Consider the following 113,664-nt stretch of genomic DNA (forward strand, 5'->3'; position numbering starts at 1 on the left):
CCCGCGGCGCCCGCGGCCGACTGCGGGGCGTCCGCCGCGGGGGCCGACGGGGTCGCGGCGCTCTTCGAGGACGTCGAAGGGCTCGGCTTCGCACTCCTCGACGGACCGGCGCTCTCCCGCTTCCTCGCCGGAGCGCTCGCCCCGCCCGAGGTCTCGGCCGACTTCGAGAACACCACGTCGGAGCACGAGTAGTAGGTGTCCGGCGTGCTGCTGTTCTGCCAGATGGTGTAGAGCACCTGACGTCCCGTCCGGTCCGACGGCAGCTTCGCGGTGATGTGGTACGCCCCGTTCGTCAGGGCCGGGTCGGTGACCTGGGCGAAAGGCTGCGCGGGCAGGTCGGACCACCTCAGCGGCCCGGCCGGATCGTAGCCGGGCTTGGTCAGATACAGCTTGAACGTTCCCGTGTGCGCGATCGTCGAGGCGTACGTCATCGTCAGCCGCCCGCCCGGCGTCAGCCGCGTCGACGGCCAGTCCGCGCGGGCCAGGTCGAGGCCCTTGTAGGCGGACAGCCCTCCGCTGCACAGCTTGCCGTCCGGAATCAGCTGCCGGTCCCGGCCGTCGACTCCCGCCACTCGCAGGTTGTCCCACGCCACGAAGGACGTGCCGTTCGCGGTGATCGCCGCCCGGCAGGCCGCCGTTGAGGCGCTGCCACCGCTGGGGGAGCAGGCGTACACCCGGCTGACCGGATCCGTCGGCGCACCGTGCGCCAGGGCGGGCCCCGCCGCCCACAGGGAGAGCAGGGCCGAGGCCGCGACGGCGGCCCCCGTGACCCTGAGGTGTGCGGTCATCCGAGTCATCCGGGACGTCTCCTCGGCCGGCGCTGGAACGGTCTGCTCCGTGCAGTACGGAGATGACACCCGTCCCGTTCACCTCACGGCCGCACCTCACGGCCGATCCTCGCGAAAGCGACCAAGAGTCAACGACCGACCGGTCCGTCTGTTTTGAGGTTCCGTCAAGGTCCCATTGAGAACGGGCCGCCCGCCTCGTATCGTGGCGATCACCGGTGCGGCGGCCCGCCGGCCGCCACAGCCTCCGGAAATACGGGAGATGTCGAGGGAGGGACGTACTTTGACTTCGTCCGTTTGTCGGAGCTCGATGGTGACGACGGTCGTCCGCACATCAGTTACACGTGTCGACCACCCGCCCCGCACACCTGGCTCCCGTTCTCTCAGGGTGAGCTATCGTATGCGAGGGGTAAAAAACAAACGGCACGTCCCGTTCGTTTCTGACCGCAAGGAGTGTCCAGTCGATGGCGAGGCAGTTACGCGCCGAGCAGACCCGATCAACGATCATCACAGCCGCAGCCGACCTGTTCGACCGTCATGGCTATGAATCCACCAGCCTGAGTGACATCGTCGAACACGCCCAGGTCACCAAGGGGGCGCTGTACTTCCACTTCGCCGCCAAGGAGGACCTGGCGCACGCCATCATGGAGCTCCAGTCCAGGGCGTCGCGGCAGGTGCTGAAGGAAGTGGAGAGCCGGGGCTGCTCCTCGCTGGAGTCCCTGATGCGCACCACGTTCGGGATCGCCCGGCTCGCCGTCGAGGGCCCCATCCCCCGGGCGGGGCTCCGTCTCGCCACCGCGGAGGTCACCGTACGGCCGCCGCTGCGGCATCCCTTCGCCGAGTGGCTGGAGCTGGCCACCCGCAAACTCCTCGGGGCCGTCAGGGAGTCCGATGTGCACCCGGACATAGACATCGATGCCGTCGCTCACTCACTCGTGTACTTCTTCGTCGGCACCCGGGTCGCCGGCCGCTCCCTCGAACCCGTCGCCCGACTGCCGCGCAGAGTCGCCGAGATGTGGCACCTCATGATCCGCAGCCTGGTCCCGGTGCCCCGCCGCGCCCGCTATCTGACGCTCGCCTCACAGCTGGAGCGGGAGATCAGAACCGTCTGACGCGCGCGGTACGGTGACGCGCATGCCCGACACCTCCGCCGCGCCCGTGATCCTCGGCAACGAACCCGGTTCGTTCCCCCACAGCGTGCTGGCCGAACGGCACCCCGCCATCATCCGGCAGGTACGGGACGCCTTTCCGTACGGCCCCGAGCAGCACCGCGCGCTCGACGCGCTGCACAAGTGCTGCACCGAGGGCGTGATCGAGCCGCTCTCCGCCGACGCGCCCGACCGGGACCGATGGCGGGAGTGGGGCATGGACGCGTACACCGGCCGGTCCTGGTTCGACGTCCCCTGGCTGTGGTCCGAGAGCCACTTCTACCGCCGGCTCCTCGACGCGGTCGGTTTCTTCGGCCCCGGCGCCTGGCGGAACATCGACCCCTTCCGCCCCTTCAAACTGGCCGAACTCGACGCCGAGGAGACGGACGAGGAACTGGCCGCGCTCGACGCCCTGGAGGACGGCCCGGCCGACGAGCGGGCGCGGGCCCTGCTGCACGGCTCGCTCTGGGGCAACCGCGCCGACCTCGGCTTCCGGCTGTCCGACGCCGGTGCCGAGGCCAAAGAGGCCGTGCCCGCGCTGGTCGCCGACGACAGCGAGACCCTGTGGTCCCTGCTCCCGCCCTCCGGCATGGGCACCCTGTGCCTGGTCGCGGACAACGCGGGCCGCGAACTCGTCCCGGACCTGCTGCTGATCGCCCGCCTCCTCGCCGAGGGGCGCGTCGGCCGGGCCGTGCTGCACGTCAAGCCGTACCCGTACTACGTCTCCGACGCCACGACCGCCGACGTGGTCGACGCCCTGCGCCGGCTCACCTCGGCGCCGGGCGCGCCGGCCGCGTACGGGCGGCGCCTGTGGGCGGCCATGGCCGACGGCCGACTGGCCGTACGCGCCCACCCCTTCTCCTGCGCCCCGCTGCCGTACACGGACATGCCCGATGACCTCCGCGCAAACTTCGCCGCGGCCGCCCTGACGCTCTTCAAGGGCGACCTCAACTACCGGCGCCTGGTGGGCGACCGGCTGTGGCCCCCGGCCACGCCCTTCCGGGACGTCACCGCCTACTTCCCCGGCCCGGTCGCCGCCCTGCGCACGCTCAAGTCCGATGTGATCACCGGCCTGGACACCCGCACCGAGGCCGCCCTGGTCGCCGCCGAGGGGCAGCGCTGGCGCACCGGTGGCACGCATGCACTGGTCCAGGTCAATCCACGTACAACGGAAGCGACTTGAGCCCGTTGATGAAGTTGGACACCAGACGCTCCGCGGGCCCGGCCAGGCGCGGCGCGGGGAGCACCCGCAGCGCCTCCTCGTACAGCAGCCGCAGCTGAAGCCGCGCGAAGTGGGCGCCCAGACACACATGAGGACCGTCCCCGAAGGACACGTGCGGATTGGGTGTACGGGCCAGATCGAGACGGTCCGGGCGGATGAAGACCCGCTCGTCGCGGTTGGCCGAGGCGTGGAAGACGACCACCTTGTCACCGGCCCGGATCTTCCGCCCGGCCAGTTCGGTGTCGTGTGCCGCGGTACGGCGGAAGGTCAGCACGGGCGGATGCCAGCGCAGCAACTCATCGACAGCGGTGTCGAGTCGGACCTCCTGCTCGCGGAGCATCCGGTACGCCTCCGGATGCTCCGCCAGCGCCAGCAGCCCGCCCGGAGCGGCGCTGCGCACCGTGTCGTTGCCCGCGACGGTGAGCAGGAAGAAGAACATCTCCAGTTCGGCGCCGGTGAGTTCGGCGTCGTGGGCGAGCGTGGTCATCACGTCGTCGGCGGGGTAGCGCCGCTTGTACGCCGCCAGTTGCCGGGCGTAGTCGAACATGTCCCGCAGCATCGCGGGCGACCGCGGATTGACCGGCTTGCCCCGACCGTCCAGCACCGGGGGACCGGCCTCGTCCGGGTCCTGATAGCCGATCACCCGCTGTGTCCAGCGCAGCAGCAGCCTCCGGTCGCTCGCCGGGACACCCAGCAGGTCGGCGAGGTTGAGCAGCGCGTACTCGTCGGTGACGGCCGTGACCAGGTCGACCGTGCCGTCCGACGCGCGGGCCGCCTCCAGGGCGTCGGCGAGCAGCGTACGTGCCCGCTCCTGCGCGACGTCCGCGAACCGGTCGACCCGCCCGGGTGTGAACGCACGGCTCACCAGCCGCCTCAGCCGCCCGTGCTGCGGCGGGTCCTGATTGAGCATCATGCTCCGGATGAACGGCAGATCCTCCGGGTCCGGATCCCGGATCTGGGTCGCCCCGATGTACGACGAATACGTCGCCGCGTCCTTCAGCACCCGCACCACGTCCGCGTGCCGGGTCACCGCCCAGAACCCGGGCCCGGCGGGCCAGCCCAGCACCTCGGGCTCGTCCTGCCGGGCCACGGGGTGGTGGTCGCGCAGGACGCGGTAGTCGTCGTACGGCACACCGGACGCGTAGCGGCGCGGATCGAAGACGTCCGGAACGGGTGGAGCCGGGCGCACGCTCACGCCGTCCCGCCCGTGCCGGGCCCGTCCTCGCGCAGGAACTCCTCGACCACCCGGATCAGCTCCAGCGGCGTCTCGTCCATCGCTATGGGGGTCCCCCCTGTTCGAGCGAAGTCGAGAACTTGGGGGAGGCCGGCGCTCGGCAGCCGCCGCAGTTCCGCGCGCGGGTAGCAGGACATCCAGGTCTCCTGGACCAGCCCGGGTGACAGGGCCGGGTCGAGCTCCCCGGCCACGGCGAGCGCGGGTACGTCCGAGCCCTCGACGTCGGCGCGGAAGTCGTCGCCCGCCCATGAGTCGAGCCAGGCGCGGAACGCCTTGGCGTCGCTCCGCTCCAGCGAGGTGTCGACCATCCGGTCCAGCCAGGCCGCGGGACGGCGGCCGCCGGTGGTGAAGTCGATGATCGCGCGCCGGTTCTCCGGCCGGTGCGCCGCGTCCGCGAACAGCTCCCACTGCTCGCCGGGCAGCGGCAGCCCCGAGGCGGGCACGGGGGAGACGCCGACGATCCGGCGCAGCCGGTGCGGGGCCACGGCCGGCAGCCGCTGGGCCACCGCGCCGCCCATCGAGTGCCCCACCACCGAGAACCGCTCCCAGCCGAGGCGATCGGCCAGCTCCACCAGGTCCAGCGCCGCCTCGGCGGTGGTGTACGCGCCCACGGCGTCCTTGGCCCGCCCGTAACCACGCAGATCGACCAGCGCGTAGGTGAACGTCTCTCGGTCCAGGTCCGGCAGGACGGCCGCGTAGGCGGACCGGTCGGCGAACCGGCCGTGCACGGCGAACACCTTGTGGGCGCCGTCGCCGTGCACCTCATGGGGCAGCACGAAGGAGGTCATGCGACCACCGTGACCCGCGGGCGGGGGCTCGGCAAGAGCGCGGACGGGGCTTGCGTACGGGGCGAGTTGGCGGGTTTCCGCCCGGTTCACGCGATGGTGTGATCATGTGTCGCCCGGCGGATGGTTGGCGGGGGCCACGGGTAGGGCCCCGGCCATGACGCAGCCGTTCGAACTCCCGCACTTCTACATGCCGTACCCCGCGCGGCTGAACCCATGTCGACGAGGCGCGTGCCCACTCGACGGCGTGGGCGCGCGAGATGGGCATGCTGGAGGGCTCCGGGGTCTGGGAGCAGGCGGACCTGGAGGCGCACGACTACGGGCTCCTGTGCGCCTACACCCACCCCGACTGCGACGGACCCGCACTCTCGCTGATCACCGACTGGTACGTGTGGGTGTTCTTCTTCGACGACCACTTCCTGGAGCGGTACAAGCGCACCCAGGACCGCGCGGCCGGCAAGGCCCACCTCGACCGACTGCCGCTGTTCATGCCGCTGGACCTGGCAACTGCCCTACCGGAGCCGGAGAACCCCGTCGAGGCGGGCCTCGCCGACCTGTGGGCGCGTACTGTGCCGTCGATGTCCGCCGACTGGCGCGCGCGGTTCGCGGTGGCCACCGAGCACCTGCTCAACGAGTCGATGTGGGAGCTGTCCAACATCAACGAGGGGCGGATCGCCAATCCCGTCGAGTACATCGAGATGCGCCGCAAGGTGGGCGGCGCCCCCTGGTCGGCGGGGCTCGTGGAGTACGCGAGCGCCGAGGTGCCCTCCCGCGTCGCCGGATCCAGGCCGCTCAGGGTGCTGATGGAGACCTTCTCCGACGCCGTGCACCTGCGCAACGACCTGTTCTCCTACCAGCGGGAGGTGGAGGACGAGGGGGAGAACAGCAATGGCGTGCTGGTCCTGGAGACCTTCTTCGGCTGCACCACCCAGGAGGCCGCCGACACCGTCAACGACATCCTCACCTCGCGCCTGCACCAGTTCGAGCACACCGCGCTGACCGAAGTGCCCGCGCTCGCCCTGGAGAAGGGCCTCACCCCCGACCAGGTCGCGGCGGTCGCGGCCTACACGAAGGGCCTACAGGACTGGCAGTCGGGCGGCCACGAATGGCACCTGCGCTCCAGCCGGTACATGAACGAGGGTGCCGTCTCCGTCTCCCCGTGGCACGGCCTGGCCGGCCCGGGCACCTCCGCCGCCGACATCGGCGCCCTGCTCGCCTCGGCGGCGGAACGGCTGCGCGCCTACTCCCATGTGCCCTTCCAGAAGGTCGGCCCGTCCCTGCTGCCCGACTTCTGCATGCCTTTCCCGCTGGAGCTCTCCCCGCACCTGGACGGCGCCCGCGCGCGGCTGACCGGCTGGATGCACCGGATGGGCATGCTCCGGGAGGGGGTCTGGGACGAGGACAAGCTCACCGCGTACGACCTCGCGCTCTGCTCGGCCGGCCTCGATCCGGACGCGAGCCCCGAGGCGCTCGACCTCAGCGCGCACTGGCTCGCCTGGGGCACCTACAGCGACGACTACTACCCCCTCGTCTTCGGACACCGCCGCGACCTGGCCGCCGCCCGGCTGACCACAGGGCGGCTGTCCGCGTGCATGCCGCTCGACGACGAGGCGGTCCCCGTCCCGGTCAACGGCATGGAACGCGGACTGATCGACCTGTGGGCCCGTACGACGGCCGAGATGCCGCCCGGCGAACGCACCGCCCTGAAGCAGTCGGTCGAAGCGATGACCGAGAGCTGGGTGTGGGAACTCTCCAACCAGCTGCAGAACCGCATCCCCGACCCGGTCGACTATCTGGAGATGCGGCGCGCCACCTTCGGCTCCGACCTCACCCTGAGCCTGTGCCGCATGGGCCGGGGCCCCGCGATCCCGCCGGAGGTCTACCGCAGCGGGCCGGTGCGCTCGCTGGAGAACGCCGCCATGGACTACGGGTGCCTCCTCAACGACGTCTTCTCCTACCAGAAGGAGATCGAGTACGAGGGCGAGATCCACAACGGCATCCTCGTCGTCCAGAACTTCTTCGGCATCGACTACCCGACCGCGCTCGGCGTCGTGCACGACCTGATGACCCAGCGCATGCGCCAGTTCGAGCACGTCGTGACGAACGAACTGCCGGTCGTGTACGACGACTTCGACCTCCCCGAGGAGGCGAGGGAGGCCATCCGGGGCTATGTCCTCGACCTGCAGAACTGGCTGGCCGGAGTCCTGCACTGGCACCAGCGGGTCGACCGCTACCAGGCCTCCTACCTCGCCCGCCGCACCCACGGCTTCCGCCCGGACACGCGTCCCGTGCCCGCGCTGCCGGTCAGCTGAGCTCGCGTATCCGCGCCGACGTCCGGGCGGCGAGCTCTCGTACGGCCCGCCCGGCGGCCTGCGACAGCTCGCCGTGTATCGCCTCCCCGGCGGCCAGCACCGCGTGGGCCTGCTCGGGGCGGCCCGCGTCGGCCAGCGCACCGGCGAGCGTGTAGTGCTCCTCGGCGATGAACGAGCCGAGGTTCACGCCCCGCCAGTGCTTCAGCAAGTCGTCGGCGGGGCCGGCCAGGACATCGCGCAGGGTGGCCAGGGCGACCGCCGCCCGGTCCAGCGCGCCGCTCTCGCGTTCCAGGCGTGCCTGGGTCAGCCGGGCGGACACACGGTCCGAGGCGGTCTCCTGGAGTGCCGCGTACAACCGCTGGGCGCGCAGGGCCTGCGGCACATCGCCCAGGCACTCAAACTCATGGGCGAGGGAGTGCAGGGGTGAGGTGTCGAGCTTCGTGGACGACCCGGGCCGCCGCAACGCGCTCTGGTCCATGACGATCTCGTCCAGCCTGCGGATCAGGGCGACCCGGGCGAGCTCGGTCAGGCCCTGCTCCGCGGCCAGGCCGGTCCAGGTCGTCAGCGGCTCGTCGGCAGGATCCGTACCGAACAGGGAGTCGTCCGACGCGCGGGCCCAGCGGCGCAGTTCCTCCCCGTCGGCGTCCGGCTCCGGTATGCCGCCCAGGCCGCACCAGGTGTCGAAGTCCGTGTCCCGCACCTCGTGCAGCAGCGGCAGGTCCGCGCTGTCCCCGTGCAGCCCCACCAGGACGGCGGCGAGTCGCAGTTCGTCGGTCATCGAGGACTCCGCCTCCCGTCGCAGCAGGGTGCGCAGGAAGGGGAGGTCGCCGTCCGAGCGGTCGAACTGCGCGGCCCGCAGCGCGAGTCGGCGCCGTACGGGATCGTCGGCGACGGTGGCGCGCAGGCCGGCGTCCCCGGCGCGCAGCCCGGCGAGGTCGGCCTGCCCCTGTGCCAGCACCGGCTCCCACAGGGGCGGGCGTGCATGCCGGCCGAGCGGCTCGTAGGAGCCTCCCTCCGCGTTGAGCAGCACGAAGTCCGGCTCGGTGCGCGACAGGGCCGTGTGCAGCATCCCGATCAGCTCGACCGGGGACCGCGCGGGCAGGCCGAGCGCGGCGCGCAGTTCGGCGCGCTCCTCGTCGATACCGTAGGACTCGCGGATCTCCTCTTCCGTCTCGGCGACGCGGGCCAGGATCGTCTCCTCGCCGTCCGCCGGCGACAGGCCCAGGTAGTCGTGCCAGCCCGGCAGACCGATCAGCACTTCCAGCGCCTCGTCGACGGACGAGCCGATGATCCCGGCCGAGCCCTCGGAGTCGGCGTACAGCACGGAGCCGTCCGCGCACACGAAGTACGTACCACCGGTGTCGTCCCCCGCCACCACCTCCAGCGGGCCGCCCGAGGCGAGGCGGACCGCCTCGACGTGGCCGTGGGCTGCGCGGGCCAGGTCGAAGTCGAAGGGGAACGCGGCCAGTTCGGCCAGGCGGTCGTGCTGCCGGAGCAGCCGCAGGGCGAGATCGGTCATGTCACAGAACGTAACAGCCCCCACTGACAACGCGACTCGGCCGCCACTGGGCCCGGCCCCCTCAGCCCTCGCGTGCGGCGTGTTCCGCGGCGGCTCGCGCCAGCGCCCGTACCACCGGGTGTGGGCGCGGGCCCTCGTCGGACAACTCCGGCTGGAAGAGCGTGGCGAGGAAGAAGGGATGGCCGGGCAGCTCGGCGACGCGCACCTGGCCGTCCTCGTCGTGGCCGGAGAAGCGCAGGCCGTGCGCGCGCAGCGTGTCGAGGTGACGGGAGGGGCCGTACGCGCAGAAGTACCGCTCCACCGTCTTCGCCGAGCCGGTCACCGACTCGGCCAGCGAGCCCGGTTCGATCGTCACCGACGCCTCGTGCCCCACCAGGGAGCAGGCCAGCGGTTCGATCAGCAGGTCCTCGGCGCCGGGTTCGTTCTCGGCGTGCGCGGCCCGGGTCAGGCCGCACACGTTGCGGGCGTACTCGAGGAGCGCGTGCTGGAACCCGCCACAGGTGCCCAGGAAGGGGATGCCCTCCTCGCGGGCGGTGCGGATGGCCCCGAGCACGCCCGCCTCACTGCGGTAGGGGCTGCCCGGCAGCACCCACACGGCGTCGAAACCGCGCACCGCGTCCGCGGCCACGGCCTCCTCGGACGGGACCCAGTACGCGTCCAGGACGAGCCGGTCGTGCTCGGCCAGCGCGTCGAGCAGGCGTGGAATCCGGGTGTGCGAGACGACGTTGGGGGAGCGGTCCCCGACCAGGGCGATCGTGGCGGTGCGCGCGGCGTTGTCCGTCATGGCCCTCATCCTGGGCGCCGGTCCGGGTTCACGTCCAACGATGATCCGTGCACGATCGATAAGCATCACTGATGCAGTGGGATGCTGTCCGGCATGGACCCGCACCTGCTGCGTACGTACGTCACCGTCGCGCGCCTCGCCTCCTTCTCGCAGGCCGCCCGCGCGTTGGGTTACACCCAGTCCGCGGTGTCCCAGCACATCGCCGCGCTCGAACAGGACCTGGGCACCGCGCTGCTCACCCGCCGCCCCGTCGTGCCCACCGCGGCCGGTGAACGCCTCCTGGACCATGCGCACCCGTTGCTGCTGCGCCTGGACGCGGCCCGCGCGGACGTCCTGCGGCTGGCCGCCGCGCCCGCCCACGGACTGACCCTCGCCGCGACGGCGACCGCCCTCGGGCCCCGCGTCCTCGCCGCGCTCCCCGTCGCGGGGCTGACCCTGCGTGTCCTCGCCCGGGGCGAGATCCCGGCCGCCGTCGCCACCGGCGCCGCCGATCTGGGCCTGGTCGACGGACTCGCCGCGCCCAGCGACCCGCTGCGGCTGCCCGATGTCGCGCCGCTGACCGCGCACGGCGTCGCCGAGGAGCCCGTCAGCGTCCTGCTGCCCGCCACGCACCCGCTCGCCGCCCGCCACGGCACCGCGGGGCTGCGCCTCGGCGACCTCGCCGACGCCCGCTGGCTCGACGCTCCCGACGCGGGACTGCCCCTCTCCCAGCTGCGTGCGGCCAACGGTGGCGGTGCCTTCCGTACGGCCCTGCGCTATGAGGGAACCGACGTCCACGCCCTCACCGCCCTCGCCGCCGCGGGCCGCGGTCTGACCGTGCTGCCCGACTCGGCGGCCGGCGGGGTACGCGGGGCGGTCGCCGTTCCGCTCGCCGCGCCACGGATCGTGCACCGCACGGAACTGCTGTACGGCGGGACACCGGGCGGAGCCGCGGCGGACCTCGTGCGGCGGCTGACCGACGGGAGCTGACCGAGGGGGCGGGACCCGGCGAACACGGCTGGTTCCGTGCCGTGCCGCTCATGACTTCCCGGTGCTGCCCCCGGGGCAGTCTCACTCGTTCGTGGCTCGTCGCGCCTGCGTACGCCGGGTAGAGCACCAGCCGGAGGCGATCCATGGAAGAGACTGCACTGCGTCCCAAGCCGATGCCTGGTCAGGAGCGGCGGGACAGCGGCACCCCCGGCACCCCCGCCACCCCCGGCACCGCCCAGCGCCCGCATGCCGCACGCCGGCGCGGAAGGCGGCTCAGGACTCTGCTGCTCAGCCTGTTCGTCGGGACGGTCCTGGTGCTGTCCGGAGTCGGGCTCGGCACGGTCGGCGCGACGGTGATCGGCATGAGCCGACTCGCCCAGCTGCGTCATCAGGCTCCGCAGCCGGCCGCGACCGCAACCCGCTCGGCCGCGCCGTCACCGGCCGGCGCGAGCCTCGGCGTGGAGGCCGTGGACGCCGAGAAGTCGGGGGCGCTGGTCGTGGGTGTCCACGAGCCCGGCCCCGCCCACATCGCGGGCCTGGTCGTCGGCGACGTACTCCTGCGCTTCGGCAGGACACGCGTCGACACGGCCGCCGACCTCGCGCGGGCCGTCTCCGGCGCCCGCCCCGGAGCCGAGGTCACGCTCACGGTGCGGCACCGCGGCGGCGGCTACCAGCGGCTGACGGCCGTCCCCGGCGTCGTCACATGACCTCCCGCAAGTACCCGCGGCCGGCGACACCGTGGCCGCGGGACCCCGTAACCGGCTCGCGCGGCCCTCCGTGTCCGGGCAGGATGCTGCCCGTAATCCTTTGCCCCGCCCCCAGACGTCCCCGGAGGCCTGGATGACCGGTAGCACGCCCGCGCCCTTCACGGCCGACGACTACAGGGCCCGCATGGAGCGCGCCGCGCGCTCGGCCGACGAGGCCGGGCTGGCGGGCCTGCTCGTGGCGCCGGGACCGGACATGGTGTGGCTCACCGGCTACGCGCCCACCGCGGTCACCGAACGGCTCACCGTGCTCGTCCTCGCCGCCGGACGCGACCCCGTGCTGGTCGTACCGACCCTGGAGGCCCCGGACGCCGAGAAGGCGTCCGGCGCGCCCGCCCTGACCCTGCGCGGCTGGACCGACGGCACGGACCCCTACGCCGTGACCGCCGCCCTCCTCGACGCCGGCGGCCGCTTCGGGATCAGTGACAACGCCTGGGCGATGCATCTGCTCGGCCTGCAGAAGATCCTGCCCGGCACCTCCTACGCCGCCCTCACCGACGCGCTGCCGATGCTGCGCGCCGTGAAGGACGCGGCGGAACTGGAACTGCTCGCGGCCGCCGGAGCCGCCGCCGACGCCGCGTTCGAGGAGATCCGGAAGGTGCCGTTCGCCGGCCGGCGCGAGTCCGACGTCGGCCGCGACCTCGCCGACCTGCTGCGGCGCTTCGGGCACTCACAGGTCGACTTCACCATCGTCGGCTCCGGTCCCAACGGGGCCAACCCGCACCACGAGGTCGGCGACCGCGTCATCCGCCACGGCGACATGGTCGTCCTCGACTTCGGCGGCCTCAAGGACGGCTACGGCTCCGACACCAGCCGCACCGTGCACGTGGGCGAGCCCACGGACGAGGAGCGGAAGGTCCACGACATCGTCCGCGCGGCCCAGGAGGCGGGCTTTGGGGCGGTGCGCCCCGGCGCCGCCTGCCAGGAGGTCGACCGGGCCGCCCGGGCGGTGATCGCCGGCGCCGGGTACGGCGAGTACTTCATCCACCGCACCGGCCACGGCATCGGTGTCACCACCCACGAGCCGCCGTACATGATCGAGGGCGAGACACAGCCCCTCGTGCCCGGCATGTGCTTCTCCGTGGAGCCCGGCATCTATCTGCCCGGCCGCTTCGGAGTGCGCATCGAGGACATCGTCACGGTGACCGCGGACGGCGGCCGTCGCCTCAACAACACGACTCGTGACATGGTCATAGTGGACTGACCGGGCCGCCCCGGACACCAGGAGACAGACGCACCCTCGACGACACCACCCCGAACGGCAACGGCGCGACATGACCCAGGCACCGACACCCACCGCGGACACCGTCCGCAGACTGGTTCGTACGCTGCTCAAGGAGAGCGCGGACAGTACTTCGGGGCCGGACGTGCGGCCCGTCGCGGAGGGCGGCGAGCACTCCACATGGTGGGTCGGCACCCGCCATGTGCTGCGCCTGGCGCCCGACCGCGACGCCGCCGCCCGGCAGCGCCGCGAACTGCGCCTGCGCGACCTCGTCCGGCCGCACGTCCCCGTCACTGTTCCCGTCAGTGTGGCGCACGGCGAGTGGGCCCCTGGGCTGACCTACACGCTCGACACCAAGGTGCCCGGCGGCACGGGGGAGGAGCACGACGTCTCCGCCGTCGGCGAGGCCGACCTGTCCGGCCTGCTCACGGGACTGCGCCAGGTACCCGTACGGCAGGCGGAGACGCTCGGCGTGCCACGCGTCGCCCCGCGCTCGCTGGAGGCGCTGCGCCGGATGGCCGTGCGGGCCGCGGAACGTCTCGGCGCCGCCGACGAGTTCGATTCCGCCCTGATCCTGCAGCTCACCCCGGCCGCCGCCGCCCAGCTGGCCGCACAGCCCGGCACGGCGGTCCTGGTGCACCACAACCTCAGGGGCGAGCACCTCGTGGTGAGCGCCGACGGCCGGGTGCGCGGCATCCTCGACTGGACCGGCGTGGTCGTCGGCGACCCCGCCGAGGACATCGCCGGGCTCGTCCTCGCCGTCGGCTCCGGCGCGGCCGTACGCGCCGCCACCCTCGCCGGCTACGGCGCCCGCCCCTGCCTGCGCGGCCTGTGGCTGGCCCGCTGCGACACCGTCGTCCGGCTCATGAACCGTCTGGACGGCCATGACACCGGCCCCCTCCCGCTGCTGCGCACCCAGCTGCGGCGCGCCTGGGAAGCGATCCTGCTGGAGCGGGCGACCGAGTTCCGGGACGAGGAGACCGAGACGGGCGAGGAACTGTAGTCCCGCCGGTTCAGTCCTGCGTCAGCACCACGCACGACTCCCCGGGCACCAGCAGCAGCCCGTCGGCGCCCGGCGCCTCCAGCGGGTCCCAGGCGGCGAGCACCCGTACCTTTCCGGCGCCCAGGGGGATCGCCGCCGGCTCCTTGCCCAGGTTCACGGCCACCCGGACGTCCCCGCGCCGGAAGGCCAGCCAGCGGGCCTGCTCGTCGTACGCCACCTTGGTGTCGGCGAGGTCGGGGTCGGTGAGGTCCGGCTCCTCCCGGCGCAGGGCGACCAGCCGGCGGTACCAGGCCAGCACGCGCGCGTGGGGCTCTCGTTCCGGCTCCGACCAGTCCAGGCAGGAGCGCTCGCGGGTCGCCGGGTCCTGCGGGTCGGGCACGTCCTCCTCGGCCCAGCCGTGCGCCGCGAACTCCCGCCGCCTGCCCTGCCGTACCGCCTGGGCCAGCTCCGGGTCCGTGTGGTCGGTGAAGAACTGCCACGGGGTGCCCGCGGCCCACTCCTCGCCCATGAACAGCATCGGCGTGAACGGCGCGGTCAGCGTCAGCGCGGCGGCACAGGCCAGCAGACCGGGGGACAGGGACTGCGAAAGGCGGTCGCCCTGGGCACGGTTGCCGATCTGGTCATGGGTCTGGGAGTAGCCGAGGAGCCGGTGCCCGGCCACCGTCGCGCGGTCCAGCGGGCGGCCGTGGTGGCGGCCCCGGAAGCCGGAGTAGGTGCCGTCGTGGAAGAAGCCGCCGGCGAGGGTCTTGGCGAGGGCGGTGAACGGGGCGCGGGCGAAGTCGGCGTAGTAGCCCTGGGACTCGCCGGTCAGTGCGGTGTGCAGGGCGTGGTGGAAGTCGTCGTTCCACTGCGCGTGCAGGCCGAGGCCGTGCTCCGCGCGCGGGGTGATCAGCCGTGGGTCGTTGAGGTCGGACTCGGCGATCAGGAACAGCGCTCTGCCCAGCTCGGCGGAGAGAGCGTCCACGGCGGCCGACAGCTCCTCCAGGAAGTGGCACGCGCGCGTGTCCCGCAGCGCGTGCACGGCGTCCAGCCGCAGCCCGTCGATCCGGTAGTCGCGCAGCCAGGCCAGTGCGCTGCCCACGAGGTACGCGCGCACCTCGTCCGAACCGGGCGCGTCCAGGTTGACCGCGGCTCCCCAGGGAGTGTGATGCGTCTCGGTGAAGTACGGCCCGAACGCGGGCAGATGGTTGCCGGACGGCCCCAGGTGGTTGTGCACGACGTCCAGGACCACGCCCAGACCGAGTTCGTGCGCCCGGTCGACGAACCGCTTCAGCGCCTCCGGGCCGCCGTACGGCTCGTGCACCGCCCACAGCGAGACTCCCTCGTACCCCCATCCGTGCTGCCCCGGGAAGGGGCACAACGGCATCAACTCCACGTGTGTGACGCCCAGTTCCACCAGATGCACGAGCCGCTCGGCGGCCGAGTCCAGGGTGCCCTCGCGGGTGTACGTCCCCACGTGCAGCTCGTAGAGGACCGCCCCCGGCAGCGGGCGCCCCGCCCACTCGGCACGCCACGCGTACCGCTCCTGGTCCACGACCGCGCTCGGGCCGTCCGGGCCGTCCGGCTGGCGGCGCGAGCGCGGGTCGGGCAGCACGGGACCGTCGTCCAGCGCGAACCCGTACCGCGTCCCGTCATGCGCCTCCGACTCCCCGGACCACCACCCCGCCCGCTCGGGATCGCGCTCCAACGCGCGCGTGGCGCCCCCGCAATGGAGCGTCACACGGTCTGCCTGCGGTGCCCACACCTCGAACTGCACGGACGGTTCCCCTTCGTCTGTTCACCGTGATGTAGCCCGTCCATCGTGCCGTGACCGGGACGGACGCGCCTTGAATCCTTCCTTTCTCCGCGGGTGTCGCCAGGAGTACGCGCGCGTGGTGGTCGTTTCCCCGTTTTCTGGACACCCGGGGTTCACTGACCGACAATCACGAGCGTGACGTCGTCCTTCGAGTTCAACACGTACCCCGCGCGGCTCTCGGACGCGGAGCGCGACAAGGCGCTGCAGGTGCTCCGTGACGGCGTCGCGAAGGGCCGTCTGTCGCACGACACGTTCGTGCGTCGCATGGAACTCGCCCTGGCCGCGCGCCGGGCCGACGAACTCGCCGCGCTGACCGCCGACCTGCCCAGGGAGAACCGCCTCTCGCGGGTCCTTTTCGGCACCGTCGAGGCGGTCTCCGGCTTCACGGTACGGCTGCGCACCGCCTGGCAGGCCGAGCGGCTGCCCAAGCTGATGCTGCCGCACGCCGGCAACGGCCATCCGCTGCGCATAGGCCGCGACCCCGCCAACGGACTGCGGCTGAACCACGAGACCGTCTCCCGCGTGCACGCCGAACTCCGCAGCCAGGGCGGGATGTGGGTCCTCAGGGACCTCGGCTCGACCAATGGCACCACCGTCAACGGGCGCCGGGTGATCGGCGCCGCCGTGGTCCGCGACGGCGACCAGGTGGGTTTCGGACGGATGGCCTTCCGGCTCTCCTCGAACTGAGCGGGGCCCGGCATCGGACACGGTGGCCGAAAACGAGTTGTTCGCCGCGGTGTTGACGTACCCCTGAACTCGTGACTGACTGTGCGTACACCATGCACACCAGGTGAAACGACGGCACCACATTGTGGAGGTGTGCCCTGCCGCTCCTCCGCTATCCGACCGTGGACGAGCTGGGTGCCCGCGCGGCCGCGCTCGTCGCCCGCCGCCCCGAGGACGCCCGGTTGCGCCGTATCGGCACCTCCCGCGCGGGTGCGCCCCTGTGGCTGCTTTCCGTCGGTCACGGCAGCCGGCACGCCCTCGTCGTGGCAGGGCCGCACGCCAACGAGCCGGTGGGCGGCGCCACCGTCCTGCGGCTGGCCGAGCGCACGCTCGCCGACTCCCGGCTCACCGAGGCCGCCGACACCACTTGGAACCTGCTGCTGTGCCTCGACCCCGACGGCTCGCGCCGCAACGAGGGCTGGCTGTCCGGGCCGTACACCCTGGACCACTACTTCCGGAACTTCTTCCGGCCCGGCTTCCTGGAGCAGCCCGAATGGCTGCCCGACGGCGCGGCCGCCGCCGTGCTGCCCGAGACGCGCGCCCTGCTCCGGCTCCAGGACGAGCTGCGGCCCTTCCTCCAGTGCTCCCTGCACGGAGTCGACGTCGGCGGCGGCTTCGTGGAGCTCACCCGCGACCTGCCCGGCCTGGCCCGGCGCGTCGCGCACTCCGCGGCCCGCCTCGGCATCCCCCGTGAACTCGGCGCGTACGACACCCTGTACTGGCCCAGCGTGGGACCCGCCGTCTACCGGATCCCGCCGCCGCGCCGGGGCGACCTGGCCGCGGCCATCACCGAGGCCGCCGTCGAGTCGACCTGGTTCCATCCGCACCGGTACGGCACGGTGACCGCGATCGTCGAGGCGCCGATGTGGGGCGTGGCCGCCGTGGAGGACGGCTCGCCGCCCGCCGACCGGGACGCGGTGCTGCGCACCGTCAGCGGCACCCTGCGCCACGACACCCGGCTCCTGGACGGCGTCCTCGCCCGGATCCGGCCCCAGTTGGCCGCCGTGCCCGACGCCGCCAGCCTGCTCGCGCCGGTCGACGACTATTTACTCGTCTGCCCCGGCCTGGCCGACTCCTGGGACCCCGACACCGACGACGGCAGCGCCCGCCGGCTGCCCGCGCTCAACACCGCCCACCTGGCCGCCCTGCGCATCTCCGGGCGCCGGCTCGCCCTGCGCACCGCCGGACTGCTGCGCCGGCTCGTGCTCAGCACCGGGCACGACCCGGCCGGCGTCCTGCCGGACCTGGACCGGCTGATCGACGAGTGGTGCGCGGACTACCGCGACGGCTGTGGCGCGCGCTGGATCCCGGTGGCCCGCCAGGCCGAGTACCAGGCGCGGGTCGTGCTGAGCGCGTTCGAACTGGCGCGGCGGCACGCGCGCGTGCCGTCCCGTTCGGGTGAGTCGGGCTGGGGTGCCGAGGCCGCCGTGCCGATGCACCGGGAATGACGTACTTCACGCAAGCGACCGCCGTACGCGGCGCCCTGCTGGCGGCGGCCGCCCTCGTTGCCGCCTGCCCCGCCCCGGCCGCCCAGGCGGCGGCCCGGGACACCCACTCCGGCAACTGGCTCTACCTCACCGTCACCCGGGGCGACACCCGCTCCGGCGACATGCGCGGCACCCTGCTGCTGTGCGACCCGCCCCTGGGCCACGCCCACGCGGCCGAGGCCTGCGCCGAACTGGAGGCGGCGGACGGCGACATCGGCAGCCTCCCGGCCAAGGCGGACGCCGTCTGCCCGATGATCTACGCCCCGGTCACCGTCCGCGTGTTCGGGCAGTGGCACGGCCGGACCGTCGAGAACGAGAAGACGTTCTCCAACGCGTGCGCGATGGAAGCGGGGACGGGGGAGGTGTTCCGGCTGGACGACTGAGGCCGGGCCGGGGCGCGGGGGCACGCGTGCGTGGGACGTGACGGGTGTCCCACGCGCGCGTGCCCGTTCTCGTCCCGCCGCTCTCCCCGTGCCGCGCCTCACGCCACCCGCTCGCGCGCGTACTGCGCCGCCACGAGGACCGTGCGGGACTGGTGCTCCACCTGGTGCTCCAGCGGCACCCAGCGGGCCCGGAAACGCTGGGCGAAGGCGTCGCACCAGGAGGCGACGAGCTGTTCGAGCTCGGGGGCGGCGCGGTCGTCGGCCTCCTGGAGGACCCGTAGCAGCATCGCCGCCGCCCGCAGCGGCAGCCGCCGTCCGAAGGCGTCCACGCTGCCCACGTACGCCCTGGTGGTGTCGACGGGCGGGGTGTGGATCCAGTCCTCGGCCAGGCCCGGGATCAGCTCCAGCGCCCACTTCGCGGCCCGCAGCAGCGGTCCCTCGGCGCCGTCCAGCCGTGGCAGGGCCTCGGCCAGTACCCGCTCCACCTCCAGCGCGTCCCGCTGGAGGCGACGGGCCAGGTGCCGCATCGCCGCCACGGGGGCGGGGTGCGGAGCCGGGTCGTCCACCAGGTCGCTGGCCCACATCGGCACCTCCACCACCGCGGTCAGGCCGCCGTACCGGTGGGCGTGGTACCAGGTGCTGTGCCGTGCGTCGTCCGGCATGCTCGGGTAGGGCACGCCCGACTCCGGTCCGGGCATCACATGCACGCCGGGCCCGGAGGCGGGCCAGCCCGCGGCGTCCGAGGAGCCCGTCTCCACCGGGATGCGCAGCTCCGCCGCCGACTTGGCGAACGGCTCGGCGAGCCCCGGCACGTCCTTGGTCAGCTGCACCCAGCTGCCGCCCAGATCGGTCCCGTGCAGAGTCACCTGGAGGAAGGGGCGCAGCTCGTCGATCACGCCGGTCAGGGTCCGGGTCTCGGGCGGCAGCCGGTCGGGCGGCAGCACCGACGGCGACCACTCCGGCTGTTCGGGGCCGGCCGGCCGGTAGAAGCCCAGGTGGTAGTCGAACAGGCTGCGCGGCGCCGGGGTCACATGCAGGCTGGCCCCGTCCGGGTCCGCGCACAGCAGGAAGTGCCAGGAGGTGTCGGCGCGCAGCTCCGGGGCGCGTACGACCCGTTCGGCGAGCGCGAGGAGGGTGCCGCCCCCGGTCGGCTCGTTGGCGTGGGCGCCCGCCACCACCAGGACGGCCGGTCTGGCGTGGCCCACGGACAGCAGGTGCAGGGGTCTTCCCTCGCGGGAGACTCCCACCTGCCGCAACGTACACAGGCCCGGCCGGTGAGCGGCCAATGCCCGGGCGGTTGCGACCAGTTCGGGAACACTGGGGTAACGCGGCTCCGGCAGGAGACTCACCCCCGTCTTGTCTGCCCGGCTTGGCAATCCCCAGTGCCGCACGGCATGGGTGGACTGTCAAGCACGGCGCGGGGGAGCCTCCAGGGGGCGCCCAGATGCATTCGAGGTTGAGACGACGGCGACGACCGTCGTCTCCCGTGAGCAGCACACCTCACCCCGCGTCCCCGACCCGCTCCAACAACACCACCGGCATGGGCCCGAACAGTTCGGCCACGCGCGTGTGCCCCGTGAACTCTCGTTGCGGTGTCAGTACGTCGGTCCAGCGTCCTGGGGGCAGCGGCAGCAGGGTGTCGCGCCAGCCGCCCGCCTCCGCCAGCCGCAGCGACAGCCGGGTCACGGCGGTCACGACGTCCCCGGAGCGCGCGAACGCCACGCAGTGGGCCGCGGCCGGGCCCTGGGCGTCCAGTGGTGTGTAGGTGGCCGTGTCGCCGAAGGTGTCGGGGCGGCGGGCGCGCAGTCGGAGGGCCGCCGCTGTCAGTGCGGCCTTCTCCCCGGACGCGCCGGCCTGCTGCGCGGGCGGGAACCGCACCGGGCGCCGGTTGTCCGGGTCCACCAGTGCCCGGTACTCGTCCTCCGTGCCCTGGTAGAGGTCCGGCACCCCGGGCATCGTGAGATGGACCAGGGCGGTGCCCAGCACGTTCGCCCGGATGTGGGCCTCCAGGGAGCCGCGGAAGGCGGCCACGCGCTCACCGGGCGCCCCGCACGGCCCCTCCGCGACGAACGCGGCCACCGCCTCCTCGTAGGGCGGCTCCTGCTCCGTCCAGCTCGTGTACAGGCCGGCCTCGCGGACGTGCTTCAGCAGGGCCTCGCCGACCCGTTCCCCGTCCGCCGGGCCGAGCCCGAACACCGTCTGCCAGGCGGCCCAGGCCAGCTGCGCGTCCGGCACGCCCTCGCCGTCCCGGGTCACCTCGGCGAGCACGTCCGCCCAGCGCCCCGGGCACTCGGTCAGCACGGACAGCGCCGCGCGCACGTCGGCGCTGCGCTTGGTGTCGTGCGTCGACACCACGGTCCCGGTGACCGGCCAGTCGCGCTGCACGCGCGCGCAGTACGCGTGGAACTCCGCCGCGGTCACCCCCGGGCGGCCCGGGTCGCCGCCCACCTCGGTCGCCGACAGCAGCGGCACGTAGCGGTAGAACGCCGTGTCCTCCACGGACTTGGCGCGCAGGGCCGACGACGTCTGCGCGAACCGCGCCCGGAACTCCGCCGGCCCGGGACCGTCACCCGCCGCTCCGACCAGCAGACCGCGCACCACATCGACCGCCCGGCCCTCCTCGGGCACGACAAAGGCACGGCGGGCCTCCTCGGCGGCCTCCTCGGTGACGACGGCGGCCGCGTCAGCGCAGGCGTACGGCCGGTAGACCCGCAGCCGGACCAGCAGCTCCTGCAGCGCGGTGCGCAGCGCCCAGGGGGCCCGGTCGCGCAGCGCCGGGTCCGGCGAGCCGGCGCACAGACGGTTCGCCACCCGGGTCAGCCGGTCCGTCTCGGCGGCCAGCTCGTGCGTGAGCACCTTGTACGCCGCCCGCCGCACCGTCGCCTCCCAGTCGCCGCCCCGGTCCGTCTGCGGGGCCGCGAACCTCCGGTACTGGCCGAGCAGTTCACCGGCCCCCACCGGGTCCGTGAACAGGCCGTCGACGTGCCGCAGCGCGTCGTAGCCGGTGGTGCCCGCCACCGGCCAGGAGGCGGGCAGGGCCTCCCCGCCGGCGAGGATCTTCTCGACGACGGTCCAGCGCCCGCCGGTCGCCTCGTGCAGCCGCCCCAGGTAGCCGTCGGGGTCGGCGAGACCATCGGGATGGTCGATGCGCAGCCCGTCCACCACGCCCTCGCGCAGCAGCTGAAGAATCTTGGCGTGCGTGGCCTCGAAGACCTCCGGGTCCTCCACCCGCACCCCGATCAGCTCCGAGATGCTGAAGAACCGCCGGTAGTTGAGCTCCGTACGGGCCAGCCGCCACCACACCGGGCGGTACCACTGCGCGTCCAGGAGCTGCGGCAGCGCAAGCTCCTCGGTGCCCTCCCGGAGCGGGAACACATGGTCGTGGTAGCGCAGCACGTCGCCGTCGACCACCAGCTGCCCGAGCTCCGCGCCGACCGGGCCGCCGAGCACCGGCAGCAGCACCTGCCCGCCCTGTGCGTCCCAGTCGATGTCGAACCAGCGCGCGTACGGCGACTTGGGGCCCTCCCGCAGCACCTCCCACAGGGCGCGGTTGTGGCGCGGGGCCATGGCCATGTGGTTGGGCACGATGTCCACGACCAGGCCGAGTCCGTGCTCCCGCGCGGTGCGCGACAGCGTGCGCAGGCCTTCCTCGCCGCCGAGTTCGCCCCGCACGCGCGCGTGGTCCACCACGTCGTAGCCGTGCGTGGAGCCCGGGACGGACTCCAGGACGGGGGACAGATGCAGATGGGAGACGCCGAGCGACGCCAGGTAGGGGACGGCCGCCGCCGCGGCCGCGAACGGGAACTCGGGCTGCAGCTGCAAGCGGTAGGTGGCCGTCGGCACCACCGGGTCGGGTCGCTCAGATGTCATGCAAACCTACGTACCCATCCCGCCACCTTTCGTGTCACGGCACCCGGCACGTGGCCCATGCGCGCGACCGGCATTCGAGCGAAGCCCCTTTCCTAGGCCGGCCGCTGAAGCACGGTCAGGCTCCGGTCCACCAGGGTCAGCCGCTCCCCGGCCCCCACCTTCGGACCCGTGCCCGGCGGTACCCCGTCGACGCGTGCTGTGTCGACCACGACCTGCCACTGCCGGCCGTGGTCGACCGGCACCACGAAGTCCAGGGACTTCGGCGAGGCGTTGAACATCAGCAGGAAGGAGTCGTCGCCGATGCGCTCCCCGCGCGATCCGGGCTCGGAGATCGCATTGCCGTTGAGGAAGACCGTGAGCGCCGACGCCTGTGCCGAGTCCCAGTCCCGCTGGGTCATCTCCCGGCCCTCCGGGGTGAACCAGGCGATGTCGGACAGCTCGTCGTGCGTGCCCTCCACCGGGCGGCCGTGGAAGAAGCGCCGCCTGCGGAAGACCGGGTGGTCCTTGCGCATCCACACCATCGCGCGCGTGAAGTCCACCAGTTCACCGCCGCGCCCGTCGCCGGACTCGCCGCCGGGCTCGTCGGTACCGGGCCAGCGCAGCCAGGAAAGCTCGTTGTCCTGGCAGTAGGCGTTGTTGTTGCCGCGCTGCGTGCGCGCGAACTCATCCCCGTGGCTGATCATCGGCACGCCCTGGGACAGCATCAGCGTCGCGACGAAGTTCCGCATCTGGCGGCCCCGCAGCTGCCGTACCTCCGGGTCGTCGGTGTCGCCCTCCACACCGCAGTTCCAGGACCGGTTGTGGCTCTCGCCGTCCCGGTCGTCCTCGCCGTTGGCGCGGTTGTGCTTGTGGTTGTACGACACCAGGTCGTGCAGCGTGAACCCGTCGTGGCAGGTCACGAAGTTGATCGAGGCCAGCGGGCGCCGCCCGTCGTCCTGGTAGAGGTCGGACGAGCCGGTCAGCCGGGAGGCGAACTCCGCGAGCGCCCGCGGCTCGCCCCGCCACAGGTCCCGTACGGTGTCGCGGTACTTGCCGTTCCACTCGGTCCACAGCGGCGGGAAGTTGCCCACCTGGTAGCCGCCCTCGCCCACGTCCCACGGCTCGGCGATCAGCTTGACCTGGGAGACCACGGGGTCCTGCTGCACCAGGTCGAAGAACGACGACAGCCGGTCCACCTCGTGGAACTGCCGGGCCAGGGTCGCCGCGAGGTCGAAGCGGAAGCCGTCGACGTGCATCTCGGTGACCCAGTAGCGCAGCGAGTCCATGATCAGCTGAAGCACGTGCGGGGACCGCATGAGCAGCGAGTTGCCGGTGCCCGTGGTGTCCGTGTAGTAGCGCGGGTCGTTCGCCAGGCGGTAGTACGACGCGTTGTCCAGGCCCCGGAAGGACAGGGTCGGACCCAGATGGTTGCCCTCGGCGGTGTGGTTGTAGACGACGTCCAGGATGACCTCGATCCCGGCCTCGTGCAGGGCGCGGACCGCCGACTTGAATTCGAGGACCTGCTGGCCGCGGTCGCCCCAGGAGGCGTACGCGTTGTGCGGGGCGAAGAACCCGAGGGTGTTGTAGCCCCAGTAGTTGTTCAGACCCATGTCGACCAGGCGATGGTCGTTCACGAACTGGTGTACGGGCATCAGTTCCAGGGCCGTGACACCGAGTTCGGTCAGGTGTGCGATGACGGCGGGGTGGGCGAGCGCGGCGTAGGTGCCGCGCAGTTCCTCGGGCAGCCCTGGGTGGCGCATGGTGAGGCCCTTCACATGGGCCTCGTAGATCACGGTGTGGTGGTACTCCGTGCGCGGACGCCGGTCGTCGCCCCAGTCGAAGTACGGGTTGACCACGACCGAGGTCATCGTGTGCGGCGCGGAGTCCAGGTCGTTGCGCTTCTCGGGCGCCTCGAAGTGATAGCCGTAGACCTCCTCGCCCCACCGGACCGACCCGCTGATCGCCTTCGCGTACGGGTCGAGCAGCAGCTTCGCCGAGTTGCAGCGCAGCCCGCGCCCGGGGTCGTACGGGCCGTGCACCCGGAACCCGTACCGCTGCCCCGGCATGACGCCCGGCAGATACGCGTGCCGCACGAACGCGTCGCTCTCGCGCAGTTCCACTGCCGTCTCCGAGCCGTCCTCGTGCAGCAGACACAGCTCTACTCGGTCCGCGGCCTCCGTGAAGACCGCGAAGTTGGTGCCGGCGCCGTCGTACGTGGCGCCGAGCGGATACGCCTCTCCAGGCCAGACCTGCATGGAAACGACTCTTCCAGGTGTCCCGCACCGCTGGGGGTGCCTTGGCCACGAGTCTGCCCGAAAGTGATGGAACCCCCTGTGACTTACGTCCCTCTTACCGCACGACCAGTGCATACGAGGTATGCCGAATCCAGTGGGGCCGACACGTACTCCCGGGGACACAGGGGGAGTAGGGGGAAGATGTGCGCACGATAGTGCACCGCCATCTGGGCAAGGTGGTGGCCGGTGCGGCCATAGCGGTGGCGGGTACCGCCGTGATGGTCGGGATCACCCTGCCGGGGACGGCAGGGGCCGACGAGACAGGAGGAACCAAGGGGAATTCGCAGTCCGCCCAGCAGGCCGGGCAGGACTCCGGCGCCGTGCAGCCGGGTGTCGTCGAGCAGGCGCCGGCCGAGGGCGCAAAGGGCAAGGGCCGCGACCCGCTGACCGACGACGAGATCAAGCGGGTCGAGCAGATCGCCGTGAACCGGCAGCTGCTCAACACGAGCGAGGACGTCGACGGGAGCCACGGTCCGCAGCGCCTCAGCGTCGACCTGGCGGACCCGGACTCCGACGAGGTGGACAACCCTGACGCGCCGCGGCGGGCCGACGTCACCTTCTACGACTACAAGACCGACACCCTCGTCACCAAGACCGTCAACCTGGCGACGGGCAAGGTCGAGCAGACCAGCAGCCAGCACGGTGTCCAGCCGCCGCTGAGCCGTGCCGAGAACGCCGAGGCGGCCAAGATCCTGATCGCCGACCCGCTGGGCGCGGGCCTCAAGGCCGATTACAAGGACGCCACCGGCCACGAGCTCACCTCGCCGGACCAGCTGCTGTTCAACGGCGCGGTCTACCGGGCCACTCCGGGTGCCCAGCCCGCCGTGCTCGACAAGTGCGGCGAGCACCGGTGCGTGCGGCTGTTCCCGAAGGTCATGAACGGTCCGTGGATCGATGCCAGGTCGCTGATCATCGACCTGAGCGCACGCAAGGTCGCAAAGCTCGACCGCGGCTGATCGGACGTCCGGCCGAGCGGCCGTGCGTCCCATTCACCTTTCCAACCTGCTTCTCCTGCAAGGGAGTCATTTCTTCATGCGCGCGAACAGAATCAGCCGTGCCCGCAGGCGGGCGGCCGTGGGCCTGTCCGTGGCCGCGCTGGCCGCCGGTGCGACGACCGGCGCGGGACCGGCCGCCGCCCAGCCGAAGACCGCCCGGGCGGCGGCCGCCGACTGCAGTGCCGCTTACAAGATCGAGCAGAAGCTCGCCACCGGCACGACCTGGCGGATGTGCTGGCGCTACGACAGCAAGGCCGGACTGGTCCTGGAGAACGTCTCGTACCAGCCCAAGGGCGAGACCGAGCCGATCAAGGTCCTCAACAGCGCCCGGCTGGCCCAGATCGACGTCCCCTACGACGACGGAAGCGTCGAGTACGACGACCTGACGGGCTTCGGCTTCGCCCAGGGGCTGGTGAACCTGGCGCCGGGCGAGTGCCCCGGCGGCACCATCAAGACCATCCGGGTCCCGGACTCCTGGGACCCGCAGCACGCCGACGTCAAGGGCCTGTGCACCACCACCCGCTCCCGCGGCCACGCCTACCGCATGCAGGGCAACAGCGCGAACAAGGTCTACCAGACCCAGGGCAAGGACCTGCTCGTCTACACCGTGAACCAGGTCGGCTGGTACGAGTACATGACCGAGTGGCGCTTCCAGGACGACGGCACGGTCAACATGAACGTCGGCGCCACCGGCAGCCTCTCCTACGGCGACTACGACGCCGGTGACGGCCGCGGCTGGCCCATCGGCAAGGGCGCCAAGGCCTACGCCACCAGCCACAGCCACAACGTCTTCTGGCGGCTGGACTTCGGCCTGGACGGCTCCTCCAAGACGAAGGTCGAGCAGTACGACTCGGCGGTCACCGCGCCGGCCCGCGGCCAGGAGGCCCCGACCAACAAGACCACCCGCACCAAGGTCACCAAGGAACTCGCGGGCGACGCCAAGACCTACCGCTGGTGGCGGGTGGTCAGCGCCACCGGCAAGAACAAGGACGACCACGCCCGTTCGTACGAGATCGTCCCCGGCCCGACCACCAGGTACCCGGGACGCAGTTTCACCAAGCACGACGTCTACTTCACCGAGTACAACAAGTGCGAGCAGTTCGCCAGCAACAACCCGGGCAACTGCCCCGCCGGCGCGGGCAAGTCGGTCGACAAGTGGGTCAACGGCCAGACGCTCACCCACCCGATCGTCTGGATGAACGTCGGCTTCCACCACATCGCCCGGGACGAGGACCAGCAGCCCATGCCGGTCCACTGGCAGGGCTTCGCCATCGCTCCGCGCGACGTCACGGCTATGAATCCGCTCACTCCCGACGAGCTGGCATGGCAGAACGGCCACTGGCAGCCGCGTAGTTGAGAAAAGGACCCGTCCATCCGGCTGCACCGCCGACCGGTCCCGGAGTACCCTTCCTTGATCGTTGGCACGGGGAGAGCTCGGGGGAGCGGAAGGCGGTGCGCGGGTGGGCTCGGGAGGGCTGGAGTTGCCCCCTGGTGACGAGGGTCACGAGGGGAACTCCACAGAGGTCCCGCCCGGCGTGGTGTCCCTGGCACGGCCCATGGACGCCGGTGCCATCGGGCCGGAGCTGGACTGGGGCGCCGACGCCTGGCTGGAGGTGCGTACGCGCGCCCAGCGGGCCGGCCGGGCCTACATCTGGCTGAACCTCGTCGAACAGCGGCTGCGCGCGGTCGTGGCCGCTGTTCTGCGCCCCATCTACGAACCCGTCCACGGCGACGAATGGGTGGTCGCCGCGGCCGGCCCCGCCGGACAGGAATGGGTCCAGCGCGCCGTCGCCGTACGCGAAGTCAGCCGCCGCAAGGGCTACTTGCTCGACCCGGCGGACGACAACGTCCTCAGCTTCCTCACGCTGCCCCAGCTGCGCGAACTCATGGTGCAGCACTGGCCGTGCTTCGAGCCCTACTTCGACGAGCGCCGGGACGTCGAACTCGCCCTGGACGAGCTCGAAGTCACCCGCAACGTCGTCTCCCGCAACCGGGCCCTGTCCGAGGCCGTGCTCAACCAGGCCGAACGCGCCTCCGCCCGGCTGCTGGAGATGCTCGGCACGGGCAGCGACGTGCCGTCCTCGCGCCGGCTGCCCGTCGACGCCGTAGAGGACCTGGTCGGCGACCGGTACGCGGACGTGGTCGCCGTGCACCCCGACCGGGTGCGGCTGCTGCGCCAGTTCCCCGCCGAGGACATCTTCGGCGGCGCCCGCCGTCTCGACGCCATAGGCATCGGGCTCAACCTGCTCGTGCAGAACTTCTCCGGGCGCCGGCTGGTGCGCCTGGCCGAGTCGGGCTGCCGGGTGCGGCTGCTCTTCCTGAACCCGGCCTCCAGCGCGGTGAAGCGGCGCGAGCGCGAACTCGGGATGAAACGGGGCGAACTGAGCCGCGCGGTCGAGATGAACATCCTGCACATGCGCAGGGTGCGCTCCCGCCTCCGGGATCCGGGCGCCTTCGAGATCCAGGTGTACGACGAGACACCGCGCTTCACGGCCTACCTCGTGGACGGTGACAACGCGGACGGTGTCGCCGTGGTGCAGTCCTATCTGCGCGGGGCGCGCGGGATGGAGGTGCCGGTGCTGGTGCTGCGCAACGGAAGCCGCGTGGTCAAGTCGGGCGATGTGGAGGAAGGCGGCCTCTTTCCGACATACCGCGAGGAGTTCGAGCTGACCTGGGCGGACTCACGGCCCGTGTCCTGAGCCGTCCGCGGAGGATGAAGCGGAATGCGGTCCTTGGATTGTCAGTGGCGCATGCGATGGTGGAGATCACTGGGGGAAAGCACCACCAAGAAGGGGGGCCGCCGATGGGCTGGCACCGGGAGCTGCTGATCGGCTTCGACCTGGAGACGACCGGGACCGATCCGCGTGAGGCGCGTATCGTCACGGGGGCCGTGATAGAGGTCAGGGCCGGACAGCCCGTGGGACGCCGGGAGTGGCTGGCGGACCCGGGCGTGGAGATCCCGGCCGACGCGGTGGCCGTGCACGGCATCAGCAACGAGCGTGCGGCGGCCGAGGGCCGGCCGGCCGACCAGGTCGCGGACGCCATCGCGGACGTCCTCACCGGCTACTGGAAGACGGGGGTGCCCGTCGTCGCCTACAACGCGGCCTTCGACCTCACCCTGCTCTCCGCCGAACTGCGGCGCTACGAGCTGCCGTCGCTCTCCGACCGCCTCGGCGGCATCGACCCGGCGCCGGTCATCGACCCGTACACCATCGACCGCCGGGTCGACCGCTACCGCCGCGGCAAGCGCAACCTCGAAGCCGTCTGCGCGGAGTACGGCATCACCCTCGACACCGCCCACGACGCCTCCGCCGACGCCCTGGCCGCGGCCCGCCTGGCCGGCGCGATAGCCGAACGCCACCCCAAGATCGCATCCCTGGGCCCGGCGGAACTGCACCGCCGTCAGATCGGCTGGTACGCCGAATGGGCGGCGGACTTCCAGAACTTCCTGCGCCGCAAGGGGGACGCGACAGCGGTGGTGGACGGCGTGTGGCCACTGCGCGACCTGGCGAACCTGACGGACGAAAAGGTCTGAGCCGGGCGGTCACGCAGACGCGGGGCTCGCGATGCGGGCCACCCGGGGCCCGGCGAGCCTCGCGTAGTCGGTGCCGGCGAGACACAGCGAGCGGTCGAGCCGGGCGGCATTGAAGTACAGCCGCGGCTGGGCGACGACGTCCGGGTCGGCGACGAGTTCGAGCTCGGCATCGAAGCTGAACGGCAGCACCGTGCCGGGCACCGAGCGGGCGAGCCGCTCGGCGGTTCCGGCGTCGCTGAAGCCGACATAGCGTGCCTCGAACAGCGTCCGCACGGCGTCCAGATCCACCCGCCGGTCTCCGGGGACCACCGCGAGGACGTGGCGCGTGGTGCGGCGGTCGATCTTGACCCGCAGCACGATGCACTTCGCGGCCTGCTCCACCGGATGGCCGCGCAGCGCGCTGACGGTCTCGGTGGCCCCCTCGGGTGCGTGGTCGATGAGCCGGTAGTCGACGCGGGAGGCGTCGAGCAGGGAGATCAGGTGCTGGTAAGTGCCGTGGTTCGGCATGCGGTGTCCCCTTCGGTCTTCTCGGGTTGTGCTGTGGGCGTGAACGCCGCGGCTGCCCGGTGGGCGCGTTCCACGGACTGGCCCCAGTACGTGCCGGTGACCATCAGGGTCGCGCCCAGGGCCGTGAGCGGGGTGAGGTGTTCGCCGCCGAGGGCGATGCCCACCGCCGCCGCCCAGACCGGCTCGGTGCCGAGCAGCAGGCTGGCCCGGCTGGCGGATGTGCGCTGCACGGCCCAGGTCTGGACGAGGAAGGCGAACACGCTGCAGAACAGGGCGAGATAGACCAGCTGCGCCCAGGTCGCCGCGTCGGCTCGGGCCAGCAACGGAAGGTCGCGGGCGGCGGGGGCGAGGAACAGTCCCGCGCCGACCAGGGTCTGGATCGCCGTCAGGTGCAGCGGGCGGATCGTCCGGTCGGCGGTGAGCCGGCCGACCAGGGCCACGTGCACCGCCCGGACGCCGGCCGCGGCGAGCATCAGCAGGTCCCCGAGGCGCGGCGCCTGGAAGCCGTTGCCGGACATCAGCAGACCGACGGCCAGGACACACACGCCGGCCGCGGCGAAGAACACGGGAGGCGGACCGCCCCGGCGGCCGGTGCGGTCGAGGAGCGGGGTGAGCACGATGGTGAGGCTGATGATCAGGCCCGCGTTGGCGGCCGTGGTGTGGGCGACGCCGTACGTCTCCACGACCAGGACCGCGGCCTGGGTGAGACCGAGCGGCACCCCGGCGCGGACCTCGTCGCGGGTCCACCGCGGTCCGCCCCGGGCGGCGACGAGGCCGAGACAGGGGAGCGCGGCGAGGGCGTAGCGCGCGAACAGGACGAGGAGGACGGGCAGCGCGGCCACGGCCGTCTGGGCGGACAGATAGCTGGAACCCCAGACGAGCGCGACCAGGAGGAGTACCGCGTCGGTACGGCGGGCGTCGGTCACCCGCCCACGGTGCACCGTCGACGTACCTGAAGCCCAGAACCACTTTCTTAAACGATCTTTTAGTAGACCTACACAGTCGCCCTACACTGGCGGGGTGGACGAACGGCAGCTGAGGATCCTGCGGGAGCTGGGCGAGCTGGGCAGCGTCACCGCGGTCGCCGAGGCTCTGCTGGTGACGCCGTCGGCGATCTCGCAGCAGTTGCGGCTGCTCCAGCGTTCGATCCCGGTGCCGCTGACCGAACGGCACGGGCGGCGCCTGGTGCTCACCGACGCCGGACAGGCGCTGGCGGACGCGGCCGTCGAGGTCGAGTCGGCGCTGGCCCGGGCCCGGCACGCGGTCGAGGAGTTCGTCGGCAGGCTGGACGGCGAGGTGTCGTTGGCGGCGTTCCACAGCGCGGGCGCGGCCTTCTTCCCGCTGTTGCTGCGCGCCCTCGCCGGGCCGGACGCGCCGACGGTCGTGCTCGCCGACGAGGACGTACCGCAGGAGGACTTCCCGAGGCTGACCAGCGCCTACGACCTCGTCCTCGCCCACCGCCTGGACCACGCCCCGCCCTGGCCGCGCACGGTGACCGTGACCACCCTGCTGCACGAGCCGCTCGACGTGGCGATGCCGGCCGGGCACCCGCTCGCCGCCAAGCGCCGGGTGACGCCGCGCGACGTCGCCGACCAGCCGTGGATCACCGTGCATGACGGGTTCCCGGTCATGGCCACCATCGAGGCCATCGCCGCGGCGGCCGGCCGGCGGCTCCATCTGGCCCATCGCATCAATGAGTTCGCGGTGGTCGCCGAGGCCGTCGCCGCCGGCGGCGGGATCGCGCTGATGCCGCGCTGGACCATGCGCCCGCATCCGGCACTGGTCCTGCGGCCGCTCAGCGGCGTCCGGGCCACGCGGCACATCGACGTCCTGTGCCGCCCCGAGCGCACGGCGAGAAGGGCGGTCCGCACGGTCCTGACGGAACTGAGGCGAGCGGCACACGCCGTCCGGGGCGAGGCGACTTTCTGAGGGGCGCGGGGCTCAAGAGCCGCTCAGAACGGATACCACCGCACCGTCTCGTCCCCGTCCCGCAGTGACGCCACCCGGCGCCGGAACTCGGCCAGCGCCTTGGGGTTGGCCGGGGCGTGCTGGGCGACCCAGGCGCAACTGGCCGTCTCGCGGGCGCCGCGCAGCACCGAGCAGCCCTCCCACGCCCGCACGTCCCAGCCGTAGGCCTCGGTGAAGGAGTCGTAGGCCTCGGCGGGCAGGCCGTACCGGTCGAGGGACAGGGCCATGACCACCAGGTCGTGTTCGCGCAGATCGGCGGAGAAGGTTTCGAGGTCGACCAGGACCGGCCCGTCGGGGCCGATGTGCACATTGCGGGGCAGCGCGTCGCCGTGGATCGGCCCCGGCGGCAGCTGGGGCGTCAGCGCGGCCGCGGCCGCCGCGAAACCGTCGCGGCGCTCGCGCAGACAGGCGGCGTCCGCCGGGTCGATCGCGTCGCCCGCGAGCCGCAGCCAGCGCTCCACACCGTCCAGCAGCTCGCGGGGCGGCAGTGCGAAGGAGGGGGAGGGGAGGGCGTGCACCAGCCGTAGCAGTTCGGCCAGATCCCGCGGTTCGGCGGGCCGTACGGGCTCGGGCAGCCGGTGCCACACGGTCACCGGGTGCCCCTCCACCAGCAGCGGCTCGGACCCGGCCGCCCGCACCGCCGGCACCCCCGCGTCGGCGAGCCAGCCGGCGATCTCCAGCTCGCGCCGGGCCCGGTCCAGCAGCTCGGCGTCGCGGCCCACCTTGACGACCAGATCACCGGCGGCGAACACCGCGTTCTCACCGAGGGCGAGGAGCCGCGCGTCCCGCGCCGGACCCGGCAGTACCCCTGCCGTGGCCAGTACGTCCCGCGCCCGTGCCTCGTCCATCGCCCGCCTCCGTGTCCGGCCTCGTGACGGCGTCAGGATCTCGCCGTCCGACCGTCAGTCTCGCATCCGTACAGGTCGGACGGGGTGCACGGTCCCTTGGCGCGATCATTATTGAATTGAACGAGACGTATCGTCTCGTTTACGCTCGACGCCATGACCACTCCCTCCCACATCGCCATGTTCTCCATCGCCACCCACGGCCATGTGAACCCGAGTCTGGAGGTGATCCGCGAACTCGTCGCACGGGGACACCGGGTGACGTACGCGATCCCGCCGGTGTTCGCCGAGAGGGTGGCGGCGACCGGTGCGCGGCCCGTGCCGTACGACTCGACGCTGCCCGGCCCCGACGCCGACCCGGAGGCCTGGGGGAGCACCCTGCTCGACAACGTGGAGCCCTTCCTGGCGGATGCCGTCCAGGCGCTTGCGCAACTGCTCGCGGCCTACGAGGGGGACGAGCCCGACCTCGTCCTGCACGACATCACCTCCTACCCGGCCCGCGTCCTCGCCCACCGCTGGGGCGTCCCCGCGGTCTCGCTCTCGCCGAACCTCGTCGCCTGGGAGGGCTACGAGGAGGAGGTCGCCGAGCCGATGTGGGCGGAACCGAGGAGGACCGAGCGGGGCCGGGCCTACTACGCCCGCTTCCACGCCTGGCTGGAGGAGAACGGGATCAGCGAGCACCCGGACGCCTTCGTGGGCCGCCCCGCCCGCTCCCTGGTGCTGATCCCACGCGCGCTGCAGCCCCATGCCGACCGTGTCGACGAGCGCGTCCACTCCTTCGTCGGTGCCTGCCAGGGCGACCGCGCCGAGCAGGGCGACTGGCAGCGTCCGCCGGGCGCCGAGAAGGTGGTGCTGGTGTCGCTCGGCTCGGCCTTCACCAAGCAGCCCGCCTTCTACCGGGAGTGTGTGCAGGCCTTCGGGGACCTGCCCGGCTGGCACCTGGTGCTCCAGGTCGGCAGGCATGTCGACCCCGCCGAGCTGGGCGACGTACCCGCGACCGTGGAAGTGCGCGACTGGGTACCGCAGTTGGCGATCCTCGCGCAGGCCGACCTGTTCGTCACGCACGCCGGTGCGGGAGGCAGCCAGGAGGGGCTGGCCACCGGCACACCGATGATCGCGGTGCCGCAGGCCGTGGACCAGTTCGGCAATGCCGAGATGCTCCAGGCGCTGGGCGTCGCCCGGCACGTACCCACACCGGAGGCGACCGCGGACACCCTCCGCGCGGCCGCCCTCGCCCTGGTCGACGACCCCGAGGTCGCCCGGCGGCTGAAGGAGATCCGGGCCGGGATGGAGCTGGAGGGCGGAACCCGGCGGGCGGCCGATCTCATCGAGGCCGAACTGCCCGCGCGTCGGGCATGAGCGAGGGCCCGTTGGTTCCCCCCGGGGAGACCAACGGGCCCTCGTGTCACAGCGGTTCGGCCAAGAGTCAGACCCGGACCGGTTCACCCTCCTCCGGCACCGCCGGTGCCACCGCCTCCGGCGACTCGTCGTGGGTGAGGTCGGGCATTCGGTGCAGCCACTTCGGCAGGTACCAGTTGCGCTCGCCGAGCAGTGCCATCACCGCGGGAAGAAGCACACCGCGGATGATCGTCGCGTCGATCAGCACCGCGGCCGCCAGGCCCACGCCCATCTGCTTCATGGACTGCATGGACAGCGTGCCGAAGATCGCGAACACGGCGACCATGATGACCGCGGCGCTGGTGACGACTCCGGCCGTGGTGACCACACCGTGCTGGATCGCGTCCTTCGTCGTACGGCCGCGCAGCCGGGCCTCGCGGATCCGGGAGACCACGAACACGTGGTAGTCCATCGACAGGCCGAACAGGATCACGAAGAGGAACAGCGGCAGCCAGGTCACGATGGCGCCGACGCCCTCCGCGCCCACCAGCGAGGCACCCCAGCCGTGCTGGAAGACGGCGACGAGGATGCCGTAGGCCGCGCCCACCGACAGCAGGTTCAGCACGATGGACGTGATCGCGACGGTCAGCGAGCGGAACGACAGCAGCATCAGCAGGAAGGCGAAGACCACCACGAAGGCGAAGACCGGGACCACGGAACCGATCAGCTGGTCGTTGAAGTCGTGGTTGCCCGCGACCTGTCCGGTGACCGGCGCCTCCACGCCGTCGACCTTGCCGAGCGTGGCGGGCCGCACCTCGTCGCGCAGCGTCTCCAGGCTCTTGGTCGCCCTGCCCATGTCGGAGCCGCCGACCAGCGGCACGGACACCAGGGCCACGTTCTGCGCGTCGTGGAGCTTGATGTCGATCGGGCCCTGCGAGGCGCCCGACTCGATCGCCTGCTTCTTGAAGTCGGCCAGCGCCTGACGCACCTCGGGCGCGTTGATGTCCTTCGCCTTGACGACCACCGAGGCCGGCTCGGAGCCGCCCGGGAAGGCGTCGTTGAGCCGGTCGTACGTCTGCACGATCGGCAGCGAGTTGCCGAACTCCTGGTCCAGCGTGAGCTGCGAGGTCTTCATCCCGAGGGCGGGAGCCGCGACCGCGAGCAGGGCGCCCGTCGCGACGACGACCGAGATCAGGGGCTTGGCGAGCACGCCCCGCAGGACGGCGGTCCAGAACCGGCTCTCCGAGCCGCCGCCGCGCCGCTTGCGGCGGCCCAGGAACGGGATCCGGCCCTTCTCGACGCGCTCGCCCAGCAGGGACAGCAGCGCGGGCAGGACGGTCACGGAACCGACCATGGCGACGGCCACGACCATCAGCGAGGCCAGGCCCATCGCCTCGAACTCGGGGAGCCCGGTGAACAGCATGCCCGCCATCGCCACGCACACCGTGACACCGGAGACGATGATCGCGCGGCCGCTGGTGGCGGCGGCGATCCGCAGCGCGGCCCCCGCGTCACGACCGGCCTCCCGCTCCTCGCGCTCCCGGCGCAGATAGAACAGGCAGTAGTCGACGCCGACCGCCATGCCGACCAGCAGCATCACGGAGTTCGCGGTGTCGCTCATCGGCTGCAGATGGCTGACGATGCCCATCAGACCCATCGTCGCCATGATCGCGGTGACCGCCAGCGCCACCGGCAGCAGCGCGGCCACCAGCGCGCCGAAGGCGATGAGCAGAATGCCGAGCGCCACCGGCACGGCGGAGAGCTCCGCCTTCTTGAAGTCGTCCCCGAAGGCGTCCTTGTACTGCTTCTGCATGCTGGCGGAGCCGATCTCCTCGACCCGCACCGTCTCGTGGTTCTTCTGCACGCCCGCGACGGCCTTCAGCACCGGCTCGACCCGGTCGGCCGCGGTGTCCGTGTCGCCGCGCATGTCGAACTGCACCAGCGCGCTGTGGCCGTCCTTCGAGATGCTCCGGTTGTCGTACGGCGAGGTGACGCCGGTGACCTTGCCGGTGCCCTCGACGGCCTTGACGACGTCGGCGACGGTGGCCCGGAACTCGGCGTCCGTGGCCTTGACGGATCCGTCCTTCGACTGGACCAGGACCGTCTCGCTCGCCGGGTTCTTGATGCCCGCGTCATCGATGATCTTCGCGGCGGTGTGGGTCTCGCCCGACAACTGGTCGGACTCGTCGACGTCGACGCGGCCCGCCGCCGAACCGAGTCCCATGGCCAGGACGACGAACAGCACCCAGATGCCGACGGCCGCCCAGCGGTGCCGGGCGCTCCATCCGCCGGCCCGGGCGGCCAGGCCCCGCACCCGTATGTCTCCGTTCCCCATGACGGGATTGCCCCCTCGTGTGCGGTGACGGCCCCCGCCGCCACGTCTTTGCTGCGTTCGATTCGAAGGTATGGGGCGGATAAGAAGGTCTCGTCGTGCTCTCCGGTGAAGTGCGCAGCCTTGTTCTCATCGCTGAGGAGGATGCTGGGCCCTTACATCTATCGGTGCGTCTCGGGGATGGCGATCAGGGCTGTCCGTTCCGTCGGCAGAGATCCACTTTGTGATTGCGAAACCTTGTTGAACAAGTCACAGCTGCGTGTAGTGGTTGATTCGCACCCACCTGATCGGCCAGAGTTTCGCGCAGCCCGGCCACGGGCGAGCGGCTGTCGTGCCCACCCCCACGGGGCACGACGGCCGCTCTATGGTGTCGGGATGAAGACGTATGCGGCGCTGCTGCGCGGGATCAATCTGGGCGGCAGGAGGAAGCTCCCGATGGCCGAGCTCCGGCAGCTCATGGAGGGACTCGGTCTCCAGGGCGTACGCACCCATCTGCAGAGCGGGCAGGCCGTCTTCGGTGCCGTCCGCGGCGACGAGGAGTCCCTGGCCGCGGAACTCACCGAGGCGATCGAGAAGCACTTCGGGTTCACCGTCGAGGTGATCGTGCGCGACCACGCCTATCTGGCGGCGGTGGCCGGCGCCTGCCCCTTCCCGGCGGCCGAGCTGCAGGGCAAGGAGCTCCACGTCACGTACTTCTCCGCGCCGGTCACCGCCGAGCGCTTCGCGGACATCGACGCGGCCGCCCACCTCCCCGAGGAGTTCCGGCTCGGCGACCGCGCGCTGTACCTGTACGTTCCGGCGGGCCTCGGCCAGTCCAGGCTGGCGGCGGTCCTGTCCCGGCCGCGGATCACCAAGGGGCTGATCGCCACGACCCGGAACTGGAACACCGTCGTGAAGCTGGTGGAGCTCACCGCCGCGCAAGAGTGACCGTGCGCGGGCCCAGGAAGGGCGACAGGGAGAGAACCTCGCGGGGCACGGCACCGACGACACCGCACACCGGATCGCCGCCGACCTGGCGGCGTCCCGCTTCGAGGCGCCGGTGGTGGCCGACGTGGCCCGCCGGCAGTACGCCAAGCTGCTCGGCAACCTCGGCGACGCCATCGAGGCGGTCAGCGGCCCTGTCGTGGACGAGGCCGGCCGCGACCTCTACGCCCGGATGCGGGCCGAGGGCGAGGACGTGCTCGACGCCGTCGGGATCGCGTACGCGAGCGCCGGGGAACAGCGGGCGGCGCGTGGCGACAAGGTCACCCTCGTCCCGCTCGACGGCGTCCGGCGGGGCGGCGGCTCCTCCTGGCAGTCCCTCGACCGCGGCACCGGCACCATCGAGGCCGGCTGTCTGAACGGCGAGATCGTCCTGCTCGGACGTCTGCACGGCGTGCCGACCCCGCTGAACGAGCTGCTCCAGCGGCTCGCCAACCGGTTCGCGCGCGAGCGGCGGGCCGCCGGATCGATGCCGGTCGACGAGCTCGTGCGGCTGGCGGACGACGCTGTCGCGTTTGTTCAAGAAGGCCGAGCCGGGCCTTCCTAGCGTGAGGGGCATGACGTACGACGACATGCACCCGTACATGATCGAATGTGCCGCCGAGGCGGCGCGCGTCGCGCGCGGAGTCGCGGCGGCACAGCTCGACCACAAGAGCCACTGCACCGACTGGGACGTCCGCGCCCTGGTCAACCACTGGGTCCTGTACACCTCGCACGGCCTGGAGCACCGCGCCCTGCGCAAGCAGCTCCCCGAGGAGCTGACCGCCCGCGACTTCACCGCCGACCCCGACTGGGCCGAGGCGTACGCCGCCCAGCTGGACCGCGCGGTCGCCGCCTGGGCGGACCCGAAGGTGTGGGAGGGCGAGGTCGACCTCGGCATGGCCAGGATGCCGGCCGCCGAACTCGCCTCGATGATCATCAAGGAGCTGGCGGTGCACGGCTGGGACGTGGCGACCGCCACCGGCCAGGAGTACCGCGTCTCCGAGGGCGCGGCCCGGCTAGTCCTCGACGTGGTCGAGACCCACGGCGAGCTCTACCGCCAGTACGACGGCTTCGCCGACCCGGTGCCGGTGCCGGACGACGCGCCCGTCTTCGAGCGGGCACTGGCGGCGAGCGGTCGGGACCCCCGACGGTAGTGTCATTGGGCCAGTGAAAGCGTGCGAGATTGGGCCGATACCCTGTGCCACTCGCGGACTAGCGTCATCGGTATGACGTACTCCGCGCCCACTCGGGTCGACTTCCACTTCGACCCCGCCTGCCCCTTCGCCTGGATCACCTCCCGCTGGCTGCTGGAGGTCGAGCGCGAACGCCCGCTCGACCTCCAGTTCCATGTGATGAGCCTGTACCTCCACAACACCGGCAACGAACTCCCCGACTGGTACCGGGACTTGGTGGACCGGTCGATCGGTCCGGTGCGGGTCGCCGTGGCCGCGGCCGAACGGCACGGCGAGCAGGTGCTGCGGGACCTGTACACCGCGCTCGGTACGCGGATCCACGACCGCGGGATCAAGGACTTCGACACGGTCGTCGCCGAGTCGCTCACCGAACTCGGCTTTCCGGCCGACCTCGCGGCCGCCGCGCACGACCCGTCGTACGACGACGCGGTGCGCCGCAGCCATGACTCCGGAGCCGAACCGGAGACCGGCGCCTATGTGGGCACGCCCACCCTGCGCGTCGACGGGACGGTGTGGTTCGGCCCGGTGCTGCGCGCCATTCCGCGCGGGGCCACGGCGGCCGAACTGTTCGACAGCTTCCGGGTCCTGGCCGCCCACCCGGACTTCTTCGAGCTCAAGCGCACCCGCACGGGAGCGCTCCGCTTCGACTGATCGAGTGCTCCTACCTTTCCCGGCGTTGGGTACAGGCTGATCCCACGGAGGGGTATATGCCCACGCACCGAAGAGCCGCCCTCGTCACCCTCGCCTCCGCCGCCCTCGTCCTCGGGGTGGTGGCCGGGCCCTCGGCCCTCGCCGCACCGCCGCGGGCCGCCTCCATGGACGTCCAAGTCTCACCCGTCGGCGACGACCACGCTGACGGCACCCTCCGACATCCCGTCCGCACCCTGGAGCGCGCCCGCGACCTGGTCCGTGCCAGGGCCGGGAACCTGAGCGCCGACCCCGCGCGGGCACCGCAAGGGCTCACCACCACACGGCAGTTGTACGTCGACGGAGTGCGCGCCCAGCGGGCCCGCACTACCGGGTGACGGTCTCCGACGGCCGGGCCCCGATCGATGTCACCGGCCGGGACGTCCTGGTCACCCAGCCCTCCGCCAAGGGCATGTTCCGGGTGATCGGCGGGCTGCGGCCCGGCACCTCCAACACCGTGACCGTCGCGGCGGGGACGGCGGCCGGTACCGGACCCGCGGCCACGGTCACGGCGACGACGCGAGCAACTGCCCCATAATGCCGCGCTGTTGGCCATTCCGGCCCGACTGCGATGGATAACTCCCCTGGTGTGACACGTTCGCCGCCGGAGACGCAGTATCAAAAGCGGGACACGGCAATGAGGCTCGCGCGAGCCGGCAGCCGTGTGCCCGCCGACCGTCCGCGGTCCGACGTCACAGGGGAGCGCCGGACCGCGGACGGCCCATCGGCCCCGTCAGGCGGGCTCGCCCCGCCAGTCACCGTCCCGTCCGGCCCAGCGCACGGCGGGACGCACCGCGAGACCGGCCGCCGCGAACAGCACGCCCAGCACCGCCCAGCCCACCCTGCCGTGCTGGATCGCCGTCACCGTGACCAGCGCCGGGCCCGCCATCATCCCGGCGGACATGCCCGCACCGAACACACCCTGATAGACGCCGTGGGCGCGGGCGTCGGCTAGTTCGTAACCGAGCGTCCAGCCGCCCGCCGCGGACAGCACCTCGGCGAGGACCTGCACCACCGCGCCCACGGCCAGCGCCAGTACCGCCCACACCGCGGGCAGCCCCGCCGACACGGCGTAGGCGGCGCAGGACGCCGTCAGCAGCGGGCCGGCCCAGGTCATCGCCCTTACGGCAGAAGGGACTTGGGAGGCACGCCGGGCCACCCGCACCTGGAGCAGCGCCACCAGTACGCAGTTGACGATCAGAAGCAGGGCCGCCGTCCAGCGCGGTGCCTCGGTGCGCTCGACGATCCACAGCGGCAGGCCGACCTCGGTCAGGGTGTACTGCACGCACAGCACCGCGTTCAGCACGGTCACCGCCAGATACGGCAGGTCCCGCACCGCACGCCAGCGGTCGGCGGCCGGTGCGTGGGCCGCGTGCGGCTGACGGTCCCGCGCGTGCGGCGCCAGCGGCAGCCGGCGCACCATCAGAGCGGGCCCGAGGAACGACAGCGCGTTCAGCACGATTGCCGTCACATACGCGGCCCGCGTGTCGAGTTGGAGCGCCACGGCCCCGAACACACCGCCCACGCCGATGCCCACGTTCGTGACCATCCGCAGATAGGCGCGCGCCTCCACCCGGGTCGCCGCGGGCAGCACGTCCGCGTAGATCGCGCCCTGCACCCCGCGACTGGCCATCTGCAGCCCGGTCGCGCACACCACCGAGAGCAGGAAACCGGCGTACGAGTCCACCAGGACGTAGGCCGCCGTGGCCACCCCGGTGCCGCCCCACAGCAGCGCCCCCACCTGCCGGGCGCCCCACCGGTCGGCGGCCCGTCCCGCCGGGACGCCCGCCACCACACCGACCAGGCCCGCGACCGTCATGCCGAAGCCGACCGCGGTGGCGTCGAGGCCGACGATGCGGGTGAAGTACAGGACACCCAGCGGGAAGTAGAGTCCGTTGCCGAGGGAGTTGACCACGGTGAGGAGCGTGGCCCTGCGCAGGGCCGGGTCGGCGGGGAGCAGCCCGCCGGCTCGGGTGGCACGCTCAGGGCGCGCGTCCGCCACTGGGCCGGAGGCCGGGGAATCCGGTGTCGTCGTCATGGGACCAGCGAACCGCTCGGCCACGGGACGCCGACAATCATTTAGCGTGGCGCTCAATGATTGAGTTCCGCTTCGCCGTCGACGACCTCGCCACCACCTCCTTCGCCTACTCCCCGCTGCAGGAGGCGCTGTTCTCACTGCGCTGTCTGCACGACCCGGCCCTCCCCCAAGCTCTCGGCTTCGCTCGAGCAGGGGGGACCCCCATCCCCACCACCGTCCCTGGCTGCGCCGTATCCGCCCCCGCATGGAGTCCCTCGACCGCGAACTGCTCACCGCCCTCGTTGCTCCCTGGCTGTGGTTGCCGGACTTCGTCACCCCGCGCCCCGAGCGGGCCCGCCCCGCCTTCGCCGACGAACTGGACCAGGTCCGCGCCACCCCGGTGGACGTGGTCGTCGCCGACTTCCTGGCCACCTACCGCACCGAGGAGGCCCTGCCGCCCGTCGTCGCGCGCGGCCTCGCCGACCCCACGGCGTTCCTCGCCCGGCTCGCGGACGCGGTCGACGCGTACTGGCGTACCTGTCTCGCCGCCGACTGGTGGCCGCGGGTGCAGACCATCCTGGAGGCCGATCTCGCCCACCAGGCACGGGTGTTGGCGGAACAGGGCGCGGGCGCGTTGTTCTCCGGGCTCGATCCGCGGCTCGTGTGGAGCGACGAGCATCTCTCGCTGACCCGCCCGCCCGACACCGCCCCCTGGCCTTCGGGTCACATCCGCATCGCCGGCCGCGGACTGGTGCTGATGCCGACGATCTTCGCCAAGGGCGCGCAGACGGTGCTCGACCACTCGCTGCCCCCGGTGCTCATCTATCCGGCACGCGGCCGCGCCACCCTCTCCGAGGAGCCGCCCCCGGTCACCGACCGCGCCCTGATACGCCTGCTGGGCCGCTCCCGCGCCCGTCTGCTCCTGCTGCTCGCGGAACCGGCGTCCACCACGGAACTCGCCCACCGCCTCGATGTCACCCCGGGCGCGGTCAGCCAGCACCTGGCCGTCCTCTACGACGCGGGCCTGCTCACCCGCGCCCGCACCGGCAGGATCGTCCGCTACGCACGAACCCGCCTGGGCGACGAGCTGTCCCGCTAGGCACCCACGGCGGCCAGGGGCATAGGAGCGCGTGCCGTGTCGTACCGCTCCAGGAGGACGCGTGCGACCTCCGGCGCCGGGCCGAGGACGTCGGCCAGGATGTCCGCCTCGGCCGCGCCGCGCGCTATGCGGTCCGGCAGGAAGCCGGGGGCCAGGACGTACGGGGCGACGGCGACGCGCTTGCAGCCGAGGGCGCGGAGTTCGCGGACCGCGTCCTCGGTGCGGGGAAGGGATGCGGAGGCGAACGCAGGTCGCACGGCGCACCAACCGGTGTGCCGCCACTCCCGCGCGATTGCTGCGATCACTGCGATCGCCTCCGGGTCACTGGACCCCGCCGAGGCCAGTACGACCCCGGTCGAGGACTTGTCGGCGGGCGTCAGGCCCGCCTCGTACAACCGGCGTTCCAGCGCCGACAGCAGCAGCGGGGACGGGCCGAGCACCTCGGCCTGCCGGATCCGCAGCTGCGGCGGGGCGTCCCGCAGGACCGCGGGGATGTCCGCCTTCGCGTGGAACGCGCGGGTCAGCAGGAGGGGAAGGGCCACGACCTCACGTACGCCCTCCGCCGCCAGCGACTCCAGCACCCCGTGCACGGACGGGATGTTGAAGTCCAGGAAGCCGGTCTCCACGCGCAGCCCCGGCCGCAGCGACCGCACCCGCCGCACCAGGGCGTGCACGGTCGCGGCGTGCCGCGGGTCGCGGCTGCCGTGGGCGATGACCAGAAGGACCGGCTTGTGGGACATGGGTATCAGCTCTTCACCAGCAGGCCGCGGCTGCGCAGCACCCACCGCTCCAGCGGGCTGAAGATCAGCAGGTCGATGGCGATGCCGACGAACAGGATCAGGAAGATGGCCTCGAACACCATCGCCATGGAACTCGCGTTGCGGCCGTTCTCCAGCAGCGCGCCCAGGCCGATGCCCAGGTCGGGGGAGGAGGCGATGATCTCCGCGGCCATCAGCGAGCGCCAGGAGAAGGCCCAGCCCTGCTTCAGACCCGCCAGATAGCCCGGCAGCGCGGCCGGCAGGACGATGTGCCAGGCGCCCTTCACACCCGTCGCCCCCATCGTGCGGCCCGCCCGCAGGAACAGCGGCGGCACCTGGTCGATACCGGAGACCAGGCCGTTGGCGATGGACGGGACCGCGCCGAGCAGGATCACCGCGTACATCATCGAGTTGTTCAGGCCCAGCCAGATCACCGCGGGCGGCACCCACGCCACCGACGGCAGCGACTGCAGACCGGACAGGACCGGGCCGATCGCCGCGCGCACGAACTTCACGCGCGCCACCAGCAGCCCCAGCGGTGTGCCGATGGCCAGCGCGAACAGGAAGCCCAGCAGACCGCGCGAGACACTCGTCCAGATGTAGTCGAGCAGCTTGCCTTCCAGCCAGGCGTCCTTGAACTCGGCGCCCACGTCGGCGGGCGACGGCAGCTTCGTCGGATCGTCCACGATCTTGAACGAGATCAGCGCCTGCCACACGACCAGGACCACCGCGGTGGCGACGAGCGGCGGCAGGATCTTGCTGGTGAAGGTCTGCCGGAACGGCGTCCGGCCGGTGACGGCGGTCTCCAGCGCGTCCAGGCCGGCCTCGACGCTTGCCGCGTCCGTGGCGGTCTTCGTCTCAGTGCTGGCCATGACGGCGGATCTCCCCACGCAGTACATCGGTGATTTCGAGGGACAGTTCGGCGACCGGCGCGTCCTCGATACGCCGCGGCTGCGGGATGTCCACCCGCCACTCACGGGCCACCCGGCCCGGACGGGACGACAGCAGCACGACCCGCTGCGCGAGCCGCACCGCCTCGCGCACGTTGTGCGTGACGAACAGGACGGACAGCCCCGTCTCCTCCCAGATCCGGGTCAGTTCGTCGTGCAGCAGGTCGCGGGTGATCGCGTCGAGCGCCGCGAACGGCTCGTCCATCAGCAGCAGCCGGCTGTCCTGGGCGAGCGCACGGGCCATGGCCACGCGCTGGCGCATACCGCCCGACAGCTCGTGCACCCGCTTGCCGTACGAGCCCTTCAGCCGTACGAGTTCGAGCAGCTCCTCGGCCCGGCCGCGCCGCTCGCCCTTCGGAACGCCCCCCAGCTTGAGGGCGAGTTCGATGTTCTTGCCCGCGGTCAGCCACGGGAACAGGGCGTGCTCCTGGAACATCAGGGCCGGGCGCCCATGGGTCGCGATGCTGCCGGCGGAGGGCTTGTCCAGCCCCGCCACCAGGTTCAGCAAGGTCGACTTGCCGCAGCCCGAGGCCCCCAGGAGGGTGACGAACTCGCCCGGCGCGACATCCAGCGTGATGTCGTCGAGGACGAGTTGCTGCCCGGCGGGCCCGGCGAAGGACTTCGAGACGTGCTCGATGCGGGCGGCGTACTCGACCACCTCGACGTCATCGGCCTTGGCGAGGGCGGTTGCCATGATCGTCACCTCCTGGGAACTCTCGGGTCCGGACTTACTTGACGCCGAGACCGGCGTCGTCGACGGTGCTGGCGCCCTCGGCCTCGAGGACCTTGTTCAGCGGGACGAGGTCATAGATGCCGGCCAGCTTCGGGTTCTCCAGCAGACCCGCCTTGACCGCGTGCTGCGCCTCGGTGTCGAGCGTGGTGGCCAGCGGGTCGTCGGTGATCTGGATGGACTTCCACGCCGGGTCCAGGACGTCGGCCGGCAGCTCCTTGCCGGAGTCGATCCCCAGCTGCTTGTTGGCCGCGGCCTTCGCCTCGTCCGGGTTGGCGTTGATCCACTTGTTGGTCTCGACCGACGCCTTCAGGACCGCCTCGACGGCCTTCGGGTGCTCCGTGAGGAACTTCTGCGACACGATGATGTTCGTGATCACGAACTTCTTGTCCGGCCACAGCGCCGACTCGTCGAGGAGTACCTTGGCGCCCTCGGCGACCAGCTTGGACGCGGTGGGCTCCGGCACCCAGGCGCCGTCGACGGAGCCGGACCTGTAGGCGTCCGGGGTCACCTTGTTGTCGGTGCGGACCACCGACACATCGCCCTGGCCGCTCTCCGGGTCGACCTTCCAGCCCTGCTCCGCGACCCAGTTCAGGAACGCCACGTCCTGCGTGTTGCCGAGCTGCGGGGTCGCGATCTTCTTGCCCTTGACGTCCTTCAGGGACTTGATCTTCTCCGGGTTCACCACGAGTTTCACACCGCCCGACGCCGAACCGCCGATGATGCGCAGGTTCTTGCCGTCCGACTTGGTGTAGCCGTTGATCGCGGGGGAGGGGCCGATCCAGCCGATGTCGATGGAGCCCGAGTTGAGGGCCTCGATCTCGGACGGGCCCGCGTTGAAGACCTGGTACTTGGCCCGGGTGGCGCCCAGCTCCTTCTGGAAGAAGCCCTTCTGGTTGCCGACCAGCGCGGTGGCGTGGGTGAGGTTGCCGAAGTAGCCGATCTTGACGGAATCGAGACCGTCGATCTTCTTGGCTCCGGCGGCGACCTTCGCGTCGGCGGTGTCGTCAGCGGCCTTGGAGCCGTAGCCGCAGGCGGCGAGGGTGAGCAGGGGAAGCGCGGCTATGACCGCGAAGGTGCGGCGAAGGGCGGTACTGGCAGGCACGGGAGGTGTTCCTCTCGTTGGCCCGGCGGTCACGGCCTCTCAGGTCGTGGCCGGGAGTTCGGCAGGTTTTCGTTTGCGCAGGCAGTGGGGGGTGAGGGCGCGCGGGCAGTGCGCGTACGTCACCGCGCACATCGCGCCACTCCGCCCTGCCCGCTGCCGAGGGCGCCGCTGCCGACGCGGCCGCCCTCCTTCGCGAACATCGAGAAGAAATCGGAGGTCTTCATGCTCAGAAGTCCCAACCGTCGTCGTCGGCCTCGTCCTTGACCGGCTCCGGAGAGGCGAACGACTCGCCGACCATGCCCGCGGTGAGCGTGGTGCCGTCGCTCGGGTCGATCAGGATGAAGGAACCCGTGCGCCGCGAGTCCGCGTAGGCATCGACCGGCAGCGGCTCGGCGGTACGGATCTTCACCCGGCCGATGTCGTTGGCGACGAGCTGTCCCGGGTGCGGGTGCAGGGACAGGTCGTCGAGCGTGAGACGGGACGGGATGTCCTTGACGATCGCCTTGACCGTGCGGGTGCCGTGCTTGAGCAGCACCCGGTGTCCGACGGTCAGCGGCTGGTCGGCCACGTGGCAGACCGTCGCCTCGACGTCCTGGGTGGTCGGCGGGGCGTCCTTGCTGGGCACGATCAGATCGCCGCGCGAGACGTCGATGTCGTCCTCCAGCAGCACGGTCACCGACTGCGTCGTCCAGGCCGTGTCGACCGGCTTGCCCAGCAGGTCGATGCCCGAGATCCGGGTCGCACGGCCGGACGGCAGGATCGTCACCTGCTCGCCCACGTGGAAGGTACCGGCGGCGATCTGGCCCGCGTAGCCCCGGTAGTCCGGGTGCTCGGCGGTCTGCGGCCGGATCACGTACTGCACGGGCAGCCGCGCATGGCAGTGCGCCAGGTCGTGGCTGACCGGGACGGTCTCCAGGTGCTCCAGCACGGTCGGGCCGCCGTACCAGTCCATGTTCGCGGATGCCTCCACGACGTTGTCACCGGCGAGCGCCGAGATCGGGATCGCGGTGACCTCCGGGACGCCCAGCTCGGTCGCGTACGCCGTGAACTCCTCGGCGATCGCGGCGAACACCGGCTCCTGGTAGTCGACGAGGTCCATCTTGTTGACCGCGAGGACCACGTGCGGGACGCGCAGGAGGGCGGCGATGGCGGCGTGCCGGCGGGTCTGCTCGACGACGCCGTTGCGGGCGTCGACCAGGATCACCGTGAGCTCGGCGGTGGAGGCGCCGGTGACCATGTTGCGGGTGTACTGCACATGGCCGGGGGTGTCGGCGAGGATGAAGCGTCGGCGGGGCGTGGCGAAGTAGCGGTAGGCCACGTCGATGGTGATGCCCTGCTCGCGTTCGGCGCGCAGGCCGTCGGTGAGCAGCGCCAGGTCGGGGGCGTCCTGGCCGCGGTTGCGGGAGGCGTGCTCCACGGCCTCCAACTGGTCGGCGAGGACCGACTTGGAGTCGTGCAGCAGCCGGCCGACGAGGGTGGACTTGCCGTCGTCGACGGAGCCCGCGGTGGCGAACCGCAGCAGGGTGGTGGCCGAGAGTTCCTCGGTCGTCGTCGTGCTCATGCTTAGAAGTACCCCTCGCGCTTGCGGTCTTCCATCGCGGCCTCGGAGAGCTTGTCGTCGGCGCGGGTGGCGCCGCGCTCGGTGAGCCGGGAGGCGGCGATCTCGGCGATCACGGCGTCCAGCGTCGTGGCGTCGGAGTCCACGGCGCCGGTGCAGGACATGTCGCCGACGGTGCGGTAGCGGATCTGCCGCTTCACGACGGTCTCGTTCTCGCGCGGACCGCCCCACTCGCCCGCCGTCAGCCACATCCCGGCCCGCTGGAACACCTCGCGCTCGTGCGCGAAGTAGATCTCGGGCAGCTCGATGCCCTCGCGGGCGATGTACTGCCAGACGTCCAGCTCGGTCCAGTTGCTGAGCGGGAAGACGCGGACGTGCTCGCCGGGGGCGTGCCGGCCGTTGTAGAGGTTCCACAGCTCGGGCCGCTGGCGGCGCGGGTCCCACTGCGAGAACTCGTCGCGCAGGGAGAACACCCGCTCCTTGGCCCGTGCCTTCTCCTCGTCGCGGCGTCCGCCGCCGAAGACGGCGTCGAACCTCTCACTCTGGATCTTCTCGGTGAGCGGGACGGTCTGGAGCGGGTTACGGGTCCCGTCGGGACGCTCCTTGAGCACACCGCGGTCGATGTAGTCCTGTACGGAGGCCACATGGAGGCGCAGCCCATGTGCGGCGACCACACGGTCCCGGTACTCCAGCACTTCGGGGAAGTTGTGTCCGGTGTCCACATGCAGCAGCGAGAAGGGCACGGCCGCCGGGGCGAACGCCTTCAGCGCCAGGTGCAGCATGACGATGGAGTCCTTGCCGCCGGAGAACAGGATCACCGGCCGCTCGAACTCGCCCGCCACCTCACGGAAGATATGGACCGCCTCGGACTCCAGGGAGTCCAGGTGGGAGAGGGCGTACGGCGTGCCCGTGCCCTCCTCGGCCGTCACGACGATCGCCGTCATGCCAGTCCCCTCTCACTGAGCAGGGCGTGCACCGACGCCGCGGACTCCTGCACGGTCTGGTTCTGCGACTCGATCCGCAGATCGGGCGTCTCGGGCGCCTCGTACGGGTCGTCGACCCCCGTGAGCCCCGACAGCTCGCCCGCGGCCTGCTTGGCGTACAGACCCTTCACATCGCGTACGGAGCACACCTCGACCGGGGTGGCCACGTGCACCTCCAGGTACGTCGTCCCGTTCTCGTGGTGGCGCTTGCGCACCGCCTCGCGGCTGTCGGCGTAGGGCGCGATGACCGGGACGAGCGCCTTGACGCCGTTACGGGCCAGCAGTTCGGCGAGGAAGCCGATGCGCTGCACGTTGGTGTGCCGGTCCTCGCGGCTGAAGCCGAGGCCCGCCGAGATGAACTCGCGGATCTCGTCGCCGTCGAGCACCTCGACGAGGTGGCCCTCCTCGCGCAGCCGGCCGGCCAGCTCGTGCGCGATGGTGGTCTTGCCGGCGCTCGGCAGACCCGTGAGCCAGACGGTGGCTCCGGTCGTCACGTCGTTCTCCAATGTCGTAGAAGGCACGGTCATGTCAGCCGTGCAGCCCGCACTCGGTCTTGGCCCGGCCCGCCCAGCGGCCGGCCCGCGCGTCCTCGCCCTCCAGGACGCGGCGGGTGCAGGGGGCGCAGCCCACGGAGGTGTAGCCGTCCATCAGCAGGGGGTTGGTCAGTACGCCGTGTTCGGCGACGTACGCGTCCACGTCCTCCTGCGCCCAGCGGGCGATGGGGGAGATCTTGACCTTCCGGCGCTTCTCGTCCCAGCCGACGACCGGGGTGTTCGCCCGGGTCGGGGACTCGTCGCGGCGCAGGCCGGTCGCCCAGGCCTGGTAGTCCTTCAGGCCCTCCTCCAGCGGCTGGACCTTGCGCAGCTTGCAGCACAGGTCCGGGTCGCGGTCGTGCAGCCTCGGGCCGTACTCCGCGTCCTGCTCGGCCACCGTCCGGCGCGGCGTGAGCGTGATGACGTTGACGTCCATCACGGCCTCGACCGCGTCACGGGTGCCGATGGTCTCCGGGAAGTGGTAGCCGGTGTCGAGGAAGACGACGTCGACGCCCTTCATCGCGCGGGAGGCGAGATGCGCGACCACCGCGTCCTCCATGGAGGAGGTCACGCAGAAGCGCTTGCCGAAGGTGTCCGCCGCCCACTGGAGGATCTCCAGCGCGGAGGCGTCCTCCAGCTCGCGTCCGGCCCGCTCGGCCAGTGCCTTCAACTCCTCGGCGGTGCGCTCTTCCTGAGCCGTCGTCATGTCTGATCCCCTCCGTTGTCGGCTCGCTGAACCCCCCGGGCCAGCAGCCCGAGGAACTTCAGCTGGAATGCGCGGTTGCAGGCCGCGCATTCCCAGGCGCCGTGGCCCTGCTCGCTCGGACGCAGGTCCTCGTCGCCGCAGTAGGGGCAGTAGAAGGGGGCAGCCCGCTCGCTCACGACAGGGCCTCCTCTGAAGCTCGCGCGGCCCAGGTGGCGAACCGCTCGTCGGCTTCGCGCTCGGCCTGGAAGCGCTTCAGCACCCGCTCGATGTAGTCGGGCAGTTCGTCCGACGTCACCTTCAGACCGCGGACCTTGCGGCCGAACCCGGCCTCCAGGCCCAGCGCGCCACCGAGGTGCACCTGGTAGCCCTCGACCTGCTCGCCCTGGTCGTTCACGACGAGCTGGCCCTTGAGACCGATGTCCGCCACCTGGATACGGGCACAGGCGTTCGGGCAGCCGTTGAGGTTGATGGTGAGGGGCTCGTCGAAGTCCGGCAGGCGGCGCTCCAGTTCGTCGATCAGCTGCGCGCCGCGCTGCTTGGTCTCGACGATGGCGAGCTTGCAGAACTCGATGCCGGTGCAGGCCATCGTGCCGCGCCGGAACGAGGACGGCCGGGCGGTGAGGTCCAGCGCCTCCAGGCCCTCGACGAGCGAGTCGACCTGCCCCTCCTCGACATCGAGGACGATCATCTTCTGCTCGACGGTGGTGCGCACCCGGCCCGAACCGTGGGCCTCCGCCAGCTCGGCGATCTTCGTGAGCGTGGCGCCGTCGACGCGGCCGACCCGCGGCGCGAACCCGACGTAGTACCGGCCGTCCTGCTGCCGGTGCACACCGATGTGGTCGCGCCACTGCTGGACGGGCTGCTCGGGAGCGGGTCCGTCGATCAGCTTGCGCCCGCCCAGGTACTCGTCCTCCAGCACCTGCCGGAACTTCTCCGCGCCCCAGTCGGCGACGAGGAACTTCAACCGGGCCCGGTTGCGCAGCCGGCGGTAGCCGTAGTCACGGAAGATCGAGATGACGCCCTCGTAGACGTCCGGCACCTCGTCGATGGGCACCCAGGCGCCGAGCCGCACGCCCAGCTTGGGGTTGGTGGACAGACCGCCGCCGACCCATACGTCGAAGCCCGGTCCGTGCTCGGGGTGGCGCACACCGACGAACGCGACGTCGTTGATCTCGTGCACCACGTCAAGGAGCGGCGACCCCGAGATGGCCGTCTTGAACTTGCGGGGGAGGTTGGAGTACGCCTTGTTGTTCAGGACGCGGCGCTTCATCTCCTCCAGCGCGGGAGTGGCGTCGATGATCTCGTCCTCGGCGATGCCCGCGACAGGCGAGCCGATCATCACACGCGGCGTGTCGCCGCAGGCGGTGACGGTGGACAGGCCCACACCCTCCAGCCGCTCCCAGATCGCGGGGACGTCCTCGATCCGGATCCAGTGGTACTGCACGTTCTGCCGGTCGGTGATGTCCGCGGTGCCGCGCGCGAACTCCTGGGAGATCTCACCGATGACCCGCAGCTGCTGGGTGGTCAGCGCACCGCCGTCGATCCGCACCCGCAGCATGAAGTACTCGTCGTCCAGCTCCTCCGGCTCCAGGATCGCGGTCTTGCCGCCGTCGATTCCGGGGCGCCGCTGGGTGTACAGCCCCCACCAGCGCATACGCCCGCGCAGATCGCTGGGGTCGATGGAGTCGAAGCCACGCTTGGAGTAGATCGTCTCAATGCGTGTCCGCACATTGAGACCGTCGTCGTCCTTCTTGACCTGCTCGTTGCCGTTGAGCGGGGTGAAGTGACCCGCGGCCCACTGACCCTCGCCGCGGTGACGGCTCACCTTGCGTCGGGGCGCCGAGGCGGCAGGGTTCTCCGGGGTGGCGGCCATGGTTCTACGTCCTTCGGGACAGGCGGAAAGCGGCTCTGACCTGCGCGTATGGGCACATGAGGGCATACGTGCGCGGCACTGCGCAGGAGGCGGGGAATGTCAGGGAACTCGGCGGTGCTGGGACTGTCAGCTCGCCGGACAGATGGCGCTGGACATGCGGCCGAGGTCGACGTGCCGCCGACTCACCAAGGCAATTCCAGTTCCAGACATGACGGAAGCGTGTCATGGCAATCTGGACTCAGTCCAGCTTCGTCCGTCATGTGGACACCCTTGTCTCGGTATGCGGGACAAGGGTGTCGTCGATCACACAGTTGGTGCCGGGTCTTGTCGATGCAGGTCAGACCGGGTATGCGCCGGGCCAGGGACCCGGGGTGGGCTGCTCCTGCTCCGGCTCGACCTTGGTGTCGAACAGCTTGAAGCCCCGGCGCTGGTAGTTGTCCATCGCGAACTCGCCGTCCTTGCTGCAGGTGTGCAGCCACACCCGCTTGGTCGGGACGCGCTGCGGCCAGCGTTCCGCCAGGTCCCAGGCCCGGGCCGCCCCGTACGAGAGCAGATGGCCGCCGATGCGCCGGCCCCGGAACGCGGGGATGAGACCGAAGTAGACGATCTCCACGGCGCCGTCGTCCTGGGGGTCGAGCTCGACATAGCCGGCGGGGGTGCCGCGGTCGTGGGCCACCCAGGTCTCCACGCCCGGCCGGTCCAGGTGCTCCTGCCACTGGGCATAGCTCCAGCCGAGACGGTCGGTCCAGAGGATGTCGCCGCCGACCGAGGCGTAGAGGAACCGGCTGAACTCGGGGGAGGGCACCTCGGAGCGGACGATCCGGACGTCGCCGTCGGGAGCGGCGGCGGGGAGGAGGTCGGCCGGGGACGTCTGTTCCAGGGACCAGGTGGTCACGGTGATGCTGCTCATGCAGGCCAGGGAACCATCTACCCCAGCGAACTGTCGATCGAGCTCAGTGGGGCGGAGAAGAGCATCCGGTGCGACAGCGACCACACCTCGCCGGTCTCCTGCCAGTAGGAGAGCGAGCCCGCGCCCTCGGTCCAGCAGTGGTGTGTGGCGTCCGAGCCGCAGCGGGCGGCCTTCGCTCCCGAGGTGTCCTGGCGCCACAGGGTGCCGCGGCCGTCCGGGGAATCGGCCGGGCGTCCGACGTACCAGGAGGTCCGTGTCGTCCCGGGCGAGTGGTAGGCCAGTACGCCCCGGATCCCGGCCGCCCGGGTCTCGAAGGCCTCGACCGCGTCCACCCGCCCCGCGGAGTCCGCGGCGAGCAGACCGCCGCGGGCGGGGTCGCCGCTGAAGGCGTAGCGCCACAGCCGGGCGTGCCGGTCACTGTCGGGCGGAGTCCACTCGCTCAGCACGAGGCTGTCGGGCGCCGATCCGCGATCCAGGGAGAGGCCGCCGGGGCAGGGCGGCCCGTCCGTGCCGCAGCGTCCGGCGGGGAAGCGGTACGTGCCCACCGCGGGCATCACATACCGGTAGCCGTCGGCCGACCAGCCGCCCGCCACCCGGCCGATCGACGGACCGTCGACGGTGGTGCGCTGGATGCGGTCCAGGTCGTAGACGTAGAGCGCCTCGGACTTCCCCGTACCGGCTGTGACCAGCAGTTTGTCCTGGTACCAGACCATGCCGGAGACGGTCGAGGCCAGGCCCCGGTAGTCGCGGCCGTCGGCGGTGGGGACCACGAGCAGGACCCAGCTGTAGGCGAGGCGGGCGGGGTCGTCGGCGTCGACGAAGGCGACCCGGGCCAGTCCCCGCTCGGCGGCGGGGCCGGTCCTCGCGCTGTGCGTCCAGCCGGACAGGATCACCCGGTTCTCGCCCCAGACGCCGTCGTCGTCGGCGTCCCCGGAGGTGGTCACCGAGGCCGGACGCCAGTTGGGGTCGGCGGTGTCGGAGGGGTCCCAGCAGTACGCGTGCGCGGCCCGCGGTGCGACGGGCAGCGACTCCCGCGCGGCGGCGGTGCAGTCGGCGGCGTCGAGCAGGGCGCGGTCGGCGCCCTTCAGTACGGCGGAGACACCGACCGGGCGGCCCATCGCGCCGGCCAGCCGGTCGAGCGCGGCCCGCGGCACCAGTTGCTCCCGGAGCCGCAGCGGCCCGGTCCCGGCGGAGGAGGTTATCGGCTTGAGCGCACCCGGGCTGTCGGCGACCGTGGCCTGCGAGGCGCTGATCATGGTGGCGGCCGCGGTGAGCGCGAGGGCGGTTCCGGTCAGGAACGCGCGCAGGGCGCGGCCCCGCTTGCGCCGGCGATGTCTGCCGCGTTGCTTCATGCTTCCTCCTCGGCGAGCCAACTGCGCCTGATGGTCCGTACGTTGACCGAGGAGCAGGTGGGGAGGCCCGTAGAGGGGATGCTACGGCAGCAAGGTGCGACAGAGGCAGAAGACCCTGCAAATATGCGGAAGATGCCCCCCGGATGTGCCGAATCGGTACACGGCATATGCCCCGGCGGTACCCTCTTACGGCGTGTGCGTGGCCGCCCACCGCTGTGTGACCGCCGGTGCCGTCGAGTGCGGCAGCAGGTCACGGGGGTCCTCGGGCAGCAGCACCTCGACTTCGGCGTCCTCGCAGAAACGATACGGCCGGTGTTCCAGGAACGCCCCCAGATACCGTCGGATCCGCGACATCTCCGCACGTACCGTCACCGTACGGGACGGGTCACCGAACATGTCCTCGGCCAGCCCCGCCGCACTGCGCCCCGAGCGGCGCACCGCCAGCAGATAGAGCAACTCGGCGTGCCGGGGGCTGAGTTCACGGGACCAGGCGCCCGCGCTGCCGGAGACGGACACCGACCAGCGGCGCGGCTGCGTCAGATCCAGCACGACCCGGGCGGCGTCCGACGCCGGCGGCTCGTCCACCGCGCGCACCAGCCAGCCCCCGGCCAGCGGCTCCACCGCGCACAGACCGAAGGCCGGCAGCCACCGGCGGCCCGCCGACATCGACTTGGGCAGCGCGAGGCGCCGTACATACGGCATCCCCGTGACCGCCGCCGTCCAGCCGTCCCGGTCCACCGCCAGCGCCTGCCCGGCCAGCCGCGCCAGCACCGGCGCCGCCACCGCGCGCAGCCGCTCCAGCGAGGTCAGATGCAGCTCCCGCAGCCGCGCCTCGGCGAGTTTCGCCACCGAGTCGACCCAGGCGAGGGTAGCCGGATGCATCGTCTCCAGCGCGCCGCTGACGTCGACCACACCGAGCAGCCTGCCGTCCCGGGGGTCGGTGATCGGGGCGCCGGCACAGGTCCAGGAGGTGTGCGACCGGGCGAAGTGCTCGGCGGCGAAGACCTGGACGGGCTTGCGCACCACGGCCACGGTGCCCACGCCGTTGGTGCCGACGACGTCCTCCCGCCAGTCCGCGCCCAGTTCGAAACCGATCCCGTCCGCCTTGCGCAGCACCGGCGAACTGCCCTCGCGCCACAGCACCCTGCCGTCCGCGTCGGCGACCACCATGATGTGGTGGGCGATGTCGGCGACCGAAAGCAGACCCTCCCGCAGCACCGGCAGGACATGCCGCAGCGGTGACTCCTCCCGCCTGCGCCGCACCTCTTCGGGACTGAGCAGCCCCGTTCTGACGTCATGGTCCGGATCCACCCCGTTGCGCAGCATCCGCCCCCACGACTGCCCGATCACGGGGCGGGGCGCCATCCGCGCACGTTGACCGGCGAGTGCGGCCTCGCGCACCTCGCTGAGCAACCGAGCCGCCTGTGCCACGTCGACGGCCGCGAGCTGCGCCACGTTCATCGGCGGGTTCGCCACTGGGATCCTCCCGGAAACACTTGCGAACACATGCGTGTCAAGCCGTCCGGGCGGCGGTTTCCGGTCCGACTGCTGGTCTCATAGTGCCGTTTCGGGCGCGGTGGAGGGGAACGCTCCGCGCATATATGCCAGCAAGTTGCAACCCCTTGCAACCCTGGTGGACGGGCCGAGGGTGTCTGAAACTTGAGCAGCGCCGTTCCGAGCGGCGTTCGTGGCCTCGAACGGGGGCCGTGAAGCGGGGGTGGTGCCGTGTCGGCGCAGCATCACCCCCGCGACCCGTGCCCGCAGCTCAGCCCGCCGGCCGGGCCCGGTCCACCACCGAGGCGAGGTCCAGCGAGTACGGCAGCGTCCCGAACGACGCGCCCCAGTCGCCGCCCAGCCGGGACGCACAGAACGCGTCGGCGACCTCCGGCGGCGCGTACCGCACCAGCAGCGACCCCTGCAGCACCAGCGCCATGCGCTCCACCAGCCGCCGGGCCCGCCCCTCGACGCCCTCCAGGTCACCCAGTTCGGCCAGCAGATTCTTCACGGCCGCGTCGAGACGGTGGTCGGCGCCGCGCGCCCGGCCCACCTCCAGGAGATAGGCGTTGAAGGCATCCGGCTCCCGCTGGAGCGCCCGCAGCACATCCAGCGCCTGGACGTTCCCGGCGCCCTCCCAGATGGAGTTGAGCGGCGACTCGCGCACCAGCCGAGGCATCCCGCACTCCTCGACGTAGCCGTTGCCGCCCAGACACTCGGCCGCCTCCGCCGCCACCGGCGTACAGCGCTTGGTCACCCAGTACTTGGCGGCCGGCACCGCCAGCCGCAGGAACGCCCGCTCCTGCTCGCCCCCGTCGTCGTAGGCGGCCGCCAGCCGCAGCCCGAGAGCCGTCGCCGCCTCCGACTCCAGCGCCAGGTCCGCCAGGACGTTGCGCATCAGCGGCTTGTCCACCAGCTTCCCGCCGAACGCCGCACGGTGCGTGCAGTGGTGCACCGCCTGCGCCACCGCCTGCCGCATCAGCCCCGCCGAGCCGAGCACACAGTCCAGCCGGGTCGCCGCCACCATCCCGATGATGGTGCGCACCCCGCGCCCCTCCTCGCCCACCCGGCGCGCCCAGGTCCCGTCGAACTCGACCTCCGCGGAGGCGTTGGACCGGTTGCCCAGCTTGTCCTTCAGCCGCTGGATGAGGAACGTGTTGCGCGTGCCGTCCGCCAGCACCCGCGGCACGAGGAAACAGGTCGGCCCGCCGGGCGCCTGCGCGAGCACCAGGAAGCCGTCCGACATCGGCGCCGAGCAGAACCACTTGTGCCCGGTCAGCTCGTACGTCCCGGCCTCGGCCAGCGGCCGCGCGGCTGTCGTGTTCGTGCGTACGTCGCTGCCGCCCTGCTTCTCGGTCATGGCCATCCCGAACACCACCCCGGCCTTCTGTCGGGCCGGCCGCAGCTCGCGCTCGTACAGGGTGGAGGTCAGCAGCGGCTCCCACTCGGCGGCGAGCTCCGGGTCGGTGCGCAGCGCGGGCACCGCCGCGTGGGTCATCGACAGCGGGCAGCCGTTGCCCGCCTCGGCCTGGGTCCAGACCAGGAACCCGGCGGCCCGGCGCACATGCCCGGCCGGACGCACCCAGGCGGCGGTCAGCCCGGCCCCGATTCCCTTGCCGAGCAGCCGGTGCCAGGCCGGATGGAAGTCGACCTCGTCGATCCGGTTGCCGTACCGGTCGTGGGTGCGCAGCCGGGGCGGGTTCTCGTTCGCCTGCACCCCCCACTCCTGCACCTGCGCCGAGCCCGTGCTCCTGCCCAGCGCGGACAGCTCGTCGAGCACCTCGTCCAGCACGGCGGCGTCGGTGTGCCGCTCGACGGCCTCCACCAGGGCGCGGTCGGCGCCGAAGACGTCGTATCCGACCAGCGGCGGAGCCTGGTTCGTCACGGTGTGGGTGGTGGTGCGTGCCATGTCTGCGAACCTACCCCGGGGGCGACGGCGGTGGTCACCAGACTGACACAGTGGCCGGACCGGACGCGTCCGCTCCGGTCGGCGCCCGCCGGAGCTGTCCGGTGATCACCCCGGAAGGTGAGGACGGTGCGGCGCGGCGGATACCTTTAGGTCGTGCAGCCAGCAAGCGAACCCCCCGAGCAGCCGGCCGGTCGGCTCCACCGGGCCCGAGCCCTCTACCGGAACGTCTCCAAGCGCAGGACCGCCTGGCTGCTGCTGAAGGACACGGTGGACTCGTGCATGGAGTACCGCATCCTCGGCCTCGCCGCCGAGGCGGCGTTCTTCACGCTGCTGTCCGTGCCGCCCCTGCTGCTCAGCCTGATCGGGCTGCTCGGTTACGTCGACGCCTGGACCGGCGCCGACACCATCGCCAGCCTGGAGAACAACCTCCTGGAGGCGTCGCGCACCGTGCTGTCCGACAAGGGCGTGCGGGAGATCGCGGAGCCGATCCTGCACGACGTGATGAAGGGCGGCCGGCCCGACGTCATCTCCATCGGCTTCCTGTTCGCCCTGTGGTCGGGCTCGCGCGCGGTGAACGTCTTCATCGACACGATCACCGTGATGTACGGCCTCGACGGCGTCCGGGGCATCGTCAAGACCCGGATCATGGCGTTCCTGCTGTTCATCGTGGCGCTGCTGATCGGCTCGGTGGCGCTGCCGCTGATGGTGGCGGGGCCGGACGCGGTGGTGCGGATCGTGCCGTGGTCGGAGACGGTCGTACAGGTCCTGTACTGGCCCGTCGTGATCATCCTGTCGATCGTCTTCCTGACGACGCTGTACCACGTGTCCGTGCCGGTCCGCTCCCCGTGGATCGAGGACGTGCCCGGCGCGCTGGTCGCCCTCGCGATGTGGGTCCTGGGCAGCTTCCTGCTGCGCATCTACCTCACGAACACCATCGAGGGCGCCACGATCTACGGCTCCCTCGCCGCCGCGGTCGCCGTACTCCTGTGGATCGGTGTGTCCGCCTTCGCGGTGCTGGTCGGCGCCGCGATGAACGCCGCGATCGACCGCGTCTGGCCGGCCGCCGCCACGGCAGCGGCCCGCGCCGCGAACGAACGCCTCCGGGAGGCGGAGGTCGCCGAGTACGTGGCCCGCGTGGCCGCGGCCCGCGAGGCCGACCCCGACGACCCCGACATGCCGTCCGAATTCCCGGAACGCTGGTCCCGCTTCCTCCCCCCGGAGGACGTAACGGCCCGCCTCCGCACCCACGTGAAGAGCACCCACCACACACACAAACCGAGCAGGGACGGCTCACACCAGGACAGGTGACGCTTCCGAGGGCGTTGGCTCCGGGGCTCTTGCCCGGGGCGGTGGTGGGCGCAGCCGTCCGTCACCGCTTCCATGCGCCCGCCGCCGCGGCCTCCCTGGCGAAGTCTGTGAAGTCTCGGGGGTTGCGGCCCAGTACCTCGCGTACGCCGTCCGTGAGGTAGGCGTTGCGGCCGTCGAGCAGGGAATCGAACAGGTCTACCAGGAAGTCGACCTCCTGGGGCGGTACGCCGAAGCCTGCCAGGTGTTCGCCGTACTCGCGGGGCCGCACCGGGCGGTAGGTCAGTTCGCGGCCCGTCGCCGCCGAGATCTCCGCGATCGCCTCGCCGAAGGTCAGCAGGCGGGGGCCGGTGATGGCCAGGGACTGGCCGACGTAGCGGTCGTCGGGTGCGCTGAGCACCGCCACCACCACGTCCGCGACGTCCCGTACGTCGATGAAGGGCTCACGCACATCGCCGCCCGGGAAGATCAGCTCGCCGGTCTCCCGCAGCCCCTCCACCAGCGGACCCTCGCTGAAGTTCTGTGCGAACCACGCGGACCGTACGACCGTCCAGTCCGCCCCCGACTCCCGCAGCGCCTCCTCGGTCGGCCGCGCCATCTCCTCGCCCCGTGACGACAGCAGGACCAGCCGCCGTACGCCGAGGGAGACCGCCTCGTGCGCGAGCAGTCCCACCGCCAGGGCCGCTTCCGGCGAGCCCACGTCCGACGGGTACACCAGATACGCCCCGTCGGCGTCCCGCAGCGTGTCCGCCCAGGTCGACCGGTCCTGCCAGTCGAAGCCCCGCGCCCGCGTGGCCTCCCGCACGGTCAGCCCCGCCGCCCGCGCGGCATCCGCCACCCGGCGCCCGGTACGACCCGACGCGCCCGTCACCACCACGGTCATGTCCTGTGTCTGCGATGCGTTCTGTGTCATGCCGTCGAGTCAACTCCCGCCCACCCCGGGCGGCCATCGCTGAACGGCTCATTCCCATAAGCGCACGTCTACGCTGACCCCATGGACGCTCTCGCAGGCCTGCTGGAGGGCCCACGCGCACGTGGCGCCTTCATGATCCGGGCGTGCTTCGACCCGCCCTGGGCCGTACGGGTAGAGGACCGCGCCCCGCTCACGGTCATGCTCATGGTCCGAGGCGACTCCTGGATCCTGCCCGACGCCGGCGGCGAGCCGGTGCGGCTGCGCACCGGTGACCTGGCCATAGCGCGCGGCCCGGACCCGTACACCTGCGCCGACGCCCCGGACACCGCCCCCCAGGCGCTGATCCTGCCGGGCGGCGAGTGCCGCTACCCCGACGGAACCTCCCTGCGGGGCTCCATGGACCTGGGCGTACGAACGTGGGGCGACCGCCTCGACGGCTCCACCGTCATGCTCATCGGCACGTACCTCATGCAGGGCGAGATCAGCGGCCGCCTGCTGGACGCCCTCCCGCCGCTCCTCTCCCTCACCACCGACGTGTGGCAGTGCCCGCTCACCCCGCTCCTCATGGAGGAGATCGTGCGCGACGAACCGGGCCAGGAGGTCGTCCTGGACCGCCTCCTCGACCTGCTGGTCATCGCCGCGCTCCGGGCCTGGTTCTCCCGCCCGGAGGCGGCGGCCCCCGCCTGGTACCGGGCGCTCGCGGATCCGGTGGTAGGCCGGGTGCTGAGGCTGCTGCAGGACGACCCGGCGCATCCCTGGACCGTGGCGTCCCTCGCCGCCAAGGCCGGAGTCTCCCGCGCCGCGCTCGCCCGCCGCTTCACCGACCTGGTCGGCGAACCCCCGATGTCCTACCTCACCGGCTGGCGCCTCGCGCTCGCCGCCGACCGCCTGCGCGACAGCGAGGACACCATCGGCGCCATCGCCCGCCAGGTCGGCTACGGCAGCGCGTTCGCCCTCTCCAACGCGTTCAAACGGGTGTACGGCGTCAGCCCGCAGGAGCACCGGACCCGGGCGGCGTAGCCTGGCGTACGTGTACGAGGAGCGGGCGTCCCGGCTGACCGGCGCCGTGGTGTGGCGCCGCACCCTGGAGCACCCCGCCGTCCTGCCGGTCCTGCCCGACGGCTGCATGGACCTGCTGTGGAGCGAGGGACGGCTGCTGGTCGCGGGCCCCGACACCCGCGCCCACGTCCCCGAAGGCCCCGCCGTGCGCTGGGCGGGCCTGCGCTTCTACCCCGGCACCGCGCCCGCCTTCCTGGGCGTACCGGCCGCCGAACTCCGCGACCGGCGCGTGGAGTTGGCCGACCTGTGGCCGGCCCGGGAGGTACGACGCCTGCGCGCCCGGATCGACGCGGCGGCGGACCCGGCGACGGCCCTGGAGGAGATCGCGCTGGAGCGGGCGGCGGACCTGGACCCGCCCGACCCCCTGCTGCGGCGGCTGGTCACCGCCCTGGACGCGGGCCGCCCGGTGGCCACGACCGCCGACGAACTCGGCCTGGGCGCACGCCAGTTGCACCGCCGCTGCCTGGCCGCCTGCGGCTACGGCCCCAAGACCCTGGCCCGGATCCTGCGGATGCAGCGGGCGCTCGCGCTGGCCCGCTCCGGTGTGCCGTTCGCGGAGACGGCGGTCCGTGCCGGTTACGCGGACCAGCCCCATCTGGCGCGGGACGTGAAGGAGTTGGCGAGTGTGCCGTTGGGGCGGCTAGTCGGCGGTCGGTAGCGGTGCGAAGAGGTCGACGCCATTGCCGTCGGGGTCGTGCACGGTGGCGTACCGCTGGCCCCAGAAGGCGTCCCACGGCTTGAGTTCGCCGTGGTGACCGGCGCCCACCAGGTCCTCGTACACGGTGTCGACCTCGGCGGGTGACCCGCACCGGAAGGCGAGCCCCACCCGGCCCCCGCCGGCCGGTGGCTGCCATTCGGGGTGGAAGGAGCGGACGGTTGCCTCGGTGTCCAGGGCAAGGGTGAGCCCACCGGGCAGTTCGGCCTCGACATGCGGCTGGTCCTCGGCGCCCTCGGGGAAGACGAGCCCGAGACGGCGGTAGAAGGCGAGCGAGGCGGCCAGGTCGGAGGCCACCACGCCGATCACGGCGAATCGTGGAGTCATGGGGTCACCGTAGGCGGGGTGGCGGTGCGTGGTCTTGAAGGAATCGGACGTGAGGGGGGCGGGGCCGGCGCGATGGGTCAGGGCCGTGCCTCGCGCGTCAATCCTTGCGTGTCATTCTTCGCGCCATGGCGAACAGGGACAGCCCGCAGCCCGCGACCAGGAGCCAGCCGGGACGGGAGGCGTGGGCGAGCCCCGCCGGGGCGGTGCCCGCGACCAGGCCGCCGGCCAGGGCGATGCCGAGCGCGGCGCCGAACTGGCGGGCGGTGGAGGTGATCGCCCCGGCCACACCGGCCCGGCTCGGCGGCAGCCCGCTCACCGCGGTGTTGGTGATGGGGGCGTTGGCGAAACCGAATCCGACGCCGATGAGGGCGTAGGCCGACAGGAGGAGGAACACACTCGTGTTCCGGCCGAGCCCGACCAGGCAGAGGCCGCCCGCCGTGAGGAAGGCGCCGGCCAGGACGAGCGGGAGCCGCGGCCCGATGCGGCCGACCAGACGTCCGGACAGGGGCGCGCAGACGGTCGCCGCGATCGCCATCGGCAAGGTCGCCGTCCCCGCGGCCAGGGGTGTCCACCCCCGGGTCTGCTGCAGATAGAGGGTGTTGAGGAGCAGCGTCACGTTCAGGGCGACGAAGACCGCGACGGCGCCGAGCACCGCGCCGGTGAACGCCGGACGCCGGAACAGCGCCAGATCCATCAGTGGCTCGGGCCGGCGGGACTCGACCCGTACGAACACCAGCGTCGCCAGGACGGCGAGCGCGTACGCCGTCAGCGCCACGGGTGACGTCCAGCCGATGTGCGGCCCCTCGATGAGCACACCGACCGAGACCCCGATGACCACGGTCAGCAGAGTCTGACCCGGGACGTCGAGCCGCCGTACCCGCTGCGCCGTCCGGGACTCCGGTACGAACACCGCGCTGAGGACGAGGGCGGCCACCACGACCGGCGCGTTGATCCAGAACAGCGACCGCCAGCCGAACCCCGCGAGGAGAGCGCCGCCGGTGACGGGACCGGCGGCCATGCTCAGTCCGAAGACCGAGGCCCAGACGCCGATCGCCTGTGCCCGTTCCCTCGGGTCGGGCATCGCGTTCACCACGATCGCCAGAGCCACGGGACTCAGCATCGAGGCGCCGATCCCCTGCACGGCACGGGCCGCGATGAGCGCGCCGGCCGTGGGGGCCGCCGCGCAGACCAGCGAGGCCGTGCCGAACACGACCAGCCCGCTCTGGAACACCCGCCGGCGTCCGAACCGGTCCGCCAGCGCGCCCGAGGAGATCAGCAGACCGGCCAGGACGAGGGTGTAGGCGTCCACGGTCCATTCCAGGCCGCGCGTCCCGACGTCCAGGCCGCGCCCGATGGCGGGCAGGCCCACGTTCACGATGGTCGTGTCCAGACCCACCAGGAACATGCTCAGACAGCAGACGGCCAGCACCGTCCAGCGTCTGCGCGCGCTCAAAAGGGGCGGCGGAACAGGATGTGTCGTCGTGGTCACGGTCTGCCTCTCACGTCCGGGAGTCTCAGCCCGGCAAGAGTCCGACCGGACGGCCACCGCGGCCCAGCGTTCTTGCGAAGGCTGCAAAACTGGACTCCGTGGACGCGGAAGTGGAACAGATAATCGACGGCATCGGCCCCCGGCTGCGCACCCTCCGCCGCGACCGCGGACTCACGCTGGAGGACCTCGCGGCGACGACCGGGATCTCCGTCAGCACGCTGTCCCGGCTCGAATCCGGCAAACGGCGCCCGACCCTCGACCTGCTCATCCCGCTTGCGCGTGCGCACCGTGTCGCACTCGACCAACTGGTGGCCGCACCCGCCACCGGCGACCCGCGCGTGCACCTCAAGCCCCAGCGCCACGGTCAGGGCAGCGTCCTCGTGCCGCTGACCCAGTACCCCGGCCGGGTGCAGGTGTTCAAGCAGGTCCTGTCGCCCCGCGAACCGAAGCTGGTGACCCACGACGGCTACGAGTGGCTCTACGTCCTCGCGGGCGAGCTGCGCATCGTCCTCGGGGAACGCGACTTCACGCTGCGCCCCGGCGAAGTGGCCGAGTTCGACACCAGGGAGCCGCACTGGTTCGGCCCGGCGGGCCCGAACGCCGTCGAGATCCTGCACCTGTTCGGGCCACGGGGAGACCAGGCGGTGATCCGCGCGAGCCCGTCCAGCTAGTCGAAGGTCACGGGCCCCTTGGGCGTCTTCACGGTGAAGGCGATACCCACCGGCCCCTCGCTGAGGCGGAGTTCGGTGCCCAGGGCGGTCAACGGGGCACGGATCTCGTCCGGGTCGGGGGCGGTGGCCGAGACCTCCACCAGCGGCGTGACGGGCAGCCCCGACGCGGACGGGTGGACGGAACGACCCCAGTCGATCAGGAACGGCACCAGCCCCGAAGGGTGCGCGGTATAGGTCAGCCGCCACTCCAACAGGGTCCCCCCGGGGGCGCGGCGGCTCATCGGGTACGTGGGACCGGGGTCGAACCCCCGCGCCCGGGCCGTCGCGACCGCCGCGTCCAGGTCGGGCGGGCTGATCGCCCAGGTCACCGTGCGCGGTCCGGTCAGCCCGTCGACCCCGAAGGCGTGCAGGTCCGACGGAGTCTCCTGCTCCGGGTCCGGACCGATGATCTCCAGATAGCTGGAACTGCCCAGCGACACCAGGTAGTTACGGGTGCCGAGCTCGACGTGCACACCACCGGGAGCGGGTACCACACCGGTCCGCTCGGTGAACTCGGCGACCGTCGCCGCGAGGTCGGGCGTTGCCAGGACGAGGTGGTCCAGGAGTGGGGGGATGGCATTCATTCCGGCTGAGGCTAGGGGCGCCGCTGCCCCCGTTCAAGAGAGCCACCCCAAGTGAAATGCCGCCTTCCTGTGGAACATTCGTGCGGCACGGCTCCCTGCGCTGCTAGCGGGGCAGCTTCAGGAAGGCGGTCCAGGCGGTGGGGGAGACCGTGAGGTGGGCGGTCGTGGGGGTCTTGGAGTCGCGGATGTGGATGGCGGTGGGTTCGAGGGCGACTTCGACGCAGGCGCCGCCCTCCTCACTGCTGTAGCTCGACTTGAACCACTCAAGCGTGGTATCGCTCATCGCTCTCCCAGAAGGCGGTCCAGCAGATCTCTCGTGTCCTCAGTGGTGAGGGCCTGAGTCCGCAGCATCGCATACTTCTGATTGAGGATCGCCACCTCGTCCGGATCCGCGATGAGTTGGCTGCCGCGCTGGTTCTCCGTGTAGGCCAGCCGCTGGTGTTCCGGGGTCTCAAGAAGAATGAACGGACCTGCGAGTCCGGCGTGTGAGGTCCGGCCGAGAGGCAGGATCTGGAGTGCCAGACCGGGCACGTCGGCGCACTGCCGCAGGTGTCGTACCTGTCCCAAGTGCACCTCGTCCCCGCCCAGATGATCCAGCAGTGCCGCCTCCCAGAGCACAAAGCTCAGGATCGGCGGCGTCCTGCGGTGCAGGATCTCGTGACGCTCGACGCGCGCCGCCACGAGTTGCTCGATCTCGTCCTTGTCGCAGACCGGCACCTTGTTGCGGAACACGGCCCGCGCGTATGCCTCCGTCTGCAACAAACCTGGCACCAGCAAGCTCTCGTACCACGAGATCACGGTCGCTTCCCGCTCCCGGTCCAGGTACTCCTCCGCCCACAACGGAACCAGATCCACCTCCGGCATCTTGCTCAACGCAACCGACAACGCCCCCTTGGTATCCAGGAATTCGTCGAACTGCTCCGCAAGATCCGGCTTCAGCGGTCGTCTGCCCTGCTCGATCGACGCGATCATGTCCTCGCCGACGACGAACCGCTCGCCCAGCGACCGTTGTGTGTAGCCGGCGGCCTGCCGGTGGAGGGCGAGCAGCGCGCCCACCATCTTCATCGCCGAGGCGTTCTTCCGTGCGCGTCGAACCGTGCCCATATGCATCATCATGGACACGGAGCGTGACTCCCGTCCCGGGAACATCGAAACTCGGTCATATGACTACCCGGCTGCTGATCTACACCCGCACCACCGACTACCGCCACGACTCCATCCCGGCCGCCGTCGAAGCCGTACGCGCGCTGGGTGACTTCGAGGTGGATGCCACCGAGGACCCCGCCGCCCTGGAAGCCCCGCTGGAGGCGTACGCGGCTGTCGTGTTCCTCTCCACCAGTGGGGAGGTGCTGACGCCCGCCGGGCGTGAGCGGCTCGCCGGGTACGTCGAGTCGGGCGGGGGGTTCGTGGGGGTGCACGCGGCGGCCTGTACCGAGTACGCGTGGCCGTACTACGGCGAACTCCTCGGCGCCCGCTTTGCCCGGCACCCGGAGTTCCAGCCCGGCAGGGCCGTGGTCGAGGACCGGGGGCATCCCGCGACCCGGCATCTGCCGGCCGTCTGGGACTTCACCGACGAGTGGTACGACTTCCGGACCAACCCGCGGGGTGCGGTCCGCGTACTCGTACGTGCGGACGAGGCGTCGTACGACGGCGGAGGGACGGGGGAGGACCATCCCCTGGTGTGGTGCCGGGAGCAGGGGGCGGGCCGGGTCTTCTACACGGCGCTCGGACACGCCGAGGAGGCTTACGCCGAGCCGGACTTCGTCGCCCACCTGCGCGGCGGAATCGGCTGGGCGGGCGGGGCGAGGCTCTGGCCGACGGCCGCTATGTAGCGGTCGGGTCGGACCAGCACGACAGGTGCTGCCGTGGTCAGTTCGGGCAGGTCCGTGAGTTCGTCGTCGGGCAGGAAGTGCACGGGGATTCCTGCCCATCGCGGGTCGCTGTGGTGCGGGTGTGTTTCGCCGGGGCGTCCCCGCACGACCCAGGACAGGCCGAGAGGGGAGAGGCGCTGATAGAGCCGTTCGCCGCTGCCGAGGCGGGGGTTGGGCATGCGGCGGCCTGCCGTGAGCGGGCCGCGGGCGCCACCAAGAGCTGACGAGTCGCTGCGGTAGGCGATGTCGAGCATGCCGACTCCGCGCCCGAACCGTGCCTGCACGGACGGACGGGCGAGGGCAGTCGGGGCGACGAGGCCGAGCAGCGCGCGGGGTATGCCCTTGCGCGTGGTGAGGACGCTGGTGGCGCGGGCGGTGCCGCGCACCATGGCATGGGCGACCGGCCGTCGTTCGGCCTCGTAGCTGTCGAGCAGGGCATCGGCCTGCGCCGGGCCCGTCCGCCGGGCGGCGGCGAGCTTCCACAGCAGGTTGTGGGCATCCTGCACCCCTGTGTTGAGCCCTTGGCCGCCGACCGGGCTGTGGATGTGGGCGGCGTCTCCGGCGAGGAAGACGCGTCCCTTGCGGTAGTGGTCGGCCAGGCCGTGGCTGAGCCGGAACTGGGACTTCCAGGTCACGTCGTGGCTGCCGAAGGCGATCCCCGACCGCTGTCGGATCAAGAGGTCGAGGAACTCTTCGCCGATGAGGACGGGCGTGTCCTGCCGGGCTTGCGGAACGTGGGCGATGATGCGCCATCTGCGGGGCTCGGGCATCGGCACGATCAGCAGCAGTCCCTCGGGGGCGAGAAAGGCGTGGCCTTCGTCTTCGGGGAGTGCTGCGGTGGTCTTGACGTCGGCCAGGACGAAGGTCGCGCCGGCGTCCGAGCGGTCCAGGGAGAGTCCGGCGTCGTCCCTCACGCGGCTGCGGCCGCCGTCGCAGCCGATCAGCCAGCGCGCGCGCACTGTCTCGTGCCGGCCCCCGGCATGCTCCAGGCCGGCCTGGACGTGGTTGTGGTCGTCGTGGATCTCATCGAGCGTCACCCCCCACTCGACCTTGCCGCCTGCTTGGTCGAGATGTGCCTCCAGGACGCGTTCGGTGGCGTACTGGGGGATCGACAGCCAGAAGGGGTAGGCGGTGTCACCCCATGGGAGGCCGAGCAGATCCACGCGTACGGGGCTGCGTCGCCGGGTGTGCACGTTGAGGGCGGCGAAGCGGGTGCCTTCGGCCAGGATCTGGTCGGCGACGCCCATGGTTTCGAAGACCTCCATGGTGCGGGCGTGGACGACCAGTGCCTTGGAGAAGGTGGAGCGGGAGGGTTTGCGGTCGACGATGCGCACGGTCAGGCCGTGGCGGATCGCTTCACAGGCGGCGGTCAGGCCGGTGGGGCCGGCGCCGACGATCAGCACGTCGACGTCGGTCCGGTGGCCCGCGTCCGGTTCGGCCCGCGGGCCGTCCTGGATGTGGAGGTCGTGCTCGTGTGCGGGTCCCAGGGACAACGGTCGTCTCCTTGTACGGGGCGGGTTCGGGACTTTGAGGAAGGGGGACAGGGGGGCAGGGGATTGACTCGGTGGGGTTCAGGGTCGTGTCCAGGCGGCCTCGGCGCCGCTGTGGCCGACGCGGACGATCTGCAGACTGCTGCCGGTCGCCGCCGCCAGGGCGAGGAGGATGAGCGCCGCGGCGGTGAGTCGGAAGCGGGCAGGGTGTTGTGTGCGCGGGGGGTGTGCGTCCCGACGGTTCAGCCAGAACAGGGCGGCGGCCGCCACGGTGAGGGCGCCCACCCAGGGGAGAAGGCCCTGGCCGAGGTCACCGTGCCGCTGTGTCAGGGCTGTCTCGTCGAGGCGCCGCGCGAGCGACTCGCCGGACTTGACGGTCACCGGGACCAGGGTCAGGGCCGTGAGGCTCAGCAGGAGAGGCAGCGGTCCCGCCCATACCCGGAACCGCGGCCACAGCGCGGCCAACGCGACGGCCACGGCGGCAGTGGGTACGACGACCACGGTGGCGTGGACGATCAGCGGGTGGGCGGGCAGGCCGAAGAGTCTGTCGAGCAACGGGTCCTCCGTCATTCCGGCCGCTGCTGTCCGCCGTGAGCCACCGGATCGAGGGAGACGGCGTCCTGCGTCCGGCCGACGGGACTGCGGCGCAACAGGACGGCCACGGCGACGGCGGTGACGACGGCGGTGATGGCGGCGCCGAGCAGGGCGGTGTGCAGCCCGGTGGTGAACGCGGCCTGAGCCTGGTGCAGGACCGTGCCGCCCGCGGCGGCGGCGCCGGCCAGCGACGACTCGGCCGCTTCGGCGACCTGCGGCGGGACGCCGGTCAGGTGGAGGTCGCTGCGGTAGGCGGCGGTCAGAAGGCTGCCGAGCACGGCGATACCCAGGGCGCCGCCGAGTTCGCGTGCCAGGTCGTTGACAGCGGAGCCGACGTTCTGCAGTTCCTTGGGCAGGGCGTCGGTGATGGCGGTGGTCGCCGGGGGCATCGCCAGCCCCAGACCGGCGCCCAGCGGAATCAGACCGGCAGCGAGGTGCCCGTACGTGCTGGCGCCGTCCAGGTGGGACAGGACGGCCAGACCGGCGCCGAGCATCAGCAGCCCCGCGACCCACGGGCCGCGCACCCCCAGGCGCTGGGCGAGCAGCGGGCTCAGCCGGGAGGCGGGGATCATCCCGAGGGGCATCGCCAGCAGGCTGAGCGCGGCGCTCAGGGCGCTGTAGCCGCGTACCAGCTGCAGGTACTGCATGATCACGAACATGAAGCCGAACAGGGCGAAGAACTGCAGCGTGAGGGAGAGCGATCCGGCCGCGAAGCGGCGGTTGCGGAACAGCCGCGGGTCCAGCAGCGGGTGTCGCCGGCGCAGTTCGTAGGCGACGAAGCCCGCGAGGACGAGCAGGCCGAGCGCGCTGCCGCCGACGGTCAGAGGATCGCTCCAGCCGTTCACCGGGGCCTCGATCACCGCGTAGACGAGCGCGCCGACGCCGGCCGCCGCCAGGACCGCGCCGACCACGTCGAGCGGTGCCGGACGGGATTCGGCCGACTCGGGCACGAACACCAGCGTTCCGGCCAGCGCGACCGAGGCGAGCAGCACGTTGAACCAGAACACCGACTCCCATGACCACCACTCCAGGAGCAGACCGGAGGCGAGCAGCCCCAGCACCCCACTGCCGCCGGCGACCGCCGCCCAGACGCTGACCGCCCGGGCACGCTGATCGCGCGGGAAGCTGCTGGTGATCGTCGACAGGGTGGCCGGCATGATCAGCGCGGCCCCCAGCCCCAGCAGCGCACGCAGCCCGATCAGCACGTTCGGGTCGGTGGCCAGGGCCGCCAGCACGGATCCGGCCCCGTAGAGCACCAGGCCGACGACGAGCGCCCGGCGCCGGCCGAACCGGTCCCCCAAGGCCCCGGCGGGCAGCAGCAGCGAGGCGAACACCAGGCTGTAGGCGTCGATGATCCAGGTCTGCTGGGTCTGGTCGGCGTGTGTGTGGCGTGCGATGTCGGGCAGCGCCACGTTGAGTGAGGCCATCGCGGCGACCACGGTCGCCAGTGCGAGGCAGGTGATCGCCAGGACAGCGCCCTGGCGTACGGCTCGGCCAGGAGCCTCAAGGACAGGCGGTCGCGGATCGGAGAGCACGGAGGTCGGTCCTTCGCTGCGGGAGCAGGTACCGGCACAGATTCACGCGGCCGCTCGTACAATCTCAACCATGATGAATTCCTCGGGGCGGGGCAGAAGGGCCGGGAAACCCGACACCCGCGCCCAGATCCTCGACATCGCCCGCCGACGCTTCCTCGAAGGCGGATACCAGGCGGTCACCCTGCGTTCCGTCGCCGCCGAGGCAGGTGTCGACGTCGCCCTGGTCAGCTACTACTTCGGCTCCAAGAAGGGCCTGTTCGGCGCGGCCCTCGCCCTGGCCGCCACCCCGGCGGAAACTCTCGCCCGCACCATCGAAGGCGACCCGGCGACCTTCCCCCAGCGCGCCCTGCACGACCTGCTCGCCTTGTGGGAGGACCCCGAATCGGGGGCCCCGCTGCGCGCACTGATTGCCGCCGCCACCCACGACCAGGCCATCGCCGGCCTGGTCAAGGAGGTGATGGAACGGGAAATGATCGACAAGATCGCCGCCATGCTCGGCGGTGCGGACGCCCGCAAGCGCGCCGGGGCGTTCTGTGCGCAGATCGCCGGCCTCGTCGTGACGCGCTACATCCTGCGCCTCGAACCCGTCGCTCCCATGACGATCGATGAAATAACCCGCATCTACGGGCCCCCGCTGCGCCTGGCGCTGCGCCGGCCTTCACACCACAATCCCCCGGCGCGGCATGCGTCTGCTCGGGGCCCGCTCGCCGGGGAGTGACTCCGCAGAGGTCTGCCGGGCTCGACGTCGGACTGTCCTCCTCGTTGACGCCGAGTCGAATGGGTGACGGGACCGGGTCATGCGCCCGTCCCCGCGGGCCGCGCGGCCGTGCTCGCCCGCCGGACCAGGCGGGTCGACAGTTCCGTACGCGTCCCCTCCGGGCGCTCGCCCTGCATCATCCGCACCAGCAGGCGCAGGCCCGCCGCCGCCATCTCCGACAGCGGCTGGCGCACCGTGGTCAGCGCCGGGGTGGCCCAGCGGGCCTCGGGCAGGTCGTCGAAACCGACCACGCTGATGTCGTCCGGCACCCGCAGCCCCCGCTCGGCCAGTGCCGTGTACACCCCGAGGGCCATCCGGTCCGAGCAGACGAACACGGCCGTCGGGGGCTCGGGCAGGTCCAGCAGTTCCAGCATGCGCAGCCGGGCGGTGGTCTCGTCGAAGCCCGCGTGCCGCACGTACTCCGGACGCGGGCGCACCCCGGCCGAGGCGAGCGCGGACCGGTAGCCGGCCACCCGGGCACTGCCGCACATCGTGCGCCGGTGCCCGGCGATCACGGCGACGCGCTCGTGTCCCAGCGTCAGCAGGTGCTCGGTCGCGGTCACCCCGCCCTGCCAGTTCGCCGCGCCGACCGACACCACGCCCGGCGGCGGTTCGTGCGCCGGGTCGATCATCACGTACGGGATGCGGTGGTGGTCGAGCCAGGCGTACTGCGCCGGGGACAGCTCGGCCAGGTTGAACAGCACTCCCGACGAGCCGCGTGCCGTCAGCTTGTCCAGCCAGCCGCGCTCCGGGCGGCCCGCCCGGGTCCGGTTGAGCCCGGCCGAGACCACGACCTCAAGGCCCGCCTCGTGCGCCGCTTCCTCCACCCCGTGCAGCACGGCGCCCGACCAGGAGCTGTCCAGGGAGTGCACGACGAGGTCGACCAGCCCCGGTGCCTTTGCCGTGTCGAAGCGGGGTCTGCGCACATAACCCAGCCGGTCCAGTGCCTCGGTGACCCGGCGGCGGGTCTCCGGCGCCACGTCCTCGCGGCCGTTGACCACCTTCGACGCCGTCGGCACCGACACCCCGGCCTCGCGGGCCACCACCGCCAGCGTCGGACCGGCCGCCACGCTCGCACCCCCGGCACGCGCCATCGCCGAACCCGCCTCTCCGGTCCGACCGAGGACCATCGAAAGTTGCGACCACAGAAAGCGCTTCCTACGATAGGTGTGGCTCAACTCGGCGTGAAGACATGGGAATTCGCGGGATCAAGGCGGGTCGGGCTTTCGCAACCTCGAACAGTGAGGGTGCCCGGCGGGCCGGAGAGGGGGCGGCGGTGTGCCGTCACCCGAACGGCCGTCCGTGGCCCCTCCGCACCGGAATACCGGAAGCCGATGTGATCCTCTTGTCTTACCGGTGTGAGACGGCACGCATGACCGGCCCGCACCGGTGTGCGAACGCGAGCGCGGGAGGAGCTGGTGGGCGGATGGCGGAGGACTCGGCGGGCCCCGTGGTCAGAACCCCCTACGGAGCGGTCCGCGGCAGGTACGAGCGTGAGGTCGCGGTGTTCCGCGGCATCCCGTACGCCGCCCCGCCCTTCGGGCCCCGCCGCTTCCGGCCTCCCGAGCCGCCCGAGCCCTGGGACGGTGTGCGCGACGCGGGCGCCTTCGGGCCGACCGCGCCGAAACCGCCGTATTCCGAAGTGTTCGCGCACTACCTCTCCGACCCCTTCGTGGGCGGCGAGGACTGTCTCAATCTGAACGTCTGGACCCCGCAGCCCGGCCCCGCGGCCCGGCTCCCCGTCCTGGTGTGGCTGCATGGCGGCGCCCTGACCAGGGGATCCTCGTCCGTGCCGGTGTACGACGGCCATGGCTTCGCCCGCGACGGCGTCGTCCTCGTCTCGGTCAACTACCGGCTCGGCGTCGAGGGCTACGGACTGTTCCCCGACTCTCCCCCCAACCCCGGACTCCGTGACCAACTGGCCGCGCTCGAATGGGTGTACGAGTCGATCGCGGCCTTCGGTGGCGACCCGGGCCGGATCACCCTGGCCGGACAGTCGGCCGGGGCCATCAGCATCGGGGCGCTGATAGCCGCGCCGGGCGCCCAGGGCCTTGTCCGCCGTGCCGTACTGCAGAGCGGACCGCCGGAGGCCTCGGAACGCGACAGCGTACGGCGGATGGTCCGCCGTATGGCGGCCCGGCTCAAGGTCCCCGCCACGGCCGAGGCCTTCGCCGCCGTCGACCGCGACCTGCTGCTGCGCACCCAGGCCGAGGTGGGGCGGCGGAGCAGCCCGGTCCTGGGCAGTCCCGCGTTCGGGATCGTCGTCGACGGCGACATCGTCCCGCGCGACCCGCTGGAGGCCCTGGTGGAGGGCGAGGCCGCGGGCGGCGTCGACCTGCTCATGGGCTGGACCCGCGACGAGTACCGGCTGTGGCTGGTGCCGGGCGGCCTCATGGACCATGTGGACCGGCTCGGGCCGGTGGCGCTCGCCGGGGCCATGGCCCGCTGCCACTGCGGCCACGAGGTGCCGCGCGGCTACCGCGCGCTGCATCCCGAGGCCGGCACCGCCGAGATCGTCGGCCAGATGGTCACGGACCATCTGCTGCGCCTCCCGATGCACCGGCTGGCGGACGCGCGTCCCGGATCGTCGTACGTCTACGAGTTCGCCTGGCCCTCCAACCTGCCCGGCCTCGGGGCCTGCCACGCTCTGGAACTCGGGTTCGTCTTCGACACGGGGCACGTCCCGGACTCGGCGAAGCTCGCCGGCGAGGGCGCGCCCAAGGAACTGTGCGACGCCATGCACGGGGCCTGGGTGCGGTTCGCCGACACGGGGGATCCGGGTTGGCGGCCGTGGGACTCCGAACATCCTGTCCAGATCTTCGGCGAGGGTGAACCGCACCTTGCATTCGGCCCGCGGGACGCCGAACTCGCCCTGTGGGCCGCGGCGGCGGCCGACAGCGACACCCCGGAGCCGAGCACCGTCAACGGCACACCGACACCCGCGCGCGCCGCGGAACTGGCGTCCGCGGTACGCCGCCTGCGCCGCTCGGTGGGGACCCGCAGGCATTGATTCGTCGACCGCCGGTCACCGGCGGCCGCGAGCGGGGAGCAGGCAGCGGGGCGCAGGCATCGGGCGGACGGCACGCCGCCGACCCGGGCGGGGGCAGGTCGGGTCAGACCGTCGCCAGCGCACGCGCAACCGACGTGATCGCCCGGGGGCCCACCCGGCAGCAGCCGCCGATCAGGTGGGCGCCCGCGTCGTGCCACGCCTTGACCTGTTCGGTGGTGAACGTGGCGCGGCCGGTCCAGGTGCGGGACTCGGCGTCCCAGGTCTCGCCGCTGTTGGGGTAGACGACGACCGGCTTGCCGGTCACCCGGGCCGCGGTCCCGATCGCTCGGTCCACGTCCCCGGGAGCACAGCAGTTGACGCCCACCGCGACGACCTCGTCCGCGTCGGCGGCCAGGGCGAACGCCTCGTCCAGGGGCTGACCTGCGCGGGTGCGGTCCCCGTCGATCGTGTACGACAGCCAGGCCGGCACACCGAGTCCGCGCACCGCCCGCAGCAGTGCCGTCGCCTCGTCGGTGTCCGGGACCGTCTCCAGGGCCAGGACGTCGGGCGCGGCCGCCGCCAGCACCTCCAGACGCGGGCGGTGGAAGCGTTCCAGCGCGTCGACGCTCAGCCCGTACCGGCCCCGGTACTCCGAGCCGTCGGCGAGCATCGCCCCGTACGGACCGACCGAGGCCGCCACCCACAGCGGGCGCGCGATCCCCTCGTCGTGGGCCTGCCGTGCCGCCTCCCGGGCCAGCTCCACGCTGAGCGCGAGCAGCCGGGCCGCCTCCGCACGATCGATCCCGCGCCGGGCGAAGCCCTCGAAGGTGGCCTGGTAGCTCGCGGTGATCGCCACGTCGGCGCCCGCCATGAAGTAGGCGAGGTGCGCCTCGGTGACCGCCTCGGGCTGCTCGGCGAGCAGCCGCGCCGACCACAGCTCGTCGCTCAGATCGTGCCCGGCGGACGCCAGCTGGTTGGACATGCCGCCGTCGAGCACGACGGTCCCGGTGACGAGGGCTTCGACGAAGCCGGGGGATGCTGCGGGGGTGGTGTTGCTGGTCATGTCACGACGCTAGGCCCTGTCGTCAAATCCCCGCCTGCCCGTCGACGCCATGCACGCCCTCTCGCCGCACCGGGCCCCGACCCAAGTACGTCCAGTACGAGGGCCGAGGCCCGGCACGCCGAGAGCACGCCCCCCCAAGCTCTCGGCTTCGTCGAGCAGGGGGACCCCCATGACGCCGCAAGGCCCGCCCTCCGGGCGGACGACGGGGATTTGACGACAGGACCTGGTCGAAACGGCGCCGGGCGATCATCGGCCGCTCGGTGTCAGCCCTGCGCCGCATGCCGCCCGCCCCTCCGCCGCCCCCTGTCCCGGGCGCGCAGGCCCGCCGGGAACACCAGGGCGCCCAGGAGGCCGGCTGCCAGGACGTACGGCCACCAGCCGAAGGCGTCGGCCGCGGTGTTCGCGCTCCTGGTGTCCACCGCCTTCGTGTCGGACTCGGCCCGGGTGGGCTGGTTCGCCGCGGGGCCGTGGCCGCCGTCGTCGGCGGTGAGGACGACGTCGTTGCCGTCGCCGCCCCGGTAGCTGATCCGGTAGACCGTGTCCACGAGTTTCAACCGGGCGCCCTCGCGCAGGCCGTCGAAGGCGCCGGTGGTCCGGGAGCGGCCCGTGTGGTCGATGACGGTGATCTCGTGGGCGGTATCCGTCCCGGCGGCGGACATGTCGAAGGACCCGGCCAGCCGGACCGCGCCCGCCACCTTCAACGGCTCGCCCCGCAGGACCAGTTGGCCCTTCGCGCGCTGGACGTAGTCCCCGGTCACCGTCAGCCCGCCCACCACGAGGCCGTCGTTCGTCACCGGACCCCGCACCGTGCCCTTGCCGGTGAGCGTCGTGGTGACCCGCAGCCCCGAGGAGCCCGCGTCCAGCCGCGCCCCCGCCGAGGTGAGCCGGATCGCCCTGCTGTGGGCGAGAGTTGCTCCGGAGCGCAGGGCGAGCGTGCCCCTCGTGACGGTCGTCGTCCCGGTGTAGGTCACCGCGCCGCCCGTGAGCGTGGTCGTGGCGGCGCCCGACTGCACCAGGGAGCCGCTCCCGCCGACGTGGCTCAGCCGCACGGGAGTCGTCGTGTTCCGCAGGAACAGGGTCCCGTCGTTCACGATCCGGCGCCGCGCGGTCCCCGTCAGCAGGGCACCGTCGCCGCCCTTCGCGCCGGACCCCAGCCGCAGCACGGCACCCTCCCGGACGGTCGTCGAGCCGTCGTAGTACTGCGCGGCCGCGAAGGTCACGTCGTTCCCGCGGGTCCCCGCGATCACGATGTCCCCGGCGCCGGGCGCGGCCAGGGTGTCGTGATATCTGCCGCCGCCGATCGGGGCGCCCAGGGTGACCGGGCCGTCGTAGTCGAAGGTGAGGCGGGAGCGCCGACCGCTCGCGATGTGCAGGTTGATGTACACGGTGTCGCGCGTGCCCGGCATGAAGATCCGGTGCGTGGTCCCGTCCCCCCACCGCACGTCGGCGCCCTCGATGTTGGTCCCACGCTTGTTCAACTGGTGTGGAATCGCCCGCCAGTTGAGGTCCGGGTCGCTGAGTGAGGGGTGGGTGTCGCCGCCCCGGTCGCTGTAGCTGTACTGCCCGGTCAGCACGACCTTGCTGCCGGGCCGTGTGTGGACGTTGACGTCGCTGCCGTAGGCGCGCTGGTAGAAGTCCTGCCGCAGGGTGATCGTCCGGTTCAGCGGGGTGTCGATGATCCACGAGCCCTGGTTGAGGATCGCGCGGGCGGCGGGCAGGGCCACCGGGAACTCCGGGCGGCCCACGGCCATTCCGGTTCCGTTGTCGATGACCCCGGAGAAGGGGTGGGTCCCGGCCAGGTCGAGCGTGCCCCACATGTTGCGCGGCTGGGTGACCAGCCCCGAGCCGCTGACGGTGCCGATGTTGAAGGTGCGGGTGAGGGACAGGCGGAGGGTGCCGTCGACCCGGATGTTGAGCTGGTTCAGCCGGTAGCCGGGGGTGGCGTAGGGGAAGTGGCCGATCAGGCCGGTGCCGCCGCCCGTGCCGTACTGGAGCGTCGCACCGCGTTCGACCGTGATGGCGGGCGGGTCGGGGTTGGACACGGTGGTGTACGGGTGGTTGCCGCCCTGGGTGCGCACCACCTGCCGCTGCCGGGACCCGGGCAGGGTGAAGTCGCTGTCCCTGGTGAGGATCAGTGTGCCGCCGCCGCGCACGGTGAGCGTGCCCCGGCCGTGCAACACGCCGTCGTACGTGGTCGTTCCGGACGGCACGGTGACCACCGAGTCGCCGGTGAGCGCCACGTCCCGGTTCGCGAGCACGTCGGCGGTGATGTCCCGGGTGCCGGCGGCTGCCGCCGGGGGAGCGGTGACCAGCAGGGCGGCGACCGCAGCGAGGGCGCCGGCGGCGGCTGTCGTGGTGTGGAGATGGCTGCGCACATCGTTGGAGACGGGGCGGGGCGAGGTCGATAACAGAAAATCGGGCAACGCTTGAAAGGGCTTTCTCCTCCGTCCCGTCGGACCCGTTGACCTCCTCGTGGCACGCCCCTACCTTTTCGGTGATCCCAACGTTCGCCATGACAAATGCCGTTCGCAGCCTCGAACATTGCCGGAGTGTGTGAGATGAGACGTGCGTACGCGATCCTGCTCGCCCTCTGTCTGGCGCTGATCGGCGCCCTGGCCACCGCCTCACCCGCCGCGGCCGCGGCCGGGACCGTCACCAACGGCTCCCAGTTCACCGACACTTCGGGCGCCGTCGTGCACGCGCACGGCGGCGGGGTGATCAAGGTCGGCGGCTACTACTACTGGTTCGGCGAGGACCGGAACTCCGACAACACCTTCCGGTCCGTGGACGCGTACCGCTCCACCGACCTGAGGACCTGGGAGTTCCGCAACCGCGTTCTGACGCAGTCCAGCGCCGCCGAGCTGGGCACCGCCTACATCGAGCGGCCGAAGGTCATCTACAACGCGGCCACCGGCAAGTTCGTCATGTGGATGCACAAGGAGAACGGTGTCGACTACAGCCAGGCCCGTGCCGCCGTGGCCGTCTCCGACACCATCGACGGGACCTACACCTACCAGGGCAGCTTCCGGCCGCTCGGCCAGTACATGTCCCGTGACCTCACGGCCTACGTGGACACCGACGGCACCGCGTACATGGTCTCGGCCGCCAACGAGAACTACGACCTGCACATCTACCGGCTCACCGCCGACTACACCGCCGTCGCCGGCCTGGTCGCCAACCCCTGGCCGGGCGGCCATCGCGAGGCCCCGGCGCTGTTCAAGCGGGGCGGCGTCTACTTCATGCTGACGTCGGGCGCGACCGGCTGGAACGCCAACCAACAGCAGTACGCCACCGCGACCTCCCTCTCCGGCCCCTGGACGGCCTGGACGAACATCGGCGACTCCACGGCGTACAACTCGCAGACCGCGTACGTCCTTCCGGTCACCGGGACTTCGGGCACCTCGTACCTCTACATGGGCGACCGCTGGGGCAACTCCTTCGGCGGCACCGTCAACGACTCCCGTTACGTCTGGCTGCCGTTGATCTTCCCGACGTCCACCTCGATGTCCATGTCCTGGTACCCGGAAGTCTCCGTCGACACGTCCGCCGGGACGGTCACCGGCACGGGCGCCACGTACAACACGCTGATCGCCCGGCACAGCTCCAAGTGCGCGGACGTACCGAGCCAGTCGCTCTGGCAGGGCGTGGCCATCAGCCAGTACACCTGCAACGGCGGCGCCAACCAGAAGTGGTGGTTCAAGGACCTGGGCACCGGCTACTACGAGCTGATGGGCCGGGGCAGTTCCCTGTGCCTCCGGGAGAACTCCACCAACGTCACCCAGGAGAACTGCACCGGCGCCACCACCCAGCAGTGGTCGGTGGTCACCTCCGGCTCCTATGTGAACATCAAGGCCAGGGCCACCGGCAAGTGCCTGGACGTCTCCGGCGCGGCCACCGCCAACTCCGCCGCGATCATCACCTACACCTGCAACGGAGGCACCAATCAGCAGTGGACCCGCGGCACCTGACCGGCACGTCGAGGACCGGAGCCGCAAAGGCGCTCGCATGACCCGGCCGATCGCGGGTAGGTGTGCGCCGTGGCGGCGGGACACGGAGGCCTGTGACAGAGGTGGCGCTATGACCGAGATCCCCGCGGAAGTCTTCGAGGCAGTGGCGCGCGAGGCCCTGCGGGATCTGGCCGGAGCGCCCGACCTCCGTGCGTGGGAAGCGCTGGCGGGCTGCGACGTGCTGATCCCCGCGATCGGCGGTGTCCGTTACGCACACGGCCGCGCCGAGTTCGTGCGGCTGGTGCTGCCGGTGGTTGAAAGCGTCCGCCGCGCCCCCGCGGTCATGGTCTTCACCTCGGAGAAGGCGCTGCTCAGGGCCTTCCCCCAGGTGCCCTGCTACCGACGTGTCACCCTGAACCAGCTGGCCGCTCATTGGCCGACGGACGAGGTGATGCTGGTCGTCGACGCGGGCGGCGAGAACTCGCTGACCCTGTCCGCCCCCGAGGCGCGGCGGCTGCTCGCCGGATGTCCCGTCAGGCCAGGAGATCCAGGGCATCGACCGACGTCCCCGCGCTGAGGAAGCCCGTCGTTCCCGAACCGCTCACCACGTTGATCTTCAGCACGTTGTACTGGCCGGTGTCCGTGCGCCAGGCGCTCGCCGGGATGCTGTAGGTGAAGGTGTGGTTGTTGCCCCGGTACGAGCCCACGGTCAGTGACCGCGTGCTCGGCTGGGTGGGCGGGGAGGGGATCGACGACGTCCAGGTGTCGTTGACGACGACCTGGGGCCGGCCGTTGGCGTAAGCGGTCGTCACGCCGATCCGCAGGGTGTGCGCGGCGGCGGCCTGGGCGGCGGTGAGCCTGAAGTACACCAGCAGGCCGCTGTTGACGTCCTTCCAGAGGTAGCAGGGGAACGCGGAGGTCTCCGTGCCGCTGCCGATCACCACGTTGCCGGTCCAGGACGCGGCACGGACGTCGGACGGATGCGCGTACGTCATCAGGTCCGCGTTCTTGAAGCCGCCCGGCGTTCCGCTCCAGTCGCCGATCCGCCAGATCGCGGTCGCGTTGCCCGGGTCGTTCGTCGAGGGGACGGTGATCGTGTCGAGTGTGGTGGTCGTGCCCGCGGACACCGTCACCGATGTGCTGTACACGGCCAGCTCGCCCTTGTAGACGGTCAGCGTGTACGTCCCCGGCAGCACACCGGCCACGGAGAAGTAACCGTCCGCGGAGCGCGCCGAACCCCAGTACTGCGCCGCCGAGTTGGCCAGCCCGACCGTGTAGGCGTACGCCGTGTTCCGCCCGGCGATGCCCACGCCCGCCACCCGGCCCCGGCCGCTCGCGGGGACATATCCCGAGATGCCCAGCCCATCCGCCCACGGGGTCGTCAGCGTGCCCGGGTACAGCGACGAGGAGGGCGCGCCGCCATCCGTGAACGCGATGACGTACGGGCCCTGGAGGCCGTAGCGCTCGGGCTCCGTCTGGTTCTCGCCGTAGTACAGGATCTCGTACAGCCCGCCGCCGTCCGCGCTCTGGTGTCGCAGCAGCGAGCGGTAGAACGGGCCGCCGGAGGCCTTCTCGTGGTTGCTGCGCACGATCCACAGGCCGACGCTTCCGGTGCTCCAGCCGAGGTGGGTGTAGTCCATCACGCGCAGCTTCGAGTAGTGCTTCGAGCGGGTCTGGCCGTCGGACTTCTCGAACACGTCCGAGGCCTCGATGGTGGTGGGCGCGTAGGTGTACGAGTCGGGCTCGTCGTTGAGGAACAGGCCCGCCCTGACACGCACGATGTACCGGGTCGCGCTGACGGACGAGTCCGCCTTGTCGGTCCACAGATAGACGTTGTTCTCACCGCTGCGGGCCGCGTAGTAGTGCTTGAGCGTGCCGTGCGTGACGGAGATCAGGATCGTCGAGCCGGACTGGGCGATGGTCACCGTGGAGGTGCCGAGGCCCGATTCGATGTGTGAGTTCTTGCCGCCGTAGCCCTGGTACTCGGTGCCCCGGTGGACCAGCGAGGTCAGGTCGCCGTTGGCCTTGCCGACTTTGAAGACGAGGCCCGCGCCGGTGTCGACGACGTAGTTCGAGCCGTCGTCGCTCCAGCCGAAGCCCGCGGCGGACGCGCTGCCCGCGAGCGGTCCGACGAGGGCCGCCGAGCCGGCGGCGGCCATGGTGCCGGCCAGGGTGCCGGCCACGAAGGTGCGGCGTCCGATCGGTCTGTTCGGTGATCCGGACATGGGGGTGCCTCCTTCGGGAGGTGTGGGGGTACCGGTGCTTCGCAGAGTGACAGTTGAATCGATTTCGCGAAAGGGCTTTCGCTGGCTTGGAGTTGGCAGTCTCGGGGAATTGGTCCAAGGTCTAGAAAGCGCTTGTCCATCGCGGTACGGTCCAGCCGCCAGGCCTTGTCGCCGTGACGGAGGAGCCACGAGTGAGACGATTCAGCGCCATGCGCATCGCCGTGCCGGCGGCGGTCATCCTGAGCACCGCCCTGGCGGCGGCGCCCGCCCGGGCCCATGGCCGGCAGCCGCCGCTCGGCATCGCCGACTGCACCGCCACCGCCTGCCACTTCGACGTGCCACCCGGCACCTACGACGTACGGGTCCGCCTCGGCGGCGAGGCCGCCTCCAGCACGAGCATCAACGGCGAGACCCGGCGCTCCCTCCTCCCCGAGACGCCCGCGGACGCGGGCCGGCAGGTCACCCGCAGCTTCACCGTCGACGTCCGTACCCCCGAGGGCGAACCGACCGGCGCCGACGGAACTCCCGGCCTGGACCTGGCCATCGGCGGCACGGCACCCGCACTGGCCGACATCCGCGTGACCCCGTCTCCCCACTCCCGCCGGATCATCCTCATCGGCGACTCCACCGTCTGCGACCAGCCCGGCGACCCCTACTCCGGCTGGGGCCAGCAGCTCCCGCAGTACCTCCGCAGAGGCATCTCCGTCGCCAACTACGCGGATTCCGGGGAAAGTACGGTCACCTATCTCCAGGACCCCCGGCTGTGGGCGACCGTCCAGCCGCTGATCCGCCCCGGCGACCTGGTCCTGATGCAACTGGCCCACAATGACAAGACGACGGACGGGGCGACGTACCGGGCGAATCTGGAGACACTGGTGGCGGGTGTACGGGAGATGGGCGGGGAGCCGGTCCTCGTCACGCCGATCGTGCGCCGCTGGTTCAACGCGGACGGCACGCTGAACAACAACACTGCCCTCCTGGTCAACGGCCTCGGAGTCGACCACCCGGCCGTCATCCGCTCCGTGGCCGCCGCCGAGGACCTCCCGCTGATCGACCTCACCGCGCGGACGAAGTCGCTGGTGGAGTCCCTGGGGGTGGAGGGCTCCAAGGCGCTGTACCTCTACAACGAGAAGCGGGACAACACGCACACCTCCCTACGCGGCGCCACGGCCTACGCGAGCCTGGTCCGCGAGGAACTTCTCGCCCTGCATCTGGTGCCGAAGGGCAAGGTGAGGGTGGGATGAAACCCCTGGGGCGTCCCGACCGGAACCGGGGCGCCCCAGGCCGGCCCCGCTGGAAGGACACACACCGCCGATGCACCTGCCCCAGCCCGACCGCACCCTGAGCCCGCGCACCGGATACACCCGCGCCCACTGGGAGGCCGCCGCCGACGCCCTGCTCGTCGCGGTGGAGCCGTATGCCACCGGGGACCGCGCCCTCTACCACCTCCCCGGTGACCACGAGAGCTGGTCGGGCCGCCTCTCCGACGGCCTGGAGGGATACGCCCGTACGCTGCTGCTGGCCGCCTTCCGCCGCGACGAGAACGCCCTCGGACGCTACGCGGACGGCCTCGCCGCCGGGGCCTCGGGTGTCTGGCCGCGCATCGAGGACCGCGGCCAGCCCCTGGTCGAGGCGGCCTCGATCGCCCTCGCCCTGCGGCTGACGCGGCCCCTGCTGTGGGACCGGCTGGACGAGCCCGTGCGCGAGCGGGCGGCCGCCTGGCTGGCCGACGCGCTCACCGCCGAACCCTGGCCCTGCAACTGGGAGTTGTTCCCGGTCACGGTCGGCGGGTTCCTCCAGGAGATCGGGTACGAGGCCGACGCCTCCCGCAAGGCCGTCGAGCGGGGCCTGGAGCGCATCGAGCCGTGGTACGTCGGCGACGGCTGGTACAGCGACGGCCCCGGCCGCGCCTTCGACTACTACAACGGCTGGGCCATGCACCTGTATCCGGTGCTGCACGCCTGGCTGGCGGACGACGCCGCGCTCCTCGACCTGTACGGCGGCCGGCTCGAACGTCATCTCGCCGACTACGCCCGGCTGTTCGGCGGCGACGGCGCCCCGATGCTCCAGGGCCGCTCCCTCACCTACCGGTTCGCGACGACGGCCCCGCTGTGGCTGGGCGCGCTCACGGGACGTACGCCCCTTGCGCCGGGGGAGACCCGCCGACTGGCCTCCGGCGCGCTGAAGTACTTCCTGGACCGCGAGGCCGTCGACGAGCACGGTCTGCTCACCCTCGGCTGGCACGGCCCCGACGAGGCGCTCCTGCAGGGCTATTCGGGACCGGCCTCCCCCTACTGGGCGAGCAAGGGCTTCCTCGGACTGCTCCTGCCCGCGGACCACGCGGTGTGGACGGCGGCCGAGGAACCGGGACCGGCCGAGCGGACCGACGCGGTGACCCCGGTCGCCGGAGCCAACTGGCTGCTCCAGTCCACGAGTTCGGACGGTGTGGTCCGGCTGCACAACCACGGCAGCGAGGACGTCCGCTACGACCCCTACTACACGCGGTTCGCCTATTCGACGGTCACGCGGCCGCTCGGTTCGCCGCCCGACAACGTTGTGATGGTGGGCGGGGACGCGGCCCGCACCGGCATCGTCCCGCTGGGTGTGGGGGAGGGCTGGGCTGCGTCCCGGTACACCACGGGGGGCGCCGGCGGCGGGACCGAGGTCACCAGCCTCGTGGTGGCCGAGGGTGCCGCGGAGGTGCGCGCCCATCTGGTGACCGGCGCGGCACCCGGGACCGATGTCCGCATCACCGGCTGGGTGCCGTGGCAGGACGAGCACGCCGAACTGGTGCCGGTCCACGGCCTGTCCGGCGACTTCGCCCTCTCCGGTACGACGGGCGACGGCCCGACCCTGTTCGTGGCCCTGGCCCGTCTCACCGGCGAACCGGACCCCCTGCCCCTCGGGGAGTTGGTCTCCGTCGAGGTGCGGGGGCCGTACGAGCTCAGCGTGAGCTGGGCCGGGGGCCCGGTCCGTCATTTCCGGTTCACGGCGTCAGACGGGCGATCCGCAGGGTCTTCGTGGTCGGTGACGCCCCGCTGAGTTTGGTGGCGTACGACGGGGTGACGGGAGCGTAGGCCCAGGTCAGGGAGCCGTCCTTGGCCACGGCGAGGTCACCGGTGATACGGGCGCTCACCACCTTGTCCGCGCCGACGAACCGGCCGTTCCAGTCGACGAGCCGTAGATGGGTGCCCGTGAAGGTGCCGGTGCAGGTGCCCGCGGCGCACTTGGCGTTCTTCAGGGACTCCCAGGACAGCAGCAGCTTGTCCTTGCCGTACGGGGCGAGATGCACGTCGACGTGCTCGGTGCCCTTGGTGTTCGACAGGGTAGATTGCCTTGCCGGGGCCAAAGTTGCGGTTCGTGAGGAAGGCGATCGCCACCTGGTGGGTGCTCGTCCTCGGCGTGACCGTCCAGCCGCGGCCGCTGGAGTCGGCCGGGTTCTTCTTGGCGGAAGCGGCACCGCGGGAGGCGAACGCGGTCGCGTATCTGCCGGTGGCGGACTTCACCAGGTCACCGGTGCGGCTGGGGAAGGTACCACCGCAGTACCCCGCCCAGCACTGCTCCCGCTGTACGACCGGGGCCACGTCCGGGGCGCCGATCCCGGTCGAGACGAACAGGCCCGAACGCCAGTCGTCGAAGCACAGGGAGGTGAAGGCGCCGGACTTCTCCGCGTGCAGGGCGATGCCCTCGTTGTGGCTGCACCCCCAGCCCCAACCGCCGCCGAGCTTGGCCCCTTGGGGCTCACGTACGACAGCTTGTCGCCGTAGTGCCCGTCCGCGAAGCCGCCCGCGCCGTGCACGACGAAGTAGGCGCCGTACTTGCTGCCGTTCCAGGTGAGCTGTCCGTCCAGCGTCGGGGCGGTGTCGTGGGAGGCGGTGCCGGTGAGCTTGGTGCTCCAGGTCTTCGTGCCGTTCGTGTAGCGGACGATCGCGGCCGCCGTCTCCTTCCACTTGTTGCTGTCGCAGACGCGGGTGAGCAGCGCGAAGCCGTTGTCGTGCGCGACCAGGCCGCCGAGCTCCTTGGCGCCCTTGACGACCGTGTCCGCACCCGAGCGCTTCCCGGCCGGGGTCAGTGGGGTGACATGGACGCCGTCCGAGGCGGGCCAGGCCACGCGCAGGGTGCCGTTGGGAGCCACCGCGGTGGCCGTACGGTTCCACTCGCGGACGTTGTTGTAACCCGCCGACAGATACGGGTACTTGGCAGGCAGAGCGACCGATGTACTGGTGACCGCGAGCGAGGCGGTGGTAGCGGCCCCGGCGGTGGCGTACCACGCCCCGGCGAGCAGACCGGCGGCCGCGAGGGCGCCGATGGCGGGCTTGCGCGCCACCCGGACACGGCGGTGACGTGTCGTGCGTTGTGCAGAAGTCATGCCTTCCGGTCGCCGCCGGCCCCGGAAAGGTTGTCGAATTCGTTTTCCCTTTTCCTCCGCACGCACCAGAATCCGACGCATGACTTCCAAGATCCGGCACGTGACGATCGACTGCGCCGACGCCTATGCGCTCGCCTCCTTCTGGTCCCAGGTACTGGGCGAGCCCGTGCACGAGGACGACCATCCCGGGGACCCGGAGGCACTGATCGAGGCCGCGGGACTGCTCTTCGTCACCGTGCCCGACCCCAAGACCGTCAAGAACCGCGTCCACGTGGACCTCCAGCCCCAGGACCACACCCGCGACGAGGAGGTCAAACGCCTGCTCGCCCTCGGCGCCACACTCGTCGACGACCGACGCCGGGAGGACGGCACGGGCTGGGCGGTACTGGCCGACCCGGAGGGCAACGAGTTCTGCGTGGAGCGTGGGGTGGCGGAGCGGGGAAAGTAGGTCCCGGGACGGTTCGGCGGGCGCCGGAGCGAACGGGGCGTGGCGTTTTGACCGGGCGCCGATGGCCAGTCATGAGTCGCCAGGGACCGCAGAGTGTGGCGGAGCGCCAACAGCAGGTGCGGGACAGTTCGGCAGGCGCCGAAGTGACCGGGGCCTAGCGTCTTCGTATGAGCGCCGACATCGCAACGGAGACACCCGCCGAGGTCATCATCGCCATGGTCGACCATGTGCTGGACCTGGCCGCCACCTGGACCGTCTGGGACGGTACGACCGCACACATCGACGACCGCGTCTACACCCCGCACAAGGCGATCCGTCGCACCGCGGACCATCTGATCGACCACCTGGCCGAGCTGGAGGCCCGGCTGGTGGGGCAGACACCCCAGCCGGACCACTGGCACGCCTCCGCGATCACGACTGCGGCGGACCTCGCCCCCTTCACTTCCGAGGATCTCGACGAGGCCCGCAGCCGGCTCGCGCGGCTCGCGCGTATCTGGGCGGACCGCCTGGACGCGCTGACCGACGAGCAGCTCGACGACTCGCCCGGCGCGGGCTGGAGCTTTCGCGAACTCGCCCACCACCTCGGGGGATCCCGGTACTACGCCGACGCCGTCGGGAGGCTCTCATGACCTCGTTCGGCGGTCTTCATCGCCCGGGCGAGCCCCTCTTCCTGCCCAACGCCTGGGACCATGCCTCCGCGGCCGCCCTCGCCGCGCGCGGCTTCGCCGCCATCGGCACCACGAGTCTCGGTGTCGCCGCGGCCGCCGGTCTGCCCGACGGCGCGGCCGCGACCCGCGAGCACACCCTCCGGCTCGCCCTCACCCTCGGGACGGAACCCTTCCTCCTCTCGGTGGACGCGGAGGGCGGATTCAGCGACGAGCCTGAAGAAGTAGGAGAGTTCGCACGGGAGTTGTGGGCCGTCGGAGCGGTCGGTGTCAATCTCGAAGACGGGCTCGGGGCCGTGGACCTGCACGCCGCGAAGATCGCCGCGGTCAAGTCGGCCGCGCCCGGGCTCTTCGTCAACGCGCGTACCGATACGTACTGGCTGGGCCAGGGAGAGGAGACCTTCCGGCGGCTGGACGCCTATCAACAGGCGGGTGCCGACGGTGTGTTCGTCCCCGGGCTGACCGACCCCGAGCGCATCGGCGCCCTGGTGCGGCACCTCCACGTCCCCCTCAACATCCTCTACTCGCCCGCCGGTCCCACCGTCCCCCACCTCACCGACCTCGGCGTACGGCGGATCAGTCTCGGCTCGCTGCTGTACCGGCGGGCGCTGGGCGCCGCGTTGGACGCCGTGGACGATATTGCGGCCGGGCGGGTCGTCGGCGGAACGACACCTTCGTACGACGATGTACGGGCCCTTGAGCGCCGGCCGGGGTGAGAGCGAGGGCACAGACCCGATCGGGCGATCCTGGTACGGCGGAAGCTTTCCTGGGTATCACACCCTTTGGACTCATCACCGGCGAGGGACCGAGGAACCATGGACATGGAGATCCCCGGCGAGAGGCGACTGGCGGCCGCCGTCGTGATGGACGAACGGGGCCGGGTCCTGCTGGTGCGGCGCAGTGAGCGGGAGCGGTTCCTGCCGTGCGTGTGGGGCGTGCCCTGCGGAAAGCTGGAGCAGGGGGAGAGCCCCCGGGACGGCGCCCTGCGCGAGCTGAAGGAGGAGACCGGGCTGCTCGGCGAGGTTGTACGCCGGGTCGGCCAGTCGTCCTTCGTGAGCGACTACCAGGGGCACGAGGTCAAGAACTGGCAGGACAACTTCCTGGTCAGGCCGTTGTCCCGGCAGGTCGTCCTCCCCGAGCGGGACCAGGAGTGCGCCTGGCTGACGCCGGACGAGCTGTCGTCCGTCGACATCGACGCGTACAACCTGGACGTCGTACGCCAGGCCCTCACGAGCTCCTGAGCAGTTCCGCCAGAGCGCCGAGCGCCGTCAGATAGCCGGGCACGTCCATCGGTTGCTTGACCACCGCGCCCGGTGCGGTCCGGCCGCCGTGAACACATCGGTGTGGCGCCGCCGTCCGGCTCCAGTCGCCAGGAACAGCGTCACCGTGGGCGCGTCCGTGTCGCACCATGCGCGGTGCAGGGTGTGGGCCGGCAGGGCGTAGGAGCTGCCCGCCGTGTACCGCGCCGCCTGCGTCAGCCGTAGCCGGGCCGGACCGGTGCGCTCCAGCATCCAGTCCGCCGACCGCTCCGCCAGGGTCTCCTCGTAGCGGTCCGCCGTGATTCCGCCCGCGCCGTCCGCCTCGTACAGCTCCATGGCCAGCCGACCCCGGACGACGTAGGAGGCGAGCGGGGAGCGGTGGTTGTGGATGTCCTCGTCGGCGCCCGTGCCCGGGTGCCAGAGGTGGGCGCGCAGCATGTGCCGGGGGCCGCCGTCGATCAGCAGCAGTTTGTCGAAGCCGAGGACGTGCCGATACGACAGCCGGGCGCAGCCCTCGGGATCGCCCTCGCCCGAGGCGAGTTCCGCGACCAGCTCCAACAGCCGCTCCGGAGCGCCGAGTTCGGCAATCACCGACCGGGCCGCGGCCACCGTCTCGTGCTCGGTCAGCTCACCGTCCAGTGCCTCGGCCAGCAGCCGCCGTGCCGTCAGGATCTGCCGACCGCCCATGCACCGCCCTTTCGCGTTCCGTCGACTTCCTTCTCCCTGTGAGCCTGAGCGCTCAGGTATTCGGCTGATACATCCATACGGCATGGGCCCGCAGCGCCGAAAGGCCTTGATGGGTCATCCACATCGGCTGGTGCAGATCCTCCGTTGCGGCCAGGGTGGTGCCGTCCCCCGGTCCCGGACCATATGCCGTCCGTCGGTCCCGGCCACACCGCAGCCGCCGCACCGTTCAGAGTCAGCAGCGCGCGCAGAACCCAGGCCGCGGTGAAGTGCCGTACGTTCGGCACCTTGTGGTGACCGGAGTCGTCCGGGTGCGGTCTGCGGACCTCCTCCCGCACATTGGCCAGGTCCGGGCAGCCGTCGTGAGCGGCGGCCGGGCAGGCCAGCAGCCAGCGGATGCCGTCCTCGCGGGCGGAGCGTGCCGCGGAGCCCTCGCCCAGGACGCGGGCCACCCGGTCGAGGGCGACCACGGCCTGTGCGGTGTGTGCCGGGGAGGGCCGGGCGGCGGGCGAGGGCCAGGGCAGCGGCGACAGCCGGTGACTCCAGCAATGGCGGTGCCGGCGGTCGGGGTCGCCGAGCGCACCGGCGATCAGGGCGTCGCGCAGCACCGGGATCGCCGCGGACCCGGGCGAGGCGCGCAGCAGCCCGCGCAGCACGGTGGTGACGACATGGGTCAACGCCCGCCCGACGCGGTCCAGTTCAGGGGTGAACCCGGCCTCACAGCGCGCCACCTCCGAGGCGAGGCGCTCCCCGGAGACGCCTGCCCGGGCCAGCGCGCCCAGCACCAGGGCGGTCACCTCCGGGCGGGACCTCGACCCCTGTGAGCGTGCCGACCAGCCGCCGTCCGGCAGCCGCACCCGCCACAGGGTCTCCACCAGCTCGCCCGTGCGCAGACGTCCGTCGGGCACACCGAGGTCGAGCATGAGGTGCAGGCCGTACGCGGTGCCCACCGAGGTGGGCCGGGCCGTTACCTCGTGCGGTTCGGAGCGCCTGGAGCATGCCGATCAGGACGAAGCCGACGCAGGACGCGACCGTGGCCGGCCGGGTGCAGAGATTTCCGGGGGGACGCCCCGGGACCCCCGCGTCGGCCGGCCGCGGGGGTCCTCCGGACCGTGTCGGTCAATTGACCTCCGAGAAGACGAAGGAGAACTCGGTGGGCTCGGCCCCCAGGTAGTACTGGGGCAGGGGGCCCGGGCCGCAGGACTGGGAGCCGATGCCGTGCTGGCCGTGGTCGAGGTTGACCCAGACCGTGTCGCCCGGGGTGAGGTCGGTGCGGTGGGCGGCGGCGTCCAGCTGCTCGGTGGTCCAGCGGCGGGCGGTGAACCAGAACTCCGGGTCGCCCTCGACGCGCAGACCGCCGATCTCCGCCCAGCGGACGTCGGCGCGGGCGCCGTTCTCCTGCGGACGCACGTAGGGCGTCTGCAGGTCGTCCACCGTCGACTGCCAGCGGCCGACCGCCGACGCCGACCTGGTGTCCGGATACGCCTCGCCCGGACCGCCGCCGAACCACTCCACACGGTCGGCGGCCGACAGCCCGAGCCGGATGCCGAGCCGCGGCAGCGGTACCGTCCAGTCGCCCTCGGGGGACACGGACACGGTCAGCTTCAGCCGGTTGCCGTCCGACGTCCAGCGGTACACCGTCGACAGGCCCACCTCCCGGGCGGCGGGCGCCACCCGGGCGCGTACCGTCAGGGCGTCGTCGCCCAGCTCCACGCCGTCGAGCCGGTGCCGCATCCGGTGCAGGCCGAGCTTCCGCCAGAGCAGGCCGTAGCGGACGTCGGTCTGCCAGGCGGCGCCGTCGTCGTTGTCGGTGGTCGCCCGCCACACGTCCAGACGCAGACCGGTGACCGGCACGCCGCCGACGGTTCTGAGCGCGCCCGTCCGGGCGTCGAAGGAGGCCGGGCCGAGCGTGATCAGCCCTTCGCCGAGCGCCGGCCCGTCGGTCGCGACGACGGACGGAGTCTGCCGCGCCGACACCGGGAACTGGCCCCATGCCACCACATGGTCCTTGGGTGCCCACGGGGTGTCGGCGGCCGTCAGCGCCCGTACCGTCCACTGGGTCTCACCGTGCGCGGCCGAGGGCGCCTCCGGCAGCTTCACGTCGGCCGACCCACCGGGTGCCAGGGTGGGCACCTGGAGGCCGCCCGACGCGACCGTCTCGCCGTCCACCTGGTACGACCACGCGAAGGCGAGCGCGGACAGATCGGCGAAGTCCTGCCGGTTGGTGACCCGGACGGTGCCGTCGGCGCCGTCGCCGTCGATACGGACCGGCTCGATCACCTTCTTGTACTCGATCAGCCCGGGGGAGGGCCGCCGGTTGGGGAACAGCAGCCCGTCGCAGACGAAGTTGCCGTCGTGCAGCTCCTCGCCGAAGTCGCCGCCGTACGCGAACCCGTACCGCTCGTCCTTGATGCCGTGGTCGATCCACTCCCAGATGAAACCGCCCTGGAGCCGGTCGTAGGACTCGAAGATCCGCTGGTAGTCGGCGATGCCGCCGGGGCCGTTGCCCATGGCATGGCCGTACTCGCAGAGGATGAAGGGGAGTTCGCGGCGTCGGCGGGTGCCGCCGTCCAGGCCGCGGCCGATCCGCTCGACCTCCGCGTGGTCGGCGTACATCCGTGAATAGACGTCCGTGTCACGGCAGTTGATGTCGCCCTCGTAGTGCACCAGCCGCGAGGAGTCCCGGCCGTGGATCCACTCGGCCATCGCGGTGAGTCCGCGGCCGGTGCCGGCCTCGTTGCCGAGCGACCAGATGACGACCGACGGGTGGTTCTTGTCGCGTTCGACCATGCGGGCGGCGCGGTCGAGCAGGGCCGGGGTCCAGCGCTCGTCGTCGACGGGGTTGTCCCGCCAGCCCTGTTCGGTGAAGCCGTGGGTCTCCAGGTCGCACTCGTCGATCACCCACAGGCCGTACTCGTCGCACAGGGCGAGGAAGGCCGGGTGGGGCGGGTAGTGGGAGGTGCGCACGGCGTTGATGTTGTGCCGCTTCATCAGCAGCACGTCCTCGCGCATGGTCTCCAGGTCGAGGGAGCGGCCCTTCTCCGGGTGCCACTCGTGCCGGTTGACGCCCTTGAAGAGGACCGGCCGGCCGTTGACCTTGATCAGGCCGTCGTCGAGCGCGACCGTCCGGAAGCCGATCCTCAGCGGCACCCGCTCGCCCTCGGTGGCCAGCACACCGTCGTACAGCTGGGGTGTCTCCGCGGTCCACGGCCGCACCGGGACCGTCACCGGCTCGCCGGTCGCGATGTCGACGCCCAGGTCCGGCACGGTGACCCGGCCGTCCACGTCGGAGTCGACGCGCAGGGTGCCCTCGCCGGTGACATGGTCGTAGGAGGCGTGCACGAAGAAGTCGAGGACGGCACCCGCCGGCCGGTGCAGCAGCGTCACGTCACGGAAGATGCCCGGCAGCCACCACTGGTCCTGGTCCTCCAGGTACGAACCAGCCGACCACTGGTGGACCCGTACGGCCAGCACATTGCCGGCGGGCTTCAGCAGCTGGCCGACCGCGAACTCGTGCGGCAGCCGGGAGCCCTTGAACTCGCCGATGTCCGTGCCGTTCAGCCAGACGCGCGCGCAGGACTCCACGCCGTCGAAACGCAGCACCGCGCCCCCGTCCGACGGCCAGTCGGACGGCAGGTCGAAGATGTGCAGATGGTCACCGGTGGGGTTCTCGGTCGGTACGTGGGGCGGGTCGACCGGGAAGGGATAGAGATGGTTGGTGTAGATGGGTGAGCCATGGCCCTGGAGGACCCAGTGGCCGGGGACCGAGACCTCCGCCCAGTCGCCGGAGTCGAAGCCCGGCTCGGCGAACGAGTCGTCCTCGGCGTCGGCGGTGGCCGACACACGAAGACGCCAACTGCCGTTCAGGGAAAGAGATGCGGCGTCCGAGGATGCGTACCAGGCCCGGGGCGGCAGTGCCCCGGAGCCGGGTGCCACGTCCTCTACGTAATCGATGGCCGACGGGGAGGTGCGGAAAGACATCGGTCTCCTAGCTCAGCCCTTGATGCCGGTCTGTGCGATCCCCTGGACCAGCCAGCGCTGGAGGAAGAGGAAGACGAACAGCAGGGGCAGGATGGAAATGGCGGTGGCCATGAAGATCAGGTGGTAGTTGACGGTCTGGTTGGTCATGTACGAGGAGAGCGCGACCTGGACCGTCCAGGCGCTGGGGTCCTGGCCGATGACCAGCGGCCACAGGAAGGAGTTCCAGCCGTTGATGAAGGTGATCGTGGCGATCGCCGCGAAGAAGTTCAGCGAGTTGGGGACGACGACACGCCAGTACGCGCCCCAGTAGCCGAGCCCGTCCACGCGCGCCGCCTCCTCCAGCTCCTTCGGGAACCCCAGGAAGTACTGCCGGAAGAGGAAGCAGGTGAAACCGCTGAACAGGCCCGGAATGATGAGACCGCGGTAGCTGTCCACCCAGCCGAGGGACGAGACCAGCACGAAGCTGGGCACGAAGGTGACGGCGGCCGGGACCATGAGGGTCACCAGCACCGCGTAGAAGATCTTGTTGGCGTGCCGGTAGGGGATACGGGCCAGGCCGTAGCCGGCGAGTGAGCACACGAAGAGCGTGCCGACCGTGTGGAGTATGCCGACGACCAGCGAGTTCACCATCGACTGTCCGAAGTCGACCGTGGGGTCGTCGAACGGCTCGGTGATGTTGCTCCACTGGATGTGGGTGGGGAAGAACTTCCAGTTCTCGCCGGTGATCTCCGGATCGGTGGAGAGGGCGTTGCGGATCAGCAGATAGAAGGGGACGAGGAAGAAGAACGCGGCGACGCTGATGGCGACGTACAGGCCGGTGGAGCTCATCACTCCGCCACCGCGCCGGACGCGGCGCTCCGGGATGGTGGTCACTGGGGCTAGTCACCCTTTCCGAAGCCCATGATCCTGCCCTGGAACAGGGTCACGACACAGATCAGCAGGGTCAGGATCACCGCTCCGGCGCTGCCCGCTCCGTAGTTCTGGTTCTGGCCGAGGGCCGTGTAGTAGAGCTCGACGAGCGGCGGTCGGCCCCAGGTGGTCTTGGACAGCAGGTTGAAGAACTCGTCGAAGGCCTGGTAGGCGGCCACGAGCAGCAGCAGGATCACGGCCGTGGAGGTGGCGCGCAGCTGCGGCAGTGTGATGTGGCGGAAGGTCTGCCAGCCGGGCTTCGCGCCGTCGATCGCGGCGGCCTCGTACAGCTCCCGCGGGATGTTCTGCAGCGCGGCCAGGAACAGGATCATGTAGAAGCCGGACTGCAGCCACAGCCGGGCGGTGAGGATGACCAGCCAGTACCAGGGCGGGTCGGGGTTGGCCAGCCAGGCGACGTTGTCCACGCCGAACCAGCCGATGACGGTGTTGGCCAGGCCGAAACGTACGCCGTTGAAGATGGACATCTTCCAGATCAGCGAGGCGGCGACATAGCTGCAGGCCGTCGGCAGGAAGAACACCGACCGGTAGAACGCCCGCATGAAGCGCAGCCGGTTCACCAGCAGCGCCAGGCCGAGTGAGACCGCCCAGGTGGTGGGCACGACGAACGCGGCGAAGACGGTGAAGGTGACCAGCGAGCCGGTGAAGTTGCTGTCCGTCAGCATCTGCCGGTAGTTGTCCAGGCCGACGAAGTCGCTGGGCGTCACGGTGAAGCGGGCCTCGAAGAAGCTGAGGTAGACGCTCCAGCCGATGGGGATGTAGACGAAGACGATCAGCCCGATGAGGAACGGGCTGGTGAAGAGCCAGAAGTTGAACGTGCGGCTGCCCCGCAGCCCCCGCCGCGGCCGGGCCTTGTGGGTCTTGGCCGGGGCGGGGCTCGCGAGGCCACGCGTGGTGGTCGTCGACATGTCGTGGTCCGTGTCCGTCCGGCGGTCTATCCGAAGAGCTTCTTGAGCTCGGCGCCGACCGTCTTGTCGCACGTGTCGAGCGCGGCCTCGGGGGCACCGCCCTTGCGGACGCAGTCGGCAAAGACGTTCTCCGTGGCGGTGATCATCGCCTGGGTCCAGCCGATGTTGTCGAAGTGCCCGTACTCGTTGAAGAGCTTCACGCCCTCCGCCGGCAGGCCCGACTTCAGCTTGGCGGCGGACTGCGCGATGGAGGTGCGCGGCGGGATGTGGAAGCCGTACGAGGTCGCCCAGTCCTCCTGGTACTTCTTCTGGTCGATCCACAGCCACTTCACGTACTCCTTGGCCGCGTCGACGTTCTTGCCCTTGGCGTTGACGAACATCGACCAGCCGCCGTTGTAGACGGACGGCTTGCCCGCGTCGGTGACCTTCGGGAACGGCATGATGCCGAGGTCGTCGCCGAGGGTCTGCTGGAACTGCGGCATGGCCCACATGCCGCAGAACTGAATCGCGCACAGGCCCTGGTTGAGCGCGGAGGGGTCCCAGAAGTCGGCTGGGGCATCGAGCAGCAGGTGCCCGCTGGTGAAGAGCTTGCGCATCTTCTTCAGACCCTCGACCACGCCGTCGGTGTGGTAGGCGATCTCGTTCTTCGCGTCGAGGGTGTCGGCGCCGGCCGACCAGATCAGCGGGTTGATGACCGCGTGCAGGTCGTTGCCGAGGAACAGGCCCTTGACCTTGCTCGTGGTGAGCTTGGCGGCGGCCTCGATCAGCTCGTCGAGGGTGGTGGGCGCCTGGATGCCCGCCTTCTCCAGGAGCGACTTGCGGTAGAAGAAGAACTGCGGGTCGTCGATCATGCGGACGCCGTAGATCTTGCCGTCCACCGTGTGCGACGTGATGTCGGCCTGGTTGAAGTCGGACTTGACCGGCTCGATGATGTCGGTCAGATCGGCCACCTGACCGCTCTTGACGAGCTGGAGCTGCGGGTGGAACTCGAACAGGTCCGGCGCCTGATCGGTGAGCAGCGAGGCGAAGAGCTTGCTCTCGAAGTTGGAGCCGGTGATCCACTGCGTGGTGACGCTCGCGTCCTTGTACGCCTTCGCGTAGCGCTTGATCGCCTGCTCGGTGCCCGCCTCGCCGTACGCGTGGAAGTACTGCACGAGGTTCTTGCCCGAACCGGAGCCGCCCCCACGGCCGTTGTTGCTGCCGCACGCGGCCAGTGTGCCGGCGGCGGCCATGCCCGCGGCGGCGCGGAACAGTGATCTGCGGGACCAGTTGCTGTTGCTCATTGCCGACATGCTGACGTCCTTGTCTCGAAGTGCGGCTGCGGCTCTACGGCTTGGGCCAGATGGCTCGGATGTGCTGTGCGGAGCGGGACGTTAACCTTCGGCTAAGGCTTCGGCAAGGGGTTGGACGAAGTCTGTTCGAAGCGTTGCATCCGGTTCGGAATCCCGAACGTGAGGAAATGGCAAGGGAGTTGAGGGCCGCCGGGTCAGGGGTGTGGCCGGCGGCCCTCGGTCCAGCGGGGTGTTACTGCCTGGTCCAGGCCTCGTTGGTGCCGCCGTTGCAGCTGTAGAGGATCACGGCGCTGCCGTCGGTGGTCGCCTGTCCGCCGACGTCCAGGCACTTGCCCGTCGCCTCGTTGACGATCTGGCCGTTGGAGTTCAGCAGCCAGCGCTGTGTGGCATCACCCGTGGCGGCCGCTGTCGCGAGCCCGGAACTCCCGGCCGTCAGATAGCCGTTGAGGCCCTTCAGGGTGCCCTTCGCGTCGAACGACCACGACTGCCCGGCGGCGCCCGTGCAGCCGGTGATCGTGGTACCGGAGGCGTCGGCCGTCAGGCACTTGCCGGACTGCTTGCCCTGGAGGGCGCCGGTGAGGGCCGTGCTGCCGTGGCCCTGGCGGTCGAGGACATAGGTGGTGACGGAGCGGGCCGCGAGCGTGGCGGACATCGTGCCGCCGCGCACCGAAGGCCTGGCCACGTCGGCCCAGTTCTCGTCCGCCGAAGTCCGCACCGCCTTCGTCGCCCGCAGCGGCGACCTGCTGTTGAAGTGCACATCGAGTGCCGTGTCGGTGGAGTTGTGGTTGTTCACCACGACCACCCACGTGCCGTCCCGGTCGTATGCCGACACCTCGACGCCGTCCGGTGCGCCGGTCACGTTGTGCGCGACCGCGCCCGGCTTCACGAACTTGCTGTACTGGCCCAGCGCGTAATAGCGCTTGGTGAAGTACAGGGTCTGATTGCCGTTCGTCCTGTAGTCCGGGTCGTAGTAGATCAGGCCGTCGTTCCAGCCGTCGCCGTTCTTCGCCAGCGGATCGCTGCCGATCATCTCCGACAGCGCGACCCACCACTGGAACGCCGAGTCGTGCGCGGTCGCGAAGTCCTTGTAGATGATCCGGGAGAGGTTCAGACCGCCGTCGATGGTCGGGTCGTACTCCTGCGCCCAGCCGGTGCCGCCCTTGCCGAAGCAGCAGATCTCCGTGGACCAGGACTGCTTGCCGGCCGCCTTGGACGTCTCGTAGACCTTCGCCCGGTCCCCGTCGCCGGGGTTGTCGTAGGTGTGGTGGGCGAGCTTGGCGACGTACTGGGCGGTGCCCGGCTGCGAGATCCACTGCGGGACCTCGGAGTTGAACTTGACCGTACTGGTGGACTCGTCGGCGATGATGCCCGTCCGCTGGTGCCGGGAACGCTGCTCGGCGCCGAGGGCGCGCACGATGTCGTCGCGCTGGGCGGGGTCGACGAGCATGCCTTCCTGACCGCAGGAGTCGAAGCTGTTCGTCGGCTCGTTGAAGGGGCTGATGTAGTCGAGCCGGACGCCCTGGCGGGCGAAGTGGTCGGTGACATCGGCCACGTACTTGGCGAAGTCCTGCTCGCTGTCCGCCTTCAGATAGCCGCCGCAGCTCTTGTTGTTGGTCTTCCACTCGGCGGGCGCGCTGTTGACGAAGCCGATCAGGTCCTCGACGCCGTACTTCGCGGCGGCGTACAGGAAGTAGCGGCCCGCCCCGTCCTTGCTCCAGTCGTAGGACCCGTCGTCGTTCAGGAAGTCCTCGGGGGCGCGGGGCGCGTAGCTGACGCCGGTGCCGCCACCGCCGATGTTGTAGCGGTACGCGCTGAGGTCCAGGCCCTGGGAGGAGAACAGCAGCCGCGCCACCCGGGCCTGCACCTTCGGGTCGAAGTTCCGCAGGTCGTTGACCCACCAGGCGCCCGAGGCGCCGATGTCGTCGATGGTCTGGGCGGCGTGGGGAGAGACCTCGGCGGTCGTGGGGGTGGCCGCCGAGGAGGGCGGGGCGGATATCAGGGGGCCGGCGACGGCGAGTGCGGCCGCGGCTGTCAGGAGGACCGATCTCCTGGTGCGGGGAGTCGTGGTGCGGGGGTGAGACACGTGCATCCCTTCCGTCGTCATGAAGGCGGTGCGGTACGGCTCCTTACGGGGGTGGTGCGCTTGCTTCCGTTCCTCTGCCCGACGGACTGCAACGCCCCTTCCAGCGCGAACGTCGCCGCGCCCAGGGACACCGGGTCGGTGGGGATCGGGGAGAGGACGATCTCGGTGGCGGCCAGCGGCCGCCGCAGCGCGTGCCGGGCGACGGCCTCGCGCACCTCGCCGAGCAGCGGCTCGCCCAGCCGGGCGGCGACCCAGCTGCTGAGCACGACCACCTCGGGGTTGAGGAGATTGATCAGATCGGAGATGCCGGCCCCGAGGTAACGGGCGGTGTCCCGCACCACCTTGACGGCCACCGGGTCGTTCGCGTCGACCGCGCGCGCCAGCGCGTCGATCGTGGCCGTCTGGTCCTCGGGGTGCAACAGTGCGCTCCGCGGGCTCAGTTCACGCAGGTTCTGCATGATGCCGGGCGCGCCGACATACGTCTCCACACAGCCGTGGTTGCCGCAGTGGCACAGCCGCCCGTCCAGGACGAGCGTGGTGTGCCCCCACTCGCCGGCGCTGTTGCTCACACCCCGGTGCAGCCCGCCGCCGAGCGCCAGTCCGGCGCCGACTCCGGTCCCGAGGTTCACCACCACGGCGTCCCCGCGCCCGCGCGCCGCCCCGAACCACAGCTCGGCGACCGCGCAGGCGCGCAGCGGGTTGTCCAAGTACAGGGGGTAGGCGATGTGTTCGGAGAGCAGGTCGAGCAACGGCACGTCGTGCCAGTCCCAGTTGGGCGCGTACTCGGAGACGCCCGTGTCGCGGTCCACCTGGCCCGGCACGCTCACCCCGACGCCGAGCACCCGCGCCGCCTCCACCCCCGCCTGCGCGACCACCGAGCCGACGGCCGCCGCGACATGGCCGACCACCTGCTCCGGGCGGCTCTCGCCGGGGCGCATGTCCTCGTCCGCGCGGGCAAGGACGTTCAGCGCCAGGTCGAACAGCTCGACATGGACGTACGTCTCCGCGATGTCGACGCCGATCAGCGCGCCCCCCGACGCGTGGACGGCCACGAGACCGCGGGGGCGACCCCCCGCCGAGTCCTCGAAACCGACCTCTGTGATCATACGGAGGTCGAGCAGCTCACCGACGAGCGTGGCGACCGTGGCCAGACTCAGTCCGGTGGCGGACGCCAGCTCCTGCCGTGAGGTGGGCGACGCGGCGATGATCTGGCGCAGCACCTCGTAGCGGTTCGCGGTGCGGATGTCACGTGATGTGCGCTTCACGGAGCTGCCCCTCCCATCCCGTCCAGGCCGGGCCGGGCACAACGGCACCGGCGCGGCGCAAGGCTATGGGCTGCGAAGGACTTTCGACAAGGGGTTAGGAAAGGGGGTTTATAAAGTCGGCCGCAGGGCATCCCGAAGTCAGTCGCCCAGGGCATCCCGTACGAAGGCGTTGGCGAATTTGCCACCGGGGTCGAGGGCCCGGGCCAGGGCGCGGAAGTCGGCCATGCGGGGATAGCGCCCACGCACCACCGCGGTCGGGACGGTGAACACCTTGCCCCAGTGCGGACGCGGATCGAAGGCGTCCAGGGCCTCCTCGACCCGGCGGACGACCGGGAGCACCGCCGCCGTGTCCGCGATCCAGGTGAAGTGCAGGGCGACCGAGTCACGGCCGTGGGCGGGGCTCAGCCACTGTGGGTCGGCGGCGACCGTACGCACTTCACAGGTCTGCAGCACGGGGGAGACGGTCTCACGCACCGCGTCGAGCGCGTTCAGCGCGTCGACGGCGGCCGACCGCGGCAGCAGATACTCCGACTGGAGCTCGTCACCGCTGCTCGGTGTGAACTCGGCCCGGAAGTGCGGCAGCCGCTCGTGCCAGGGCCCCGGCACCCCGAACTGCTCGGTGCAGTTGACCGCGGGCATCCCCGGCACCGGGTGCAGCGCCTCGGTCGCGGGCGCGGCCCACGGGAAGTGCGCGGGCGGCTGGTCGGTGCGCCGCTTGAGCCACACCTGCCGGAAACCCGGCTTCCGCCAGTCGGTGAACAGGCTCACGCTGTACGCCGACGCCGCCACCGTCTCGAAGTCCAGCCCGGCGAGCGGCAGTTCGGTGAAGACGTGCTGCTCGACCTCGTACGACGGCTCCAGGTCGAGGACGAGCGCGGTCACCACGCCGAGCGCGCCGAGCGAGGTCACGGCCCCGTCGAAGCCCTCCTGCCCCCGAGCGATCGACACCGGTGAGCCGTCCGCCGTGACCAGCTCCACCTCGCGTACGGCCACCGCGAGCGGGCCGTTGCCGACCCCTGAACCATGTGTGCCGGTGGCCACCGAACCGGCCACCGAGATGTGCGGCAGGGAGGCCATGTTGGGCAGGGCGAGGCCGTGTGCGTGGACCGCGCGGGCCAGCTCCGCGTACCGGACGCCGCCCGAGACCCGTACCGTACGGGCCGTGGTGTCCACGTCGAGCACCGGCGGCAGACCGGCGATCGACAGCAGGACGCCGTCGGCGCCCGGGTCGGCGATCTTGTTGAAGGAATGGCCGCTGCCCAGCACCCGCACCCTTGAACTCCCGCTCACCAGGGCTCCGAGCGCGTCGAGCGAGTCGGGCCGGTGCAGCTCACCGGCCGTGTAGGTGATGTTGCGCGCCCAGTTGGTGACCGTCTCCGTCATCCCTGTCGTCCTCCCGGTGAGTGCCTCCATTGACCCTCTCATCCGCCCCGACCTACCGTAGAGAACGGTTGCTGTCGGTGCGTCACCGAGCCGGAAGGGCCCTTCCTTGCCCGAGCGTCTCCAGGCCATGTTCGCCATGAAGGCCGAGAACGTGCCGCACGTCTTTCCGCCGGAGGTGCTCGCGCGACTGCGTGAGTGCGTAGAAATCGATCCCACCGCGGTGGCCGAGGACTTCACCGACCCACGGCTGCGGGAGGCGCTCGCCCGCACCGAGGTCCTCATCACCGGCTGGGGCTGCCCCCGCCTGGACGAGGCGGCCCTGGACGCGGCCCCGCGGCTGCGCGCGGTGCTGCACGCGGCCGGCTCGGTCAAGGGTTTCACCACGCCCGAGGTGTGGCGGCGCGGCATCGCGGTCTCCTCGGCGGCCACGGCCAACGCGCTGCCCGTCGCCGAGTACACCCTCGCGATGATCCTGCTCGCCGGGAAGGGCGTCTTCGCCTTCCGCGACGAGCTCCGCTCCCGGCGCGCCTTCCCCTACGGCGACATCGTCCCCGGCACCGGCAACTACGGCCGCCGCGTCGGCATCGTGGGCGCGTCCCGCATCGGCCGCCGACTGATCGAACTGCTGCGCCCGTACGACCTGCGGGTGAGCCTCGCCGACCCGTACGTCGACGAGGCGGAGGCCGCCCGGCTGGGCGTCTCCTTGCTACCGCTCGACGACCTGCTGCGCACCGCGGACACCGTCACCGTGCACGCCCCGGAGACCCCGGAGACCCGACACCTCCTGGGCGCCCGTGAACTGGCCCTGATGCCGACCGGGTCGGTCCTCGTCAACACCGCCCGCGGCTCCCTGGTCGACCATGACGCCCTCGTCGCCGAACTGCGCGCCGGACGCCTGACCGCCGTCCTCGACGTCACCGACCCCGAGCCCCTGCCCGCCGACTCGCCCCTCTTCGACCTGCCCAACGCCTTCATCACCCCGCACCTCGCAGGTTCCCAGGGCAACGAACTGGCCCGCCTCGGCCACACGGTCACCGAGGAAGCCGCCCGGCTGCTGTCCGGCGAGGGCCTGCGGCACGCGGTCGACCACACGGTTCTGGAACGGGCGGCGTGAGCGGCGCGCCGTAGCGGGGGCCGGACAAGCGGGGGAGCGAGAACCGAACGGCGACGAAGCGGACGCGGCCCGTGGCGAGCGGGGACACCTCGACGGTGCGGGAAGTGGCCGCGCGGGCCGGAGCCTGTGCGTCGACTGTCTCGCGGGTCCTTGGCAGCACCTGTCCGGTCACCGCGGCCATCCGCGCCAGGGGCCTGACGGCGAAGCGCAAGCTGGACCACGTGGTCAACGGCCACGTCCGTGCGCCCGGTGCCGCCACCAACAAGACCATCGGCGTCGTCGACGACGTGACCGGCCCCTTCCGCGCGCACATCGCGCGCGGAGTGGAGGAGCAGGCCGCGGCCGAGGGCCGGGCGCCGACGTGGTCGCCGTGGTGGGCGGGTCTGGGGGTGAGCACTACCGGGGGCTGCATGACCCGCGTCGTGCACGGCCTGGACCGGGCGGGTTCCCGGCTGGTCCTGGTGGGCCGGCCGCAGCTCGGCCCTGGCATGCCCGCCACGGTCATCGACCACTACGACGAGGGCGGCGCCTGCGCCCTCACCGGCCACGTCCGGCGGCCGGCCACCACCGCATCGCCCACCTCGGCCGCGTCCGCAGCTACGGGAGCGCCCTGGCTTGCTGCGGATTTCGTTGGATGACGTGGAGCGAACTGCTGTAATCGACGGTCATCTGGTCAAGGCGCCGCGATATCGATAGCGTCAGCGTATGGCCTCCGATCCGCTGCCCGCCCTCCTGCCGACGACCGACCTCACCCGCCACCGCCGACTGCGCGAGCAGGGCAGCCAGGACCGGCGCGAGCTGGACGCGATCCTGGACGCCGGTTTCGTCTGTCACCTCGGCGTGGTCGTCGAGGGGCGGCCGCTGGTCGTGCCGACCGTGTACGGGCGCGACGAGCGGGAGCTGTATGTGCACGGCTCCGTGGCCAGCCGCAGTCTCGCGGGGGGTACGCCCGTGTGCGTCACCGTCACCCACGTCGACGGCCTGGTCCTCGCCCGGTCCGTCTTCGAGCACGGGGTCAACTACCGCAGCGCCATGATCCACGGCGAGGCCCGCAAGGTCACCGACCCCGAGGAGAAGCTCGCGGGCCTCGCCCGGCTCACCGAGCACGCGACGCCGGGACAGTGGTCGTACGCACGGCAGCCGAACCGCCGGGAACTCGCCGCCACCACCCTGCTCGCCCTCTCCCTCGAACAGGCCTCCGTCAAGATCCGCACCGGCCCGCCCGACGACGGCGACGGACCCGACGCCGAGCTCGGCCTGTGGGCCGGAACCCTCCCCCTGACCTCGGTCTGGGGAGTCCCGGTGGCCGACCCGGCGCTGCCGCCGGACACCGCCGTACCAGAACACGTGGCGCGGCGCGAGGGGACCCGGCACGGCTGACGCACACCCGGGGGCATACCGTGAGGAGTCGAACGCCTGAGCCGGGAGGAGACACGGGATGGGCAGCCGCACCGCACTGGTCGAGGATCTGATGGAGAGGTTCCCGCACGTACCGCGGGAAGCCGTCTTCAAGGAGGACCTGCTCCGGGGCGGGGTCGCCTTCGACGCGTCGGCCCTCTCCGACAACGAGGGCGGCGAGGTCAAGCCGAAGTCGTACTTCATCTTCTCCTTCGACCACGGCACCCTGCCCGAACTGGGCGAGGCCGCGCTCAGGCGGCCCCCGGAGGAGATCATCCTCACCGGCGGGCCGTACGACCTGCGGCGCACCGTCGTGTCGGTGCGGGTGAACCCGACCTCGCCGTACCGGGTCGCAGCCGACGACGAGGGGCTCCTGGGGCTCTACCTCGACGGCAAGCGGATCGCCGACGTCGGCGTCCCGCCCATGCCCGAGTACTACCGGCACACCCTCTCCAACGGGAAGTCCGTGATGGAGGTGGCCCCCACCATCCAGTGGGGCTACCTCATCTACCTGACCGTCTTCCGGGTGTGCCAGTACTTCGGCGCCAAGGAGGAGTGCCAGTACTGCGACATCAACCACAACTGGCGCCAGCACAAGGCGGCCGGGCGGCCGTACACCGGCGTGAAGGACGTGGAGGAGGTCCTGGAGGCGCTGGAGATCATCGACCGGTACGACACCCAGAAGGCGTCCACCGCCTACACCCTCACCGGTGGCGCGATCACCTCGAAGGTCGCGGGCCGCGACGAGGCCGACTTCTACGGGCACTACGCCAAGGCCATCGAGGAGCGCTTCCCGGGGCGGTGGATCGGCAAGGTGGTGGCACAGGCGCTGCCGAAGGACGACGTGCAGCGGTTCAAGGACTACGGGGTGCAGATCTACCACCCCAACTACGAGGTCTGGGACCGCCGCCTCTTCGAGCTGTACTGCCCCGGCAAGGAGCGCTACGTCGGCCGCGACGAGTGGCACCGGCGGATCCTCGACTCGGCCGAGATCTTCGGCGCGCGCAATGTCATCCCCAACTTCGTGGCCGGCGTGGAGATGGCCGAGCCCTTCGGCTTCACCACCGTCGACGAGGCCATCGCGTCCACCACCGAGGGCCTGCGCTTCTTCATGTCGCACGGCATCACGCCCCGCTTCACCACCTGGTGCCCGGAGCCCACGACCCCGCTGGGCAAGGCCAACCCGCAGGGCGCGCCGCTGGAGTACCACATCCGGCTCCTCGAGGCCTACCGCGCCACGATGGACGACTTCGGCCTGTCCTCGCCCCCTGGGTACGGCGAGCCCGGCCCCGGCCGCGCGGTCTTCTCGGTGAGTTCCTTCATGGACAGCCTTCCGGCGGCGGACACGGCGGACACGGCGGAGGAGCCGGCGCAGGTGTGACCCCGGAGGGCTCCTCCTCGGCGGCGCCGGCGGTGTGCAAGATGCCCGTGAGAACGCTGAGTCGAAACGTGGTTGCGGTGCGTACAAGAGGGGGGAGTGGAGCCCAGGGCGTACGGAGGCGTCGCGTAAGTCGAATTCGGCAGGGAGCGGCGCCGGGCGGCCTTCGCCCGGTACCGTGTCCGCGACCTCGACGCGCGGTCGCCGTACCGGGCGGAGACTTCGGCCTTGCGGTCAATTCACTGATGGTGAGCGGGTGTTGCGTGACGGAGTGAAACCGGTCGCGCGACGGTCGGTCACCGGATTTGAATAGGCCGCTTGTCAGTTGTGTCGGAGACGTGAAAAGCTCCTGCCCTGCCGCGAGGTTCCCCCCGACTCCATTGCCAATATGGCGAGTTGACCTCGCTCGTGGATGCAGGAGACCCATGCCCGACCTGCCGACCCCCCAGGACGCCACCGAGGCCGCGCTGTTCTCCGAGTGCTGGGACGCGGTGCTCTCCTACGCGGACCTGTGCACGTCCGGCTCCATCGCGGCCAATCAGCTGGCCACCGAGGCGTTCGCGCTCGGCCTGCGCGAGGCCCGCGCCGCCCAGTCCGCACCGGTGCGCAGCGCGGGCCGCCGCCCCGCGCCCCGGCTGCCGATGATCCCGCTGCTGCTGACCGCCGTACGCACGACGGCGGCCGGCTGGGAGGCCGACGGCCTCGGCCACAAGCTCGACCCCGACCTGCGGCTGTGGCTCAACTCCGACAAGGCCACCCGCTACACCGGCCCGCCCCTGCAGCGCCCGGTCGCCCTGCGCGGCCTGAGGGACATGCAGGAGGCCGACGCGTCGCTGCTGTGGCTGGCCGAGGTGGAGGCACTGCCGCTGCCCGCCGTGACCCGCCGCCTGGGCCTCGACCCGGCCGCCGCCGCCCAGGAACTCGACCAGGTGCGCGGCCTGTTCCGCGACCGGTGCCATCGCGCGCACCTGGACACACCGATGGCCGCGCAGTGCCGCAGCTACGCCCGGCTGCTCGACGCGGTCACCCGCTCGCCCGTCGCCGACACCCCCGAGGACCTCTCCCGGCACCTCGCCACCTGTGTGCAGTGCGCGGAGGCCGCCGCCTGTCTGCGGCTGCACGGCGGCGGACTGCCCGCGGCGCTGGCCGGCGGAGTGATCGGCTGGGGCGGCCTCGCCTATCTGGAGCGGCGCCGCCGGGCCGCCGAGGTGCGGCTGGGCGCGGGCGGCCCGGCGAAGGCGGCGGAACTGGAGAACGGCGACCCGAGGGAGGGTGCGGGCCGCAGCCGCGTCCTGCGCAACGGCCTGCTGGCCGCCGCCATGCTGCTGTCGGTCATCGCGCTCGGCGTCTCGATAATGCCGTTCGGCGGCTCGGGCGACGACGTCGCGGCCGCCCACGACGACCGTGAGCCGGTCTCCGACCTCGACCCCTCGCTGCCGTCCACCGACCCGCTCCCGTCGGCCTCCTCCGCCACCACCCCCTCCGCGACCGAGGCGGCGGCGGCCAAGTCCGGCCACAAGAACCCCGACCCGGAACCCCAGGGCTCCTCCTCGTCCGCGTCCAAGAGCACCGAGCCGTCCCACCCCACCACCGCGGGGCCCGGCTGCCGGGTCGAGTACGACCAGGTGAACGAGTGGAACAACGGCTTCCAGGCCACCGTCACCGTGACCACCGCCGAGGCCCTGGGCGGCTGGCGCGTGTCCTGGTCGTTCCGCGACGGCCAGCAGGTCGGCCAGATGTGGGACGCCACCGTCAGCCAGAACGGCTCCCGGGTCACCGCCACCGCCGCCGACTACAACAAGTCGGTCGCCGCACACGGCACCCTCTCCTTCGGCTTCGTCGGCTCCTGGAGCGGCAAGAACTCCCCGCCGTACGGGTTCACACTGAACGGGAGCGCCTGCACACACGGTTGAGACGCCCACGGCCCACCGGGGACCCCGCGCGCGGTGCGGGGTCCCCGGTGGGCCGTGCGGGGGTCGGCAGCTCGCCTTGTCCGCGGGTCAGCAGCTCGACTTGTAGAAGTACTTGCTGACCGCGGGCTCGTTCATGTTCGCCTTGGTGATGGCGACCATGCTGGTGCCGACCGACTTCTCGACCTTCTTGCCCTCGAAGGCCGCGGCGAGCTGATCGACCGCCTGCCTGCCGATCGCCGCGGGATCCTGCGCGACCAGGACCTGCACGGTGCCCGCCTTGAGCGCCTCGACCTCGTCGGGCTCGGCGTCGAACGCGGCGACCTTCACCTTGCCCTGCTTACCGGCCTGCTTGAGACCGGTGGCGATGCCCTGGCCGGTGTTGGTGTTGCCCGCGAAGGCGCCTCCCAGGTCGGGATGGGCCGCCAGCGTCGACTGGATCTGCGAGGCCGCGGTGGCCGGCAGGTCGTTGTCGTAGAGGGTCGGCAGCACCTTGATGTCCGGGTACTTGGCCATCTCCTCGGTGAAGCCCTTGATCCGGGCGTCCGTGGTGGAGACACCCGGCTTCACGCTGATGACGATGACCGAGCCCTTCTCGTTCATCAGCTTGGCGAGCGCGTCGGCGGCCACCCGTCCGCCCTTCTCGTTGTCGGACGAGATACGAGTGATGCCGATCGAGGAGTCGGTGACCGTGGTGTCCACGAGCGCGACCTTGGTCCCGGACGACTGGATCTGCTTGAGCGACGGCGTGAGCGCGTTGGTGTCGACCGGAGAGATCAGCAGTCCGTCGGGCCGGGACGCCGCCACCGAGTCGAGCAGCGGACGCTGGACCGACACGTCCCACTGCGCGGAGCCGTCGGCACTGAAGTCCATGCCCTTGGCCTTGGCCTCGGCCTGCGCGGCGCAGGTCATGGTGATGTAGAAGGGGTCGCTCTTCACGCCCGTGATCAGCCTGACCTTCTTGTGGGCGGCGCCTCCCGCCGACCCCGAGCCCCCGCCGCTGTCCGACGAACCGCACGCGGCGGCGCCCGTCAGGGCCAGTACGGCGCCCACGGCGACCAGCACCCTGCGCCTGTTGCGCATGCTCGGCATACTCGACATAACGGTGTCCTCCTTGGTCATGAGCGCTCCCGGCTCTTCCTGCGCATCTGGTCGATGTAGACGGCCGCGACCAGCACGACGCCCACCGCGACGTCCTGCCAGTACTGCTGGACGCCGATGACGATCAGTCCGGTGGTGAGCACGGCGGGGATGAAGACACCGATCACGGTGCCCAGCACCGATCCGCGCCCGCCGAACAGGCTGGTGCCGCCGAGGACCACCGCGGTGATCACCTTCAGGTTGTCGGTGGAGTGTCCGGCGATGGACGTCGTGCCGTACGAGGCCAACCACATCACCGCGCCCAGTCCGGCCAGCAGTCCCATCAGCCCGTACACCTTGATCAGGTGCCGGCCCACCGAAATGCCCGCACGCCGTACGGCCGTCGGATTGGAGCCGATCGCGAGGGTGTGGCTGCCGAACCTCGTACCGCCCAGCACCGCGCCGAACACCGCGGTGACCACCGCGGCGAGGACCACCAGCCACGGGATGCCGAGCACCTTGCCGAAACCCAGGCTGTTCTGCAGATGGTTGGAGGCCGCACCGGCCGGATCCTGGCCGCCGGTGGCGAGTTCGGCCAGACCCAGCGCCGCGCCCAGACCGCCGAGGGTCACGATCAGCGGGGGCACCTTCCCGGTCGCCACCACGGCTCCCTGCAGCGCGCCCCAAGCGGTGCCCACGGCAAGGGCGATGACGACACAGACGGCCACCGTGCCCCAGCCGGAGGTGGCCCCACCATGGCTGATGTTGTACTTGCCCGCCGCCACCGCGGCCAGGACCAGCACCGAGCCGATCGACAGGTCGATGCCCGCGGTGATGATCACGTACGTCATGCCGACGCCGAGCACCAGATAGATGGCCGCGTTGACGGCGATCTGGGTGAGGTCGTACGTGGTGAAGAACTTGCCGGGCGCGGCGATGGTGAAGAACGCGACCAGCGCCACCAGGATCACGAAGGTCCACAGTTCGCTGACGTCGGCCGCCCGCCTCAGCCATGCCGGTACCGCGATCGCTCCGCCGGCGGACCGGGGCGGGTCCGCCACCCGCGCGGTCTGCTGGACTTCCTTGCTGTCGGCGGTCATGGTGCGTCCTCCGATTCCGCCGCACCGGCCGCGCCGAGGGCTGCGTTCTGCTGTGCGGGGCCGTCCAGCGATCCGGTCATGGCCCCGACGAGTTCCTCGATGGTGGTGCCGGCCGCCGTGAACGAGGCGACCCGGCGGCCCAGTCGCAGCACCTCGATCCGGTCCGCCACCGACAGCACCTCGGGCATGTTGTGGCTGATCAGCACGGTGCAGATGCCGCGGTCCGCGACCCTGCGGACGGTCTCCAGGACACGGGCGCGCTGTACGACACCCAGAGCGGCGGTCGGCTCGTCCATGAAGATGACCTTGTTGGCGAACGCGACCGCGCGGGCCACCGCGACGGACTGCCGCTGCCCACCGGACAACGTTGTCACGGCGGCCGTGACGTCCTTCAGTTCGACGCCGAGTTCCGCGAACGCCTTGACCGCCTCCCGCCGCATCGCGGGCCGGTCGAGCACGCCGATGCGCCCCAGCAGGCCCCCGCGCAGGAGCTCCCTGCCGAGGTAGAGATTGGCCGCCGCGTCCAGATCGGGCGCCAGCGACAGATCCTGGTAGACGGTCTCCACCCCGAGGCGCTGCGCGTCCATCGGGCCGGCGAACCGGACCGGCTCGCCGTCCAGTCGTATCTCACCGCCGTCGGGGGCGATCACGCCGGAGAGGACGTTCACCAGAGTGGACTTGCCGGCACCGTTGTCACCGATCAGGGCGACGACCTCGCCGGGATATGCCGTGAAATCGGCGCCCTGGAGCGCCTGGACGTGGCCGAAACGCTTGACCACACCATGTGCCGAGAGAAGCGGTTCCCTTGCAGAGGCCATGTTGTGCCTCCTGGTTGGTATCGTTAACAGCTCGTCGATTCTGGGAGGCCCGTGGGTGGGCGTCAAGGGTCGGGTACGAACGGGACCTTGGCGGGAGGACGCGGCGTGGCCAGCCGTCCCACGATGAAAGACGTAGCCGCGGCGGCGGGCGTCAGCGCCATGACGGTGTCCCGGGTCGTCAACGGTGACGCGTCGGTCGCGCCGCGCACCGCCGCCCGGGTGGAGGCCGCCGTCCGCCGGCTCGGCTACCAACGCGACGATGTGGCCCGCCAGTTGCGCCGCGCCGACCGGCCGAGCCAGACCATCGGGCTGATGGTCGACAACGTCGCCGACCCCTTCATGGCCGCGGTCGCGTCCGCCGCCGAGGACGTGGCCCGGCAGCGCGGCAGCACGGTGCTCATCGGCTCCAGCCACGACGACCCCCGCCGGGAACGGGAGGTCATCGCGGCCTTCACCGCGCGCCGCGTCGACGGGCTGATCCTCACCCCGGTCGCGGGTAGCCACCGCGTTCTGCGCTCGGCCCAGGCACGCGGCACCAAGATCGTGTGCGTGGACCGGGCCGCGCCCGGCCTGGAGGCGGACGCCGTGGTGGTGGACAACCACGGCGCGGTGAAGGAGGCCGTCCGGCATCTGATCGCGCACGGCCACCGCCGCATCGCCTACCTCGGCGACAAGCGGGAGATCTGGACCGTGGGCGAACGCTTCCGGGGCTATCTGGCGGCGCTGGAGGCCGGAGGCATCGACGCCGATCCGCGGATCGTCCGGCACGGACTGAGGTCGGGCCCGGACACCGCCAGGGCCGTCACCGAGATCCTCTCCTCACCGGAGCCGCCCACGGCTGTCCTGGTCAGCAATGACATCGTCGCGTTCGGGGCACTGGCCGTTCTGCCCCCCGGCATCGCGTTCATCGGCTTCGACGACTTCGCCCTGGCCGCGCAGCTGACCCCGCCGGTCACCGTCATCGCCCAGGACCCGGTCGCGCTCGCGACGAACGCCGCTCAGCTGCTGTTCGCCCGCATCCACGGGGACAACTCCCCGACGCGGACCGTCGTCATGCCCACCCGGCTGATTCCGCGGGGGTCGGGGGAGATACCGGGGCCGTACAGCCGTTGATCCGGTGCCGGCCGTCTCGTTGCTGTTCGATCCGGTGCCGGCCGAGGCAAGTCGCTCGGCATATCGCGCCGATCCCATCGTCTGATGAGAAGTTGACCCGGCAGTCGTTTCTACGCTGGCGAGGTGACGAAACAGCTGGTGGTGGACGGCCCGGGGGAACGGTGGGACTCGGCGGTCGCCGGGCACCTGCGGTGGATCCGCGGCCTGCTCGACAGTCTCGGACTCCCGGCCGAGCGCCGGAGCGCGCTGCGTCACCGCCTGCGCGCGGTGGAAGCGCGCGCCGCGGACCCGGAATTGAGGGTCGCGGTGTTCGGCGAGGCGTCCAGCGGCAAGAGCACCCTGCTCAACGCCTTTCTGCGGCGCCGACTGCTGCCCTCCTCGGCCCGGGTGACCACGCACACCACGACCGTGCTGCGCCACCGGGACGGCGCCGAGGGCGTGGTGGTCCGCACGGCCGACGACGACGTGCTGACGTGGCCGTCCGCCGCGTTCGCCCAATGGACTGGGCTGCGCCACACGTCCCGGCCGGGCGATCTGGAGGATGCCCTGGAGCGGGTGCTGACCACCGAATTGGCCGAGCAGGTACGGGACTTGGAGGTCCTGTCGCCCGTCCGCCTGCTGGGCGGCGGTACGGCGGTGCTCGACACACCGGGGTTCAGCGTGACCGAACGGGGGCATCGGGAGCTGGCCGTGGCCGCGGCCCGGCAGGCCGACCTGGCGCTGGTCGTGGTGCCCGCCGTCGCCGCGATGTCGATGACGCTGGTGGACTTTCTGAGCGGGCCGCTGCTGGACCACCAGGACCGGTGCGCGTTCGTACTCACCAAGATCGACCTGCTCGACGAGGACGAACGGGCCGAGGTCGTCGAGGTCGTCGAGAACCGGCTGAAGGAACTGGGCATCGGTGATCCGGTGCTGCTGCCCTGCGCTCCGGGGCAGGCACTGAAGGAGCTCACCGCGCCCGGCGCCCGCGGGCCCGAACCGGAAGGGCACCTCGCGAGGTTCCTCGCAGTCGAGGCACGGATCGCGGAACTGGCCACCGAGCGACGGCAGTTCGCCATCGCGGCCACGGTGCTCGGGCTGCTCTCGGACCTGCTCAGTGCGGTGGAGGAGTCCGCGCAGTCCCAGCGTGCCGAACTCAGCCGTACGGAGCGTGGGCTGGCCGCCCTGTCCCTGCCGGACTTCCCGGCCTTTCTGGACGCCTGGGCCCAGCGCACCGTGGACCGGGCCGGAAGCGAGCTGAGTCATGCCGCCTCGGCCGGCATTCCCGCGGCGTCCCGGGCGACGCTGGAGACGAAGGTGGTCGACGCCGTCGCCGGAGACAAGATCGGCAACATGTCCGAGGCGGCCGGAAACGTCTCCCGTATCGTCCGGCTCCACTTACGGGAGGAGGCCGAGCGGGCCGTGCGGACCGCGGCCGACCGGGCCGGCGAGCTGCTGACCTCCGGAGCCGAGGAACTGGCGCGCGACTTCACCACCGAGTACAGCGCCCTGGCCGGGCTGGCCGGTGAGGTCTGGGCCGCGCCCGAGGCACCCGCGGTGCGGGCGACCGACCTGCCCGCCCCCGACCTCTCCGGCGTCGACGAGACGCTCACCGCGATCGGCACCCGGCTGAGCGCCAGCGACAACTGGCGCACCGGCGGCGGGGCGATGGCCGGAGCCCTGGCCGGCAGCCTGATCGCCCCCGGCATCGGCACCGTCATCGGTGGCGCGCTCGGCGCGCTCATCGGCAAACGCAGCAATGACGCGGCCCGCGAGCAGTTCCTGGAGCTGGCCCGCCCGATCATCGCCGCCGCGCACGAGGAGATCGGAGCACTCGTCGGCGACTCCCTGCTGCGTGTCCGCGCGGGCGTCACCGACAGCATCGCCGCCCTCCGCCGGCAGTACGACGACGAGTGGGGCGCGGAGATCGTCCGCCTCACCGCCGAGAACGACCGGCGGCGCGCCGAACTCGCCGCCGGCATCGCCGCCATGGAGGAGGCCGCCGACGGCGCCGGACGCCGCCGCGAAGAGGTCGCCGCCCTGCGTGGCGAGGCCGCCCGCACCGTCCCCGACCCCGAGGAGCAGTGACCCCATGGACAACGGTTCCCCGCCCGTCGCCGGCACCCCGCCGCCCGCGCCCACCACGACCCATGTCGCCGACGTCACCGCCGCCGCTCCCGGCTGGCTGCGCGAGGCCCGTCAACTGGCCGAGGACTACGGGCTGGACCGCATCGGCACGGCCCTGGAGGCCCTGGCCGCCGAACGCGGAAGGCAGTTCTTCCGGATTGCGGTGGTGGGCGAGTTCAACCGGGGCAAGTCCACCCTGATCAACCGGCTGATCGGCCGTGACCTGCTGCCGACGGGACCGCGCCCGGTCACCCGTGCCCCGGTGACGGTCCGGGCGGCCCAGGTGGAGTCGCTGCGGCTCACCTGGCCGGACGGGCACGACGAAGTGCGCGGTCTCGACGCCGAGAACCCCTGGGACGGTCTCATCGGCACCCTGCCCACCCCGAGGCCGCCGCACGGAGCGGAGCCCGAGCCGGCACCGCCCGAGCCCGCCGTGGTCGCCGCCGTGGCCGACGCCTGGCTGACCGAGCTGGGCATCGAGCTGGTGGACCTGCCGGGGGTCAACTCCGGCAGCGAGGAGCAGTTCGAACAAGTACGCCGCACGGCCGCGGCCAGCGACGCCGTGCTGTTCGTCGTCTCCGCCGTGTCCCCCATGAGCAGCACCGAACACCGCCTCCTCCAGGAGGAGGTGCTGTGCCGCCATGTCCCGTTCACCGCCGTCGTGGTGACCATGCTGGACCTGGTCGCGGCCGAGGACCGCGAGGAGACCGTACGACACCTCAAGCAGCGCCTCGAGGACCTGCCCGGCACCCTCCCCGTGCTGCCGGCCCCGGAGCCCGGCGGCGGCGAGCCGGAGCTCGCGGCCCTGCGTTCACTCGTCTCGGAGTTCGCCCGGGGCAGCGGCCGGGCGCTGTGGCGTGACCGGCGCATCGCCGCCCAGGTCGCCGACCACTGCGAGGCGATGACCGCAATCGCCGCCGAGGCCCTGGCGGCCGACGGGCTGACCCGGGCCGAGGCCGACGAGCGGGCCGCGCAGGCAAGGACACTGCTGGAGAAGGAGGAACAGCGGTGGGAGCAGCTCCGCATCGACCTGATGGAACGTCAACTCGCCCTCACGGCCCGGCTGCGCGAGCAGATCCAGACGGACCGCGACGGCCTCATCGAGCGGCTGCGCTGGGAACTGGAACGCGCCCAGGACCCCGGTGACTGGTGGAAGCGGGACCTGCCCTTCCGGCTGCGGCACGAGCTGTCCCTGCTCGCCCAGCGGTCCGAACGCACCGTCCTGCCCCGCCTGACCGCCGACACCGACTGGCTCGACACCGAGGTCGCCGGGCAACTGCCCGGAGCCTGTCCGAGTCCCGTCCCGGCCTGGCTCGGACCGGCCGTGGAACCACAGCTCACCGGCGAGATCTCCGACCTGTCCAGGACCCGCCTCGCGACCCGCCTCGGCGCCCAGGGCGGCGCCATCGTCGGCTACTTCATCGCGCTGGCCCGTTCGGCCCCGATACCGATGATCTACGGCGCGGGATTCAGTCTGATCGGCGGCCTGCTGGCCGAGGGCGCCATCCGGTCCGCGACCGAACAGCGGCGCAGCGAGGTCGACGCCGTACTCGTCCGCGTGGTCGACGACAGCACGGCGGCCTTCCTGCGGCAGGCCGTCGACCTGCTCGCGGACCTCTACGCCGATGTGTTCGACCAACTGCGCGAGTCCCGCGTGGTGTGGCACGAGGCCAGACGAGCCGCGCTGGAAGCCCCGCCCGGGTCCGGCGTCGACTGGTCGGCCCTGGCCCGCCCGGCGGCCGCCCTGACCGTACGTATCCGGGCCGAACTGCAGAAATGAAGGAGAGAGTGACGACCATGACCACCACGGAAGCCGTGGGTTACGGCGCCGCGGACGCCCAGCGCCTGCGGCTGATGGAGGTCTGCCGGCAACTCGGGAAGATCGCCGGGCAGATCGGCAACAGCGGGGCGGAAGGCGTCGTGACCGCCCTGCTCGAACGGATGGACAGCGATGCCTTCCACGTGATGGTGGTCGGCGACTTCAACCGCGGCAAGTCCACCTTCGTCAACGCCCTCCTGGGTGCCCAGGTGCTGCCGGTCAAGGCGACGCCCGCCACCGCCGTCATCACCGAGGTCAAGTTCGGCGATCCCCCGGCCGCCCGGCTGTGGCGGGAGGACGCCGCGGTACCCGAGACCGTCCACCCCGAGGAACTCATCTCCCTCATCACCGTCAACAGCAAGGAACGCGA

Annotated in this window: 99 protein-coding genes and 4 pseudogenes (1 of these 103 running past the window's edge); 47 read left to right on the forward strand and 56 right to left on the reverse strand. The window is 71.5% G+C overall.

Annotated elements, in window-relative coordinates; all coding sequences use genetic code 11:
• Positions 1-797 (reverse strand): lytic polysaccharide monooxygenase (locus ACFY1J_RS06040; protein WP_390730753.1); only part of this gene is annotated, 797 nt, incomplete at its 3' end.
• A 452-nt stretch (positions 798-1,249) separates the two neighbouring features.
• Here ACFY1J_RS06040 and ACFY1J_RS06045 point away from each other — a divergent pair.
• Both ACFY1J_RS06045 and ACFY1J_RS06050 read left to right on the forward strand, forming a co-directional pair.
• Positions 1,250-1,897, forward strand: a complete 648-nt coding sequence (locus tag ACFY1J_RS06045; protein WP_390707373.1) for a ScbR family autoregulator-binding transcription factor — start codon at positions 1,250-1,252, stop codon at positions 1,895-1,897.
• 22 nt (positions 1,898-1,919) lie between these two features.
• Positions 1,920-3,116, forward strand: coding sequence for a damage-control phosphatase ARMT1 family protein (locus tag ACFY1J_RS06050; protein WP_390707372.1), 1,197 nt, complete (start codon positions 1,920-1,922; stop codon positions 3,114-3,116).
• Here the strand turns inward: ACFY1J_RS06050 and ACFY1J_RS06055 are convergent.
• Together ACFY1J_RS06055 and ACFY1J_RS06060 are read right to left on the reverse strand one after the other, a co-directional pair.
• Complete coding sequence (locus ACFY1J_RS06055) at positions 3,088-4,350, reverse strand: cytochrome P450 (protein ID WP_390707371.1); 1,263 nt, start codon at positions 4,348-4,350, stop codon at positions 3,088-3,090. The genes ACFY1J_RS06050 and ACFY1J_RS06055 overlap by 29 nt on opposite strands.
• Entirely contained in the window at positions 4,347-5,177 is an 831-nt protein-coding gene (locus ACFY1J_RS06060; protein WP_390730754.1) for an alpha/beta fold hydrolase, read from the reverse strand. Before ACFY1J_RS06060 ends, ACFY1J_RS06055 begins: the two co-directional genes overlap by 4 nt.
• Before the next feature lie 154 nt (positions 5,178-5,331).
• On the opposite strand from ACFY1J_RS06060, the pseudogene cyc2 reads away from it, so the two are divergent.
• A pseudogene (cyc2, locus tag ACFY1J_RS06065) lies at positions 5,332-7,486 on the forward strand (germacradienol/geosmin synthase Cyc2).
• Here cyc2 and ACFY1J_RS06070 read toward each other — a convergent pair.
• Together ACFY1J_RS06070 and ACFY1J_RS06075 are read right to left on the reverse strand one after the other, a co-directional pair.
• Complete coding sequence (locus ACFY1J_RS06070; protein ID WP_390707369.1) at positions 7,479-9,005, reverse strand: hypothetical protein; 1,527 nt, start codon at positions 9,003-9,005, stop codon at positions 7,479-7,481. The pseudogene cyc2 and the gene ACFY1J_RS06070 overlap by 8 nt on opposite strands.
• A gap of 61 nt (positions 9,006-9,066) precedes the next feature.
• Positions 9,067-9,789: a hypothetical protein gene (locus ACFY1J_RS06075; RefSeq protein ID WP_390707368.1), complete on the reverse strand. Its 723-nt coding sequence runs from the start codon at positions 9,787-9,789 to the stop codon at positions 9,067-9,069.
• Positions 9,790-9,882: 93 nt separating this feature from the next.
• On the opposite strand from ACFY1J_RS06075, the gene ACFY1J_RS06080 reads away from it, so the two are divergent.
• From ACFY1J_RS06080 to ACFY1J_RS06095, 4 genes are all read left to right on the forward strand, one after another.
• A complete protein-coding gene (locus ACFY1J_RS06080) occupies positions 9,883-10,758 on the forward strand; it encodes a LysR family transcriptional regulator (protein ID WP_390730755.1) in 876 nt (291 codons plus the stop codon).
• 143 nt (positions 10,759-10,901) lie between these two features.
• Positions 10,902-11,465: a PDZ domain-containing protein gene (locus ACFY1J_RS06085; protein ID WP_390730756.1), complete on the forward strand. Its 564-nt coding sequence runs from the start codon at positions 10,902-10,904 to the stop codon at positions 11,463-11,465.
• A 133-nt stretch (positions 11,466-11,598) separates the two neighbouring features.
• Positions 11,599-12,726 (forward strand): aminopeptidase P family protein, encoded by a 1,128-nt coding sequence (locus ACFY1J_RS06090; protein WP_390730757.1) that lies wholly within the window; start codon positions 11,599-11,601, stop codon positions 12,724-12,726.
• A gap of 70 nt (positions 12,727-12,796) precedes the next feature.
• The gene (locus tag ACFY1J_RS06095) at positions 12,797-13,747 is read left to right on the forward strand and encodes a phosphotransferase family protein (protein WP_390730758.1); all 951 of its coding nucleotides are present in this window, start codon (positions 12,797-12,799) and stop codon (positions 13,745-13,747) included.
• A 10-nt stretch (positions 13,748-13,757) separates the two neighbouring features.
• Here the strand turns inward: ACFY1J_RS06095 and treZ are convergent, their stop codons facing one another.
• The gene (gene treZ, locus ACFY1J_RS06100) at positions 13,758-15,503 is read right to left on the reverse strand and encodes a malto-oligosyltrehalose trehalohydrolase (protein ID WP_390730759.1); all 1,746 of its coding nucleotides are present in this window, start codon (positions 15,501-15,503) and stop codon (positions 13,758-13,760) included.
• 174 nt (positions 15,504-15,677) lie between these two features.
• Here treZ and ACFY1J_RS06105 point away from each other — a divergent pair, with 174 nt between their 5' ends.
• The 3 genes from ACFY1J_RS06105 to ACFY1J_RS06115 all read left to right on the forward strand — a co-directional run bounded on the left by ACFY1J_RS06105 (position 15,678) and on the right by ACFY1J_RS06115 (position 18,138).
• Positions 15,678-16,229 (forward strand): FHA domain-containing protein, encoded by a 552-nt coding sequence (locus ACFY1J_RS06105; protein ID WP_390730760.1) that lies wholly within the window; start codon positions 15,678-15,680, stop codon positions 16,227-16,229.
• Between the two features lie 161 nt (positions 16,230-16,390).
• Positions 16,391-17,716, forward strand: a complete 1,326-nt coding sequence (locus ACFY1J_RS06110; protein ID WP_390730761.1) for a M14 family zinc carboxypeptidase — start codon at positions 16,391-16,393, stop codon at positions 17,714-17,716.
• Positions 17,713-18,138, forward strand: a complete 426-nt coding sequence (locus tag ACFY1J_RS06115; RefSeq protein WP_390707361.1) for an SSI family serine proteinase inhibitor — start codon at positions 17,713-17,715, stop codon at positions 18,136-18,138. Before ACFY1J_RS06110 ends, ACFY1J_RS06115 begins: the two co-directional genes overlap by 4 nt.
• Before the next feature lie 98 nt (positions 18,139-18,236).
• Here the strand turns inward: ACFY1J_RS06115 and ACFY1J_RS06120 are convergent, their stop codons facing one another.
• The 3 genes from ACFY1J_RS06120 to glgX form a co-directional block, all read right to left on the reverse strand.
• Positions 18,237-19,487 carry a M14 family zinc carboxypeptidase gene (locus ACFY1J_RS06120; protein ID WP_390707360.1) on the reverse strand — a complete coding sequence of 417 codons (1,251 nt, stop codon included), beginning with the start codon at positions 19,485-19,487 and terminating at the stop codon, positions 18,237-18,239.
• Between the two features lie 151 nt (positions 19,488-19,638).
• The gene (gene treY / locus ACFY1J_RS06125; RefSeq protein WP_390730762.1) at positions 19,639-22,008 is read right to left on the reverse strand and encodes a malto-oligosyltrehalose synthase; all 2,370 of its coding nucleotides are present in this window, start codon (positions 22,006-22,008) and stop codon (positions 19,639-19,641) included.
• 92 nt (positions 22,009-22,100) lie between these two features.
• Positions 22,101-24,242 (reverse strand): glycogen debranching protein GlgX, encoded by a 2,142-nt coding sequence (gene glgX / locus ACFY1J_RS06130; protein WP_390707358.1) that lies wholly within the window; start codon positions 24,240-24,242, stop codon positions 22,101-22,103.
• A gap of 182 nt (positions 24,243-24,424) precedes the next feature.
• Here glgX and ACFY1J_RS06135 point away from each other — a divergent pair, with 182 nt between their 5' ends.
• The 4 genes from ACFY1J_RS06135 to ACFY1J_RS06150 all read left to right on the forward strand — a co-directional run bounded on the left by ACFY1J_RS06135 (position 24,425) and on the right by ACFY1J_RS06150 (position 28,811).
• Positions 24,425-25,237: a Tat pathway signal sequence domain protein gene (locus ACFY1J_RS06135; RefSeq protein ID WP_390707357.1), complete on the forward strand. Its 813-nt coding sequence runs from the start codon at positions 24,425-24,427 to the stop codon at positions 25,235-25,237.
• A 76-nt stretch (positions 25,238-25,313) separates the two neighbouring features.
• A complete protein-coding gene (locus ACFY1J_RS06140) occupies positions 25,314-26,633 on the forward strand; it encodes a copper amine oxidase (protein ID WP_390707356.1) in 1,320 nt (439 codons plus the stop codon).
• 103 nt (positions 26,634-26,736) lie between these two features.
• Complete coding sequence (locus ACFY1J_RS06145) at positions 26,737-27,975, forward strand: SAV2148 family HEPN domain-containing protein (protein WP_390707355.1); 1,239 nt, start codon at positions 26,737-26,739, stop codon at positions 27,973-27,975.
• Between the two features lie 104 nt (positions 27,976-28,079).
• Entirely contained in the window at positions 28,080-28,811 is a 732-nt protein-coding gene (locus ACFY1J_RS06150) for a 3'-5' exonuclease (RefSeq protein WP_390707354.1), read from the forward strand.
• Between the two features lie 9 nt (positions 28,812-28,820).
• On the opposite strand, the gene ACFY1J_RS06155 is transcribed toward ACFY1J_RS06150, so the two are convergent.
• Together ACFY1J_RS06155 and ACFY1J_RS06160 are read right to left on the reverse strand one after the other, a co-directional pair.
• Complete coding sequence (locus ACFY1J_RS06155) at positions 28,821-29,318, reverse strand: YbaK/EbsC family protein (RefSeq protein ID WP_390707353.1); 498 nt, start codon at positions 29,316-29,318, stop codon at positions 28,821-28,823.
• Entirely contained in the window at positions 29,288-30,244 is a 957-nt protein-coding gene (locus ACFY1J_RS06160) for a DMT family transporter (RefSeq protein ID WP_390707352.1), read from the reverse strand. The genes ACFY1J_RS06155 and ACFY1J_RS06160 overlap by 31 nt, the downstream gene beginning before the upstream one ends.
• A 94-nt stretch (positions 30,245-30,338) precedes the next feature.
• Here ACFY1J_RS06160 and ACFY1J_RS06165 point away from each other — a divergent pair, with 94 nt between their 5' ends.
• Positions 30,339-31,247: a LysR family transcriptional regulator gene (locus ACFY1J_RS06165; protein WP_390730763.1), complete on the forward strand. Its 909-nt coding sequence runs from the start codon at positions 30,339-30,341 to the stop codon at positions 31,245-31,247.
• Positions 31,248-31,270: 23 nt separating this feature from the next.
• On the opposite strand, the gene ACFY1J_RS06170 is transcribed toward ACFY1J_RS06165, so the two are convergent.
• Complete coding sequence (locus ACFY1J_RS06170) at positions 31,271-32,134, reverse strand: phosphotransferase enzyme family protein (RefSeq protein WP_390707350.1); 864 nt, start codon at positions 32,132-32,134, stop codon at positions 31,271-31,273.
• A gap of 104 nt (positions 32,135-32,238) precedes the next feature.
• Here ACFY1J_RS06170 and mgt point away from each other — a divergent pair.
• A pseudogene (mgt, locus tag ACFY1J_RS06175) lies at positions 32,239-33,490 on the forward strand (macrolide-inactivating glycosyltransferase).
• Between the two features lie 67 nt (positions 33,491-33,557).
• On the opposite strand, the gene ACFY1J_RS06180 reads toward mgt, so the two are convergent.
• Positions 33,558-35,804: an MMPL family transporter gene (locus tag ACFY1J_RS06180; RefSeq protein ID WP_390707349.1), complete on the reverse strand. Its 2,247-nt coding sequence runs from the start codon at positions 35,802-35,804 to the stop codon at positions 33,558-33,560.
• Between the two features lie 372 nt (positions 35,805-36,176).
• On the opposite strand from ACFY1J_RS06180, the gene ACFY1J_RS06185 reads away from it, so the two are divergent.
• From ACFY1J_RS06185 to ACFY1J_RS06210, 6 genes and pseudogenes are all read left to right on the forward strand, one after another.
• Positions 36,177-36,728, forward strand: coding sequence for a DUF1697 domain-containing protein (locus ACFY1J_RS06185; protein WP_390707348.1), 552 nt, complete (start codon positions 36,177-36,179; stop codon positions 36,726-36,728).
• Positions 36,729-36,774: 46 nt separating this feature from the next.
• Positions 36,775-37,329, forward strand: a pseudogene (locus tag ACFY1J_RS06190) (ketopantoate reductase family protein); the annotation flags it as partial.
• A 10-nt stretch (positions 37,330-37,339) separates the two neighbouring features.
• A complete protein-coding gene (locus tag ACFY1J_RS06195) occupies positions 37,340-37,918 on the forward strand; it encodes a TIGR03086 family metal-binding protein (RefSeq protein WP_390707347.1) in 579 nt (192 codons plus the stop codon).
• Positions 37,919-37,990: 72 nt separating this feature from the next.
• Positions 37,991-38,608, forward strand: coding sequence for a DsbA family protein (locus tag ACFY1J_RS06200; protein WP_390730764.1), 618 nt, complete (start codon positions 37,991-37,993; stop codon positions 38,606-38,608).
• A 56-nt stretch (positions 38,609-38,664) separates the two neighbouring features.
• Positions 38,665-38,982, forward strand: coding sequence for a hypothetical protein (locus ACFY1J_RS06205; RefSeq protein WP_390707345.1), 318 nt, complete (start codon positions 38,665-38,667; stop codon positions 38,980-38,982).
• Entirely contained in the window at positions 38,979-39,182 is a 204-nt protein-coding gene (locus tag ACFY1J_RS06210; RefSeq protein WP_390707344.1) for a hypothetical protein, read from the forward strand. Before ACFY1J_RS06205 ends, ACFY1J_RS06210 begins: the two co-directional genes overlap by 4 nt.
• Positions 39,183-39,377: 195 nt before the next feature.
• Here the strand turns inward: ACFY1J_RS06210 and ACFY1J_RS06215 are convergent, their stop codons facing one another.
• The gene (locus ACFY1J_RS06215; protein WP_390730765.1) at positions 39,378-40,682 is read right to left on the reverse strand and encodes an MFS transporter; all 1,305 of its coding nucleotides are present in this window, start codon (positions 40,680-40,682) and stop codon (positions 39,378-39,380) included.
• Between the two features lie 244 nt (positions 40,683-40,926).
• Here ACFY1J_RS06215 and ACFY1J_RS06220 point away from each other — a divergent pair, with 244 nt between their 5' ends.
• Complete coding sequence (locus ACFY1J_RS06220) at positions 40,927-41,760, forward strand: helix-turn-helix domain-containing protein (protein WP_390730766.1); 834 nt, start codon at positions 40,927-40,929, stop codon at positions 41,758-41,760.
• Here ACFY1J_RS06220 and ACFY1J_RS06225 read toward each other — a convergent pair.
• From ACFY1J_RS06225 to ACFY1J_RS06295, 15 genes are all read right to left on the reverse strand, one after another.
• Positions 41,757-42,500, reverse strand: a complete 744-nt coding sequence (locus tag ACFY1J_RS06225) for a sirohydrochlorin chelatase (RefSeq protein ID WP_390707341.1) — start codon at positions 42,498-42,500, stop codon at positions 41,757-41,759. The genes ACFY1J_RS06220 and ACFY1J_RS06225 overlap by 4 nt on opposite strands.
• Before the next feature lie 5 nt (positions 42,501-42,505).
• Positions 42,506-43,390 carry an ABC transporter permease gene (locus ACFY1J_RS06230; RefSeq protein WP_390707340.1) on the reverse strand — a complete coding sequence of 295 codons (885 nt, stop codon included), beginning with the start codon at positions 43,388-43,390 and terminating at the stop codon, positions 42,506-42,508.
• On the reverse strand, positions 43,377-44,162 hold the full coding sequence (locus tag ACFY1J_RS06235; protein ID WP_390707339.1) for an ABC transporter ATP-binding protein: 786 nt from the start codon (positions 44,160-44,162) through the stop codon (positions 43,377-43,379). Before ACFY1J_RS06235 ends, ACFY1J_RS06230 begins: the two co-directional genes overlap by 14 nt.
• 34 nt (positions 44,163-44,196) lie before the next feature.
• Entirely contained in the window at positions 44,197-45,303 is a 1,107-nt protein-coding gene (locus ACFY1J_RS06240; protein WP_390707338.1) for an aliphatic sulfonate ABC transporter substrate-binding protein, read from the reverse strand.
• A 226-nt stretch (positions 45,304-45,529) separates the two neighbouring features.
• Positions 45,530-46,864: a sulfate adenylyltransferase subunit 1 gene (locus tag ACFY1J_RS06245; protein WP_390707337.1), complete on the reverse strand. Its 1,335-nt coding sequence runs from the start codon at positions 46,862-46,864 to the stop codon at positions 45,530-45,532.
• Between the two features lie 2 nt (positions 46,865-46,866).
• A complete protein-coding gene (gene cysD / locus ACFY1J_RS06250) occupies positions 46,867-47,805 on the reverse strand; it encodes a sulfate adenylyltransferase subunit CysD (RefSeq protein ID WP_390707336.1) in 939 nt (312 codons plus the stop codon).
• Positions 47,802-48,371 carry an adenylyl-sulfate kinase gene (gene cysC / locus ACFY1J_RS06255; RefSeq protein WP_390707335.1) on the reverse strand — a complete coding sequence of 190 codons (570 nt, stop codon included), beginning with the start codon at positions 48,369-48,371 and terminating at the stop codon, positions 47,802-47,804. The genes cysD and cysC overlap by 4 nt, the downstream gene beginning before the upstream one ends.
• 1 nt (position 48,372) lies before the next feature.
• Positions 48,373-49,083 carry a phosphoadenylyl-sulfate reductase gene (locus ACFY1J_RS06260; protein WP_390707334.1) on the reverse strand — a complete coding sequence of 237 codons (711 nt, stop codon included), beginning with the start codon at positions 49,081-49,083 and terminating at the stop codon, positions 48,373-48,375.
• Positions 49,080-49,259 carry a hypothetical protein gene (locus ACFY1J_RS06265; protein WP_316752968.1) on the reverse strand — a complete coding sequence of 60 codons (180 nt, stop codon included), beginning with the start codon at positions 49,257-49,259 and terminating at the stop codon, positions 49,080-49,082. Before ACFY1J_RS06265 ends, ACFY1J_RS06260 begins: the two co-directional genes overlap by 4 nt.
• Positions 49,256-50,956 (reverse strand): nitrite/sulfite reductase, encoded by a 1,701-nt coding sequence (locus tag ACFY1J_RS06270; protein WP_390707333.1) that lies wholly within the window; start codon positions 50,954-50,956, stop codon positions 49,256-49,258. Before ACFY1J_RS06270 ends, ACFY1J_RS06265 begins: the two co-directional genes overlap by 4 nt.
• Positions 50,957-51,082: 126 nt before the next feature.
• Complete coding sequence (locus ACFY1J_RS06275) at positions 51,083-51,166, reverse strand: putative leader peptide (RefSeq protein ID WP_309486338.1); 84 nt, start codon at positions 51,164-51,166, stop codon at positions 51,083-51,085.
• Positions 51,167-51,293: 127 nt separating this feature from the next.
• Positions 51,294-51,866, reverse strand: a complete 573-nt coding sequence (locus ACFY1J_RS06280; protein ID WP_390707332.1) for a GNAT family N-acetyltransferase — start codon at positions 51,864-51,866, stop codon at positions 51,294-51,296.
• Positions 51,867-51,883: 17 nt separating this feature from the next.
• A complete protein-coding gene (locus tag ACFY1J_RS06285) occupies positions 51,884-53,218 on the reverse strand; it encodes a hypothetical protein (protein ID WP_390730767.1) in 1,335 nt (444 codons plus the stop codon).
• A gap of 186 nt (positions 53,219-53,404) precedes the next feature.
• Positions 53,405-54,694, reverse strand: coding sequence for a GAF domain-containing protein (locus ACFY1J_RS06290; RefSeq protein ID WP_390707330.1), 1,290 nt, complete (start codon positions 54,692-54,694; stop codon positions 53,405-53,407).
• A gap of 289 nt (positions 54,695-54,983) precedes the next feature.
• On the reverse strand, positions 54,984-56,621 hold the full coding sequence (locus ACFY1J_RS06295; RefSeq protein WP_390730768.1) for an acyl-CoA dehydrogenase family protein: 1,638 nt from the start codon (positions 56,619-56,621) through the stop codon (positions 54,984-54,986).
• Between the two features lie 153 nt (positions 56,622-56,774).
• On the opposite strand from ACFY1J_RS06295, the gene ACFY1J_RS06300 reads away from it, so the two are divergent.
• The gene (locus ACFY1J_RS06300; RefSeq protein ID WP_390707328.1) at positions 56,775-57,929 is read left to right on the forward strand and encodes a YihY/virulence factor BrkB family protein; all 1,155 of its coding nucleotides are present in this window, start codon (positions 56,775-56,777) and stop codon (positions 57,927-57,929) included.
• Between the two features lie 61 nt (positions 57,930-57,990).
• On the opposite strand, the gene ACFY1J_RS06305 is transcribed toward ACFY1J_RS06300, so the two are convergent.
• Positions 57,991-58,839, reverse strand: coding sequence for an NmrA family NAD(P)-binding protein (locus ACFY1J_RS06305; RefSeq protein WP_390707327.1), 849 nt, complete (start codon positions 58,837-58,839; stop codon positions 57,991-57,993).
• An 81-nt stretch (positions 58,840-58,920) separates the two neighbouring features.
• Here ACFY1J_RS06305 and ACFY1J_RS06310 point away from each other — a divergent pair, with 81 nt between their 5' ends.
• Together ACFY1J_RS06310 and ACFY1J_RS06315 are read left to right on the forward strand one after the other, a co-directional pair.
• Positions 58,921-59,859 carry an AraC family transcriptional regulator gene (locus tag ACFY1J_RS06310; protein ID WP_390707326.1) on the forward strand — a complete coding sequence of 313 codons (939 nt, stop codon included), beginning with the start codon at positions 58,921-58,923 and terminating at the stop codon, positions 59,857-59,859.
• Positions 59,860-59,869: 10 nt separating this feature from the next.
• Positions 59,870-60,556, forward strand: a complete 687-nt coding sequence (locus ACFY1J_RS06315; protein ID WP_390707325.1) for a helix-turn-helix domain-containing protein — start codon at positions 59,870-59,872, stop codon at positions 60,554-60,556.
• On the opposite strand, the gene ACFY1J_RS06320 is transcribed toward ACFY1J_RS06315, so the two are convergent.
• On the reverse strand, positions 60,539-60,940 hold the full coding sequence (locus ACFY1J_RS06320; RefSeq protein WP_263213872.1) for a VOC family protein: 402 nt from the start codon (positions 60,938-60,940) through the stop codon (positions 60,539-60,541). The genes ACFY1J_RS06315 and ACFY1J_RS06320 overlap by 18 nt on opposite strands.
• 97 nt (positions 60,941-61,037) lie before the next feature.
• On the reverse strand, positions 61,038-62,393 hold the full coding sequence (locus tag ACFY1J_RS06325) for an MFS transporter (protein ID WP_390707324.1): 1,356 nt from the start codon (positions 62,391-62,393) through the stop codon (positions 61,038-61,040).
• A gap of 125 nt (positions 62,394-62,518) precedes the next feature.
• Here ACFY1J_RS06325 and ACFY1J_RS06330 point away from each other — a divergent pair, with 125 nt between their 5' ends.
• Positions 62,519-63,100 carry a helix-turn-helix domain-containing protein gene (locus ACFY1J_RS06330; RefSeq protein ID WP_390707603.1) on the forward strand — a complete coding sequence of 194 codons (582 nt, stop codon included), beginning with the start codon at positions 62,519-62,521 and terminating at the stop codon, positions 63,098-63,100.
• Here the strand turns inward: ACFY1J_RS06330 and ACFY1J_RS06335 are convergent.
• The 3 genes from ACFY1J_RS06335 to ACFY1J_RS06345 all read right to left on the reverse strand — a co-directional run bounded on the left by ACFY1J_RS06335 (position 63,097) and on the right by ACFY1J_RS06345 (position 64,827).
• Positions 63,097-63,723 carry a VOC family protein gene (locus ACFY1J_RS06335; protein ID WP_390730769.1) on the reverse strand — a complete coding sequence of 209 codons (627 nt, stop codon included), beginning with the start codon at positions 63,721-63,723 and terminating at the stop codon, positions 63,097-63,099. The genes ACFY1J_RS06330 and ACFY1J_RS06335 overlap by 4 nt on opposite strands.
• A gap of 103 nt (positions 63,724-63,826) precedes the next feature.
• Complete coding sequence (locus ACFY1J_RS06340) at positions 63,827-64,006, reverse strand: DUF397 domain-containing protein (RefSeq protein ID WP_390730770.1); 180 nt, start codon at positions 64,004-64,006, stop codon at positions 63,827-63,829.
• Positions 64,003-64,827 (reverse strand): Scr1 family TA system antitoxin-like transcriptional regulator, encoded by an 825-nt coding sequence (locus ACFY1J_RS06345; protein ID WP_390707602.1) that lies wholly within the window; start codon positions 64,825-64,827, stop codon positions 64,003-64,005. Before ACFY1J_RS06345 ends, ACFY1J_RS06340 begins: the two co-directional genes overlap by 4 nt.
• A 59-nt stretch (positions 64,828-64,886) precedes the next feature.
• Here ACFY1J_RS06345 and ACFY1J_RS06350 point away from each other — a divergent pair, with 59 nt between their 5' ends.
• The gene (locus ACFY1J_RS06350) at positions 64,887-65,555 is read left to right on the forward strand and encodes a ThuA domain-containing protein (RefSeq protein WP_390730771.1); all 669 of its coding nucleotides are present in this window, start codon (positions 64,887-64,889) and stop codon (positions 65,553-65,555) included.
• Here the strand turns inward: ACFY1J_RS06350 and ACFY1J_RS06355 are convergent.
• From ACFY1J_RS06355 to ACFY1J_RS06365, 3 genes are all read right to left on the reverse strand, one after another.
• Positions 65,468-67,087, reverse strand: a complete 1,620-nt coding sequence (locus tag ACFY1J_RS06355) for an FAD-dependent monooxygenase (RefSeq protein ID WP_390707320.1) — start codon at positions 67,085-67,087, stop codon at positions 65,468-65,470. The genes ACFY1J_RS06350 and ACFY1J_RS06355 overlap by 88 nt on opposite strands.
• 78 nt (positions 67,088-67,165) lie before the next feature.
• Entirely contained in the window at positions 67,166-67,639 is a 474-nt protein-coding gene (locus ACFY1J_RS06360) for a hypothetical protein (RefSeq protein WP_390707319.1), read from the reverse strand.
• An 11-nt stretch (positions 67,640-67,650) separates the two neighbouring features.
• Positions 67,651-69,213, reverse strand: coding sequence for an MFS transporter (locus ACFY1J_RS06365; RefSeq protein WP_390730772.1), 1,563 nt, complete (start codon positions 69,211-69,213; stop codon positions 67,651-67,653).
• Positions 69,214-69,283: 70 nt separating this feature from the next.
• On the opposite strand from ACFY1J_RS06365, the gene ACFY1J_RS06370 reads away from it, so the two are divergent.
• Positions 69,284-69,931, forward strand: a complete 648-nt coding sequence (locus tag ACFY1J_RS06370) for a TetR family transcriptional regulator (RefSeq protein ID WP_390707317.1) — start codon at positions 69,284-69,286, stop codon at positions 69,929-69,931.
• Positions 69,932-70,008: 77 nt separating this feature from the next.
• On the opposite strand, the gene ACFY1J_RS06375 is transcribed toward ACFY1J_RS06370, so the two are convergent.
• On the reverse strand, positions 70,009-71,064 hold the full coding sequence (locus tag ACFY1J_RS06375; protein ID WP_390730773.1) for a LacI family DNA-binding transcriptional regulator: 1,056 nt from the start codon (positions 71,062-71,064) through the stop codon (positions 70,009-70,011).
• Positions 71,065-71,396: 332 nt separating this feature from the next.
• On the opposite strand from ACFY1J_RS06375, the gene ACFY1J_RS06380 reads away from it, so the two are divergent.
• Positions 71,397-72,980: a carboxylesterase/lipase family protein gene (locus ACFY1J_RS06380; protein ID WP_390707315.1), complete on the forward strand. Its 1,584-nt coding sequence runs from the start codon at positions 71,397-71,399 to the stop codon at positions 72,978-72,980.
• Between the two features lie 103 nt (positions 72,981-73,083).
• On the opposite strand, the gene mmuM is transcribed toward ACFY1J_RS06380, so the two are convergent.
• On the reverse strand, positions 73,084-74,022 hold the full coding sequence (gene mmuM / locus ACFY1J_RS06385; protein WP_390707314.1) for a homocysteine S-methyltransferase: 939 nt from the start codon (positions 74,020-74,022) through the stop codon (positions 73,084-73,086).
• A 263-nt stretch (positions 74,023-74,285) separates the two neighbouring features.
• On the reverse strand, positions 74,286-76,397 hold the full coding sequence (locus ACFY1J_RS06390; protein WP_390730774.1) for an autotransporter: 2,112 nt from the start codon (positions 76,395-76,397) through the stop codon (positions 74,286-74,288).
• A 183-nt stretch (positions 76,398-76,580) separates the two neighbouring features.
• Here ACFY1J_RS06390 and ACFY1J_RS06395 point away from each other — a divergent pair, with 183 nt between their 5' ends.
• Both ACFY1J_RS06395 and ACFY1J_RS06400 read left to right on the forward strand, forming a co-directional pair.
• Complete coding sequence (locus tag ACFY1J_RS06395) at positions 76,581-77,990, forward strand: RICIN domain-containing protein (RefSeq protein ID WP_390707312.1); 1,410 nt, start codon at positions 76,581-76,583, stop codon at positions 77,988-77,990.
• A gap of 109 nt (positions 77,991-78,099) precedes the next feature.
• A complete protein-coding gene (locus tag ACFY1J_RS06400) occupies positions 78,100-78,546 on the forward strand; it encodes an SseB family protein (protein WP_390730775.1) in 447 nt (148 codons plus the stop codon).
• Here the strand turns inward: ACFY1J_RS06400 and ACFY1J_RS06405 are convergent.
• The gene (locus ACFY1J_RS06405; protein ID WP_390730776.1) at positions 78,503-80,194 is read right to left on the reverse strand and encodes a rhamnogalacturonan lyase B N-terminal domain-containing protein; all 1,692 of its coding nucleotides are present in this window, start codon (positions 80,192-80,194) and stop codon (positions 78,503-78,505) included. The two genes, ACFY1J_RS06400 and ACFY1J_RS06405, sit on opposite strands and share 44 nt — an antisense overlap.
• 191 nt (positions 80,195-80,385) lie before the next feature.
• Here ACFY1J_RS06405 and ACFY1J_RS06410 point away from each other — a divergent pair, with 191 nt between their 5' ends.
• Entirely contained in the window at positions 80,386-81,438 is a 1,053-nt protein-coding gene (locus tag ACFY1J_RS06410) for a rhamnogalacturonan acetylesterase (protein WP_390730777.1), read from the forward strand.
• A gap of 70 nt (positions 81,439-81,508) precedes the next feature.
• The gene (locus tag ACFY1J_RS06415; protein ID WP_390707308.1) at positions 81,509-83,236 is read left to right on the forward strand and encodes a DUF2264 domain-containing protein; all 1,728 of its coding nucleotides are present in this window, start codon (positions 81,509-81,511) and stop codon (positions 83,234-83,236) included.
• Here the strand turns inward: ACFY1J_RS06415 and ACFY1J_RS06420 are convergent.
• Together ACFY1J_RS06420 and ACFY1J_RS06425 are read right to left on the reverse strand one after the other, a co-directional pair.
• Positions 83,181-83,543, reverse strand: coding sequence for a hypothetical protein (locus ACFY1J_RS06420; RefSeq protein ID WP_390707307.1), 363 nt, complete (start codon positions 83,541-83,543; stop codon positions 83,181-83,183). The two genes, ACFY1J_RS06415 and ACFY1J_RS06420, sit on opposite strands and share 56 nt — an antisense overlap.
• A 153-nt stretch (positions 83,544-83,696) precedes the next feature.
• The gene (locus tag ACFY1J_RS06425; RefSeq protein ID WP_390707306.1) at positions 83,697-84,521 is read right to left on the reverse strand and encodes a hypothetical protein; all 825 of its coding nucleotides are present in this window, start codon (positions 84,519-84,521) and stop codon (positions 83,697-83,699) included.
• A 121-nt stretch (positions 84,522-84,642) separates the two neighbouring features.
• Between ACFY1J_RS06425 and ACFY1J_RS06430 the strand changes: the two genes are divergently transcribed.
• The 4 genes from ACFY1J_RS06430 to ACFY1J_RS06445 all read left to right on the forward strand — a co-directional run bounded on the left by ACFY1J_RS06430 (position 84,643) and on the right by ACFY1J_RS06445 (position 86,917).
• On the forward strand, positions 84,643-85,011 hold the full coding sequence (locus ACFY1J_RS06430) for a VOC family protein (protein ID WP_390707305.1): 369 nt from the start codon (positions 84,643-84,645) through the stop codon (positions 85,009-85,011).
• A gap of 167 nt (positions 85,012-85,178) precedes the next feature.
• The gene (locus ACFY1J_RS06435) at positions 85,179-85,640 is read left to right on the forward strand and encodes a hypothetical protein (RefSeq protein ID WP_390707304.1); all 462 of its coding nucleotides are present in this window, start codon (positions 85,179-85,181) and stop codon (positions 85,638-85,640) included.
• Positions 85,637-86,392 carry an isocitrate lyase/phosphoenolpyruvate mutase family protein gene (locus ACFY1J_RS06440; RefSeq protein WP_390707303.1) on the forward strand — a complete coding sequence of 252 codons (756 nt, stop codon included), beginning with the start codon at positions 85,637-85,639 and terminating at the stop codon, positions 86,390-86,392. Before ACFY1J_RS06435 ends, ACFY1J_RS06440 begins: the two co-directional genes overlap by 4 nt.
• 99 nt (positions 86,393-86,491) lie before the next feature.
• Positions 86,492-86,917 (forward strand): NUDIX hydrolase, encoded by a 426-nt coding sequence (locus ACFY1J_RS06445; protein ID WP_390707302.1) that lies wholly within the window; start codon positions 86,492-86,494, stop codon positions 86,915-86,917.
• Here ACFY1J_RS06445 and ACFY1J_RS06450 read toward each other — a convergent pair.
• The 9 genes and pseudogenes from ACFY1J_RS06450 to ACFY1J_RS06490 all read right to left on the reverse strand — a co-directional run bounded on the left by ACFY1J_RS06450 (position 86,904) and on the right by ACFY1J_RS06490 (position 99,458).
• Positions 86,904-87,622: pseudogene (locus ACFY1J_RS06450) on the reverse strand (hypothetical protein). The gene ACFY1J_RS06445 and the pseudogene ACFY1J_RS06450 sit on opposite strands and share 14 nt — an antisense overlap.
• Positions 87,601-88,569, reverse strand: coding sequence for a hypothetical protein (locus ACFY1J_RS06455; RefSeq protein ID WP_390707300.1), 969 nt, complete (start codon positions 88,567-88,569; stop codon positions 87,601-87,603). The pseudogene ACFY1J_RS06450 and the gene ACFY1J_RS06455 overlap by 22 nt, the downstream one beginning before the upstream one ends.
• A gap of 169 nt (positions 88,570-88,738) precedes the next feature.
• A complete protein-coding gene (locus tag ACFY1J_RS06460) occupies positions 88,739-91,600 on the reverse strand; it encodes a glycoside hydrolase family 2 TIM barrel-domain containing protein (RefSeq protein ID WP_390707299.1) in 2,862 nt (953 codons plus the stop codon).
• Between the two features lie 12 nt (positions 91,601-91,612).
• Entirely contained in the window at positions 91,613-92,428 is an 816-nt protein-coding gene (locus ACFY1J_RS06465; RefSeq protein ID WP_390707601.1) for a carbohydrate ABC transporter permease, read from the reverse strand.
• 50 nt (positions 92,429-92,478) lie between these two features.
• Entirely contained in the window at positions 92,479-93,435 is a 957-nt protein-coding gene (locus tag ACFY1J_RS06470) for a carbohydrate ABC transporter permease (protein ID WP_390707298.1), read from the reverse strand.
• A 26-nt stretch (positions 93,436-93,461) separates the two neighbouring features.
• Positions 93,462-94,727, reverse strand: coding sequence for an ABC transporter substrate-binding protein (locus ACFY1J_RS06475; protein WP_390707297.1), 1,266 nt, complete (start codon positions 94,725-94,727; stop codon positions 93,462-93,464).
• A 232-nt stretch (positions 94,728-94,959) separates the two neighbouring features.
• Positions 94,960-96,816 (reverse strand): glycoside hydrolase, encoded by a 1,857-nt coding sequence (locus ACFY1J_RS06480; RefSeq protein ID WP_390730778.1) that lies wholly within the window; start codon positions 96,814-96,816, stop codon positions 94,960-94,962.
• Positions 96,817-96,827: 11 nt separating this feature from the next.
• Positions 96,828-98,075, reverse strand: coding sequence for an ROK family protein (locus ACFY1J_RS06485; RefSeq protein WP_390707295.1), 1,248 nt, complete (start codon positions 98,073-98,075; stop codon positions 96,828-96,830).
• A 138-nt stretch (positions 98,076-98,213) separates the two neighbouring features.
• Positions 98,214-99,458 (reverse strand): FAD-binding protein, encoded by a 1,245-nt coding sequence (locus ACFY1J_RS06490; RefSeq protein WP_390707294.1) that lies wholly within the window; start codon positions 99,456-99,458, stop codon positions 98,214-98,216.
• A gap of 106 nt (positions 99,459-99,564) precedes the next feature.
• On the opposite strand from ACFY1J_RS06490, the gene ACFY1J_RS06495 reads away from it, so the two are divergent.
• The 5 genes from ACFY1J_RS06495 (at position 99,565) to ACFY1J_RS06515 (ending at position 105,261) form a co-directional block, all read left to right on the forward strand.
• On the forward strand, positions 99,565-100,572 hold the full coding sequence (locus tag ACFY1J_RS06495; RefSeq protein WP_390707293.1) for a hydroxyacid dehydrogenase: 1,008 nt from the start codon (positions 99,565-99,567) through the stop codon (positions 100,570-100,572).
• Between the two features lie 71 nt (positions 100,573-100,643).
• Entirely contained in the window at positions 100,644-101,210 is a 567-nt protein-coding gene (locus tag ACFY1J_RS06500; RefSeq protein ID WP_390730779.1) for a hypothetical protein, read from the forward strand.
• A gap of 67 nt (positions 101,211-101,277) precedes the next feature.
• On the forward strand, positions 101,278-101,952 hold the full coding sequence (locus tag ACFY1J_RS06505; RefSeq protein ID WP_390730780.1) for a pyridoxamine 5'-phosphate oxidase family protein: 675 nt from the start codon (positions 101,278-101,280) through the stop codon (positions 101,950-101,952).
• Positions 101,953-102,010: 58 nt separating this feature from the next.
• Positions 102,011-103,351 (forward strand): radical SAM protein, encoded by a 1,341-nt coding sequence (locus ACFY1J_RS06510; RefSeq protein ID WP_390730781.1) that lies wholly within the window; start codon positions 102,011-102,013, stop codon positions 103,349-103,351.
• A 422-nt stretch (positions 103,352-103,773) separates the two neighbouring features.
• The gene (locus ACFY1J_RS06515) at positions 103,774-105,261 is read left to right on the forward strand and encodes a cellulose-binding domain-containing protein (RefSeq protein WP_390707289.1); all 1,488 of its coding nucleotides are present in this window, start codon (positions 103,774-103,776) and stop codon (positions 105,259-105,261) included.
• 87 nt (positions 105,262-105,348) lie between these two features.
• Here the strand turns inward: ACFY1J_RS06515 and ACFY1J_RS06520 are convergent, their stop codons facing one another.
• The 3 genes from ACFY1J_RS06520 to ACFY1J_RS06530 are packed head-to-tail and all read right to left on the reverse strand — an operon-like array spanning position 105,349 to position 108,256.
• The gene (locus tag ACFY1J_RS06520; RefSeq protein ID WP_390707288.1) at positions 105,349-106,341 is read right to left on the reverse strand and encodes an ABC transporter substrate-binding protein; all 993 of its coding nucleotides are present in this window, start codon (positions 106,339-106,341) and stop codon (positions 105,349-105,351) included.
• A gap of 35 nt (positions 106,342-106,376) precedes the next feature.
• Positions 106,377-107,438 (reverse strand): ABC transporter permease, encoded by a 1,062-nt coding sequence (locus ACFY1J_RS06525; RefSeq protein WP_390730782.1) that lies wholly within the window; start codon positions 107,436-107,438, stop codon positions 106,377-106,379.
• Positions 107,435-108,256 (reverse strand): ATP-binding cassette domain-containing protein, encoded by an 822-nt coding sequence (locus ACFY1J_RS06530; protein WP_390730783.1) that lies wholly within the window; start codon positions 108,254-108,256, stop codon positions 107,435-107,437. The genes ACFY1J_RS06525 and ACFY1J_RS06530 overlap by 4 nt, the downstream gene beginning before the upstream one ends.
• Before the next feature lie 105 nt (positions 108,257-108,361).
• Between ACFY1J_RS06530 and ACFY1J_RS06535 the strand changes: the two genes are divergently transcribed.
• The 4 genes from ACFY1J_RS06535 to ACFY1J_RS06550 all read left to right on the forward strand — a co-directional run.
• Positions 108,362-109,369 carry a LacI family DNA-binding transcriptional regulator gene (locus ACFY1J_RS06535; RefSeq protein ID WP_390730784.1) on the forward strand — a complete coding sequence of 336 codons (1,008 nt, stop codon included), beginning with the start codon at positions 108,362-108,364 and terminating at the stop codon, positions 109,367-109,369.
• A gap of 123 nt (positions 109,370-109,492) precedes the next feature.
• A complete protein-coding gene (locus tag ACFY1J_RS06540; protein WP_390730785.1) occupies positions 109,493-111,436 on the forward strand; it encodes a dynamin family protein in 1,944 nt (647 codons plus the stop codon).
• A 4-nt stretch (positions 111,437-111,440) separates the two neighbouring features.
• Entirely contained in the window at positions 111,441-113,255 is a 1,815-nt protein-coding gene (locus tag ACFY1J_RS06545) for a dynamin family protein (protein WP_390707283.1), read from the forward strand.
• Between the two features lie 17 nt (positions 113,256-113,272).
• Positions 113,273-113,664, forward strand: the start of a protein-coding gene (locus ACFY1J_RS06550) for a dynamin family protein (RefSeq protein ID WP_390707282.1). It continues 1,564 nt past the right edge of the window; only the first 392 of its 1,956 coding nucleotides appear in the window; it begins with the start codon at positions 113,273-113,275; its stop codon lies beyond the right edge, outside the window.

The sequence above is a fragment of the Streptomyces sp. NPDC001406 genome (genome assembly GCF_042895285.1).
Lineage (GTDB): Bacteria > Actinomycetota > Actinomycetes > Streptomycetales > Streptomycetaceae > Streptomyces.

Bases quoted from the DNA above. Each gene is read 5' to 3' on its own strand.
- ACFY1J_RS06350 (WP_390730771.1), top strand. From the start codon at position 64,887: ATGACTACCCGGCTGCTGATCTACACCCGCACCACCGACTACCGCCAC.
- ACFY1J_RS06395 (WP_390707312.1), top strand. From the start codon at position 76,581: ATGAGACGTGCGTACGCGATCCTGCTCGCCCTCTGTCTGGCGCTGATC.
- ACFY1J_RS06415 (WP_390707308.1), top strand. From the start codon at position 81,509: ATGCACCTGCCCCAGCCCGACCGCACCCTGAGCCCGCGCACCGGATAC.
- ACFY1J_RS06075 (WP_390707368.1), bottom strand. From the start codon at position 9,789: ATGACGGACAACGCCGCGCGCACCGCCACGATCGCCCTGGTCGGGGAC.
- ACFY1J_RS06340 (WP_390730770.1), bottom strand. From the start codon at position 64,006: ATGAGCGATACCACGCTTGAGTGGTTCAAGTCGAGCTACAGCAGTGAG.
- ACFY1J_RS06140 (WP_390707356.1), top strand. From the start codon at position 25,314: ATGCGCGCGAACAGAATCAGCCGTGCCCGCAGGCGGGCGGCCGTGGGC.
- cysC (WP_390707335.1), bottom strand. From the start codon at position 48,371: ATGACCGTGCCTTCTACGACATTGGAGAACGACGTGACGACCGGAGCC.
- ACFY1J_RS06045 (WP_390707373.1), top strand. From the start codon at position 1,250: ATGGCGAGGCAGTTACGCGCCGAGCAGACCCGATCAACGATCATCACA.
- ACFY1J_RS06375 (WP_390730773.1), bottom strand. From the start codon at position 71,064: ATGGCGCGTGCCGGGGGTGCGAGCGTGGCGGCCGGTCCGACGCTGGCG.
- ACFY1J_RS06245 (WP_390707337.1), bottom strand. From the start codon at position 46,864: ATGAGCACGACGACGACCGAGGAACTCTCGGCCACCACCCTGCTGCGG.
- ACFY1J_RS06220 (WP_390730766.1), top strand. From the start codon at position 40,927: ATGGAGTCCCTCGACCGCGAACTGCTCACCGCCCTCGTTGCTCCCTGG.
- ACFY1J_RS06070 (WP_390707369.1), bottom strand. From the start codon at position 9,005: ATGACCGATCTCGCCCTGCGGCTGCTCCGGCAGCACGACCGCCTGGCC.
- ACFY1J_RS06320 (WP_263213872.1), bottom strand. From the start codon at position 60,940: ATGACTCCACGATTCGCCGTGATCGGCGTGGTGGCCTCCGACCTGGCC.
- ACFY1J_RS06235 (WP_390707339.1), bottom strand. From the start codon at position 44,162: ATGGCAACCGCCCTCGCCAAGGCCGATGACGTCGAGGTGGTCGAGTAC.
- ACFY1J_RS06295 (WP_390730768.1), bottom strand. From the start codon at position 56,621: ATGGCACGCACCACCACCCACACCGTGACGAACCAGGCTCCGCCGCTG.
- ACFY1J_RS06405 (WP_390730776.1), bottom strand. From the start codon at position 80,194: ATGTCCGGATCACCGAACAGACCGATCGGACGCCGCACCTTCGTGGCC.
- glgX (WP_390707358.1), bottom strand. From the start codon at position 24,242: ATGCAGGTCTGGCCTGGAGAGGCGTATCCGCTCGGCGCCACGTACGAC.
- ACFY1J_RS06270 (WP_390707333.1), bottom strand. From the start codon at position 50,956: ATGGCCGCCACCCCGGAGAACCCTGCCGCCTCGGCGCCCCGACGCAAG.
- ACFY1J_RS06525 (WP_390730782.1), bottom strand. From the start codon at position 107,438: ATGACCGCCGACAGCAAGGAAGTCCAGCAGACCGCGCGGGTGGCGGAC.
- ACFY1J_RS06310 (WP_390707326.1), top strand. From the start codon at position 58,921: ATGGACGCTCTCGCAGGCCTGCTGGAGGGCCCACGCGCACGTGGCGCC.
- ACFY1J_RS06440 (WP_390707303.1), top strand. From the start codon at position 85,637: ATGACCTCGTTCGGCGGTCTTCATCGCCCGGGCGAGCCCCTCTTCCTG.
- mmuM (WP_390707314.1), bottom strand. From the start codon at position 74,022: ATGACCAGCAACACCACCCCCGCAGCATCCCCCGGCTTCGTCGAAGCC.
- ACFY1J_RS06260 (WP_390707334.1), bottom strand. From the start codon at position 49,083: ATGACGACGGCTCAGGAAGAGCGCACCGCCGAGGAGTTGAAGGCACTG.
- ACFY1J_RS06200 (WP_390730764.1), top strand. From the start codon at position 37,991: ATGACGTACTCCGCGCCCACTCGGGTCGACTTCCACTTCGACCCCGCC.
- ACFY1J_RS06505 (WP_390730780.1), top strand. From the start codon at position 101,278: ATGGCCTCCGATCCGCTGCCCGCCCTCCTGCCGACGACCGACCTCACC.
- ACFY1J_RS06510 (WP_390730781.1), top strand. From the start codon at position 102,011: ATGGGCAGCCGCACCGCACTGGTCGAGGATCTGATGGAGAGGTTCCCG.
- ACFY1J_RS06475 (WP_390707297.1), bottom strand. From the start codon at position 94,727: ATGTCGGCAATGAGCAACAGCAACTGGTCCCGCAGATCACTGTTCCGC.
- ACFY1J_RS06080 (WP_390730755.1), top strand. From the start codon at position 9,883: ATGGACCCGCACCTGCTGCGTACGTACGTCACCGTCGCGCGCCTCGCC.
- ACFY1J_RS06155 (WP_390707353.1), bottom strand. From the start codon at position 29,318: ATGCCGAACCACGGCACTTACCAGCACCTGATCTCCCTGCTCGACGCC.
- ACFY1J_RS06435 (WP_390707304.1), top strand. From the start codon at position 85,179: ATGAGCGCCGACATCGCAACGGAGACACCCGCCGAGGTCATCATCGCC.
- ACFY1J_RS06115 (WP_390707361.1), top strand. From the start codon at position 17,713: ATGACGTACTTCACGCAAGCGACCGCCGTACGCGGCGCCCTGCTGGCG.
- ACFY1J_RS06050 (WP_390707372.1), top strand. From the start codon at position 1,920: ATGCCCGACACCTCCGCCGCGCCCGTGATCCTCGGCAACGAACCCGGT.
- ACFY1J_RS06445 (WP_390707302.1), top strand. From the start codon at position 86,492: ATGGACATGGAGATCCCCGGCGAGAGGCGACTGGCGGCCGCCGTCGTG.
- ACFY1J_RS06195 (WP_390707347.1), top strand. From the start codon at position 37,340: ATGACGTACGACGACATGCACCCGTACATGATCGAATGTGCCGCCGAG.
- ACFY1J_RS06225 (WP_390707341.1), bottom strand. From the start codon at position 42,500: ATGTCCCACAAGCCGGTCCTTCTGGTCATCGCCCACGGCAGCCGCGAC.
- ACFY1J_RS06095 (WP_390730758.1), top strand. From the start codon at position 12,797: ATGACCCAGGCACCGACACCCACCGCGGACACCGTCCGCAGACTGGTT.
- ACFY1J_RS06465 (WP_390707601.1), bottom strand. From the start codon at position 92,428: ATGAGCTCCACCGGCCTGTACGTCGCCATCAGCGTCGCCGCGTTCTTC.
- ACFY1J_RS06230 (WP_390707340.1), bottom strand. From the start codon at position 43,390: ATGGCCAGCACTGAGACGAAGACCGCCACGGACGCGGCAAGCGTCGAG.
- ACFY1J_RS06480 (WP_390730778.1), bottom strand. From the start codon at position 96,816: ATGCACGTGTCTCACCCCCGCACCACGACTCCCCGCACCAGGAGATCG.
- ACFY1J_RS06150 (WP_390707354.1), top strand. From the start codon at position 28,080: ATGGGCTGGCACCGGGAGCTGCTGATCGGCTTCGACCTGGAGACGACC.
- treY (WP_390730762.1), bottom strand. From the start codon at position 22,008: ATGACATCTGAGCGACCCGACCCGGTGGTGCCGACGGCCACCTACCGC.
- ACFY1J_RS06380 (WP_390707315.1), top strand. From the start codon at position 71,397: ATGGCGGAGGACTCGGCGGGCCCCGTGGTCAGAACCCCCTACGGAGCG.
- ACFY1J_RS06530 (WP_390730783.1), bottom strand. From the start codon at position 108,256: ATGGCCTCTGCAAGGGAACCGCTTCTCTCGGCACATGGTGTGGTCAAG.
- ACFY1J_RS06490 (WP_390707294.1), bottom strand. From the start codon at position 99,458: ATGACGGAGACGGTCACCAACTGGGCGCGCAACATCACCTACACGGCC.
- ACFY1J_RS06090 (WP_390730757.1), top strand. From the start codon at position 11,599: ATGACCGGTAGCACGCCCGCGCCCTTCACGGCCGACGACTACAGGGCC.
- ACFY1J_RS06170 (WP_390707350.1), bottom strand. From the start codon at position 32,134: ATGGACGAGGCACGGGCGCGGGACGTACTGGCCACGGCAGGGGTACTG.
- ACFY1J_RS06545 (WP_390707283.1), top strand. From the start codon at position 111,441: ATGGACAACGGTTCCCCGCCCGTCGCCGGCACCCCGCCGCCCGCGCCC.
- cysD (WP_390707336.1), bottom strand. From the start codon at position 47,805: ATGACGGCGATCGTCGTGACGGCCGAGGAGGGCACGGGCACGCCGTAC.
- ACFY1J_RS06205 (WP_390707345.1), top strand. From the start codon at position 38,665: ATGCCCACGCACCGAAGAGCCGCCCTCGTCACCCTCGCCTCCGCCGCC.
- ACFY1J_RS06060 (WP_390730754.1), bottom strand. From the start codon at position 5,177: ATGACCTCCTTCGTGCTGCCCCATGAGGTGCACGGCGACGGCGCCCAC.
- ACFY1J_RS06400 (WP_390730775.1), top strand. From the start codon at position 78,100: ATGACCGAGATCCCCGCGGAAGTCTTCGAGGCAGTGGCGCGCGAGGCC.
- ACFY1J_RS06345 (WP_390707602.1), bottom strand. From the start codon at position 64,827: ATGGGCACGGTTCGACGCGCACGGAAGAACGCCTCGGCGATGAAGATG.
- ACFY1J_RS06285 (WP_390730767.1), bottom strand. From the start codon at position 53,218: ATGAAGCAACGCGGCAGACATCGCCGGCGCAAGCGGGGCCGCGCCCTG.
- ACFY1J_RS06515 (WP_390707289.1), top strand. From the start codon at position 103,774: ATGCCCGACCTGCCGACCCCCCAGGACGCCACCGAGGCCGCGCTGTTC.
- ACFY1J_RS06305 (WP_390707327.1), bottom strand. From the start codon at position 58,839: ATGACACAGAACGCATCGCAGACACAGGACATGACCGTGGTGGTGACG.
- ACFY1J_RS06085 (WP_390730756.1), top strand. From the start codon at position 10,902: ATGGAAGAGACTGCACTGCGTCCCAAGCCGATGCCTGGTCAGGAGCGG.
- ACFY1J_RS06180 (WP_390707349.1), bottom strand. From the start codon at position 35,804: ATGGGGAACGGAGACATACGGGTGCGGGGCCTGGCCGCCCGGGCCGGC.
- ACFY1J_RS06470 (WP_390707298.1), bottom strand. From the start codon at position 93,435: ATGTCGACGACCACCACGCGTGGCCTCGCGAGCCCCGCCCCGGCCAAG.
- ACFY1J_RS06215 (WP_390730765.1), bottom strand. From the start codon at position 40,682: ATGACGACGACACCGGATTCCCCGGCCTCCGGCCCAGTGGCGGACGCG.
- ACFY1J_RS06280 (WP_390707332.1), bottom strand. From the start codon at position 51,866: ATGAGCAGCATCACCGTGACCACCTGGTCCCTGGAACAGACGTCCCCG.
- ACFY1J_RS06370 (WP_390707317.1), top strand. From the start codon at position 69,284: ATGATGAATTCCTCGGGGCGGGGCAGAAGGGCCGGGAAACCCGACACC.
- ACFY1J_RS06185 (WP_390707348.1), top strand. From the start codon at position 36,177: ATGAAGACGTATGCGGCGCTGCTGCGCGGGATCAATCTGGGCGGCAGG.
- ACFY1J_RS06520 (WP_390707288.1), bottom strand. From the start codon at position 106,341: ATGCGCAACAGGCGCAGGGTGCTGGTCGCCGTGGGCGCCGTACTGGCC.
- ACFY1J_RS06335 (WP_390730769.1), bottom strand. From the start codon at position 63,723: ATGAATGCCATCCCCCCACTCCTGGACCACCTCGTCCTGGCAACGCCC.
- ACFY1J_RS06430 (WP_390707305.1), top strand. From the start codon at position 84,643: ATGACTTCCAAGATCCGGCACGTGACGATCGACTGCGCCGACGCCTAT.
- ACFY1J_RS06460 (WP_390707299.1), bottom strand. From the start codon at position 91,600: ATGTCTTTCCGCACCTCCCCGTCGGCCATCGATTACGTAGAGGACGTG.
- ACFY1J_RS06275 (WP_309486338.1), bottom strand. From the start codon at position 51,166: ATGTCTGGAACTGGAATTGCCTTGGTGAGTCGGCGGCACGTCGACCTC.